At 68.3% G+C, this 114432-nt stretch carries 100 protein-coding genes, 1 tRNA gene, 1 pseudogene and 1 other annotated feature (1 of these 103 cut by a window edge); of the genes and pseudogenes, 26 read left to right on the top strand and 76 right to left on the bottom strand.

The window, feature by feature from the left end; translation table 11 throughout:
- Positions 1–45: 45 nt before the first annotated feature.
- From AC0VYB_RS03985 to AC0VYB_RS03920, 14 genes are all read right to left on the bottom strand, one after another.
- Complete coding sequence (locus AC0VYB_RS03985; RefSeq protein WP_063249268.1) at positions 46–2583, bottom strand: ATP-dependent Clp protease ATP-binding subunit; 2538 nt, start codon at positions 2581–2583, stop codon at positions 46–48.
- 548 nt (positions 2584–3131) lie between these two features.
- Positions 3132–3467, bottom strand: coding sequence for a histone-like nucleoid-structuring protein Lsr2 (locus tag AC0VYB_RS03980; RefSeq protein WP_009380677.1), 336 nt, complete (start codon positions 3465–3467; stop codon positions 3132–3134).
- On the bottom strand, positions 3433–3678 hold the full coding sequence (locus tag AC0VYB_RS03975) for a hypothetical protein (protein WP_095376677.1): 246 nt from the start codon (positions 3676–3678) through the stop codon (positions 3433–3435). Before AC0VYB_RS03975 ends, AC0VYB_RS03980 begins: the two co-directional genes overlap by 35 nt.
- Positions 3679–3681: 3 nt before the next feature.
- Complete coding sequence (gene lysS, locus AC0VYB_RS03970; protein ID WP_063249269.1) at positions 3682–5241, bottom strand: lysine--tRNA ligase; 1560 nt, start codon at positions 5239–5241, stop codon at positions 3682–3684.
- A gap of 65 nt (positions 5242–5306) precedes the next feature.
- Positions 5307–6197, bottom strand: a complete 891-nt coding sequence (locus AC0VYB_RS03965) for a Rossmann-like and DUF2520 domain-containing protein (protein WP_009380680.1) — start codon at positions 6195–6197, stop codon at positions 5307–5309.
- The gene (locus tag AC0VYB_RS03960; RefSeq protein ID WP_095376676.1) at positions 6194–7951 is read right to left on the bottom strand and encodes a PH domain-containing protein; all 1758 of its coding nucleotides are present in this window, start codon (positions 7949–7951) and stop codon (positions 6194–6196) included. Before AC0VYB_RS03960 ends, AC0VYB_RS03965 begins: the two co-directional genes overlap by 4 nt.
- A gap of 2 nt (positions 7952–7953) precedes the next feature.
- Positions 7954–8436 carry a PH domain-containing protein gene (locus AC0VYB_RS03955; protein ID WP_131248345.1) on the bottom strand — a complete coding sequence of 161 codons (483 nt, stop codon included), beginning with the start codon at positions 8434–8436 and terminating at the stop codon, positions 7954–7956.
- Positions 8433–8894, bottom strand: coding sequence for a DUF3180 domain-containing protein (locus AC0VYB_RS03950; RefSeq protein WP_009380683.1), 462 nt, complete (start codon positions 8892–8894; stop codon positions 8433–8435). Before AC0VYB_RS03950 ends, AC0VYB_RS03955 begins: the two co-directional genes overlap by 4 nt.
- Before the next feature lie 18 nt (positions 8895–8912).
- Positions 8913–9812: a 2-amino-4-hydroxy-6-hydroxymethyldihydropteridine diphosphokinase gene (folK, locus tag AC0VYB_RS03945; protein ID WP_197932344.1), complete on the bottom strand. Its 900-nt coding sequence runs from the start codon at positions 9810–9812 to the stop codon at positions 8913–8915.
- Positions 9809–10651: a dihydropteroate synthase gene (gene folP / locus AC0VYB_RS03940; RefSeq protein WP_095376674.1), complete on the bottom strand. Its 843-nt coding sequence runs from the start codon at positions 10649–10651 to the stop codon at positions 9809–9811. Before folP ends, folK begins: the two co-directional genes overlap by 4 nt.
- Before the next feature lie 3 nt (positions 10652–10654).
- Positions 10655–11269 (bottom strand): GTP cyclohydrolase I FolE, encoded by a 615-nt coding sequence (gene folE / locus AC0VYB_RS03935; protein WP_095376673.1) that lies wholly within the window; start codon positions 11267–11269, stop codon positions 10655–10657.
- Positions 11269–13428 (bottom strand): ATP-dependent zinc metalloprotease FtsH, encoded by a 2160-nt coding sequence (gene ftsH, locus AC0VYB_RS03930; protein ID WP_009380924.1) that lies wholly within the window; start codon positions 13426–13428, stop codon positions 11269–11271. The genes folE and ftsH overlap by 1 nt, the downstream gene beginning before the upstream one ends.
- Positions 13429–13617: 189 nt before the next feature.
- A complete protein-coding gene (gene hpt, locus AC0VYB_RS03925) occupies positions 13618–14169 on the bottom strand; it encodes a hypoxanthine phosphoribosyltransferase (RefSeq protein ID WP_009380922.1) in 552 nt (183 codons plus the stop codon).
- 39 nt (positions 14170–14208) lie between these two features.
- The gene (locus AC0VYB_RS03920) at positions 14209–15483 is read right to left on the bottom strand and encodes an MFS transporter (RefSeq protein WP_095376671.1); all 1275 of its coding nucleotides are present in this window, start codon (positions 15481–15483) and stop codon (positions 14209–14211) included.
- Positions 15484–15685: 202 nt separating this feature from the next.
- On the opposite strand from AC0VYB_RS03920, the gene AC0VYB_RS03915 reads away from it, so the two are divergent.
- Positions 15686–17059 carry an amidohydrolase family protein gene (locus tag AC0VYB_RS03915; RefSeq protein ID WP_201671426.1) on the top strand — a complete coding sequence of 458 codons (1374 nt, stop codon included), beginning with the start codon at positions 15686–15688 and terminating at the stop codon, positions 17057–17059.
- 431 nt (positions 17060–17490) lie between these two features.
- Here the strand turns inward: AC0VYB_RS03915 and tilS are convergent, their stop codons facing one another.
- Genes tilS through dacB form a run of 3 tightly spaced genes read right to left on the bottom strand, consistent with a single transcriptional unit; the run spans position 17491 to position 21049 of the window.
- Positions 17491–18525: a tRNA lysidine(34) synthetase TilS gene (gene tilS, locus AC0VYB_RS03910; protein ID WP_009380919.1), complete on the bottom strand. Its 1035-nt coding sequence runs from the start codon at positions 18523–18525 to the stop codon at positions 17491–17493.
- Between the two features lie 8 nt (positions 18526–18533).
- Positions 18534–19550 carry a zinc-dependent metalloprotease gene (locus AC0VYB_RS03905; RefSeq protein ID WP_009380918.1) on the bottom strand — a complete coding sequence of 339 codons (1017 nt, stop codon included), beginning with the start codon at positions 19548–19550 and terminating at the stop codon, positions 18534–18536.
- Positions 19547–21049: a D-alanyl-D-alanine carboxypeptidase/D-alanyl-D-alanine endopeptidase gene (gene dacB / locus AC0VYB_RS03900; protein WP_100227546.1), complete on the bottom strand. Its 1503-nt coding sequence runs from the start codon at positions 21047–21049 to the stop codon at positions 19547–19549. The genes AC0VYB_RS03905 and dacB overlap by 4 nt, the downstream gene beginning before the upstream one ends.
- A 123-nt stretch (positions 21050–21172) precedes the next feature.
- Here dacB and AC0VYB_RS03895 point away from each other — a divergent pair, with 123 nt between their 5' ends.
- Positions 21173–21661 carry an inorganic diphosphatase gene (locus tag AC0VYB_RS03895; protein ID WP_009380916.1) on the top strand — a complete coding sequence of 163 codons (489 nt, stop codon included), beginning with the start codon at positions 21173–21175 and terminating at the stop codon, positions 21659–21661.
- 32 nt (positions 21662–21693) lie between these two features.
- Here AC0VYB_RS03895 and AC0VYB_RS03890 read toward each other — a convergent pair whose 3' ends face one another.
- The 3 genes and pseudogenes from AC0VYB_RS03890 to lysX form a co-directional block, all read right to left on the bottom strand.
- Positions 21694–22539 (bottom strand): alpha/beta fold hydrolase, encoded by an 846-nt coding sequence (locus AC0VYB_RS03890; protein ID WP_009380915.1) that lies wholly within the window; start codon positions 22537–22539, stop codon positions 21694–21696.
- Positions 22529–23227, bottom strand: coding sequence for a DUF998 domain-containing protein (locus tag AC0VYB_RS03885; RefSeq protein ID WP_009380914.1), 699 nt, complete (start codon positions 23225–23227; stop codon positions 22529–22531). The genes AC0VYB_RS03890 and AC0VYB_RS03885 overlap by 11 nt, the downstream gene beginning before the upstream one ends.
- Before the next feature lie 50 nt (positions 23228–23277).
- A pseudogene (gene lysX, locus AC0VYB_RS03880) lies at positions 23278–26486 on the bottom strand (bifunctional lysylphosphatidylglycerol synthetase/lysine--tRNA ligase LysX).
- A gap of 209 nt (positions 26487–26695) precedes the next feature.
- Between lysX and AC0VYB_RS03875 the strand changes: the two are divergent.
- Complete coding sequence (locus tag AC0VYB_RS03875) at positions 26696–27340, top strand: VOC family protein (protein WP_009380913.1); 645 nt, start codon at positions 26696–26698, stop codon at positions 27338–27340.
- A gap of 114 nt (positions 27341–27454) precedes the next feature.
- On the opposite strand, the gene AC0VYB_RS03870 is transcribed toward AC0VYB_RS03875, so the two are convergent.
- The 11 genes from AC0VYB_RS03870 to AC0VYB_RS03820 form a co-directional block, all read right to left on the bottom strand.
- Positions 27455–29953, bottom strand: coding sequence for a PhoX family protein (locus tag AC0VYB_RS03870; RefSeq protein ID WP_373314674.1), 2499 nt, complete (start codon positions 29951–29953; stop codon positions 27455–27457).
- Positions 29954–30188: 235 nt separating this feature from the next.
- The gene (locus tag AC0VYB_RS03865; RefSeq protein ID WP_095376664.1) at positions 30189–30956 is read right to left on the bottom strand and encodes a CPBP family intramembrane glutamic endopeptidase; all 768 of its coding nucleotides are present in this window, start codon (positions 30954–30956) and stop codon (positions 30189–30191) included.
- A gap of 21 nt (positions 30957–30977) precedes the next feature.
- The gene (locus AC0VYB_RS03860) at positions 30978–34529 is read right to left on the bottom strand and encodes an efflux RND transporter permease subunit (protein ID WP_475385047.1); all 3552 of its coding nucleotides are present in this window, start codon (positions 34527–34529) and stop codon (positions 30978–30980) included.
- Positions 34530–34724: 195 nt separating this feature from the next.
- The gene (locus tag AC0VYB_RS03855; RefSeq protein ID WP_063249279.1) at positions 34725–35978 is read right to left on the bottom strand and encodes an MFS transporter; all 1254 of its coding nucleotides are present in this window, start codon (positions 35976–35978) and stop codon (positions 34725–34727) included.
- Positions 35975–36916, bottom strand: coding sequence for a nitroreductase family protein (locus AC0VYB_RS03850; RefSeq protein ID WP_259819852.1), 942 nt, complete (start codon positions 36914–36916; stop codon positions 35975–35977). The genes AC0VYB_RS03855 and AC0VYB_RS03850 overlap by 4 nt, the downstream gene beginning before the upstream one ends.
- Positions 36917–37447, bottom strand: a complete 531-nt coding sequence (gene msrA / locus AC0VYB_RS03845; protein WP_009380907.1) for a peptide-methionine (S)-S-oxide reductase MsrA — start codon at positions 37445–37447, stop codon at positions 36917–36919. It lies immediately after the preceding gene.
- A 42-nt stretch (positions 37448–37489) separates the two neighbouring features.
- Positions 37490–38680 carry a hypothetical protein gene (locus AC0VYB_RS03840; protein ID WP_259863219.1) on the bottom strand — a complete coding sequence of 397 codons (1191 nt, stop codon included), beginning with the start codon at positions 38678–38680 and terminating at the stop codon, positions 37490–37492.
- Positions 38681–38795: 115 nt separating this feature from the next.
- Complete coding sequence (locus AC0VYB_RS03835; RefSeq protein ID WP_063249281.1) at positions 38796–39461, bottom strand: peptide deformylase; 666 nt, start codon at positions 39459–39461, stop codon at positions 38796–38798.
- A 25-nt stretch (positions 39462–39486) separates the two neighbouring features.
- A complete protein-coding gene (locus AC0VYB_RS03830) occupies positions 39487–40290 on the bottom strand; it encodes an HpcH/HpaI aldolase/citrate lyase family protein (protein WP_063249282.1) in 804 nt (267 codons plus the stop codon).
- Positions 40291–40301: 11 nt separating this feature from the next.
- On the bottom strand, positions 40302–40886 hold the full coding sequence (locus AC0VYB_RS03825; RefSeq protein WP_063249283.1) for a MaoC family dehydratase: 585 nt from the start codon (positions 40884–40886) through the stop codon (positions 40302–40304).
- 84 nt (positions 40887–40970) lie between these two features.
- A complete protein-coding gene (locus AC0VYB_RS03820) occupies positions 40971–42146 on the bottom strand; it encodes an MFS transporter (protein ID WP_063249284.1) in 1176 nt (391 codons plus the stop codon).
- A 199-nt stretch (positions 42147–42345) separates the two neighbouring features.
- Here AC0VYB_RS03820 and AC0VYB_RS03815 point away from each other — a divergent pair, with 199 nt between their 5' ends.
- The 4 genes from AC0VYB_RS03815 to AC0VYB_RS03800 all read left to right on the top strand — a co-directional run bounded on the left by AC0VYB_RS03815 (position 42346) and on the right by AC0VYB_RS03800 (position 45550).
- Positions 42346–42930, top strand: a complete 585-nt coding sequence (locus AC0VYB_RS03815; RefSeq protein WP_063249285.1) for a TetR/AcrR family transcriptional regulator — start codon at positions 42346–42348, stop codon at positions 42928–42930.
- Between the two features lie 126 nt (positions 42931–43056).
- Positions 43057–43224, top strand: coding sequence for a hypothetical protein (locus AC0VYB_RS03810; RefSeq protein ID WP_162909042.1), 168 nt, complete (start codon positions 43057–43059; stop codon positions 43222–43224).
- A complete protein-coding gene (locus tag AC0VYB_RS03805) occupies positions 43221–44663 on the top strand; it encodes a purine-cytosine permease family protein (protein ID WP_259800913.1) in 1443 nt (480 codons plus the stop codon). The genes AC0VYB_RS03810 and AC0VYB_RS03805 overlap by 4 nt, the downstream gene beginning before the upstream one ends.
- 65 nt (positions 44664–44728) lie before the next feature.
- On the top strand, positions 44729–45550 hold the full coding sequence (locus tag AC0VYB_RS03800; protein ID WP_009380898.1) for an HAD-IIA family hydrolase: 822 nt from the start codon (positions 44729–44731) through the stop codon (positions 45548–45550).
- 115 nt (positions 45551–45665) lie between these two features.
- On the opposite strand, the gene AC0VYB_RS03795 is transcribed toward AC0VYB_RS03800, so the two are convergent.
- Positions 45666–46154, bottom strand: a complete 489-nt coding sequence (locus AC0VYB_RS03795) for a winged helix-turn-helix transcriptional regulator (protein ID WP_063249287.1) — start codon at positions 46152–46154, stop codon at positions 45666–45668.
- 90 nt (positions 46155–46244) lie between these two features.
- Between AC0VYB_RS03795 and AC0VYB_RS03790 the strand changes: the two genes are divergently transcribed.
- On the top strand, positions 46245–47006 hold the full coding sequence (locus AC0VYB_RS03790; protein ID WP_063249288.1) for a DUF899 domain-containing protein: 762 nt from the start codon (positions 46245–46247) through the stop codon (positions 47004–47006).
- Positions 47007–47111: 105 nt separating this feature from the next.
- Complete coding sequence (locus AC0VYB_RS03785) at positions 47112–48494, top strand: DUF2254 domain-containing protein (RefSeq protein WP_259819856.1); 1383 nt, start codon at positions 47112–47114, stop codon at positions 48492–48494.
- 21 nt (positions 48495–48515) lie between these two features.
- Here AC0VYB_RS03785 and cls read toward each other — a convergent pair whose 3' ends face one another.
- From cls to AC0VYB_RS03765, 4 genes are all read right to left on the bottom strand, one after another.
- A complete protein-coding gene (cls, locus tag AC0VYB_RS03780) occupies positions 48516–50003 on the bottom strand; it encodes a cardiolipin synthase (RefSeq protein WP_009380895.1) in 1488 nt (495 codons plus the stop codon).
- A 160-nt stretch (positions 50004–50163) separates the two neighbouring features.
- Positions 50164–51336, bottom strand: a complete 1173-nt coding sequence (locus tag AC0VYB_RS03775; RefSeq protein ID WP_009380893.1) for an acyl-CoA dehydrogenase family protein — start codon at positions 51334–51336, stop codon at positions 50164–50166.
- Between the two features lie 26 nt (positions 51337–51362).
- Positions 51363–53405, bottom strand: coding sequence for an acetyl-CoA carboxylase biotin carboxylase subunit (locus AC0VYB_RS03770; RefSeq protein ID WP_009380892.1), 2043 nt, complete (start codon positions 53403–53405; stop codon positions 51363–51365).
- A gap of 7 nt (positions 53406–53412) precedes the next feature.
- Entirely contained in the window at positions 53413–55026 is a 1614-nt protein-coding gene (locus AC0VYB_RS03765) for a carboxyl transferase domain-containing protein (protein ID WP_009380890.1), read from the bottom strand.
- Positions 55027–55141: 115 nt separating this feature from the next.
- Between AC0VYB_RS03765 and AC0VYB_RS03760 the strand changes: the two genes are divergently transcribed.
- A complete protein-coding gene (locus AC0VYB_RS03760) occupies positions 55142–55810 on the top strand; it encodes a TetR/AcrR family transcriptional regulator (RefSeq protein WP_009380888.1) in 669 nt (222 codons plus the stop codon).
- On the opposite strand, the gene AC0VYB_RS03755 is transcribed toward AC0VYB_RS03760, so the two are convergent.
- Positions 55797–56717 (bottom strand): NADP-dependent oxidoreductase, encoded by a 921-nt coding sequence (locus tag AC0VYB_RS03755; RefSeq protein WP_009380886.1) that lies wholly within the window; start codon positions 56715–56717, stop codon positions 55797–55799. The genes AC0VYB_RS03760 and AC0VYB_RS03755 overlap by 14 nt on opposite strands.
- Positions 56718–56918: 201 nt before the next feature.
- Between AC0VYB_RS03755 and AC0VYB_RS03750 the strand changes: the two genes are divergently transcribed.
- Complete coding sequence (locus AC0VYB_RS03750) at positions 56919–58064, top strand: putative glycolipid-binding domain-containing protein (protein ID WP_082834877.1); 1146 nt, start codon at positions 56919–56921, stop codon at positions 58062–58064.
- A gap of 97 nt (positions 58065–58161) precedes the next feature.
- Here AC0VYB_RS03750 and AC0VYB_RS03745 read toward each other — a convergent pair whose 3' ends face one another.
- On the bottom strand, positions 58162–60324 hold the full coding sequence (locus AC0VYB_RS03745; RefSeq protein ID WP_063249290.1) for a 3-hydroxyacyl-CoA dehydrogenase NAD-binding domain-containing protein: 2163 nt from the start codon (positions 60322–60324) through the stop codon (positions 58162–58164).
- Position 60325: 1 nt separating this feature from the next.
- Positions 60326–61534 carry an acetyl-CoA C-acetyltransferase gene (locus AC0VYB_RS03740; protein ID WP_063249291.1) on the bottom strand — a complete coding sequence of 403 codons (1209 nt, stop codon included), beginning with the start codon at positions 61532–61534 and terminating at the stop codon, positions 60326–60328.
- A 357-nt stretch (positions 61535–61891) separates the two neighbouring features.
- Between AC0VYB_RS03740 and AC0VYB_RS03735 the strand changes: the two genes are divergently transcribed.
- Positions 61892–62284, top strand: a complete 393-nt coding sequence (locus AC0VYB_RS03735) for a hypothetical protein (protein WP_063249292.1) — start codon at positions 61892–61894, stop codon at positions 62282–62284.
- Positions 62285–62295: 11 nt separating this feature from the next.
- On the opposite strand, the gene AC0VYB_RS03730 is transcribed toward AC0VYB_RS03735, so the two are convergent.
- Entirely contained in the window at positions 62296–62832 is a 537-nt protein-coding gene (locus AC0VYB_RS03730; RefSeq protein ID WP_422652876.1) for an SA1002 family membrane protein, read from the bottom strand.
- Between the two features lie 240 nt (positions 62833–63072).
- Between AC0VYB_RS03730 and AC0VYB_RS03725 the strand changes: the two genes are divergently transcribed.
- The 3 genes from AC0VYB_RS03725 to AC0VYB_RS03715 all read left to right on the top strand — a co-directional run bounded on the left by AC0VYB_RS03725 (position 63073) and on the right by AC0VYB_RS03715 (position 65920).
- Positions 63073–64398 carry a C45 family autoproteolytic acyltransferase/hydolase gene (locus tag AC0VYB_RS03725; RefSeq protein ID WP_063249294.1) on the top strand — a complete coding sequence of 442 codons (1326 nt, stop codon included), beginning with the start codon at positions 63073–63075 and terminating at the stop codon, positions 64396–64398.
- Positions 64380–64856: an HD domain-containing protein gene (locus tag AC0VYB_RS03720; RefSeq protein WP_313450547.1), complete on the top strand. Its 477-nt coding sequence runs from the start codon at positions 64380–64382 to the stop codon at positions 64854–64856. Before AC0VYB_RS03725 ends, AC0VYB_RS03720 begins: the two co-directional genes overlap by 19 nt.
- Before the next feature lie 197 nt (positions 64857–65053).
- Positions 65054–65920: a M48 family metallopeptidase gene (locus tag AC0VYB_RS03715; protein ID WP_009380867.1), complete on the top strand. Its 867-nt coding sequence runs from the start codon at positions 65054–65056 to the stop codon at positions 65918–65920.
- A gap of 30 nt (positions 65921–65950) precedes the next feature.
- On the opposite strand, the gene AC0VYB_RS03710 is transcribed toward AC0VYB_RS03715, so the two are convergent.
- On the bottom strand, positions 65951–67606 hold the full coding sequence (locus tag AC0VYB_RS03710; protein ID WP_009380865.1) for a hypothetical protein: 1656 nt from the start codon (positions 67604–67606) through the stop codon (positions 65951–65953).
- A gap of 435 nt (positions 67607–68041) precedes the next feature.
- On the opposite strand from AC0VYB_RS03710, the gene AC0VYB_RS03705 reads away from it, so the two are divergent.
- Positions 68042–69076, top strand: coding sequence for an IS30 family transposase (locus tag AC0VYB_RS03705; RefSeq protein ID WP_009381402.1), 1035 nt, complete (start codon positions 68042–68044; stop codon positions 69074–69076).
- A gap of 114 nt (positions 69077–69190) precedes the next feature.
- On the opposite strand, the gene AC0VYB_RS03700 is transcribed toward AC0VYB_RS03705, so the two are convergent.
- A complete protein-coding gene (locus tag AC0VYB_RS03700; RefSeq protein WP_375545470.1) occupies positions 69191–69340 on the bottom strand; it encodes a helix-turn-helix domain-containing protein in 150 nt (49 codons plus the stop codon).
- Between the two features lie 966 nt (positions 69341–70306).
- On the opposite strand from AC0VYB_RS03700, the gene AC0VYB_RS03695 reads away from it, so the two are divergent.
- The 3 genes from AC0VYB_RS03695 to AC0VYB_RS03685 all read left to right on the top strand — a co-directional run bounded on the left by AC0VYB_RS03695 (position 70307) and on the right by AC0VYB_RS03685 (position 71895).
- Complete coding sequence (locus tag AC0VYB_RS03695) at positions 70307–70621, top strand: hypothetical protein (protein ID WP_009381335.1); 315 nt, start codon at positions 70307–70309, stop codon at positions 70619–70621.
- Between the two features lie 196 nt (positions 70622–70817).
- A complete protein-coding gene (locus tag AC0VYB_RS03690; RefSeq protein WP_131248704.1) occupies positions 70818–71495 on the top strand; it encodes a hypothetical protein in 678 nt (225 codons plus the stop codon).
- A 55-nt stretch (positions 71496–71550) separates the two neighbouring features.
- Positions 71551–71895: a hypothetical protein gene (locus tag AC0VYB_RS03685; RefSeq protein ID WP_009381332.1), complete on the top strand. Its 345-nt coding sequence runs from the start codon at positions 71551–71553 to the stop codon at positions 71893–71895.
- A 110-nt stretch (positions 71896–72005) separates the two neighbouring features.
- Here the strand turns inward: AC0VYB_RS03685 and AC0VYB_RS03680 are convergent, their stop codons facing one another.
- From AC0VYB_RS03680 to AC0VYB_RS03660, 5 genes are all read right to left on the bottom strand, one after another.
- Positions 72006–72368 carry a hypothetical protein gene (locus tag AC0VYB_RS03680; protein WP_009380856.1) on the bottom strand — a complete coding sequence of 121 codons (363 nt, stop codon included), beginning with the start codon at positions 72366–72368 and terminating at the stop codon, positions 72006–72008.
- Entirely contained in the window at positions 72365–72910 is a 546-nt protein-coding gene (locus tag AC0VYB_RS03675; protein WP_162909129.1) for an ImmA/IrrE family metallo-endopeptidase, read from the bottom strand. Before AC0VYB_RS03675 ends, AC0VYB_RS03680 begins: the two co-directional genes overlap by 4 nt.
- A gap of 152 nt (positions 72911–73062) precedes the next feature.
- On the bottom strand, positions 73063–73272 hold the full coding sequence (locus AC0VYB_RS03670) for an integrase core domain-containing protein (protein ID WP_081591054.1): 210 nt from the start codon (positions 73270–73272) through the stop codon (positions 73063–73065).
- A 9-nt stretch (positions 73273–73281) separates the two neighbouring features.
- Positions 73282–73971 (bottom strand): IS3 family transposase, encoded by a 690-nt coding sequence (locus AC0VYB_RS03665; protein WP_232254179.1) that lies wholly within the window; start codon positions 73969–73971, stop codon positions 73282–73284.
- Positions 73933–74061, bottom strand: a sequence feature (AL1L pseudoknot). It overlaps the preceding gene by 39 nt.
- On the bottom strand, positions 74022–74327 hold the full coding sequence (locus AC0VYB_RS03660) for a transposase (protein ID WP_162909128.1): 306 nt from the start codon (positions 74325–74327) through the stop codon (positions 74022–74024). (Overlaps the previous feature by 40 nt.)
- Here AC0VYB_RS03660 and AC0VYB_RS03655 point away from each other — a divergent pair.
- Entirely contained in the window at positions 74321–74704 is a 384-nt protein-coding gene (locus AC0VYB_RS03655) for a tyrosine-type recombinase/integrase (RefSeq protein ID WP_081591052.1), read from the top strand. The two genes, AC0VYB_RS03660 and AC0VYB_RS03655, sit on opposite strands and share 7 nt — an antisense overlap.
- 56 nt (positions 74705–74760) lie before the next feature.
- Here the strand turns inward: AC0VYB_RS03655 and AC0VYB_RS03650 are convergent.
- A tRNA-Thr gene (locus AC0VYB_RS03650) sits at positions 74761–74833 on the bottom strand.
- 280 nt (positions 74834–75113) lie between these two features.
- Here AC0VYB_RS03650 and AC0VYB_RS03645 point away from each other — a divergent pair.
- Complete coding sequence (locus AC0VYB_RS03645) at positions 75114–76205, top strand: M20/M25/M40 family metallo-hydrolase (RefSeq protein WP_040342462.1); 1092 nt, start codon at positions 75114–75116, stop codon at positions 76203–76205.
- A 36-nt stretch (positions 76206–76241) separates the two neighbouring features.
- Here AC0VYB_RS03645 and AC0VYB_RS03640 read toward each other — a convergent pair whose 3' ends face one another.
- Positions 76242–77399, bottom strand: a complete 1158-nt coding sequence (locus AC0VYB_RS03640) for a DNA polymerase III subunit delta' (protein WP_009380844.1) — start codon at positions 77397–77399, stop codon at positions 76242–76244.
- The gene (gene tmk, locus AC0VYB_RS03635; protein ID WP_231882230.1) at positions 77396–80218 is read right to left on the bottom strand and encodes a dTMP kinase; all 2823 of its coding nucleotides are present in this window, start codon (positions 80216–80218) and stop codon (positions 77396–77398) included. Before tmk ends, AC0VYB_RS03640 begins: the two co-directional genes overlap by 4 nt.
- A 210-nt stretch (positions 80219–80428) precedes the next feature.
- Here tmk and AC0VYB_RS03630 point away from each other — a divergent pair, with 210 nt between their 5' ends.
- Positions 80429–81163, top strand: a complete 735-nt coding sequence (locus AC0VYB_RS03630; protein WP_063250076.1) for a lipoate--protein ligase family protein — start codon at positions 80429–80431, stop codon at positions 81161–81163.
- 72 nt (positions 81164–81235) lie between these two features.
- Here AC0VYB_RS03630 and topA read toward each other — a convergent pair whose 3' ends face one another.
- Positions 81236–84034 carry a type I DNA topoisomerase gene (gene topA, locus AC0VYB_RS03625; RefSeq protein ID WP_063250075.1) on the bottom strand — a complete coding sequence of 933 codons (2799 nt, stop codon included), beginning with the start codon at positions 84032–84034 and terminating at the stop codon, positions 81236–81238.
- A 160-nt stretch (positions 84035–84194) separates the two neighbouring features.
- A complete protein-coding gene (locus AC0VYB_RS03620; RefSeq protein WP_475385046.1) occupies positions 84195–85940 on the bottom strand; it encodes a methyltransferase in 1746 nt (581 codons plus the stop codon).
- Between the two features lie 41 nt (positions 85941–85981).
- Between AC0VYB_RS03620 and AC0VYB_RS03615 the strand changes: the two genes are divergently transcribed.
- Positions 85982–88255 carry a DEAD/DEAH box helicase gene (locus AC0VYB_RS03615; protein ID WP_201671462.1) on the top strand — a complete coding sequence of 758 codons (2274 nt, stop codon included), beginning with the start codon at positions 85982–85984 and terminating at the stop codon, positions 88253–88255.
- 1 nt (position 88256) lies between these two features.
- On the opposite strand, the gene AC0VYB_RS03610 is transcribed toward AC0VYB_RS03615, so the two are convergent.
- The 9 genes from AC0VYB_RS03610 to AC0VYB_RS03570 all read right to left on the bottom strand — a co-directional run bounded on the left by AC0VYB_RS03610 (position 88257) and on the right by AC0VYB_RS03570 (position 96688).
- A complete protein-coding gene (locus AC0VYB_RS03610) occupies positions 88257–88574 on the bottom strand; it encodes an Rv3654c family TadE-like protein (RefSeq protein WP_063250072.1) in 318 nt (105 codons plus the stop codon).
- Positions 88571–88954 carry a TadE family type IV pilus minor pilin gene (locus tag AC0VYB_RS03605; RefSeq protein WP_063250071.1) on the bottom strand — a complete coding sequence of 128 codons (384 nt, stop codon included), beginning with the start codon at positions 88952–88954 and terminating at the stop codon, positions 88571–88573. The genes AC0VYB_RS03610 and AC0VYB_RS03605 overlap by 4 nt, the downstream gene beginning before the upstream one ends.
- A gap of 1 nt (position 88955) precedes the next feature.
- Positions 88956–89222: a DUF4244 domain-containing protein gene (locus AC0VYB_RS03600; RefSeq protein ID WP_082834944.1), complete on the bottom strand. Its 267-nt coding sequence runs from the start codon at positions 89220–89222 to the stop codon at positions 88956–88958.
- 250 nt (positions 89223–89472) lie between these two features.
- Positions 89473–90084: a GNAT family N-acetyltransferase gene (locus tag AC0VYB_RS03595; RefSeq protein ID WP_231882229.1), complete on the bottom strand. Its 612-nt coding sequence runs from the start codon at positions 90082–90084 to the stop codon at positions 89473–89475.
- Between the two features lie 35 nt (positions 90085–90119).
- Positions 90120–90758 (bottom strand): type II secretion system F family protein, encoded by a 639-nt coding sequence (locus tag AC0VYB_RS03590; RefSeq protein ID WP_063250068.1) that lies wholly within the window; start codon positions 90756–90758, stop codon positions 90120–90122.
- A gap of 5 nt (positions 90759–90763) precedes the next feature.
- A complete protein-coding gene (locus AC0VYB_RS03585) occupies positions 90764–91453 on the bottom strand; it encodes a type II secretion system F family protein (protein WP_063250067.1) in 690 nt (229 codons plus the stop codon).
- Positions 91450–92619, bottom strand: coding sequence for a TadA family conjugal transfer-associated ATPase (locus AC0VYB_RS03580; RefSeq protein WP_063250066.1), 1170 nt, complete (start codon positions 92617–92619; stop codon positions 91450–91452). The genes AC0VYB_RS03585 and AC0VYB_RS03580 overlap by 4 nt, the downstream gene beginning before the upstream one ends.
- The gene (gene ssd / locus AC0VYB_RS03575) at positions 92616–93623 is read right to left on the bottom strand and encodes a septum site-determining protein Ssd (RefSeq protein WP_063250065.1); all 1008 of its coding nucleotides are present in this window, start codon (positions 93621–93623) and stop codon (positions 92616–92618) included. The genes AC0VYB_RS03580 and ssd overlap by 4 nt, the downstream gene beginning before the upstream one ends.
- A 230-nt stretch (positions 93624–93853) precedes the next feature.
- Complete coding sequence (locus AC0VYB_RS03570; RefSeq protein ID WP_063250064.1) at positions 93854–96688, bottom strand: hypothetical protein; 2835 nt, start codon at positions 96686–96688, stop codon at positions 93854–93856.
- A 278-nt stretch (positions 96689–96966) separates the two neighbouring features.
- On the opposite strand from AC0VYB_RS03570, the gene acs reads away from it, so the two are divergent.
- Both acs and AC0VYB_RS03560 read left to right on the top strand, forming a co-directional pair.
- Complete coding sequence (gene acs, locus AC0VYB_RS03565) at positions 96967–98901, top strand: acetate--CoA ligase (protein ID WP_259801183.1); 1935 nt, start codon at positions 96967–96969, stop codon at positions 98899–98901.
- 93 nt (positions 98902–98994) lie between these two features.
- Positions 98995–99402: a phage holin family protein gene (locus AC0VYB_RS03560; RefSeq protein WP_063250062.1), complete on the top strand. Its 408-nt coding sequence runs from the start codon at positions 98995–98997 to the stop codon at positions 99400–99402.
- A gap of 101 nt (positions 99403–99503) precedes the next feature.
- Here AC0VYB_RS03560 and AC0VYB_RS03555 read toward each other — a convergent pair whose 3' ends face one another.
- Complete coding sequence (locus AC0VYB_RS03555) at positions 99504–100325, bottom strand: NUDIX hydrolase (RefSeq protein WP_063250061.1); 822 nt, start codon at positions 100323–100325, stop codon at positions 99504–99506.
- The gene (gene nth / locus AC0VYB_RS03550; protein WP_475385045.1) at positions 100322–101062 is read right to left on the bottom strand and encodes an endonuclease III; all 741 of its coding nucleotides are present in this window, start codon (positions 101060–101062) and stop codon (positions 100322–100324) included. Before nth ends, AC0VYB_RS03555 begins: the two co-directional genes overlap by 4 nt.
- A 199-nt stretch (positions 101063–101261) precedes the next feature.
- Here nth and AC0VYB_RS03545 point away from each other — a divergent pair, with 199 nt between their 5' ends.
- Positions 101262–101939: a Crp/Fnr family transcriptional regulator gene (locus tag AC0VYB_RS03545; RefSeq protein ID WP_040342444.1), complete on the top strand. Its 678-nt coding sequence runs from the start codon at positions 101262–101264 to the stop codon at positions 101937–101939.
- A gap of 272 nt (positions 101940–102211) precedes the next feature.
- Here the strand turns inward: AC0VYB_RS03545 and AC0VYB_RS03540 are convergent, their stop codons facing one another.
- The 13 genes from AC0VYB_RS03540 to AC0VYB_RS03480 all read right to left on the bottom strand — a co-directional run.
- The gene (locus AC0VYB_RS03540) at positions 102212–102976 is read right to left on the bottom strand and encodes an MBL fold metallo-hydrolase (RefSeq protein ID WP_119297061.1); all 765 of its coding nucleotides are present in this window, start codon (positions 102974–102976) and stop codon (positions 102212–102214) included.
- Positions 102973–103950 carry an NUDIX hydrolase gene (locus AC0VYB_RS03535; RefSeq protein ID WP_063250824.1) on the bottom strand — a complete coding sequence of 326 codons (978 nt, stop codon included), beginning with the start codon at positions 103948–103950 and terminating at the stop codon, positions 102973–102975. Before AC0VYB_RS03535 ends, AC0VYB_RS03540 begins: the two co-directional genes overlap by 4 nt.
- On the bottom strand, positions 103940–104413 hold the full coding sequence (locus AC0VYB_RS03530) for a RidA family protein (RefSeq protein WP_063250822.1): 474 nt from the start codon (positions 104411–104413) through the stop codon (positions 103940–103942). The genes AC0VYB_RS03535 and AC0VYB_RS03530 overlap by 11 nt, the downstream gene beginning before the upstream one ends.
- Before the next feature lie 43 nt (positions 104414–104456).
- Positions 104457–104612 (bottom strand): hypothetical protein, encoded by a 156-nt coding sequence (locus AC0VYB_RS03525; protein WP_009380800.1) that lies wholly within the window; start codon positions 104610–104612, stop codon positions 104457–104459.
- Between the two features lie 207 nt (positions 104613–104819).
- Positions 104820–107174 (bottom strand): transglycosylase domain-containing protein, encoded by a 2355-nt coding sequence (locus tag AC0VYB_RS03520; protein ID WP_063250820.1) that lies wholly within the window; start codon positions 107172–107174, stop codon positions 104820–104822.
- Positions 107175–107229: 55 nt separating this feature from the next.
- Entirely contained in the window at positions 107230–108132 is a 903-nt protein-coding gene (locus AC0VYB_RS03515) for a metallophosphoesterase (protein WP_475385044.1), read from the bottom strand.
- Positions 108133–108162: 30 nt separating this feature from the next.
- Positions 108163–109089, bottom strand: coding sequence for a metal ABC transporter permease (locus AC0VYB_RS03510; protein ID WP_190247493.1), 927 nt, complete (start codon positions 109087–109089; stop codon positions 108163–108165).
- Positions 109089–110024 (bottom strand): metal ABC transporter ATP-binding protein, encoded by a 936-nt coding sequence (locus tag AC0VYB_RS03505; protein ID WP_144588093.1) that lies wholly within the window; start codon positions 110022–110024, stop codon positions 109089–109091. Before AC0VYB_RS03505 ends, AC0VYB_RS03510 begins: the two co-directional genes overlap by 1 nt.
- A complete protein-coding gene (locus AC0VYB_RS03500; RefSeq protein WP_144588095.1) occupies positions 110024–111064 on the bottom strand; it encodes a metal ABC transporter solute-binding protein, Zn/Mn family in 1041 nt (346 codons plus the stop codon). Before AC0VYB_RS03500 ends, AC0VYB_RS03505 begins: the two co-directional genes overlap by 1 nt.
- Before the next feature lie 136 nt (positions 111065–111200).
- On the bottom strand, positions 111201–112253 hold the full coding sequence (locus AC0VYB_RS03495; RefSeq protein ID WP_144588097.1) for an aspartate-semialdehyde dehydrogenase: 1053 nt from the start codon (positions 112251–112253) through the stop codon (positions 111201–111203).
- Positions 112250–113569 (bottom strand): aspartate kinase, encoded by a 1320-nt coding sequence (locus AC0VYB_RS03490; RefSeq protein WP_009380780.1) that lies wholly within the window; start codon positions 113567–113569, stop codon positions 112250–112252. Before AC0VYB_RS03490 ends, AC0VYB_RS03495 begins: the two co-directional genes overlap by 4 nt.
- A 364-nt stretch (positions 113570–113933) precedes the next feature.
- Positions 113934–114167 (bottom strand): helix-turn-helix domain-containing protein, encoded by a 234-nt coding sequence (locus AC0VYB_RS03485; RefSeq protein ID WP_009380776.1) that lies wholly within the window; start codon positions 114165–114167, stop codon positions 113934–113936.
- A protein-coding gene (locus tag AC0VYB_RS03480; RefSeq protein WP_081591051.1) for a DUF2975 domain-containing protein crosses the window boundary here: on the bottom strand, positions 114167–114432 show its end. It continues 364 nt past the right edge of the window; only the last 266 of its 630 coding nucleotides appear in the window; the start codon falls outside the window, past its right edge; it ends in the stop codon at positions 114167–114169. The genes AC0VYB_RS03485 and AC0VYB_RS03480 overlap by 1 nt, the downstream gene beginning before the upstream one ends.

Here is a 114432-nt window from a genome sequence, read left to right as displayed (position 1 = left end):
TGGGCGTCGGTTCAGTCAGCCGATCAGATCAGCCGACCGCTTCGCTCAGGACGCTGAGGATCCGGACGATCCGGCACCGGCGAGCTCCTCACCGGAGGTCGAATCATCGCCTCCCGACGTCGGGAACGTCTCCGTCTCGACGCCGTCGAAGGTGAACTTCGCATCCTTGCCTTCGCCCTCGATGTCGACCTTGATCGTCTGACCGCGGCCGATCTCCTTGAACAGGATCTTCTCCGAGAGCTGGTCCTCGATCTCGAGCTGGATCGTCCGACGCAGCGGACGGGCACCGAGCACCGGATCGTAGCCGCGATCGGCGAGGAGGTTCTTCGCCGCATCGGTGAGCTCGACCTTCATGCCCTGATCGGCCAGACGCGTGTCGAGGCGCTCGAGGAAGAGGTCGACGATCTCGATGATCTCCTCCTTGTTCAGCTGCGGGAACACGATCGTGTCGTCGACGCGGTTGAGGAACTCGGGACGGAAGTGCTGCTTGAGCTCTTCGTTGACCCGCTGCTTCATCCGGTCGTAGTTGGTCTTGGTGTCACCCTCGACCTGGAATCCCATCTGCAGACCGCTGGAGACGTCGCGCGTACCCAGGTTGGTCGTCATGATGATGATCGTGTTCTTGAAGTCGACCTCACGACCCTGCGAGTCGGTGAGTCGGCCGTCTTCGAGGATCTGCAGCAGCGAGTTGAAGATGTCCGAGTGGGCCTTCTCCACCTCGTCGAAGAGGACGACTGAGAACGGCTTCCGGCGCACCTTCTCCGTGAGCTGACCGCCCTCTTCGTAGCCGACATAGCCGGGAGGCGAACCGAAGAGACGCGAGACGGTGTGCTTCTCCGAGTACTCCGACATGTCGAGGCTGATGAGCGAATCCTCATCCCCGAAGAGGAACTCGGCGAGTGCCTTCGCAAGCTCGGTCTTTCCGACACCTGTCGGGCCGGCGAAGATGAACGAACCGGATGGCCGCTTCGGATCCTTGAGGCCGGCGCGCGTGCGACGGATCGCCCGCGAGATCGACTTGACCGCGTCGTTCTGGCCGATGATGCGCTTGTGCAGCTCGTCTTCCATCCGCAGCAGACGCGAGGACTCCTCCTCGGTGAGCTTGAAGATCGGAATGCCCGTGGCCGAGGCGAGCACCTCGGCGATGAGATCGGCATCGACCGTGGCGGAGGTGTCCTTGCCGCTCTTGCGCCACGCCTCGGTCTGCTCCTCCTTCTCGTGCTGGAGCTTCATCTCCGAGTCGCGCTCTGAGGCGGCGAGTTCGAAGTCCTGCGCGTCGATCGCTGCTTCCTTGCGGTGACGAGCCTCGAGGATCTTCTCCTCGAGGTCGCGGATCTCCTGCGGCACCGACAGACGCGAGATGCGCAGCTTCGCACCCGCCTCGTCGATGAGGTCGATCGCCTTGTCCGGCAGGTACCGGTCGTTGATGTAGCGATCGGACATGTTCACCGCCGCGGCCAGCGCACCCTCGGTGATCGTCACCTTGTGGTGGGCTTCGTACTTGTCGCGCAGACCCTTGAGGATCTCGATCGAGTGCGCGAGCGAGGGCTCGGGCACCTGGATCGGCTGGAAGCGGCGCTCGAGAGCGGCATCCTTCTCGATGTGCTTGCGGTACTCGTCGAGCGTCGTCGCACCGATCGTCTGCAGCTCACCGCGGGCGAGCATCGGCTTGAGGATCGAGGCGGCGTCGATCGCACCTTCGGCGGCACCCGCACCCACGAGGGTGTGGATCTCGTCGATGAAGAGGATGATGTCTCCGCGGGTGCGGATCTCCTTGAGCACCTTCTTCAGGCGTTCCTCGAAATCACCGCGGTAGCGGGACCCGGCGACGAGCGACCCGAGGTCGAGCGTGTAGAGCTGCTTGTCGGTGAGGATCTCGGGGACCTCGCCGTTGACGATGGCCTGGGCCAGACCCTCGACGACGGCGGTCTTGCCGACGCCGGGCTCACCGATGAGAACGGGGTTGTTCTTCGTCCGGCGGGAGAGGATCTGCATCACGCGCTGCATCTGCTCGTGGCGGCCGATGACCGGGTCGAGCTTGCCCTCGCGGGCGGCGGCGGTGAGGTTGCGGCCGAACTGGTCGAGGACGAGCGAACCCGACGGGGTGCCCTCCTCACGTCCGCCGGCGGCCACGGGCTCCTTGCCCTGGTAGCCGGAGAGGAGCTTGATGACTTCCTGACGCACACGCCCGAGATCCGCGCCGAGCTTGACGAGGACCTGAGCGGCCACGCCCTCTCCCTCGCGGATGAGGCCGAGCAGGATGTGCTCGGTGCCGATGTAGCTGTGGCCCAGCTGCAGCGCCTCGCGGAGGCTGAGCTCGAGGACCTTCTTCGCGCGCGGGGTGAACGGGATGTGCCCGCTCGGCGCCTGCTGGCCCTGCCCGATGATCTCCTGCACCTGATCGCGCACCTGCTCGAGGGAGATGTCCATCCCTTCGAGTGCCTTGGCTGCCAGGCCCTCACCTTCGTGGATGAGGCCGAGCAGGATGTGCTCGGTGCCGATGTAGTTATGCTTGAGGAGTTTGGCCTCTTCCTGGGCGAGCACCACCACTCGGCGGGCTCGGTCAGTGAACCGCTCGAACATATTCACCCTCCTGGAGTCTTCGTATTCTGTAGAGCGTAACGACCCGCCCCCTGGATCTATTGCACGTTTCGCCCTCAGCCGAAACCGTTCGGCTGAGGGCGAAATCGGTTGCCGACCACACCCGTGCCCCCCGGCCGCACCCATGCGTCCTGCCGTCTGCCGGACACCGCCGAGGCGGTCGACCGATGTCCGATCCCTCACCGACCGTTCGGAGCGGGGATCCGAACGGATGCCCGCTGGATGATTTCACCGCTGTTCCGCATCCGGAACCGGGGTGACGACCGATCTTGCGGACTGGACTTAACTCGGCGGTAATGTCTGGCGACAGGTTCTATTTGACCGTTCGCGCTCAGCTCATTCACAAGAATCGTTGGAACTTCTCAAAACATTCCCATTCCCCGGATTCCCGAATTGCGAGACGATCGGGCACCGCGAATAACGCTGTAAACAGAGAACCGCGGGAACGACGATCCTCTCGTCGCTCCCGCGGTGCCCTTCTATTGTCCGCATCGGACCGACCGCCTTATCGGCGGAGTCCGACCGGGTATTCAGTTCTCGGCGGCTTCGTAGGCCTGCACGATCTCCTGCGGAATGCGTCCGCGGTCACCGAGCTGGTAGCCGTTCTCCTGCGCCCATTCGCGAATCTTGGCGGTATCGCGCTTGGGTCCGGAACTCGACGATCCTCCGCGGCGTCCACGTGAGCCGGGATTGGCCACGCGGCGCGCTTTGGCGATGTACGGGGCGAACGTCTCCCTCAGCTCTTCGGCGTTCTTCGTCGAGAGCTCGAGTTCGTACGTGCCCTGGTCGAGGCTGAAGCGAACGGTCTCCGCTGCTTCCGAGCCATCGAAATCATCCGTGAGGACGAGTCGCATCTCCCGTGCCATGTTCACCCTTTTCGTGTTCAGAAGACTTTACGGGTGTAAGCATAACATCTGTTTCCGCATTAGCGTCCAATTCGCTAACCTCATGTTCGGAATAGAATTTCTCGATCTGCTCGCGTTCGCGCCGATCCGCGCGAACAATGTTGCGCATCACGTACCAGAAGAGCAATCCGACGCATATCGAGGGAAGCAGGGCTTTGATGAGGTCGAGCACGACTCAGCCTTCCTCTCGGGATTCCGAATTCGCGGTCGCGATCGGTTTGGTGAAGGGGAAGAGAATTGTTTCTCGAATACCGAGCCCGGTGAGCGCCATGAGAAGTCGGTCGAGACCCATTCCCATTCCGCCCGTCGGGGGCATTCCATGCTCCATGGCCATGAGGAACTCCTCGTCGAGGCCCATCGCCTCGTCGTCGCCGCGGGCGGCGTCGGCGGCCTGGGCTTCGAAGCGCTCGCGCTGGATGACGGGGTCGACGAGCTCGGAGTAGCCGGTGGCGAGTTCGAACCCGCGCACGTAGAGGTCCCATTTCTCGACCACGCCGGGCTTCTCACGGTGTTCGCGCACCAGGGGTGAGGTGTCGACGGGGAAGTCGGTGACGAACGTCGGCGCCCAGAGCCTGTCCTTGTAGAAGTGCTCCCACAGCTCCTCGACGTATTTGCCGTGGGACCGGAAGACCCCGCCGAGGTCGACGTCGTTGTCCGCTGCGATCTTCTCGAGCTCCTCGATGCCCGTGAGCGGGGTGACCTCGACCCCGGACTCAGCGGAGAGGGTCTCGTACATGCTCACGACCGCCCACTCGCCGCCGAAGTCGTATTCGGTTCCGTCCTCGAGGGTGACCTGGAGGGAGCCGGTGGCGTCCTGGGCCGCGTTCTGGACGAGCGTCTTCGTCAGCTCGGCGATCGAATGGTAGTCACCGTAGGACTGGTAGGCCTCGAGCATCGCGAACTCGGGCGAATGCGTCGAATCCGCTCCCTCGTTGCGGAAGTTGCGGTTGATCTCGAAGACGTTCTCGATGCCGCCGACGATCGCCCGCTTGAGGAAGAGCTCGGGGGCGATGCGCAGGTACATGTCGATGTCGTAGGCGTTCATGTGGGTCTTGAACGGCCTGGCCGCCGCTCCGCCGTGCATGACCTGGAGCATCGGGGTCTCGATCTCGATGAAGTCCTGCTCGGCGAAGGTCCGGCGCAGGGAGGCCATCACCTGGGCGCGGGTGCGCATCGTCTCCCGGGCGGCGTCGCGGGTGATGAGGTCGAGATAGCGCTGGCGCACGCGGGTGTCCTCGGCGAGCTCGGTGTGCAGTCCCGGCAGGGGGCGCAGCGCCTTCGAGGCCATCGCCCACGAGTCGGCGAGCACCGAGAGCTCACCGCGCTTGGACTTGATGACCTTACCGTGGAGGAAGAGGAAGTCGCCGAGGTCGACGTCGGCCTTGAAGTCCGCGAGACGGTCCTCGCCGACCTCGCGCAGCGAGAGCATGCCCTGCAGGCGGGTTCCGTCACCGGACTGGAGGGTGACGAAGGCGAGCTTGCCGGTGGTGCGGACGAAGACGACACGGCCGACGACGCCGACGACGTCGTCGGTCTCGTCTCCGGCCTCGAGATCGGGGTGGGCGGCGTGCACCTCGGCGAGGGTGTGGGTGCGGGGCACCGAGACGGGGTAGGCCTCGGTGTCGGAGTCCAACATCCGCTGCCGCTTGTCCTTGCGGATCCGGATCTGCTCCGGATCGAGGTGCTCCTGCTGGGATTCTGCGGCTTCGGGGGCGATCGACTCAGTTTCTGCCATGGGATCAAGGCTACCGTGCGCCCGCCCCGCGGGGGAATTCGCGTGAGCCCGACGAGACCCCGGTCTCAGTCGAGGAGAGCGAGGATCTCCTGGGCCTGCGCCTCGGTGATCCGACCGAGTGCAAGCGCCTTCGCCGTCGTCGACCGGGCCAGTGCGATGTAGCTGTTGCGGGTCGCCGGACTGGAGACGCTGAGACTGTATTCGCTCAGGGCGGCCAGGTGCGCGGCCAGGGTTCCCGCGTCGCCCCGGCTGACCGGACCCGTCAGGGCCTTCGCACCGTTCTGCAGGGTGTTGGCGACGCTGGCGTCGACGAGGGCGGTGAGGACCCGGGAGGGATCGTCGACCCCCGCCTCGGTGAGCATGTCGAGGGCTTCGGAGATGATCGTGATCGTGTGGTTCGAGGCGTGGGTGATCGCGGCATGGTAGAGCGGACGGTCGGCCTCGGCGATCTCGATCGGCTCCGCTCCCATCTCGACGACGAGGGCCTCCCCGACCGGGCGAATGGGTGCCGGGGCGGTGACGGCGACCGTCGACTGCCGCAGCCGCGGCAGGTCGAGGGCGGTGCCGGTGAAGGTGAGCGAGGGGTGGAGGGCGATGGGCAGGGCTCCGACGCCGGTCGCGGGTTCGAGGACGTCGGTGCCGAAGCGTCCGGCGCAGTGGACGATGATCTGTCCGGCATGGATGCGCCCGAGGGCGGCGAGACCGGAGACGAGGGAGGAGATCTCATCGTCGGGGACGGCGACGAGGAGGAGCTCGGCGCGTTCGGCGATCCGGTCGGGTGGGAGGACCGGAACCCCGGGCAGCATCTCCTCGGCCCTCTCCAGGCTCGTCGCCGAGGTGGCGCTCACCCCGATGATCGCGTGCCCGGCCGCCCGCCAGGCGGCCCCGATCACGGCACCGACCCGCCCTGCGCCGATGATGCCGATGCCCAGCCGCGGTGCGTCGGGGACGCTCATCGGCCGATCCCCGTCCCGCTGCGGACCTGCTCGTCGTAGCGCTGCCGGGCGATGCGGGTGCGGTCGGCGTGCTCGGCGAAGAACGCCAGAGCATCCTCGGTGGCCTGATGGGTGACATGGGGTTTGATGGGCCCTGCCGTCGAATGGACGGCGACCGTGGCGAGCCCGAGGGCCCGCTGGAGGGGCCCCTGCTGGAACTGCATCGACTGCACGCGCTCATGCGGGACGAAGTCGACTCGGCGTTCGAAACGGCCGAGGCGGATGATCAGCAGCGCATCGGTGAGCGCGAAGGCGCGACGCCTCCACACGAGCGGATCGATCCACCGTGAGGACCGCGGCTGCCGATGGAACTCCGCCTCGGCGGCGGCTGCCTCAGCACCGTCCGCGACCGGACCGTGCATCGCGGCGAGGATGAGGCTGCGCACGCTCACTCCACCGGAAACCCGGGGTTCGGGCAGCGCGAGGCCGATCATCGTCAGCGCCTGGTCGAGGTCGCCGACGGGCAGGAGCAGGTTCGACTCACCGGACTCGCCGGAGCTGGCGATGTTGTACTCGGCCTTCCACCATCCGGCCTTCCGCCACAGGAGCGGCTGGTGGAGCGCCACGGCCTGCACCCGGTCGAGCGGGATGACCTTGCGCGAGGTCGAGGCGAGACCGTGGCTGACGGCGAGCCCGGAGTCGGTGAGGCGGACGACGAAGTTCGCATTGTTGAGGTCCTTCTTCACCGAGGCGAAGGCGGCGATGCCGGCGGGCAGGACGCCGAAGAGCATCGGCACGGCGGCTTCGCGGACGCCGCTGATGAAGAGGATGATCGCTGCGACGATGACGGCGACGAAGATGAGGACGCCGATGAGGAAGTCCGTCTTGAGCAGGGAGGCGATGACCACCCGGTGGACGGGGACGCGGATGATCTCGCCCTCGTCCTTGACCTGGGCCGACACCCCATAGGGAGCGAGCATGTCGTTGAGGCTGCCTTCGGCCTCCCCGAGCGCGTCGCCGGCCATCGTCGAGAGCCGTTTGGTCAGCCGCACGCCGACGCTGTCGCCGGCGCGTTCGGGGGCTGAGAGGTCGATCGTCGGTGCGCGGGTTCCGTCTCCCCCGTCACCGGGAATTCCCTCGCCGAGGCTGTCCCCCGTCTCCGTCGCACCCTGGCCCTCCCCGGGGCCCGGGGCATCGGCGGGCGCGGCGGCCTGTTTGACGTCGCGAACGGCGGCGAGAAGTTCATCGCGCAGCAGGTCGGCGCGCTTCCTGCTGAGGTACTTCAGCGACACGTTCGATCCCTTGCCTCCGGCGACGTCGAAGACGAGTTCGGCGAGTCCGAGGAGGCGCGGCAGGAGCTTCTGCTGGAGGTCGATCGACTGGACGCGGTCGAGGCGGGCTTTGCGCACCTTCTTCGCGAGCAGACCGGAGCGCGCGTAGATCGCCTCGTCGTCGACGCGGTAGCCCATGACCCGCCACGCGAGCCAGCTGTAGAGGGCGCCGATGAGGACGATGAGGACGATTCCGCCGATGACGGCGAGGAGCACGAGCTGGTGGGAGCCGAGCCAGGCGGCGAAGGAGAGGTCGATCGCGTCGCCGCTGGCGAGGTCGCTGATGGCCTGCTGGATGAAGTTCTGACCCACGTAGCCGCCGGTGACGATGATGACGACGATGATGCCGAGGCTCTCGAGCAGCGGCGTGAGCGGGTGGACACGGTGCCAGACGTCGGGGGCGGCCACCTCGGCGAGGGTGTCGGTCCCGTTCTGCGATGCCATGCTCACAGGCCTGCCAGGTTCGCCTGCCCGAGGCCCGCGAGACTGTCGCGCAGGCGGTCGGCGTCGGCACGGGGCAGGCCGGGGATCGTCGCATCGGTGGCGGCTGAGGCGGTGTGGAGCTTGACGGTGGCGAGGCCGAACATCCGGTCGATCGGGCCGGTGTCGACGTCGACGAACTGGAGACGGCCGTAGGGCACGACGGTGGTGCGTCGGAAGAGGATCCCCCGGCGGATGAGGAGGTCGTCATCGCGTTCGGCATAGCCGATGACCTTGGCCTGACGGTAGAGGACGACGAGGTAGACGATCGTCCAGATGAGGACGGCGACCCACGGCAGGTGGAGCCACGGCTGGTCGCGGATGAGCACGGGCAGCGCGATCGCGGCGGCCAGCAGCGGGACGAAGAAGCACAGGGAGGCGATGGTCTCTTTGAGCCAGTACTTGGGGCTGACTCGGGTGAAGACGACGTCATCCGGAGTGGCTGTCATGCGGCTTCGGCTCCTGGAGGGTCTTGGGGCGGGAGAGTACAGAAGATCTCGACGATGATGCCGACGATCATCAGCGCGGCCGCGGCCGCCATCGCCAACAGCATACCGGCAGCCAGATCGTTGCGGATGCCGGGCGCGGAGAGGAAGTAGTACGCGGCGTTGCCCACGTACCATCCGGCCAGTCCGGCTCCGGTCAGGGCGCTGGCCTTGGCCATCACCGCCACGCGCGCAGCCTGGAGGGGGTCGATCTCGCGGGTCCGGTCACCGTCGTTCCATCGCTTGATGGGGTACCCGAGGACGAGGAGGACGGCGGAGAGGATGAGCATGCCGATGATCGCGAACCACGGCTGACCGGGCAGGGCGAGGCCCTGGGATTCGAGCAGGACGTCGACGACGACGCCGAGCAGGGTGCCGGCGGTCGCCCAGAGGACGAGGGTGCCCGGTGTCGTTCGCTGCATGTATCCCAGTCTTGCAGATCAGGCGTCTGCGCGCTCGATCCCCTGGTCGTCGAGGGAGGCGATGGCCTCGGCGATCGGTCGCGGCCCCGTCGGTGAGTCGACGACGGTGTCCGGGGCGATCTCCGCCCAGGGCACGAGGACGAAGGCCCGCTCGTGGGCGCGCGGGTGCGGCAGGGTGAGGGCGGCGGAGTCGAGGACGACGTCGACTCCCCGGACGGTGTAGGCGATGACGTCGATGTCGAGCGTCCTCGGCCCCCATCGCAGCTCACGGGTCCGTCCGCAGGCGACCTCGATGCCCTGGCAGACGGCGAGCAGTTCGCGTGGGGGCAGGGTCGTCTCGACGATGACGCCGAGGTTGAGGAAGTCGTTCTGCTCGACCCCGCCCCACGGTGCGGTGCGGTAGAGCGAGGAGCGGGAGGCGACGCTGATGCGCGGGTGCCGGTCGAGGGCGGCGACGGCCTCATCGAGGGTAGTCGCGGCCTCGCCGAGGTTGGCACCGAGGCTGAGGTAGGCGCTGGCCGACGCGGGGTCCGATCCGTCGGCCCGCGCTGCCGTCTCCCGGGACCGGTCGACGGTGACGGTCACGTCGGCGAAGGTGCGTTCGATCGGGGCACTGGGTTTGTGGACGACGACCTCGACACGCTCGGTCAGGGTCAGGCAGTGGGCGGCGATCGCCTCGGCGAGGGTCTCGATGAGGTCGAACGTGTTGTCCTCGACGATGCGGGCGACATCCTCGGCGAGTTCGCCGTAGTGGATGGTGTCGGCGATGTCGTCGGTGGCCGCAGCCGCCGCCGTCGACGCGTGGAGGGTGACGTCGATGACGAAGTCCTGGCCGTCGCGCTTCTCGAAGTCGAAGACGCCGTGGTTGCCGCGCACGGTGAGTCCGCGCAGCGCGATCCGGTCCGGCAGCCCGCTCACCGCTGCGTCCACGGTGAGGGCGCGGAACCGGAGTGGTCGGCGATGGCGCCTGCGACCCGGCACGCCAGCGCCGAGGAGGCCGGGTCGTGGACGCGCACGGCCCACGCTCCGGCCTGGGCGGCGAAGGCGGAGATCACGGCGGTCGCCTCGTCCTTCTCAGCCTCTCCGGCCTGGGCCGGATCCTCAGGTGAGACGAGAGAGGCGATGAAGCGCTTGCGGCTCGCGGCCACGAGCAGGCGCTGATCGAAGACGGCGAACTCGCTCAGCCCGGCCAGAATCTGCCAGTTGTGCTCGGCGTTCTTCGAGAACCCCAGACCCGGGTCGACGATGATGTCGGCGGGGTCGACGCCGGCGGCGACGGCGGCGTCGATGCGGGTGCGCAGCTCGGCGATGACCTCGGCCACGACGTCGTCGTAGTGGAAGCTCGCATCCGCCCGGTCGAGGTAACCGCGCCAGTGCATGAGGACGATGGGAACGCCGGTGTCGGCTGCGACGGAGAGCATCGCGGGATCGGACAGGCCTGCCGAGACGTCGTTGATGATCTGCGCCCCGGCGTCGATGGCGGCCGCGGCCACGCGTGCGCGCATCGTGTCGACGCTGATGCGGGCCCCTGCGCCGGCGAGCTCGCGGACGACGGGGATGACGCGACGCAGCTCCTCGGCCTCATCGACGCGGGTGGCTCCCGGCCTCGTCGACTCTCCGCCGATGTCGAGGATGTCGGCTCCGGAGGAGAGGAGGTCGAGCCCGTGGGCGACGGCCGAGGACTGGTCGAACCAGCGGCCGCCGTCGGAGAAGGAGTCGGGCGTGACGTTGAGGACGCCCATGATCTGCGTCGCCATCGCTCAGCCTCGGAGGATGAGGCTCATCGCCTCCGCCCGGGAGGCCGGTTCGCGCAGCTGGCCGCGCACCGCCGAGGTGATCGTCGAGGCACCGGGTTTGCGCACGCCGCGCATCGTCATGCACAGGTGCTCGGCTTCGACGACGACGATCGCGCCCTGCGGTTCGAGGTGCTTCATCAGGGCGTCGGCGATCTGACTCGTCAGCCGCTCCTGCACCTGCGGGCGGCGAGCATAGACCTCGACGAGGCGGGCGAGCTTCGACAGACCCGTGACTTTGCCGTTCTTCGCCGGGATGTAGCCGACATGGGCGACCCCGTGGAAGGGGACGAGATGGTGTTCGCACATCGAGTAGAGGTCGATGTCGCGGACGAGGACCATCTCCTCGTGGCTGATGTCGAAGGTCACCGAGAGGATCTCGGCGGGGTCCCGGTGGAGGCCGGCGAAGATCTCCTCGTACGCCCGGGCCACGCGGGCCGGGGTCTCCTGCAGTCCCTCACGGTCGGGGTCCTCGCCGACGGCGAAGAGGATCTCGCGCACGGCCGCGGCGATGCGGTCATGGTCGATCGTCGGTCGTTCCTCAGCGGTCTCGCCGAGGTCGCTGAACACGTAGTCGGTCATCAGCGGTCGCTTCCTGGGTCGTAGCCTCCACCCGTGGACGGACCGATCGGGCCGGTGGGCCCGGTCGGTCCCGAGGGGCCGGTCGGACCGTTCGGGTCGACGGGTCCCGGCGGGTTGTGCGGAACGTCGGGGCCGTTGGTGCCGGTGGGTCCGGCCCCCGGCAGGTCGGTCGTGTCGGGACCGGGTCCGCCGCTGTGGCCCGTCTCGCCGTTGCCGCGGCCGCTGGCGGGCGCCGGCGGGACGATGGGTCCGCGGTCGGAGACGGGACGCTCGTCGTTGGCCAGCCACACGTCGCGGCGGGGGCGCTTGACGACGGTGGCGAAGATCGCCTCGAGTGCCGCCTGGTCAAGGGTTTCGCGTTCGAGGAGCTGGTAGGCGAGGCTGTCGAGGACGTCGCGGTTGTGGGTGAGCACCCAGTAGGCGTCGGCGTGGGCGGTGTCGATGAGCAGCCGCACCTCTTTGTCGATGGCCGAGAGCGTCGAATCGCCGTACTCGTCGCCGCCTCCGTAGCCGCGCCCGGCGAAGGGCTCGGACTGGTCGTCGCCGATCTTGACCATGCCGAGCTTCTCGCTCATCCCGTACTGGGTGACCATCTTCCGGGCGATGTTCGTCGCCTTCTCGATGTCGTTGCTCGCCCCGGTCGTCGGGTCGTGGAAGACGACCTCCTCGGCGACGCGTCCGCCCATCGCATAGGCGAGCTGGTCGAGGAGTTCGTTGCGGGTCGTCGAGTACTTGTCCTCGGTCGGCAGCACCATCGTGTAGCCGAGCGCGCGACCGCGCGGGAGGATCGTCACCTTCGTCACCGGGTCGGTGTCGTTCATCGCCGCCGCCACCAGCGCGTGCCCGCCCTCATGGTAGGCGGTGACGAGGCGCTCCTTGTCGTTCATCAGGCGTGTGCGCTTCTGCGGTCCGGCGATGACGCGGTCGATCGCCTCGTCGAGGATGCGGTTGTCGATGACCTTCGCGTTCTCCCGCGCGGTGAGCAGGGCGGCTTCGTTGAGGACGTTGGCGAGATCGGCGCCGGAGAAGCCGGGCGTGCGCTTGGCGATCTGTCCGAGGTCGACGTCGGGGGCCAGCGGCTTGTCCTTCGCGTGGACCTCGAGGATCCGCTTGCGGCCCTTCATGTCCGGGGCCTCGACGGGGATCTGCCGGTCGAAGCGGCCCGGGCGCAGAAGCGCGGGGTCGAGGACGTCGGGACGGTTGGTCGCGGCGATGAGGATGACGTTGGTCTTCACGTCGAAGCCGTCCATCTCGACGAGGAGCTGATTGAGCGTCTGCTCGCGCTCGTCGTGGCCACCGCCCATGCCGGCGCCGCGCTGGCGGCCGACGGCGTCGATCTCGTCGATGAAGATGATACAGGGGGCGTTCGCCTTCGCCTGTTCGAAGAGGTCGCGGACGCGGGAGGCGCCGACGCCGACGTACATCTCGACGAAGTCGGAGCCGGAGATCGAGTAGAAGGGCACTCCTGCCTCGCCGGCGACGGCCTTCGCGAGCAGGGTCTTGCCGGTTCCGGGCTGGCCGTAGAGGAGCACGCCCTTGGGGATCTTCGCGCCCACGGCCTTGAACTTCTCGGGTTCGGCGAGGAACTCCTTGATCTCCTCGAGCTCTTCGAGCGCCTCGTCGACTCCCGCGACGTCCTTGAACGTGACGTCGGGGTTCTCCTTGTTGACGAGCTTGGCCTTCGACTTGCCGAAGTTCATCATCTTCCCGCCGCTCATCTGGGAGATGAGGAACCAGAAGACGATGAAGATGATGACGAAGGGGATGAGTGTGCCCAGCAGCGACATCAGCCAGCTCTGCTGCGGCACCTCGTCGGTGTAGCCCTGCGTCGGGTTCGACTCGGTGACGGCCTCGACGACCTCGTCGCCGCGCTGCTCGACATAGTAGAACTGGACCTTGTTCCCGAAGTCCTGACCGTCGATCTTGAGGTCGTCCTTGAGGGTGAGGTCGACGCGCTGGTCGCGATCGACGATCTTGACCTGTTCGACCTTGTCGTCGGCGAGGAGCTTGAGTCCCTGTTCGGTGTCGATCTGGCTGAACCCGACCCGACTGAAGAGGAGCGCACCGATGGAGACGACGAGGAGTGCCATGACGATCCAGATCAACGGACCCTTCGTCGCCTTGGTGAGCAGGGGACGTCGCTTGTTGGACTCGGCCATAGATCCTCTCAGGAATTCAGTCTCGACAGCCCGGCCAGGCCGCCGCGGCTGCCTGGGAGCATCCCCCACAGCCTAGTACGTACCTCTGGGATAGCGGGAATCCGTGAGGTTTTGTTCCCAGGCCAGGTCAGCTGTCAGCGAACGCGGGGTTCGCGTTCAGCTGTGTGCGTCGACCGGCGGCGGGTTCGCTCAGCTGTAGACGTGCTGGGCGAGGGTCGCGACGAACGGGACGTTGCGGTACTTCTCCGCGTAGTCGAGCCCGTAGCCGATGACGAACTCGTTGGGCACGTCGAAGCCGACGTACTTGACGTCGATGTCGACCTTGACGGCTTCGGGCTTGCGCAGCATCGTGCAGATCTCGACGTCGGCGGCTCCGCGCGAGCGCAGGTTCTGCACGAGCCACGAGAGGGTGAGGCCGGAGTCGATGATGTCCTCGACGATGAGGACGTGGCGTCCGGTGAGGTCCGTGTCGAGGTCCTTGAGGATCCGCACGACGCCTGAGGACTTCGTGCCCGACCCGTACGAGGACACCGCCATCCAGTCCATCGTCACCGGGGAGTGCAGGGCGCGGGCGAGGTCGGCCATGACCATGACCGCTCCCTTGAGGACGCCGACGAGGAGGATGTCCTTGTCCTTGTAGTCCTCATCGATGGCGGCTGCCAGTTCAACGAGTCGGGCGGCTATCTGTTCTTCCGAGACGAGCACTTCTTCGATGTCATTGCCGAGATCGTTGATGTCCACTGCAGTCGGTTCTCCTCGTGTGGGATGGGTGTGCCTCCATTATGGGTGACGGACGTCCCCTACAGCCACCTCGTCCTGGCCGGTCTCGGCGAGTTCGTCGTCGACGGTGCCGGGCGCGGCCGAGAGGTACCCGGTGACCCCCATGAGGGCGGAGACGACGATGAGGAGGACGAGCGGAGGCGTCCACGATCCGCTCGCTCCCAGCAGGGCGCCGACGGCGAGCGGGCCGAGGGCGGCGAGGACGTACCCGGTGGATTGGACGAACGCCGAGGTGCGCGCCGTGATCGAGACGTCACGGGTGCGGCTGGTGATGAGGGCCAGCGCGGCCGGGAACGCGAATCCGCCGTAGGAGAGCAGGACCGCCCAGAGGACCGGCGCCGAGGCGGGGGCGAGGAGGAGGCCCGTGTAGCCCGCGACGGCGCTGGCTGAGAAGGAGACGAGGAACGCCCGCGGGGCGAGGCCGCGCATGATGATCTGCGGGGCGAGGAAGCCGCCGGGCAGACCGCCGAGGGTGACGATCGTGAGCATGATTCCGGCGGTCACGGCGTCGAGGCCGGCGTCACGGTAGATCTGCGGCAGCCACCCGAACTGGACGTAGGCGTTGACCGACTGGAGGCCGAAGAACATCGCCATGTACTTCGCCTTCGCCGTCGAATGGATGTGCCGCCTCGGCGCGGGCGTCTCCCCCCGCTCACGCCGCGGACGAGGGAGGACGGGCACCGAGCCCGTCGCGCGCAGGACCGCCCACGTCGCCAGGGCGGCGAGCGGGACGAGCATCCATGCGCCGAGTCCGATCCGCCAGTCGCCGAAGTGCTCGGCGAGCGGCGCGGTGAGGAAGGCGGGGACCATCGCGCCGAGGCCGAGGGAGACGGTGAAGGTCGTCGCCCCGAGGTGGACGCGGTGCGGGAAGCGGGTCTTGACGAAGACGGGGAGGATGACGTTTCCGAACGACATCCCGGCCAGTGCGGTGACGGTGAGGAGAGCGAAGGGCAGGGATGAGTCGACGAGGACGCGGGCACCGATCCCTGCGGCGATGAGCGCACACGAGACCGCGAGCGAGGCGAAGAGGCCGACGCGGCGCAGCAGCGGCACGGCGAGGAACCCGCACAGGGCGAAGATGAGGCCGGGCAGGGCGGTGAGCAGGCCGGTCTGCCATTCGGCGAGGCCGTAGGCGGTCTGCACCTCGGCGAGGACGGGGCCGAGTGAGGACGCGGCGGGGCGCAGGGATGAGGCGATGAGGACGAGACAGGCGAGTGCGAGGATGTCGAGCCCGGGACCTGTGCGCGGATGCTCGGTCCAGGGGGTGCTCGTCATGCGCTCATCCTCTCACTCGGTCTCGTCTCGGGTCCGCGGCGTCCGCGCTCCGGCACGGGGGTCTCCGGCGGTGCCGGATCCGGGGTGACTGCCGGGACGTTCGGCGGGGGCCGGTGCCGGGATGTTCGGCGGGAGCCGGTGCCGGGCGCAGGCGGTGCCCACCGCCGGTTCCCACCGAACCGAATAATGGTATACCGTTTGGGTGGATGCGTCGAACGCAGTCGCCGCAGCGGCGACGGGCCCGAGCTCGACGCCGGTTGCCGCCCCGACGAACGAAACGGAGTCCCCGATGCCCATCACCGTGAGGAATGTCAGGATCGCCCCCCGTCGCCCCGACGAGGCGGCCGTCGACGTCGTCGTCGACGACGGCCGGATCGCCGCGGTCGTCCCGAGCGACGGGGCGCCCGGTTCGGGCGACGCCGGTGCCGCATCGGATACGGGCGACGCCGATGCCGCATCCGCGCACGAGATCGTCGACGGGAGGGGCCGGGTGCTGCTGCCCGGGCTCGGCGACGTCCACGCGCACCTCGACTCGAACCGGATGGGGCAGACGTTCCGCCCGCACACAGCCGACGGAACCCTGCACGGCTACATCATGAACGACCGGCGGAACTGGCGCGACGGCGAACGGACGGTGCGCGACCAGGCGAGCTATGCGATCGCTGCGATCATCGCCTCGGGCGGGTCGCGGATCCGCTCGCACGCCCAGGTCGACTCCGACACCGGACTCGAGCGCTTCGCCGGGGTCCGCGACGCCCTGTCCGCGCATGCTGACGTCCTCGACTCGCAGATCGTCGCGTTCCCGCAGGCCGGAATCGTCCGGGAGAAGGGCGTGGCCGATCTGCTCGACGCGGCACTGCGGGAAGGGGCCGATCTCGTCGGCGGCCTCGACCCCGTCCAGTACGACCGCGACCCGGTCAGGCACCTCGACATCGTCTTCGGTCTCGCGGAGAAGCACGGCAAGGGCGTCGACATCCACCTCCACGAGGGCGGGACCGCAGGCGTGTACTCGTTCGAGGAGATCGCCCACCGGACGACGGCGCTCGGCCTGCAGGGGAAGGTGACGATCTCCCATGCGTTCGCGCTCAACACGAACCCCGAACCGGTCGTCCGTGACCTCGTCGAACTCCTCGCCGAGGCGGGAGTGTCCCTGACGACGGTCGCCCCGGCCAAGGGGAGCCTGCCGCAGAGCCTGCTCTCCGCGCATCGGGTCGCCGTCGGCCTCGGCGAGGACGGTCAGCGCGACTACTGGAGTCCCTACGGCGACGGTGACCTGCTGCGGCGGACATGGCAGCTCGCCTTCACCAACGGCTTCCGCCGCGATGAGGACATCGAGCACTGCCTCGACATCGCCTCCCGCGGTGGAGCGCAGGTGATGGCCGGTGCCCGCCCCGATGGCTCCGCACTCGTCGACGATGCGACCTTCGGCCTCGGCGTCGGGGCGCCTGCGGACTTCCTGCTCGTCGATGCGGACACGGTCACCTCGGCGATCATGGACTGCCCGACCGATCGGGACGTCTACAAAGGCGGGCGTCTCGTCGCCTCCGGCGGGGAACTCCTCGGCGGCCTTCGCTGACCGCCCCCGCGCGGCTGAGCCTCTCCGCGCATCCCGCACCCGCAGCGACAAAACCACCGTCTGCACATGTAGGACGTGACGCTCCGTGGAGGACGTGCGGCGCTCAGCGTTGTGTGTGCGGCCGCGGGTGCGACTCGGAGCCCAGGGTTGTGTGCGGCGCTGCGGGTGGGACGTACGGCGCTCAGCGTTGTGTGTGCGGCCGCCGAAGCGACTTGACGCCCCGGGTTGTGTGTGACGCTGCGGGTTGTGTGTGACGCTGCGGGTTGTGTGTGACGCTGCGGGTTGCGTGTGCGTCTGCCGGAGCAACGCGAGGCCCAGGGTTGTCTGTGACGCTCAGGGTACGAGGTGCGCGGCTGCGGGTTGTCTGTGACGTTGCGGGTTGTCCGTGACGCCGAGGGCGCGTGCTGCTATTCAGCCGCGGATTCCTGGCGTCAGCCGCGGGCGGCCTTCGCGGCCGGTCCGAAACGCACAGTGCCGGCTCCGCCACCGCCGCCGACGACGACCTCGGTGTCGCCGGGCAGCGAAAGGTGCCTCCCCGCTCCCCCGCCGTGTCGCGCATCGGCACCCTGCCGGATGAGCGAGGTGAGCTCGGCGATGCGTACCGCGCCGAAGCTCTGCGCGGGCACCCCGAGGGAGATCAGCCATTCGCGCAGGACGCGGGTGAGCAGAGCATCGTCGAGGTCGGCGAGCTCGGCCAGCCGGAGTTCGCGGCGACCACGGACGGCTGCGACCGCCTCGGCGGCGGATGCGTCGAGGAAGTCGGCGTCTGCCCGGCACAGCTGCGCGGTCCGGGCGAGGTTGTCGGTCACCGGCTGACCGAGATCGGCCTCGAGGGAGGTGAGCAGGGACCGGACGCGGACGCGCGCATAGGCGCGGTCGGCGTTCATCGGGTCGTCCCAGACGGTGATGCGCTGTGCTGTGCACGAGGCCTCGGTCGTCGCCCGGTCGATGTCGAGCAGCGGTCGCAGCACGGACCCGGTGCGCACCGCCATTCCCGCCAGCGAGCGTGTCCCCGAACCGCGCAGCAGCCCGAGCAGCACCGTCTCGGCCTGATCGCTGCGCGTGTGCGCGGTGACGATCCATGCGGCGCCGACCCGCGCCCGCACCTCCTCCAATGCCGCGTACCTGGCGTCGCGGGCGGCGGCTTCGAGGCCTTCGGGTCCGGCGGTGACGTCGACCCGCACCGCCTCGGCAGGCACGCCCCACGACTCCGCGGTCGCCACGACCTCGGCGGCCACCTCGGCGGATCCGGGCTGGAGTCCGTGATCGACGGTCACGGCACGGGCCTCGACCTCGCCGCGCCGGTGGAGGAATGCGCACGCGTGGAGGAGCGCCATCGAATCCGCTCCCCCGGAGACGGCGACGACGATCCGGGGCACGGAGCCGGCACCCAGCCCGGCGCGCACGACGTTGCGGATCGCCCCGCTCGCCGGATCGAGGGTCGGACGGCGTGCGTGCTCAGCCATCGCGGGCCTCACCCGTGGACGCGGTCGAGCCACAGCCGAGGCGTGTGGATCTCCGCGCTCGTGGGCAGGTTCGCCGGGCTCGAGTAGACGGCGCCGAAGCCGGTCTGCCCGACCTCGTTGCGGACCTCGCGGACGAACTTCGCCCCGTCGCGGTACTGTGCGAGTTTGAGGTCCATCCCGAGCAGGTTGGAGAGGAACCCGCCCTGTCCGGCGTCGCGGCGCGCCTCGAAGCGGCGGCGCAGCTTCCGCACGCTGGGGATGGCGCTGAGGCCGACTTCGTCCATGACGACGTCGGCATGTCCCTCGAGGAGGCTGAGGATCGCCGAGGCGTCGGTGAGTGCCGTGCGCATCCCCTCGTCCCGGATGAGATCGACCATGCTCGCCTGTCCGCGCACGATCCGCCCGAGGACGGCGAACACCTCGGCGAGCGTCGAGAGTCCCGGGGCCGAGAGCGGGGTGGCCACCAGCTGGGAGAGCAGACCCCGCATGTGCTCGCGCAGCCACGGTGCGGTGGCGAACTGGACCTGGTGTGTGGCTTCGTGGAGGGCGACCCACATCCGGAAGTCGCGGGGTCTGACCTTCATCGCCTCCTCGGCGATGAGGATCGAGGGCGCGACGAACATCAGGCGACCGGCGTCCGTGGCGAACGGATCGTACTGGCCGAGCACCCGCGTCGAGAGCAGGGAGAGGACCCCGGCGACCTCGGCTCCGGCCGCCCTGCGCGCCGCCGGACCGGGGGCGACCGGCAGCGCGGAGACGTCGACCATGCCGTTGAGGGACTCGGCGTTGGCCTTGATCCAGCCGACCTGGTCGAGGACGAGCACCGCACCCGCCCCGAGCCTGCCCCGCACATCGTCGGCGTGGGCGGGGTCGAGGAGGAAGGCGTCGACGACGAGGTCCTGGGCGGTGAGCGCGTTCTCCTTCATTTCCGCCACGAGCGCCTCGACCTCTCCAGGTGCAGGCAGCTTCGCGGCGGAGACGACCTCCTTGGCCGTCCGGACGGCGAACCTCTCGTCGACGATCATCGGCACCCGCAGTCGGCGAGGGCGGAGACGAGATCGTCGACGGTCTTCCGGGCCTCGAGGATCTTGTCCTTGTCGACGCCGTCGATCTGGACGCTGAAGACGAGGTACCGACCGTCGGCGTCGAGGACTCCCCCGGCCAGCGAGGTCACCGTCGAGAGCGTCCCGGTCTTCGCGTGCACCGTCCCTGCGGCGTTGACGTCGTCGCCGAAGCGGTCGGTGAGCGTGCCGGTCAGGCCCCCGACCGGGAAAGAGCTGATGAGGCTCGAGAGCGAGTCCTTCGCCGTCACCGAGGACTGGAGGACCGTGGTGAGGTCGTGCGGGCTGATCCGGTTGCCGTAGTCGAGCCCGGAGGTGTCGTTGAGCTGGGTCTGCCCGAGGTCGACGGTGTCCTCGAGGGCGGCGATGACGCCCTTGGGTCCGTTCTCGAGGCTGCCGGGCATCCCCTGCGCGATCGCGACCTCGTTGCCGAGCACCTCGGCGACGACGTTGTCGCTGTGGACGAGGGCGTACTCGACGATCTCGGAGATCGTCGCGGACTCGACGGACGCGAGCGTCTCCGCGGATTCCCCGGACCCGGCGGTCTCCCCGGACCCAGCGGATTGCTCCGACTCAGTGTTCGCCTCGGCGGGGGCAGCCCCGGTGACGGTGATCCCTGCGGTTTCGAGCTCGGTGCGGAAGGCGTCGAAGGCGACCTGGGCCGGCTTGTCGCTGCGCGCCCGCCACGCGTTGTTCGGGTCGCCGAGGTATCCGCTGTCGACCATGAGCGGCTGGATCGGGGTGATGACGCCCTTGCCGATGTCCGCGCGCTCCCAGCCGGGGCTGAAGTCGGTGCCGGGGTATCGACTCGTGTCCAGGCGCAGTGCCACCTCGGTGGTCTTCCGCTCCTTGAGCGCCGCCGCAGTCTCCTGGGCCAGGGTCGTCAGTCCGGCATGGCCGTTGACGGATCCCGGCTGGGACACGCCGCCGCCGAGGAGGACGTCCCCGCCTCCGACGAGCGAGACCGTCCCCGTGGCCGGGTCGAACGTCGTCGTCGTGGTCAGCCGCTCGTCTCCGCCGATGGCCAGCAGCGCCGCCGAGGCGGTGAGGACCTTCGTCACCGACGCCGGCGTCCGGGCCCTGTCCTCGTCGGCGGCGAAGAGGACCTTGTCGGTGAGACCGTCGCGGACCTCGACGCCGAAGCCCTTGACCTTCGAATCGCCGAGGATGCGCTCGACCTCCGGTCCCACCTTCGTCGGGATCGGTGCGGTGTCGTCGAGCGCCGAGGCGGGGGCCGGGACGTCGCGTCCCTGCGCTTCGGGTGTGGGAACGGGGTCGACTTCGATCGCGGGCTCGGTGGTGAGGAATCCGGGGACGACGTCGGCGGCGTCGGCGACGCCGTAGCCGAGCGCTCCGGCGAGGAGGACGCCGGCACTCACCCCTGCTGCGATCCGACCCCGCCTGCGCGTGCGGCGGGGACCGTCCGCGGAGTCCTGCGGACGGTGATCGGAGGTGGGGTTCAAAAGCGGGCTCCCATTCGTCTCGGCGGCGGGCCCTCTCTGGGCCGAGGAGGAGGGCTGAGGATGTCTCGGCGGGGACTTGTAGGCTCTATCCTAGTGATGCCACCCTAACGCGTAAGGAGCACTATGGAACTCTTGGCCACCATCGAGATCCCTCGAGGTTCGCGCAACAAGTACGAAGTCGATCACGAGACCGGCCGGGTCAAGCTCGACCGCTACCTCTTCACGTCGATGCAGTACCCCGCGGACTACGGTTTCATCGAGGACACTCTCGGCAACGACGGTGACCCCCTCGACGTGCTCGTCCTCCTCACCGAACCCCTGTTCCCGGGTGTGCTCGTCGACGTCCGCCCCATCGGCATGTTCCAGATGGAGGACGAGGCCGGCGGCGACGACAAGGTCCTCGCGGTTCCCGCCGGCGACCCCCGCTGGGACTCCTACCAGGACATCGGCGACGTCGACAAGTTCACCCTCGACGCGATCGAGCACTTCTTCACCCGTTACAAGGATCTCGAGCCGGGCAAGTTCGTCAAGGGGTCGAATTGGGTCGGCCGGGAGGCCGCCGAGGCCGAGGTGACCGCCTCGATCGAGCGCTTCAAGAAGGACGCGCACTGATCGGCCTCTGAGCCTCTGGAGCCGAGCTCACCTCAGCTCACCTCATCGACCGCCTCGACGATCATGTCGGGGCGGTCGATCATCATCAGGTGCCGGGAATCGCGGATCTCATGACGGACGAGATCGGCGAAGGCCGCCTCGAGGATGCGGGAGCGGCTCCGGCTCGGCAGAGGAGGTGCGAGCAGCGCCGAGGTCCTGGCCCGGACCGGCTCGATCCGGCCCCGCAGCGATTCGAGGTCGGCGGCCTGGCTGCGGTAGCTCAGCCATTCGGCGATCGCGGCCCTGAGCGTGTCCGGATCCGTGTACGGATCCTTGAACGCCTCGGGATCGAGGGCGCGACCCGAACCGCTCTGCCGGAGGAATCCCTGATGAGAGAGCCAGGAGGCGGCCTCACCGATCTGCTCACGGGTGACGAGCGCCCCGAGGACCGGCATCCATGTGGCGAGCGAGAAGCGGCCGGCCGGGCCCCGGAACCGGTAGTCCTCGATCGAGGGGTCGACGAGGACGATGCCCGCCACGCGCTCGGGACGCAGCCGGGCGAAGGCCTCGGCCCGGAACGCCGCCATGGAATGGGCGACGATGACGACCCGGGAATGGCCCGCGATCGCCCGCTCCATCGCGGCGAGCTCGCCGGCGAGGTCGGGCAGCGTGCCCGGCCACCGGGTGCCGGCGAAGCCCGGACGGTCGAGCGCGATGACGTCCCGGTCGGGCATCTCCGCGATGACGGGCAGCCAGCCGGCGGCGGCGAGCGCACAGCCGTTGAGGAAGAGGACGGGATCCTTCCCCTCCCCCGCCGAGGCGGTCGCCGGGCGCTGGTAGACGGTGAAGCCGTCGACGACGGCGCGCGACCACCGCGCGAACTCCGGCTCAGCCGACATCGCTCGCCTCTCTCCGCTTCTCCGGGGACCTGTCGGCCTCGCCTCGGCCGACGACGGCGAGGTAGCCCAGGTGCGCGCTCCACGCGGCGATGGTGAGCACGGCGATCGCCTGCACATAGCCCTGACCGGAGCGCCACACGGCCTCGATGATCACCGAGGCGAGGTTGGTGACGAGGAGGACGACGAGCACGGCGACGACGCCGCGACCGTAGGGTGTGCCCAGTCTGCCGCGACGACGCAGGGCGATGACCGCGATGACCATGCTCGCCAGGGCGGCGAGCGCGACGATCGTCGAGGCGATCGTGTGGAGGAGGAAGTCGGCGCGCAGCGGGTTCGCCGTGTACTCGGCGTAGCAGACCGGATCGAAGGTCTGCGTGCACGGCAGGGCGGCGATCGCGTCTCCGATCGTGGCAAGCCCCGTGAGGCCGATTGCGATGGCGAGCGGCACCGTCGCCCGACCGAAGCGGGAGCGCCACCCGCGCACACCGAGGACGGCGATGAGGACCATGAGGGTCCCGGCGATCGCGTCCCCGCTGCGGAAGACCCAGGAGGCGGGCTGATCCATCGCGGCGAGCTCGGAGAGGTAGCCCGACAGCGGCTGCGGGTGAGGGCTGAGGAAGAGCAGCACCCACGAGTCGTAGGTGATGAGCACCCCTGCCGCGAGCAGGATTGCGAAGATCCGGCGCATCTGTCTCCGTTCGTCTCTCTGCGGTCCGGGCAACCGTCGTCGGGCGCGGCTCAGTGGCCCTTGGGCTTGGCCAGCGGGAAGGTGATCGTCGAGCGGATAGTCTGCTCGGTGAGCAGCATGACGAGCCGGTCGAGGCCCATGCCCATGCCGCCGGCGGGCGGCATCCCGTATTCGAGGGCCGTGAGGAAGTCCTCGTCGAGCTGCATCGCCTCGGGGTCGCCGCCGGCTGCCGCCAGGGACTGCGCGGTGAGCCGCTCACGCTGGAGGACGGGGTCGACGAGCTCCGAATAGGCGGTGCCGAGCTCGGAGCCGAAGATGATGAGGTCCCACTTCTCGGCGAGCATCGGGTCGGTGCGGTGCTGCCTGGTCAGCGGGGAGGTCTCGGCCGGGAAGTCCGTGTAGAACGTCGGCGCCACCGTCGATCCCTCGGCGACCTCCTCGTAGATCTCCTGGAGCAGCATGCCCCAACCCCACTTCGGATTGACGGTGAGCCCGGTTCGCGCTGCGATCCTCCGCAGGGTCTCGATCGAGGTGGCCGTCGAGACCTCCTCGCCGATCTTCTCCGAGATCGCGTCGGTGAGCGAGACGGTCCGCCATTCCTCGGCGAGGTCGATCTCGTGTTCGACGCCGTCGACGGTGCCGCGCACGACCGTGGTGCCCAGGGCCGCCTCGGCGGCGTTGATGACCATCGTGCGGGTGAGCTCGCGCATCGTGTTGTAGTCGCCGCCGGCCTGATAGGCCTCGAGCATCGAGAACTCGGGGTTGTGGGTGGCGTCGACGCCTTCGTTGCGGAAGTTCCGGCCCATCTCGAAGACCCGGTCGAACCCGCCGACGAGGAGGCGCTTGAGGTAGAGCTCGGGGGCGATGCGCAGGTAGAGGTCGAGGTTGTAGGCGTTGATGTGGGTGAGGAACGGCCGCGCGTTCGCGCCCCCGTGCACCGTCTGGAGAACCGGGGTCTCGACCTCGAGGAAGCCGCGGGACTGGAGGGTCTCGCGGATCGTGCGGAACGTGTTCGAGCGGATGACCATGAGGTCGCGCTGGCCGGTGTTCATCGTGAAGTCGAGGTAGCGCTGACGGACCTTCGCCTCGGGATCGCTCAGTCCCTGCCACAGGCTCGGCCAGGGCTGCAGGGACTTCGCCGACATCGTCCATGAGGTGACGAGGAACGACGGGGTCCCGTTGCGAGAGGTGCCCTCGCGCCCGCTCACGGAGATCCGGTCGCCGCGGGAGACCCACGCGGACAGTCGCCTCAGCGACTCCTCACCGAGCACCTCGCGTTCGCACACGAGCTGGTGGTCATGTCCCTCGCTGCGCAGGTCGAGGAAGACCACGCCGCCGTGATCGCGGATGCCGAGCACCCGCCCGGTGAGGACGGTGCCTTTCGCCGCCGCCGGTGCCGCCTCGGCGGGGTAGGGTTCGACCCCGGCCTCGAGCATCGCATCGCGCACGCCGAGGCGGTGCCTGACCTGGTCGGAGACCCGGACTCTGCCCGTGGGCGCGGGTTCGGGCGGGGCGATGTCGAGGAGCGGCGCCGCCTGCTCACGGGTGTAGATCGGCTGGCTCTCATTGCCCTTGGTGAACATCTTCGGCGGGGAGAGGAAGCCTTCGGCGATGCTCACGGCCAGACCGATGCGGGCGAGGTCGGATCCCTCCGGGTAGCAGAGCATGCGCGGCACCCACTCCGGATCGTACTTCTCGTTCGACCGATAGAGGGATTCGAGCTGCCAGAACCGGGAGAGGTAGAGGAGGATGTTGCGCACAGCCGCTTGAGCGGTCCCGCCCCGAGCTCCTTGCCCTGCTCGAACGCGGAGCGGAAGACCGCGAAGTTGAGGGAGACGGCTGCGATCCCGAGGTCTCCTGCCTCGCGCATGAGACCGGCGACCATGAATTCGGTGACGCCGTTCTCCGCGAAGGGGTGTCGGCGCATGACGTCGAGCGAGACTCCCGAGGCGCCCCACGGCACGAAGCCGAGCAGTCCGGCGGTGGTCCCTGCCAGGGTTCCCGCGTCGGCGGGGAAGAGCGCCTCGACGAAGAGGTTTCCGCCGTCGGCCGGGTCGCCGAAGCGACCGAGGGCCATCGAGAAGCCTCGTTCGTTCTCTCCGTCGCGCCATTCGTCGGCGAAGATCGCGAGCTCCTCGAGCTCAGCGGCGGGGATCTCGGACTGGTGACGGATGCGGATCGTGTAGCCGAGACCGGTCAGCTTGGTCACGGCCCGTTGGACCTCCGGCAGCGCGGAGAGCGTGAAGTCCTTCGTGTGGAGGACGGCCTCGTCGCCGACGTGGAGGACTTTGAGGCCGGCATCGTGATAGGCCTGAGCGCCCTGCTTCGAGGCGGCGAGGACGGCCGGCACCCAGCCGAAGGACTCGGCGTGCGCGACGAAGGACCGCGCGGCCGCCGCCCACTGCTGCGGCGGTCCGACCGGGTCGCTGGCGACGAGGCAGACGCCGGCGTGGACCTGGTAGGTGATGACGCAGTCGTCGGCGAAGAACGCCGAACGGTCGCGGCGGGTGCCGAAGTAGCCGAGTGAGTCCGAGGAGTGTGCGGCCAGACCTTCGCGGATCCTGCGCTCCTGATCGATGTCGATGCGCTCGGCGTCCCTGGCCGAGCGCAGGCCAGTCCAGAACGCGAGGATGATGCTTGCGCCGGTGCCGAAGCCGAAGACCGAGAGCATCCAGCTCGCCTCCGTGCTCTCCTTGAGTCCGGCGAGTTCGGCGATGATCTGGCGCGCCTGGACTCCGGTGAGCCCGCCGATGAAGTACTGGACGACGAGGATGATCGCGGCGGTGATGACGATGCCCAGCGCGAGGACACCGATGGCCTTGAGGAATCCCCGCGGCTGGGTCTTCGCGTTGTACCACCTGCGGTGGACGATCAGGCCGATGAAGACGATGACCGGCAGGATCATCCCGGTGAAGAGGTCACCGGTCATCTCGTCGGGGGCGAAGACGATGAAGCCGTAGAGGATGACGGCGTAGAGAGCGAAGATGATGGAGAGGAAGACCAGCGTGATCCACCACGCCGCCCGCTTGCGGATGGCCAAGGCTGCGGCGAGGACGATGAAGACGACCGAGGTGACGAAGTCGACCGGAGTGAATGGCACGAACCATCGCCACATGAACTCGAAGAACCGGTCGAGCCAGCTTCCGGCCGGGGTGATGAGCTGGACGAGCATGAAGACGGCGACGATCGTCAGCACTCGCGGCAGCCACCGCACGAAGAGCGGGGCCTCGGACTGGGTGGGGACGGGTGTGGGAGGCATAGGGAGAATCCTGTCATACCCATCTGAACCGAGGCTCCAGGTGAAGGGCTCACGGAGCCGCGAGAGCGGCCTTCTGCCGCTGCGTTCCCTTACCCTGTCAAGTGATCCTGCCCTCGGCTGATCCCGCCCCGAGTCCGCCTCCGGGAGCGAAACCGGAGCTTAGGTGAGCCTAATGAGAAGTGTGAGCCAGGTTATGCGATTCTCGTGACATGAAACTCGACCATGTGTCCTTCGCCAGCGAACCCGACGGTTACAGAGCAACCGCCGAGCGCATCTCGGAGCAGCTCGGAGTGGTTCCCTACGACGGTGGAGTGCATCCGCGTTTCGGTACCAGGAATCTCATCTTCCCCCTCGCGGGCGGCCATTACCTCGAAGTCGTCGAAGCCTTGGAGCACCCGGCCGCTCTCTCCACCCCCTTCGGTCAAGCCGTGCGGACCCGGTCCGAGCTCGGCGGCGGCTGGATGGGCTGGTGCGTGTCCGTCGACGACCTCTCGGAGGTCGAGACGCGCCTCGAGCGCAAAGCCGTCGACGGCAACCGCACTCCGGAGTCCGGCGAGGAGCTCAAGTGGCTGCAGATCGGAGTCAAGGGGCTCATCGCCGACCCCCAGCTGCCGTTCTTCATCAAGTGGTCCGCCGATTCGTCCCAGCACCCCTCGTCGTACAAGACCAATGAGGATGTCTCCATCGACACCCTGCAGATCGCCGGAGACCGCGATCGCCTCCGCGACTGGCTCGGCACCGACGACGCCAAGCCGATCCCGGAGATCCACATCGACTGGTCCGCGCCGCACGGTGCCCCGGGCATCATGTCGGTGACGTTCGCGACCGAACGCAACGGTCTCGTGACGATCTGAGGCCCTGCGCCTCAGCTGTGGTCACAGATCCGAGGCGGAACCGCCCTGTCAGCGATTCCGCCTCGGTTCTGTGACCACTGTCGTCTGCGGCCGGACTCCTCCAGCCCGGCCCGGTCAGGCCGGGGTCGGACCCTGGGATCCGTCTCCCGCCTCGGCGACGTCATCGCCGTCGGCGGCCCTCCGCCGCCGCAGGTGCGCAGCGGTGGCGAGTGCACCGCCGGCCGCGAGCAGCCCCGCTCCCCCGCCGAGGAGGGGCAGCGTCGCGTCCGTGCCGGTCCGCGGGAGGTCGCCTCCCGCACCACCGGATCCGGAGCCTCCGCCGTTCGCGCCTGCACCGCCGGATCCGCTGCCGCCCGATCCGGAGCCGCCGGAGCCGGAGCCGCCGGCGTCACCGGCCGCACCGGCTCCCGCCGCGGCGGCGTCCTTCGCCGCGTCCTGCGCGCCGCTCTTCGAGCCCGACGAGTCGGCCTGCGCGTTGTCCTCGTCCTCGTTCGCCCCGTCCTGGTCGCCTTCGGCTGCGGAGTTCGCGTCCTCGTCGGCGTCCCCCGGGTCCTCGGTCGGCGTCTCGGTCGGCTCCTCGCCAGCGCCCTTGATCACCTGGACGACGGTCGGCCTCGGCAGGGCGGCGAGACCCGCGTCGACATCGGTCTCATCGACGTAGTCGGGGAAGCGCGAGTGCTGGTTCGACCACTCACCGTCCTCGCCGGGGTGCTGGACGGCGACGAACGCCGAATCGTACGCGTCGTGGACGAGCGGTCCGCACACCTCGCTTTCGCGGGGAACGGAGAGGAACTGCTCGACACGGCCGCGCTGGTCGCCGTCGATGGTCACCTTGAACAGACCGTCGCAGTACCCGATTCCCGACGGGGCCCCGTCGGTGGAGATCCACAGGTTGCCTGCGGTGTCGAAGGTGACGTTGTCCGGACACGAGATCGGCGAGACCTGGTCGGCGGGGAACCCGGAGAAGTAGGTCGCGTCCCCCTGCTTCGGGTCGCCGCACACGAGGAGCAGCGTCCAGTCAAACTCGGTGCCGGTGTGGTCGCCACCGCGTTCGGTGATCTCGACGATGTGGCCGTCGCGGTTCTCGGTGCGCGGGTTCGCCTCGTCGGCGCCGGCCTTGCCGTCGACGCCGCGGTCGGAGTTGTTCGTGCACGCGACGTAGATCCGTCCGTTGACCGGGTTCGGCTCGACGTCCTCGCAGCGGTCCATCTTCGTCGGCCCCACCTTGTCGGCGGCGAGACGGGTGTTGACGAGCACCTCGGCGACGGTCATGCCCGAAACCTGGGACTTCCCGCCTTTGACCAGCGGCAGCCATTGTCCGGCACCGTCGAACTCACCGTCGGAGGGGACCGTTCCGCTGCCGTCGATCTCGCTCTTGGGCGAGTTGCCGGTGAACTTCGCGACGTAGAGGTCGCCCTCGGAGAGCAGGCGCATGTTCGCAGCCCGGTCGCCCTCGACGTAGCGGTCCTTCGAGACGAACTTGTAGAGGTAGTCGAACTTCTCGTCGTCGCCCATGTAGGCCACAGCGTGCCCGGAGTCGGCGATCGTGATGTTCGCGCCCTCGTGCTTGAAGCGGCCCATGCTCGTGTGCTTGAGCGGCGTCGAGGTGGGATCCCACGGGTCGACCTCGACGATCCAGCCGAACCGGTTCGCCTCGTTGGCGAAGCCGTTCGAGTTCGTGTCGAAGCGGTCGAGGTCGGCCTCCCAGCCGTAGGCGGAGTCCTCGTTCGTCAGCCCGTAGCGCTTGTCCGCCTCCGAGGTGCCCTGCGCCCTGAAGTAGGAGTTGAAGTTCTCCTCGCCGGAGACGAGGGTTCCCCACGGAGTGAGCCCGCCCGAGCAGTTGCCGAGCGTGCCCTGGACCTTGTCGCCCTGCGGGTAGTCCTTGGTCAGCAGCAGGTCGGTGCCGGCGGCGGGCCCGGTGAAGGCGTATTCGGTGTCGATGAGGAAGCGGCGGTTGCGCTCCCCGTTGACGTCGACCTTCCACGGGGTCCTCTCATTCGCCCGGGTGAGTTCGACGACGGTGAGTCCGTGGGCGTCACGGCTGATCGCCCGCTTCGTCGCCCCGTCCATGCTGTCGGGGTACATGATGGCGTCGTTGGTGTATTCCTGGTTGGCGAAGAGCACGGCCCGGCTGCCGTCACCGGACTCGTCGATCTGGATCTGGAGGAAGTCGTTGTTGTAGCCGAACTGACGTCGCTGCGCCTCGACGCTCTGGTTCTCGGGATCGAACTTCGGTGAGTCGGGGAAGATCGGATCTCCCCACCGGACGATCGGATGCCACGAGTAGCCGTCGGGAACGATGAGGTCGTCGACCTCGGCGGGCACCGGGTCGATCGCGGAGAAGTCGAGGGTCCCGGCGGGGGCCGCTGCCGCCCGACGCGCGGTGGGACTCGGTGCCGTGGTCACTGCGATGGCCAGCGCCCCAGCGGCCGAGGCGCCGAGCACGGCCCGGCGGGAGAGCTGCGCGCCGACGATGTCACGGAAGTAGCCGTTGGACGAGGTGTTGCAGATCGCCTTGCTGCACGCGTTGTCGCATTTGAGCGCGCAGGTCACAGGACTCCGCTTGCCACGCACGTGTCCGGCCATGGGCAGCAGTTCGCGCAGTGGTGCCATCATTCGTCTCCTCGGGGGTCGATGTCAGGGTCCGCACCGGCATCCGGCGCTCACCCGGTCGAGGCTTCCAGGGGAGGTTTTCCCTGGCCCGACCATATGGTGAACCGGGGATGAACCGGCGCTGACCAGTGCATTTCGTCATGGAGAACTGACCTAAATGCCCGGGGCCGCTTCCCGGCAGGGCCCGTTCCTCTATCCTCCGCCGGGCCGTCAGGTGGTCCCGTTCCGTGCGGACTCAACCAGGGTCGACGAGGCTGAGCACCCCGGGGGCGAGGAACCCGACGACATCGATGAGCGTGTGCGCCCACACGATGGGCATGAGCCGGCGGGTGCGCATATAGAACCAGCCGAAGATGATCCCCATGGCGACATTGCCGATGAACGGCCCGATCCCCTGGTAGAGGTGGTAGCTGCCGCGGAAGAGCGCGAGGGCGATGATGATCGTCCACGGGCCGTATCCGAGCTGTCGCAGCCGCTCGGCGCCGAAGCCGAAGATGAGCACCTCTTCGAGGACGCCGTTCTTCGCCGCCGCGAGCAGGAGGACGGGGATCGTCCACCAATGATCGCCGAGGTTGGCCGGCTGCACCTCGGCCGTGATCCCGAGTGCCCGGCCGCCCGCGTAGACGGCGAGGGTACCGAGACCGATGACGAGGAAGAGGAGGACGCCCTGTCCGAAGTCGCGCACTGCCTTCCCCTGCACTCCGAGACGCTGGGCGAGCGGCTTAGGGTCGGGGTCGCGGGTGAGCAGGTAGAGCGCGAGGGCGACGGGGACGAGGCTGAAGCCGATGTCGAGGAGCTGGTAGACGAGGTCGAAGATCGGTCGGGGGTTGAGGGAGGTGTTGAGTTTGGCCTCGGCGTCGCTGATCGGTCCGCGGGTGACGATGTCGAGGAGGCGCACGACGGCGTAGACCGCCGACTGCCCGAGCGAGAGTGCGGCAACGAGCCCGAGTTCGAACCACAGGCGTCGCCGCTCCTTCGGTGCGAGTTCGCTCGCTGTGCTCACCGCTCCTCCTCGCCTCTGGGCTCAGTGCTTCGCTTCATCGCCTCGCGCGTCGCCGCCGTCATCGGTGCGCGCTGCGGTACCGCCGCCTGCCCCCGCACCGGTCGTCGCGGTCGCCGTCTCCCTCTCGGCACGCGCCTCGGCGGCGTCGAGGACCTCGCCGCGGGCCATGTTCTTCACCCGCCTCTTCTCGGCTCGGCGCTCCTTCGCCCCCTCGAGGAGGAGATAGAGGACGGGGACGAGGATGAGGGTGAGGATCGTCGAGCTGACGAGACCGCCGATGACGACGATCGCCAGCGGCTTGGAGATGAACACTCCCCCGCCGGTGAGCCCGAGCGCCATCGGCACGAGCGCGAAGATCGTCGCGGCCGCGGTCATGAGGATCGGCCGGTAGCGCAGCCGGGCACCCCCGACGATCGCCGGTCGCAGCTCGACGCCGCGGGCGCGGAAGTGGTTGATGAGGTCGATGAGGACGATCGCGTTCGTCACGACGATGCCGATGAGCATGAGCAGGCCGATCATCGCCGTCAGCCCCATCGCCGTGTCCGTGAGGAGGAGCAGGGCGATCGATCCGGTCGCTGCGAAGGGGATCGAGACGAGGAGGATGAGCGGCTGGAGCAGCGACTTGAAGGTCGCGACCATGATGACGAAGACGATGAGGATCGCAGCGAGCATGGCGAGGCCGAGCTGCGAGAACGCGTCCTGCTGCTCCTCGGTGGCGCCGCCGGTGTCGACGGAGACCTCGTCGGGCACATCGACCTCGCCCAGTGCCGACTGCACCGCGGCCGACACCGCACCGAGGTCGTCGCCCTCGGGGGTCACGGACACCGTCGTCGACCGCTGGCTGTTCGTGTGCCGGATGTTCGGCGCGGTCGTGACCTCCTCGACGTCGGCGACGTCGTCGAGATCGATGAGACGCGGCTCAGCGGCCGGCGCAACACCCGCAGGGGCACCCGCACCCGCACCGGTGCCTGCACCCGCACCAGCACCAGCACCGGTGCCTGCCCCGGCTCCCGCGCCGGAGCCTGCTCCGGTCGGTGCGTCGGGGGTCTCCGGCTTTCCGGGGATCTGCAGGTCGCGCAGCTCCTCGACGGTGTTCGCCTCCCGGTCGAAGAGGAGGACGGAGTGGGTGACGTCGTCGATGATCACCTCTCCGATGCTCTGGCCTCGCATCGCGCGCTGGACGTACTGACCGATCGCCGCCTCGGTGAGGTTCTCCTCGGCGGCCTTCTCCTGGTCGACCTTGACCTCGATGACGGGTTGGACGGCTTCGACGTCGCTCGTCACCGACTGCGCTCCGGGCACATCCTCGAGGCGTTGGGCGACCTTCTCCGTGGTGTCCTCGAGGACGGCGGTGTCGCTCGAGGTCAGGGTCACGTCGATGGTCTGCGCGCCCGGTGTCGAGCTCTGGTCCTGGAGTTCGACCTGTCCGACACCCTCGAGGGCATCGAACTTCCTCTGCAGCTCCGCGCTGATCGACTGCGCGGAGGTGCCCGGCTTCGCGTTGACGATGAACGTGCCGCTCAGCCCGGAGTCGTCGGCGAACCCGAACGTCGAGCCGCCGATCGAGACCTGGTAGGACTCGATGCTGTCATCGGCGACGAGGATGTCCTCGACCTGCTGTGACTGCTCGGAGGCCTCGTCGAGGTCGGTGCCCGGGTCGAAGGTCTGCGTGACCTGCAGCTGCTCCTGCCCGGTGTCGCCGAAGAGTTCGGTCTTCAGCTGCGGGACCATCGCCCCGGTGCCGGCGAGGATGATGAGCGCGGCGACGATCATGAGCACCGGGTGCTTCGTCGAGAACGAGATCACCGGGAGGTAGGTCCTCTGCAGTCGTGTGACCGGTGAGCGCAGGGCCGCGAGCTCATCGACCTCGGCGGCCTCCGACGCTCCCGCTGCGGCGCCGAGCCCGGCGGCTCGGCCTGCGGGGACGACCCCTTCGTCGGTCTCGACGTCGCCGCCGGCGTCGTGGCGGCCGGCGGCGGTGATGCTCTGCTTCTTCGCAGCCTTGCGCGCGGCCCTCTTCTCCGCCCGCCACTGCGTGAGCATCTGCCTGCGGCTCTGCCTGATCTCCGCCTTCTCCTCCCGCGTGAGCCTGACCTTGGCCTCCCGCTGGCGAAGGAACCAGTACGCGAGGACGGGGACGATGGTGAGCGCGACGAAGAGGCTCGAGAGCAGCGCGATCGTCGCGGTGAGCGCGAACGGGCGGAACATCTCCCCGGTCTGGCCGGTGACGAAGGCGAGTGGGAGGAAGACGGCCACCGTGGTCAGGGTCGAGGCGGTGATGGCTCCGGCCACCTCGGCGACGGCTGCGAGGATGTTGGCGAACTTGTCGCCGCCGGCCGCATGCCGCCTGCGGATGGCCTCGATGACGACGATCGAGTCGTCGACGACGCGGCCGACGGAGATCGTCAGCGCCCCGAGGGTGAGCATGTTGAGCGTCTCCCCGCCCATCCACAGGCCGATGAGGGCGATGAGGAGGGAGAGCGGGATCGAGATCGCAGTGATGATCGTCGCGCGCACGGACAGGAGGAAGACGAGGATGACGAGGACGGCGAAGACGAGGCCGAGCATGCCCTCCTTGAGAAGGTCGTCGATCGACTGCTCGATGAACGGGGCCTGGTCGAACGCGGAGACGAACTCCGTGTTGTCGCCGAGCGTCTTCGCGAGCTCCGGCAGCTTCGCCGAGACCGCGTGGGAGACGTCGACGGTGTTCGCATCCGACTCCTTCATCACCGACAGTGACAGGGAGGGTTTGCCGTTGATGCGGGAGATCGATTCGATTGGGGCGTCGGCGATCGCGACGTCGGCGACATCGGAGAGCTTGACCGGACCGTCGGTGCCGGAGACGACGAGGTCCTTGATCGCGTCGACCGATCGGATGCGGGACCCGACCTCGACCGGGGCCGTCCCGTCGCCTCCTTCGAGGTCCCCCGCCGAGGTGGGGACGCCGTTGGCCTGGAGCACGCCGGCGATCTCGTCGATGCTCGCCCCTTCGTCCTCGAGGTCGTCCTCGCGGATGCGGATCTCGACCTGCTTGGTCTTCGCGCCGGCGATCTGGACCTGGGAGACGCCGTCGACCTTGGAGAGCTCGGGTTCGACGATGTCGTTGAGCTCTGCGGCGAGCTTGTCCTCGTCGGCGTCGGAGGTCACGGAGAGGGCGAGGACGGGGATGTCGTCGGTGCTCAGGGTGAGCACATTGGGTTCGACTCCGTCGGGCAGCTGGGGCTGGACCTGGGAGACGGCGCGTTGGAGGGACCGGACGATGTCGTCGGAGTTCTCGCCGTACTTCGTGCTCACGGTGATCGTGGCGCTGCCGGCCGAGGACACCGAGGTCATGTCCTCGACCTCCGGCAGGGGTGAGAGCGCTGCTTCGAGCGGGTCGGTGACCTCACTCTCCACGGCCTGCGGCGTGGCCCCTTCATAGGTCGCGGTGACCGTGGCCTGGGGGTTGTCGAGGGAGGGGAAGAGCTCCTGCTTGAGTGCTCCTGCTCCGATGACGCCGAAGATCACGGCGACGACGGAGATGAGAGCGATGAGCGCTCGGTTCTTCAGACTCAGGCGGGTGAGAAAGCTCACGTGGGCTCTTTCTGCTCGGGTGGCCGGCTGGGTCACCGGCGCTCGGCGACACCACGCTCATCTTAGTGACCCGGCGCCGCGCATTCTCCTCAGTGCACCCTGTGCAGGTTCTGCGAACCCTCAGCCGCACCGACGCGGTCATCCGACAAATACGCGGTTAGCAGACCGCGTTTTTGTCGGTTCACCGCGTCGGAGTCAACGCAGCTCTCGCGGGCGGGTCTCGCGTCCGGTGAGCCAGTACGCGGCGGCGAGGACGGCGAGTGCCCCGGTGAGCGCGAACGCCCACGAATAGCCGGCGTGGTCGACGATGACTCCGGCGAGGACGGGCCCGAGGATCGCACCCCCGTCGAGGGCCATCTGGTACTTCGCGAGTACCCGCCCGCCTCTGCGCTCACGGCCGACGACGTCGGCGACCGTGGCCTGCTGGGCGGGATTGGCCAGCCCGGAGCCGATGCCGGCGAGTATCGAGAGGGCGAAGAAGACCCAGAGTGCATCGGTGAAGGCGAGCGCGGCCGTCGAGAGCCCGAGCGTGAGCAGACCCCAGATGATGAAGGTCCTGCGTCCGTAGGTGTCGGCGAAGCGGCCGACGAGTGCGACGGCTGCCGCGTTGCCGAGGGCGAACATCGTCAGCGCGAGTCCGGCCGCCGCGGTGTCGGCGCGCAGCGCCTGGATCGCGAACAGGGGGTAGATCGCCACCCGGATGCCCATCGCCGACCAGCCCTGGACGAACGCGGAGACGAGTGCGGCACGGTACGCGGAGTCCTGCCAGGCCTGCCGGAACGTCATCACCTCCTGCGCAGGCAGATCCGCGGCTGCGGCGATCCGCGCCCGGCCGAGCTTTGTCGCCGATCCCGCCGAGGCGGTCGAGGCGAGGAAGATCCGCACGACGGCGGCGGCGACGACGAGGCCTGCGGCGTAGATGATGAACGGCACGCGCATCCCCCACCCGGCCATGAGTCCGCCGAGGACCGGTCCGGCGATGTTGCCGACGAGGAACGCCGTGGCGTACGTGCTCGACGCCTTCGCGCGGGCGTCGACGGGGGCCAGTCGGATGATGAGCGCCATCGCGGAGACGGTGAACATCGTCGATCCGATGCCGCCGAGTCCCCGGAAGACGAGGAGCTGCCAGTAGTTCTGGGCGAAGGCCACGGCCGCGGTGGAGGCGGCGACGATGAGGAGACCCGTGATGTAGATCCGACGTTCGCCGAAGGCGTCGACGAGTCGACCCGATGTGGGTGAGAAGACGAACCGGAAGAGGGCGAAGGAGGAGACGACGATCGACGCCGCGGTCACCCCGAAGTCGAAGCTCGCGGCGAACTGCGGGAGGACGGGGGCGATGATGCCGTAGCCGAGCGCGACGATGAAGGCCGCAGCGACGAGGACGTAGATCTCGGTGGGCAGCCGCCTCGTCGTCGACGGGTCCTCGGCTGCCGGCTCCTCGCCCTTCACAGGGTGTCGAGGAACTGGTCGGGGTCCGGCCGGGGTCGGGTGCCCGCGGCGAGCCGCGCGCGGTACCGTTCGGGGACCGAGCCGATGTAGAACCAGCCCATGAGCAGCTCGCCGTCCCTGAGGCGGTGGAGCCTGCGCACGGCCGGGGCGTTCGTCAGGTGCCCGCTGCGCCACATCACTCCCCACCCGGCCTGCCAGAGGGCGAGTTCGAGGAGGTGACCGGCTCCCGCCGCGGTCGCGTGCTGCTCCCATTCGGGGACCTTCGGGTGCGGGGTCGGCGACGAGACGAGCGCGAGGAGCAGTTCGGCCCGCAGCGGCTTCGTATTGACCTCACCGTCCTTGCGCGTGACACCGTCGGCTTCGTCGAGGGCCTCACCGAGGCGGATCCGGTCGTCTCCCCGGAGGATGAGGAAGCGCCACGGTTTGAGAGCCTTGTGGTCGGCAACGGTCGAGATGATGCGGATGATCTCTCGGAGGTCGGAGTCGCTCGGCGTCTCCGGGCCCACCTTGGAGATCGAACGCCGGGTGGCGATCGCGTGGAGCACCGGATCGGTGAGTGAGTCGATCGAACTCGGGGCGGAGTAGTCCGGTCCGGTGCGCCCTCTGTTCGCCTTCGCGGGAGCGAGACGGGCACCGTCGGGGTCAGCGGGTGATTCGCTGGTGGTGCCGAAGCCGCCGCCCGCGGCGTCACCGACGTTCGTCTCGTCGCCGACACTCGTCCCGTCGCCGAGCGCAGCACCGCCGACGACCGTGCTGTCCTCGACGGCTCCCGCGCCGAGGCGAGTGAGGGATTCCCTGGCCGCGAGCTTCATCGCCCACGGACCGGTCTCACCGTCGAGGAAGTACGCCCGTGTCAGCTCCCGTTCGTGGTCGGGCCGCTCGCGTTTCCCCCGGCGCTTGTCCTTCTTCGCGCACCCGGACTTCTTCCTGCTCCCCATTCAGCTCACCCAGTTCGCATAGGCCTTCCGTGCCTGCGAGAGTTTGGGGTCGATGATCACCCGGCAGTAGCCGTTGTCGGGATTGTTCGAGTAGAAGTCCTGGTGGACCGTCTCAGCGGGGTAGAAGACACCGAGCGGTTCGAGGGTCGTGACGATGGGCTTGTCGAAGTACTCCTGGGCCGCTTCGATCGCCTCGGCGAACCGGGCCTTCTCCTCCTCGTCCCGGTAGAACATCGCCGACCGGTACTGTGTGCCGACGTCGTAGCCCTGCCGGTTGAGGCTCGTCGGGTCGTGCCCGGTGAAGAAGAGTCCGAGGATGATGCTCTCGGGCACGATCTCGGGATCGAAGGTGACCTGAAGGGCTTCGGCGTGACCGGTCGTGCCCGAGCACACCTCACGGTAGTGCGGGTCGGTGGTGTGACCGCCGGTGTATCCGGAGATCACCGAGGTCACGCCCGTGGTGCGCTGGTAGACGGCGTCGAGGCACCAGAAGCAGCCTGCGCCGAGGGTGAGAGTGCGGAGTTCGCTCATAACAGGTACAACGACGTCCGTGTCCGCTTATTCCCGCACCGCTCAAGCACCGTCGGTGCGGAAGGTGAGGTCCTCGGGTGCCGGCCAGTCCGCGAGCGTGAGGGGCGCTTCGATGCTCACCGCCGCGAGGTCAGCGTCGTCGACGTCCTCGCCGTCGATGAGGTCAGGCTCCACCCACCCTTCGATCCCCTCGGGGTGAAGGGTTCCCGGTGCTGAGGCACCGAGGTTGTCGGCCGTCATCGCCGCGACCTCGGCATCGAGCTCGGCATCGACTCCGTAGAGGTCGATGCGGTCGAGGAGTCCGTCCCGGATGTCGAGGCTGAGTTCGTAGAGTGCGGGGTCAGCGCTGGATCCGGACCTGTCCGCGTCCCGCTCGAAGAGCGCACTGACCGGGTAGGTGTGGTTCGCCGGGATCGCCCTCGGAGCCTCTGCGTCGAGGTACACGTCGATGCTCGAGACGTCCTCTTCGGCGAGCAGAGCGGAGAGGTCGGCATCGGAGAGCTCGATCGGATCATCCCCGGGGAACTGCTTCCTCGAGTAGGGCACCGTGATGAAGAAGCGGCCGTGGTCGAGCTGGGCGCGGATGACCTCGGCGACGTCCTGGGACTGCGGGTGGGGTTCGTCGAGGAGGGCGTCGAGGGAGGCCCGCACGTGCGCGGGGAGTTCGATCTCGACGGGAGCGACGTCGATGTGCCCGTCGAGGGCTTCGCGGGCGACGAACTCCTCGGCCCTGTCGACGGCGAAGGCGGTGGCCGCGACGACTGAGGAGTTGATGACGGCACCCAGTCCGCGACCGAGCCCGTCGGGCAGCTTCTCGTCCCAGGAGTCCTTGAGGTTCTGGATCGGTCCCCAGAGCATCCAGCTCGCAGCACCGGCCGCGGCGGCGGCTGCGAGGTTGAGGAACGCCCGCGACCTCCACGTCGCATCCTCGATCCACCAGGCCTCCGGATCGCCGCCGTCGACGTATCCGAACGGTTCGTCCTCGGCGTAGCGGGCAGGCTCTCCCGCCTCAGCGCCGCCGGGGGCGACGAGGTCGACATCGGTGTCCGCGAAGGCCCTCGTCCCGCCGAGCCACGTCATCGCTGCGGTCGCGACGGCGTAGGCGGCCCGTGCCGTGTTCTGGTGCTCGGCGGCGAAGTCGCGGCGGCGGACGATGCTCAGTGCACCGGAGCCGATGGTCGAGACGGTGCGGACGAGGAGACGGTGGCGTGCTGGGATGTCGGGAAGGCGCATGCCCTCATCGAATCATGCGCACCTGAGGTGCGCGTGTGAGTCTCCCGGCCACGACCCGAACCGCCCCGCCGTGCGCCGAGATTCCGGCAGCGTCGTCAGAGCACCGGCACCGTCGTCAGAGCAGCAGGCCGCTCGGCAGGGTGAACCCGAGTTCCGTCGCAGCCCGCTGGGTCGAGGGCTCGTTCCACAGTCTCGCGACCGCCGCGTTCGTCGACAGGGACCGCATCTCGGCCTTGTCGAGGAAGAGGATGCCGTCGAGGTGGTCGGTCTCGTGGGCGACGATGCGCGCCGACCAGCCGGTGACCTCCTCGTCGATGGGCGCACCGGTGAGGTCGACTCCGCGCAGCCCGATCGTGCGGGGCCGGGCGACGACGGCCTGGTAGCCGGGGATGGACAGGCACCCTTCGTAGAAGGCGGCGAGCTCACCGGTGACCGGTTCGTACTGTGCGTTGAGCACGGTGCGCAGCGGCAGCGGTTCGCGTTCGCGGACGGCGGCGACCTCGGCGCTCACGGCTGCGGGATCCTCGGCGACGAAGATCGAGAGTCCGACGCCCACCTGGGGGCCTGCGAGTCCGACACCGGGGGCCTCGCGCATCGTCTTCGCCATCACCTCGGCGAGGCGGGCCAGGGTCGCGTCGTCGACCTGACCGGAGTACGGCAGCACCGGGGCGCGGAGGATCGGATCGCCGGCCCCGACGATCGGGGCGATGCCGTCGTGGGCGTCCGCTGCGGCGAGGCCCTCGTCGATCTGCTGAGCGACGATCGCATCGGTGAGGTTCACGGGGAACTCCTGGTGGTCGGGCCGGTCAGCGGGCGCGGGCGACGATGAGTTCGGCGTGCTTGAGCAGCGGGGCGTCGATCATCTTCCCCTCATAGGCGAACGCCCCCTTCTCCGTTCGTGCCAGGTCGAGGACCGCGCGCGCCCACTCCAGCTGTTCGTCGCTGGGGCGGAAGGCCTCGCGGACGACCGGGACGTGGTTGGGGTGGATGGAGACCTTTCCGCTGAACCCCGATTCGCAGGCGTCCTCGGCTTCCTCGCGGAGACCGTCGAGGTCGGGGATGTCGGCCCAGATCGAGTCGAGGGCGTGTTTGCCGTGTGCGCGCGCGGCGAGCAGCGTCGAGCTGCGGACGTGGGAGACGACGTCGCGCCACGTGCCGTCGGCGCGGCGCGAGGATCCCCCGCCGAGATCGGCGATGAGGTCCTCGGAGCCCCACATGAGGCCGTGGACGTTGGGGGCGGCGGCGATCTCGGCCGCGTTGATCGTCCCCAATGCCGTCTCGATGAGGGCGATGACCTCGAGGCCTCCGAAGACGGTGAGGTCCGAGGCGGATTCCGCCTTCGGCAGCATCACGGTCGTGTAGTCGGTGCGCTCGAGCATCCGCAGATCCTCGCCGAGGTGGTCGGAGTCGCGGGGATTGACGCGCACGACGGTGCGGGACGGGTCGAGCGGGTAGTCGACGACCGCTTCGCGGGCCTCGGCCTTGTCGGCGTCGTTGACGGCGTCCTCGAGGTCGAGGATGACGATGTCGGAGCGTTCGGCGGCCTTCTGGAACCGATCGGGCCGGTCTCCGGGGACGAAGAGCCAGGCGGGGGCGAAATCGAGTGCCATGGGTGGTCTCCTCACTCTTCGGTCGAGGTCTGCGGGGACTGCGCTGACGGGGCTGGCGAATCCGAGTTCTGCGACTGCGCCGCCGCATCCGCGGAAGGTCCCGCAGAACCGGAGGGCTTGGCGTGCGAGGAGTCGAACATCATCGTCTGGCGCACGGCCTTGGCCACCAGCTGCCCGTTCTGGTTGTACCCGCGGTGCTCGAGGGTGACGATGCCCTGCCCGGGGCGGGACTTCGAGGCGCGCTTGTCGAGGATCGTCGTCTCCGCGTAGAGGGTGTCGCCGTGGAAGAGCGGGGCGGGGAAGCTCACCTCGGAGAAGCCGAGGTTGCCGACGATCGTGCCCTGCGTGAGCTGGGAGACGGAGAGCCCGATGAGGGTGGCCAACGTGAACATCGAGTTGACGAGGCGCTGGCCGAAGGGCTCGGTCTCGGCGAAGGCGGCGTCGAGGTGGAGGGCCTGCGTGTTCATCGTCACCGCGGTGAACCACGTGTTGTCCGCCTCGGTGATGGTCCGGCCCGGCGCATGCCTGTACACGGTGCCGACCTCCATCTCGTCGAGCCACAGTCCGCGCTGCTCGACGACCTTGCTCTCGCTCATTCTCCGCTCCTTCGTCGTGATGGTCTTCACCATACCGTCCGCCCGTGACACAGCCGACGGTTGGGAGGTCCGCGTGAGGTCGGCTCAGTGTGGGCGCGGGCGGATGAGCGCGCCGAGAGCTGCGCATGCGGCGGCGACTGAGAACGCCGGGATCGGTCCGGCCTCGGCGAGGAGTGCTCCCACCAGCGGGGAGCCGATGGCCTGGCCGAGAGCGAGGACGAGGAACCCGAGTCCGACCCCGGCCGCGGGTGCGTCGGCGCAGATCTCCGTCCCCCAGATGAGCACCAGACCGGTGAGGACGATGTAGACGGCACCGAAGACCGCTGCCGACGTCCATGCTGTGGCGAGGCTGCCGGGGACGAGGGCGAAGGCGATGGTGACGGCGGCGAGGACGAGCATCGACAGCGTCCACGCCGGGCGCAGGCCCAGCCGCCGCACAGCATCGCCAGTGATCGCCCCGACGAGTCCGCACACCCCGAGCAGGATCCAGGCGATCGCCGAGGCGGTCGGACCGATCCCCTCGGCCCCGCCGAGGAGGTCGCGGCCGAACGTCCACACCGCTGAGCTCGCGATTCCCATGAGTGCGGCGGCGGCGATGAGTCGGACGCCGCCCGCTCGCAGCAGCGGTCCGGGCAGGAAGGCCTGCCGACGGTTCGACTGCGTCCCTGTCTCGTCCCGGCGCGGAACCGCGCGAGCGACCCAGACGGTGACGACCGCAGCGATGACGGCGAAGGCCCACCACGCCAGCCGCCACTGTCCGACGGTGAGGAGGGCGACCGGTCCCGCGAGGGCGACACCGGCGCCGGTGCCTGCGTTGATGACCGTCTGCGTCCGATCTCGGACGCCGCTGCGCACGAAGAGGGCAACGGCATGGGCGAGCGGCGGCGAGGCGATACCGGTGCTCGATCCGGCGAGGAGGACGCCTGCCGCGAGCACGAGCGCGTTCGGGGCCACGGCGACGACCGCGGTGCCGACCGCGGCGACGACTCCTGCGCTGACGGCGACGACGCGAGCACCGAGGCGGGGTGTGAGGATCGTCGAGACGACGATCGCGACGCAGTAGGCGATGTAGGAGCCGGAGGCGATGGCGCCGGCGGTCTGTGGGTCGAGTCCGAACTCGGCGCGGAAGGCGGGGAGGAACATGCCGTAGGCGAATCGGGCGAGGCCGTAGCAGACGGCGATGAGGCAGAGCCCCGCCGCGGTCAGGCGCAGGGTGCCGAGTCGGCCGAGACCCGGTCCGCCGGTGCTCGTCGTGGTCATCGTCGGTCCTCTCCGGAGGGCGTCGTCGGAGCGAGTCGTGGAGCGCGTCACAGAGTGCGTCGCACCCCTCGAACTTCACAGGTCTGTGAACTATCCTGCAGGCAGGTACACTGATCTGTAAAGTCCGAATCGACATCGACGTCGGTGAAGACCGGATGCCGAACGGCGGTCGACACGGAACCCGAGGGAGGGAGCAGCGATGAGGCCAGACCCGCACGACGACCTCACTCCCCCGCAGCTGACGCCTGGCGCGCGACGGATCCTCGACACCGCCGCCGCGCTCTTCTACTCCCGCGGCATCCACGCCGTCGGCGTCGACACGATCGCCGAGGAGTCGGGGCTGACCAAGCGGACCCTCTACGACCGCTTCGGGTCAAAGGACACCCTCGTCGCCGCCTACCTCCAGGTCAGACATGAGGCCTGGTGGGCTCGCCTGGAGAAGCGCCTGGCCACGCTCTCGGCGGAGTCGACACCGGGCAGCCGCGCGCTCGCGGTGTTCGACTCCTACACCCTCGACTCCGAGTCGAGCGACCGCGGCTGCGCCTTCGTCAACGCCGCCGCCGAGCTTCCGTCCGATCATCCTGCGCACGGCGTCGTCCGCGCCCACAAGCGTGCGGTCGAAGGACTGCTCGCGGACATCCTCGGCGACAGCCCCGATCCGCGGTCGCTCGCAGAGCACATCTTCCTCCTCCTCGAAGGCGGCATCGTCCACCGCGGCATCGACGGCGACGATCATCGTCTCACCCATGCCCGGCGGATCGTCGAGGACCTCGTGGCGGCGTAGTCGGCGCCCTGTCCGCTCTGTGACGATCTCCACGACAGAACCGTCCGGACGGTATAGAGTCGCACCTGCGCATGGCTCTCAGCCGGCGCGCAGCGCAGGACGAACGGTCAAAGGAGACCACAGCCGATGATGGACAGGGACTTCCGCACAGAACTCGACCGCCGCCTCGACCTCTACGAGGACCCCGAGAGCGACGAGGGCATCCTCGATCCCCTGCCGTGGCGCGACCTCGGCCTCTCCGTCGCCGTCCTCGCCGTCCTCTCCGCAGCCCTTCTCGCGTGGTGCCTGCTGTGAGCCGGACACCGCGCCGCTTCCAGCGCACCGCTCTGGCGGACGCCGGATCGACGAGCGATCTGCCGCTGCTGACCAAGGATCGGATCTGGAGCTTCTGGGACTTCTCGGCGGCGAACATCGGCCTGGCGATCGCGACCTGGGCCTTCCTCCAGGGCGGGGCCGTCGCCTACTACGTCGGAGCGAAGGAGGCCGTGGCGAGCATCGTCATCGGCTACGGGATCTCGATCGTCCTCGTCGCCCTCGCCCCGTGCATCCCCGCCGTCCGCTACGGGATCGAGCAGTTCGTCTCCCTGCGCTCGGCCTTCGGCACCGGCGGTGCCCGGGCGATCATGCTCGCCCTCTCCGCCCTGCTCGCCGCCGCGTGGGCCGCGGTGCTCGCGATCATGTGCGGCCACGCGTTCGCGAACGTGTGGAATGCGCTCTTCGGCACGGACTTCGCCACCGACAGCCTCACCGTCAAACTCATGGGGCTGTCCGCGGTCGTCGTCTCGTGGGTCATCCTCATGCGCGGCCCGACCTCGATCGAGACGGTCAACAAGATCGTCGCGCCAGGGCTCGTCGTCGTCACCCTCGTCATGCTCGTCCTCATCCTCACCCAGGTCGGGTGGTCCGAACTCGTCTCCCTCCCGCCCCTGGCCTTCGACGTCGACAGGCACATGGCGTTCATGCTCGCGATCGAGCTCAACATCGCCGGCGGCCTCGCATGGTGGCCGAACGTCGGCAACCTCGCCCGCCTGACGAGAAGCTCGCGGGCGGCGTACTGGCCGAACATGATCGGCCTCTTCCTCGCCTCGGTCATCGCCGCGGTCGTCGGTGCGTTCTCGGCGCTCGCGCTCGGCTCGGACGACCCGACACAGTGGATGATCCCCCTCGGCGGCTTCGTCCTCGGCGGACTGGCGCTCGTCTTCGTCGGCTTCGCGAACATCACCTCGATCGTCGCCCAGGGGTATGCCGCACTCGTCGCTGTACGCGGAGGCACCGGCAACATCGGCCGGAGGATGCCCTGGCCGGTGCTCGGCGCGGTCATCCTCATCCCCGCCGTCGTCCTCGTCTTCTTCCCCGACGCCACCTACAACAACTACGGTCGGTTCGTCTCGTGGGGTGCGATCGTGCTCGGACCGCTGTGCGCGATCCAGCTCGTCGACTTCTTCGTCCTGCGCAGGCAGCGCCTCGACATCCGCGCGATGTACGACAACCGATCCGGCTCCCCATATCACTACACCGGCGGGTTCAACCTCGTCGCCTTCGCCTCGATGGCCGCCGGTGCGCTCGTCTACGCGCTGCTCCTCAACCCGGTCGACTACGTCCCGTCCGAACCGTTCCGTTGGCTCACGGCGTCCCTGCCGTCGATGGCGGTCGCCGGCGGCCTCTACTGGGTGCTGTCGAGAACCGTCTCGATGCGCCTCGGACAGGGAGGATTCACCTCGTCATCCGACTGAAGCGTCGAAAGCCGACTAGGCTAGGAGGCAGGCGCTTCGGCCCCCGGACTAGCACGAGGAGAGTCATGGATCGCGAATCGATCGAATGCTGGCTGACCGACATGGACGGTGTCCTGGTCAGGGAGAACAGCGCCCTGCCCGGTGCCGCCGAGCTGCTCGCCCAATGGCGGCGGGCCGACATCCCGTTCCTCGTGCTCACGAACAATTCGATCTACACGGCCCGGGACCTCTCTGCGCGCCTGCGCTCGAACGGGCTCGAGGTCCCCGAGGCGAACATCTGGACCTCGGCGATGGCCACGGCCGATTTCCTCTCCCACCAGGTCGAGCACGGCACGGCCTACGTCGTCGGCGAGGCGGGACTGACGACGGCCATCCACGAAGCCGGGTTCATCATGACCGAGCACGACCCCGACTTCGTCGTCGTCGGCGAGACCCACAATTACTCCTTCGAAGCGATCACGAAGGCGATCCGGCTCATCGATGCGGGCTCGCGCTTCATCGTCACCAACCCCGACGCGACCGGCCCGAGCCCCGAGGGCGTGCTCCCGGCGACCGGCGCGATCGCGGCCCTCATCACGAAGGCGACGAACCGGGTGCCCTACGTCGTCGGCAAGCCCAATCCGATGATGTTCCGCTCGGCGCTCAACAAGATCGGAGCGCACTCGATCAGCACGGCGATGATCGGCGACCGCATGGACACCGACATCATCGCGGGCATGGAGGCCGGCATGCACACCGTCCTCGTCCTCTCGGGGATCTCCACCGCCGAGGATGTCCGGAAGTATCCGTTCCGCCCCGACGAGATCCTCGACGGCGTCTACGACCTCCTCGACGTCCCGCTCGAGGAGCAGGGCAGCCTCGGCGCCGACGTCACCGGTTCCGCGTAGGCGCCGGTCGTATCGCGGCGCCCCCGAGGCGGATCCGGTCCGATATCCGGCCCGATTTCGCATCGGATCCTCCTCGGGGAGGCGTCTCGGTCTCAGCGCACCCCGCTCTCCCCGGTCACCCGCCGAGGCGGGACTCGAGACGCTGTCTCTGCGCCTCGGTGGCACCGGGGCCGGGGTGGGCCTCGATGCCGGGGACGGCGACCTCGGCACCGCAGCGATCGCATGCGGTCCGCGCCCCGCACTCTCCCCCGCAGCCGGAGTGCCGGTAGACGACGGGAGGGCCGTCGGGTGCCGCCCAGCGGTCGCCCCACGCGGTGAGCGCGATGACGACCTGCCCGAGTTCGGCGCCCTTCTCTGTCAGCCGGTACTCCCTCCCGCCTCCAGTGGCCGACTCGTCGATGGCCATGAGGCCGTTGGCGACGAAGTCGGCGAGGCGCTTGGTGAGGATGTTCGGCGCGATACCGAGGCTGCGTTCGAACTCGGAGAAGCGCGTCATCCCGGCGAACGCCGCATTGCGGATGATGAGCAGACTCCACCTCTCTCCGACGACGTCGAGCGCTCGGGCCGCCGAGCAGTTCTCACGTGCGTACTTGCTTCCCAACATGCTCAGGAATCCTACCGTTATCCACTTGCATGATGAAAGTCACACGCCGTAGACTCATCCTCACCATGCTCACGCTGTGATCGGAGTCACATGTCCATTCCAGAGATCGTCGACGAAGCCACATGGCGCGAAGCGCGCAGGCGCCTGCTTGAGAAAGAGAAGGACCTTACCGCGCAGATCGATCGCCTCAACGCCGAACGCCGCCGCCTGCCGATGGTGCCGGTGACGAAGGACTACCGGTTCGAGGGCCCCGACGGCGATGTCGGACTCCGCGACCTCTTCGGCGACCACCGACAGCTCATCGTCCAGCACTTCATGTTCGATCCCGCCTGGGACGCGGGCTGTTCGAGCTGCACCGCAATGGCGAGCTCTGCCGCGCATCCGGCCATGCTCGACCAGCTCGCCGGCCGCGGCACCGCGTTCGCCGCCGTCTCCCGCGCGCCGCTGTCCAAACTCGTCGCCTACCGAGAGGCGAAGGGCTGGTCGTTCCCCTGGGTCTCCTCGGCGGGCAGCGACTTCAACCTCGACTTCCACGTCACCCTCGATCCGGACCTCGCCCCGAACTCATACAACTTCCGGGACGGGGACGAGCTCATCGCCGCTGACCAGGAGTGGCTGACGACGTATCGGGGCGAGCAGCCGGGGATCAGCACCTTCCTCAGGGACGGCGACGACGTCTTCCACACCTACTCCGTCTACGCCCGGGGCCTCGAGGTGATGATGCCCGCATACGGCATGCTCGATCTCACCGCGCTCGGCCGGCAGGAGAGCTGGGAGGAACCCGCCGGTCGGGCGCCCGCCTTCTACCGCCACGATGCCGGAGTCCTCAACCCGGAGGTCGTCGACGCCTGAGCACACCGGGCCAGCCCGCGCTAGACTCGCAACTGCCCCTGCTCCGCCGGAGGCCGCAGCACCGCGTCGACGGCGACCGACACCGGATTTCCAAGGAGGCAGCCGATGGCGCAGGCCCACCCCCATCCTTCCGCGACCGGCGAGTCGAGCTCCCCGTCACAGAAGACCGGTCCGACCCGGGAGAGCGCTGCCGACCGCCGGGAATGGCGGAAGATGCGCCGGCACATCCGGCCGACGACGATGTGGGACGTCCCGCTGCGCCTCCTCATCGCCGCGGTGGTCCTCGGTCTGCTCACCCCGCTCGTCGACCGCGGACTCGCCCAGGTCTTCTCCCCGTACCCGGATCTCGACTCCGGCAGCGTCGCCTCGCTGCTCGGGATCATCTCCGGTGCCATGGTCACGCTGGCCGGCCTCGCATTCGCCGCCCTGACGACGCCGATGAGCCTGGGGATCACGACGATGTCCGTGCGCCTGGCGCCCCTCCTCCAGAGCGACCGCGTCGTTCAATGGGCCCTGGGCTCCTTCGTCGCCACCTTCGTCTATTCGCTGCTCATCGCCCTGAGCATCGCCCTCGGCGAGGACAGCTACAAACCGTGGACGGGCACCGTCGGAGCCGTCCTCGTCACCCTCGCCTGCGCGGTGATGTTCCTCGCCTTCGTCGTGCGCGTGTGCACACTGCTCAACTCCGGGGCGCTGCTGCGCCGACTCGCCCGTGACGGGTGGAAGGCCCTGCGCTTCTCCCCAGACCGATTCCACACCCACGCCGTCGCCGTCTCCGAACGCTCGGTGCCCGACGGCCACCTCGTCCGACGTCGACACTACGGCTCCGGCGGCGACGCTCTGCTCGCCGTCAACACTCCTCGTCTGCTCGACTTCGAGGACGCGTGGGGATGCACGATCGAACTCGTGCCCACGGTGGGAACCCCGGTGCCCGTCCACACCCTGCTCTTCCGGACGAGTGAGGCGCTGACGAGCAGACAGGAGGCCGAACTCGAGAAAGCGGTGGCCTTCGGCGACATCGAATCCCCGGAGAACGGTCCCTTCGGGGCGATCCGCACGATCTCCGACATCGCGCTCAAGGCGCTCTCCCCGGCCGTCAACGACCCGTCCCGGGCGGTGCAGGCACTCGACCAGATCGAGGCGATCCTCATCCGGCTCTCACCGATGATCGACGCGCAGGAGAAGGAGCTCGCCTCCCGTCCCGACGCCTCGGTGCTGCGCGACTGGACGCGCAGCTGGGCCGAGTACGTCGCCGCCGCCACCGACGAGATCCGCCAGTTCGGAACCACCTCGATCCAGATCCAGCGCCGCCTGCGCGCGCTCTTCGCCGACCTCGCCTCGCTCTGCCCCGCATCCCAACAGGAGGCACTGAGCGAACGTGTGGCCGTCCTCGACCGGGGCACCGACCGGTGGTGGGAGGACCCGCTCGATCGTCGGCTCTCAACCGTCGCCGACCCCGAGGGCATCGGCGGGGCCGAACGGTACTGAGCCGCCGCCTCGGCGAGGGAGCTACGCGAGCGCCGACATCAGCCTCATCGCCGACTCCATGTACTTCCGCGTCCACGGCCGCTGCATCCACTCCTCGAGGGTGAGCTCGTGGCTCTTCTCCCGGTAGTCGTCGATGACCGCAGAGATGTCGCCCACCAGGTCGCCGCCGGTGGTGAGCAGGCTGATTTCGTAGTTGAGCCCGAAGGAGCGCATGTCCATGTTCGATGAGCCCATGACTCCGTACTTCCCGTCGACGACGAAGCACTTCGTGTGGAGGACCGCGGGCTTGGGGTAGAGGAAGATGCGCACACCCGCCTCGAGCAGCGCCTGATAGTACGAGGCCTGGGCGCGACCGACGACGTACTGGTCTGCCTCCTCGCTGACGTAGAGCTCGACGTCGACGCCCCGGTAGGAGGCGGTGTTGATCGCCGCGAGCAGCGACTCGTCGGGGATGAAGTAAGGACTGACGATCGAGAGCTTCTCCTGCGCGAGGTAGAAGAGGGAGTTGAAGACCTTGAGGTTGGGCTCGGTGGTGAACCCCGGCCCCGAGGGCACGAGCTGCATCCCGCAGACGTCTCCCCCGACGTCGGGGACCTCGACGCCCCACACGTAGTCGCGGATGCCGAGCTCCTCCCCGCTCTCGGTGTACCAGTCGGTGGCGAAGACAGCTTCGATCGTCGCGACGATCTCCCCGCTGACTTCGACCATGATGTCGTGCCAGTGCCGCCCGACCTTGATGTTCGCCTTCATGTCGTAGCTCGAGTCGATCATGTTCTGCGAGCCCATCATCGCCCGCTTGCCGTCGACGACGAGGAGTTTGCGGTGGTTGCGCAGGTCGATGCGCCGCGCCTTGCCCTGCCACGGGATGAACGGGAGCATGAGGTGCCATTCGATCCCGGCCGCGGTCAGACGCTTGCCGAGCGAATGGAATCCCGGGTACTTCCGCGATCCGATGTGGTCGTAGAGGACGCGCACGTGCACTCCGCGGGCGGCTGCCCGCTTGAGCGCTTCGAAGAAGACGTCAGTTGTCCTATCCCAGGCCATGATGTAGATCTCGACGTGGACGTAGTTCTCGGCTCCGTCGACGAGTTCGGCCATCCGCTCGATCGTCCGGTCGTAGTCCATGCTGATGCCGTGGTTGGTCCCGGTGACCATGGGCAGTTCGGTGAGGTTGCGGGCGAGTTCGGCGATGAGGTCGAAGTCGCGCGGCGCCTTGAGCGACGGCGGGACATCGGGCAGGTCGTCGGCGCCCTTGTGCATGAGTTCGTTCGCCATCGCCTGGATGCGCGCCCGCCTGCGGTTGATGTAGGGGCTGCCGATGAGGAGGAAGAGGGGGATGCCGACGATGGGCAGGAAGAGGATGAGGAGCAGCCACGCCGATGACGACGACGGCCGCCGGTTCTCCGGGACGACGCCGATGGCGATGATCTTGACGATGTACTCGATGACGATCCAGGTCACCGACAGCACTGTCGTCCAGTTGATCGACGACCAGTCGATGGGCTCCATCCGCGACCTCCGTTCCTCGGTTGAGGTCCACCCTAACCGGACGAACCCCTCGCTGAGGCGGTCCGCCGCTCCGTACGGAACGACGGGACCGCCTCGGCGAGGGGTGGGTGGTGCGACTCCGGCGCAGAGACCGGGAGGGTCACCTCAAGGTCACGAGATCTCAGAGTCCGAGTTCGCGGGCGATGAGCATGAGCTGGACCTCGGTCGTGCCCTCGCCGACCTCGAGGATCTTCGAGTCGCGGTAGTGGCGGGCGACGAGGTATTCGTTCATGAAGCCGTAGCCGCCGTGGATCTGCGTGGCGTCGCGGGCGTTGTCCATCGCCGCGTCGCCGGCGATCATCTTCGCGATCGCCGCCTCCTTCTTGAACGGCAGGCCTGCGAGCATCCGGGAGGCCGCGAGGTAGTAGGCGGTGCGGGCGGCGACGACGCGGGCCTCCATGCGGGCGATCTTGAACTGGATGCCCTGGAAGTCGGCGATCGCATGCCCGAACGCCTGCCGGTCCTTCGCGTACTTCACGGATTCGTCGACGCAGCCCTGGGCGGCACCGACGGAGAGCGCGGCGACGGCGATGCGGCCCTCGTCGAGGATGCGGAGGAAGTTCGCGTAGCCGCGGCCGCGTTCGCCGAGCAGGTTCGCCTCGGGGACCTCGACGTTGTCGAAGGTGAGCGGGTGGGTGTCCGAGGAGTTCCAGCCGACCTTGTCATACGCGGGTTCGGCGGTGAAGCCGGGGGTGCCGGCGGGGATCATGATCGTCGAGATCTCCGGGACCTCACGACCCGACTTCGAGGTCTTCGTCCCGGTCACGGCGGTGGCGGTGACGAGGCGGGTGATGTCGGTGCCCGAGTTCGTGATGAACGACTTCGAGCCGTTGATCGTCCACGTGCCGTTCTCCAGCGTCGCCTTCGTCCGGGTGCCGCCGGCATCGGAGCCGGCTTCGGGTTCGGTGAGGCCGAAGGCGGCCAGCCCCGAGCCGTCGGTGAGCTTCGGCAGCCACTCCTGCTTCTGCTCCTCGGTGCCGAAGCGGTAGATCGGCATCGCGCCGAGGGAGACGCCGGCCTCGAGGGTGATCGCGAGCGACTGGTTGACGCGGGCGATCTCCTCGATCGCCAGACACAGGGCGAAGTAGTCTCCGCCCATGCCGCCGTACTCCTCGTCGAAGGGCAGGCCGAAGAGGCCCATCTGCCCCATCTTGGCAACGAGGGCGTAGGGGAACTCGTGCTTGGCGTCGAGCTCGGCGCTGACGGGGGCGACCTCCTCGTCGGCGAACTTCGCCACGCCCTGGCGCAGGTCTTCGTACTCCTCGGGCAGCATGCCCGGTGCGAATGCGGTCATGGTGGTCTCCTTGGTGGGTGCGGTGGTCATCGGTCGGTGTTCGCGGGGGCGGTGTCTGCGGTGCCGGGTGAGTCGGCGGTATCGCCGGTGTCGGCCGTGTCGTCGACGACGGTGGCGAGCACCTCGTCGAGGGCGACCTGGGCTCCCGGCACCGCGGTGACGGTGACGGTGCCGGCCGCGGGCGCGGTGAGCACGTGCTCCATCTTCATCGCCTCGACGACGACGATCGGATCGCCCGCCTCGACGTGGTCGCCGGAGTCGACGCGGACCTCGACGACGGATCCGGGCATGGGGGCGAGCACCTCGGCGCCGCCCTCGCCGGGGGTGAGCGAGGTGTCGGCCTGGGTGCGGGTGAAGACGTGGATGCCCCGGTCCCCTGCCACCCAGATCGTCCGGTCGCGGGCGTCGGAGAAGACCCGCCCGGTGTGCTGGACGCCGTCGACGAGGACGTGCCAGATCCCGTCGTCATCGACGACGACGTCGTCGACGCGGCTCTCCACGTGCGCGGACTTCCCGTCGACGGTGAGGTCGACCGTGGGCCGGAAGTCCGGACGGGAGGTGCGGAAGGTCCGCGGCTGCGCCCACGCCGAGGCGGCGCCCGCCTTCGCGAGCGTGTCCGCGGTGAGCTCCCCGGTGATCTCCGCCCCGGCACGGCCCTGGGTCGCGAGCACGGCGGCAACGGCGAACTGCCGGTCGATGTCCGTGGCTGTGTGGGCGAGCTCATCCTCGCCGAGGCGGTCGATGAGGGAGGTGTCGAGGTCTCCGGCGGCCACCTCTGGCAGGGTGATGAGGGTGCGGAGGAAGTCGATGTTCGTCACGATCCCCGGCACCGCCGAGGCGGCCAGTGCCGCATCGAGCCGGTCGAGGGCGGTGGCCCGGTCGGGGCCGGTGGCGATGAGCTTGGCGATCATCGGATCGTAGTCGGAGGCGACCGCCTGCCCGGCGTCGAGTCCGGCGTCGACGCGGATGCCCTCACCGTCGGGGAAGACGACGTCGATCGCGCGGCCGCCGGTGGGGAGGAACCCGCGGGCGGGATCCTCGGCGTAGATGCGGGCCTCGACGGAGTGCCCGGTGAGCGTGATGTCGTCCTGGCTCAGCGGCAGCTCCTCGCCGGCGCCGACGCGCAGCTGGAGTTCGACGAGGTCGACCCCGGTGACCTCCTCGGTGACGGGGTGCTCGACCTGGAGGCGGGTGTTCATCTCCATGAAGAAGAACTCGTCGGGACGGTCGGCGCCGACGATGAACTCGACGGTGCCGGCACCCCGGTAGCCGACCGAGCGGGCGGTCTCGATCGCGGCCTCACCGATCCGGGCCCGCGTCTCGTCGTCGAGGAGCGCGGAGGGGGCCTCCTCGATGACCTTCTGGTGGCGGCGCTGGAGCGAGCATTCGCGTTCGCCGAGGTGGATGACATTCCCGTGCGCATCGGCCATGACCTGGACCTCGATGTGGCGCGGGGTGGCGACGAGGCGTTCGAGGAAGAGCGTGTCGTCGCCGAAGGAGTTCGCGGCCTCACGGCGGGCGGTCTTGAGTGCTGCCGGGAGTTCGGAGGGCTCGAAGACGGCGTGCATGCCCTTGCCGCCGCCTCCGGCGGAGGGCTTGATGAGGACGGGGAAGCCGATGTCCTCGGCTGCGGCGATGAGGGCCTCGTCGGAGGACCCGGCGTCCTTCGTGCCCGGCACGAGGGGGACGCCGTGGGCCGAGACCGCCTGCTTCGCGGTGATCTTGTCGCCCATCGTCCGGATCGCCTCGGGGCCGGGGCCGAGGAAGACGATGCCGGCGGCATCGCAGGCGGCGGAGAAGTCGGCGTTCTCGGAGAGGAACCCGTAGCCGGGGTGGATGGCCTCGGCTCCAGTCGCCTTCGCTGCGGCGATGACCTTGTCGATGTCGAGGTAGGACTCGCTCGCCTGGGCGGGGCCGAGGCGCACGGCGGTGTCGGCGGCTCTCACGTGGGCGGCGTGGGCGTCGGCGTCGGAGTAGACGGCGACGGTGCGGATGCCCAGGCGCTTGGCGGTGCGGATGACGCGGAGGGCGATCTCGCCGCGGTTGGCGATGAGGATGGTGTCGAACATAGTCAGCTCACATTCTGAAGACGCCGTAGCCGTCGGCATCGAGCGGTCGGCCAAGGGGCGAGAAGCGGGCGAGGTCGAGGGCGAGCGCGAGGATCTCGCGGGTGTCGGCGGGTTCGATGATCCCGTCGTCCCAGAGTCTCGCGGTCGAGTAGTACGGGTTGCCCTGGGCTTCGTACTGGTCGCGGATGGGCTGTTTGAATGCGTCTTCGTCCTCCGCCGACCAGGTCTCCCCGCGGGCTTCGATCTGGTCGCGTTTGACGGTCGAGAGCACGCTCGCGGCCTGTTCGCCGCCCATCACGGAGATCCGGGCGTTCGGCCACATCCAGAGGAATCGCGGCGAGTAGGCGCGGCCGCACATCGAGTAGTTGCCGGCGCCGAAGGAGCCGCCGATGACGACGGTGAACTTCGGGACGCGGGCGGTGGCGACGGCGTTGACCATCTTCGCGCCGTGCTTGGCGATGCCGCCGGCTTCGTAGTCGCGGCCGACCATGAAGCCGGAGATGTTCTGGAGGAAGACGAGCGGGATCGTGCGCTGGTCGCAGAGTTCGATGAAGTGCGCGCCCTTGACCGCGGATTCGCCGAAGAGGATGCCGTTGTTGGCGATGATGCCGACCGGATGGCCGTCGATGTGGGCGAAGCCGGTGACGAGGCTCGTGCCGTACTCGGCTTTGAACTCGTGGAACTTCGACCCGTCGACGAGGCGGGCGATGACCTCGTGGACGTCGTAGGGGACCTTCGAGTCGACGGGGACGACGGAGGTGAGCTCGTCCGGGGAGTGCAGCGGTGCCTCGGGTTCGATGACCTCCCAGTTCGGGGCCGGCTTCGGTCCGAGCGTGGTGACGATGTCGCGCATGATCTCGAGTGCGTGGGAGTCGTTGGCCGCGAGGTGGTCGGTGACGCCGGAGACGCGGGAGTGCAGGGCGCCGCCGCCGAGGTCCTCGGCGCTGACGACCTCACCGGTCGCGGCCTTGACCAGGGGCGGGCCTCCGAGGAAGATCGTGCCCTGCTCGGAGACGATGATCGTCTCGTCGGCCATCGCCGGGACGTAGGCGCCGCCGGCGGTCGAGGAGCCGAGCACCGCGGCGAGCTGCGGGATGCCGGCGGCGGAGAGCGTGGCCTGGTTGTAGAAGATCCGTCCGAAGTGCTCGCGGTCGGGGAAGACGTCGTCCTGGTTGGGCAGGTTCGCCCCGCCGGAGTCGACGAGGTAGATGCACGGGAGCCGGTTGTCCTTGGCGATCTCCTGGGCACGCAGGTGCTTCTTCACCGTCACCGGGTAGTACGTGCCGCCCTTGACGGTGGCGTCGTTGGCGACGATGACGCATTCGCGGCCGTTCACCCGGCCGATGCCGGTGATGATGCCCGCTCCCGGGCTCGCATCGTCGTACATGCCGTTCGCGGCCAGCGGGGAGAGCTCGAGGAACGGGGTGCCCGGGTCGAGGAGCGCTTCGACGCGGTCGCGGGGCAGCAGCTTGCCGCGGTCGACGTGCTTCTGCCGCGACTTCTCCGGTCCCCCGCGCGCGGTGGCCGCGACGCGGTCCCGGAGTTCGGCGATGAGCTCGGCATGCGCCTCGGCGTTCGCCTGCCCCGTCGCCGGATTGACGGCAGTTCCCACTGCTCTCATTCCCATTCCCCTCACTGCACGTTTCAGTTAATGGATGTTAACTGACTGCTATGATACTGCCCACAGGGCGGGTGTGACAACGCGCACGCCGACAAGGCGACTGGGAGGAGTGAGGATGGCGACGACGTCGACGCGGGCTGCGGCGAAGGCCGCCCGGCGCGAACAGCTGCTCACGGTCGCGAAGACGCTCTTCGCCCGGCACGGCTTCCACGGGGTGCGCCTCGACGACCTCGCGAAGGGGGCGGGAATCTCCGCGCCCGCGGTCTATCGGCACTTCGAGTCGAAGGAGGCCGTCCTCGAGGAGCTCCTCGTCGGGATCTCGGAATACCTCCAGTCCGGGGGTGCGGAGATCGCCGGGGGCGCGCCCGTGAAGGACTCGACCGATTCCCTCGCCGAGGCGGTCCCGCCTCACCCCTCCCCCGCCGACGCGGGCTCGACCCTGCGCACGCTCATCGACTTCCACATCGCCTTCGCGATGAGCGAGCCCGACCTCATCCGCATCCAGGACCGCGACTTCGCGGCCCTGCCCGAGTCCTCCCGACGGATCGTCAGGCGGCTGCAGCGACAGTACGTCAGCCGGTGGGCCGACGTCGTCACCGCGCTTCATCCGGACTGGTCGCAGGAGGCCGCGACCGTGCGGGTCCACGCGGCGTTCGGGATGATGAATTCGACGCCGTATCAGGCCCGCGGGTCGGCAGCCGAGGTGGTCCGCCGGGAGCTGCGGGCCGCCGCGTCCGCGGCGCTCGGTCTCCCGGCGGAGGTCGAGAACCTCAGGGGACGATGACGAGCTTGCCGCGGGTATGCCCTTCAGCACTCGAGCGGAAGGCGTCGGCCACCTCGGCGAGGGGGAAGATCTGGTCGACCTCGACGCTGAGCTTGCCCGCGTCGACGAGCTCGGTCAGTCGGGCCGTCGTCGCCCCGTCGGGGCGGACCCAGATGTAGCGGCCGCCGTGCGTGGTCACCGTGGGGTCGGCGATCGAGGCGTGGGCGCCGTCGTCGGCGAGGACGGCGAGGGTGGTCTCGAGCTGACCCCCGACGAAGTCAGCAACGGCGTCAACCGGACCGTCGGCGAGCTCGCGGACCCGGTCGGCCAGACCCTCGCCGTAGGTGATCGGTTCGGCGCCAAGGCCGCGGAGGTAGTGGTGGTTGCGTTCGGAGGCGGTGCCGATGACGCGGGCGCCGGCGGCCTTAGCGATCTGCACGGCCATGCTTCCCACCCCTCCGGCGGCGCCGTGGATGAGGACGGTCTTCCCGTCGAGGTCGCCGAGGGCGTCGAGGGTGCGCAGGGCGGTGTTCCCGGCCAGGGGCAGCCCGCCGGCCTGCTCCCAGGTCAGTCCCGCGGGCTTCTTCGTCACGGCGTGGACGGGGACGGCGACCTTCTCGGCGAAGGTGCCGCCGCCGAGGACGTCCTTGCGGGCGTAGGCGACGACCTCGTCGCCGATCTCGAATTCGGGGGTGTCGAAGCCGAGGCCGACGACGGTGCCGGCGACGTCCCAGCCGGGGATGACGGGGAACTGGGTGGGCAGGAACTTGTCGAGACCGCCGCCGACGAGCTTCCAGTCGACGGGGTTGACGCCGGCGGCCTTGACCTCGATGAGGACGGAGGCCGGTGGGACCTTGGGGTCCTCGATCTCGCGGACCTCGATGTCGTCGAAGTCGTCGGTGAACCGGTCATAGACAGCTGCGCGCATTGCGTCTCCTCGGTCGGGGTGTGGAGTGAGATCGCGGGCCACCGTGTTGTGCGCCCGTGCGACGCACAACACTGCTGGCCTGCGCGCTATTCCGACCCTCGGCCCGCTGTTCCGAACGCTCCGATCGCCGGCCTCGATGGAGATCGTCGGCCGACTCCTTCACATCGAGGTCGAGTCAGTGCCCAGGCGTAGCCTCGTGCCATGGCCTCCCACGTCTCTCCTCCGCCCGAGTACGTCAGCGCCCGTCTCATCCTCCGTCGCTTCGATGACGATGATGCCGAGTTCGTCCTCGGACTCCATGCGCATCCCGCCATCGCCCGGTTCATCCCCTCGGCGGTGATGTCCGACATCGCTGACGCCGAGGCGTGGATCGCCGAGACGAAGACGATGAGTGCCCATGCTCGCGGACGGTGGTGCGTGACCCTCCATGACGGCACCCCTGTGGGTGCGGTGATCGCCAAGCCGATTCCCTACAGCAGCGAGGAGTCCGGCGACGAGGTCGAGATCGGCTGGCGACTCCACCCGGACTTCGGAGGCCGGGGCTTCGCCACCGAGGCGGGAGAGCTCCTTCTGTCCGTGTGTCTGGCGAGCGGTCTCGACCGGGTCATCGCCGTCGTCGACGCCGACAACGCCGCGTCGCAGGCGGTGTGCCGGCGCATCGGAATGGCCGAGGTCGGGGAGACCACGAGGTACTACGATCAATCGCTGCTGCTCTTCGACGCGGGAGTGGGCAGCGCCCATTCACGCCAGGTGTCCTGGGCGGGAGTCGACGACGCGGCCCGCCGTGACTCGGCGGACGTCCTGCTCGACCATGGGCTTCGGGCGTTCGGCCGTCAGATCACCGACGACTATGCCGCGGCATGGACGGTCGATGCCCGTGATGGATGGGTGACTCGCGCCGTCGCTGTCGCAGTGCAGGGTGCGGGGTGGCGGCGATCGCTCACCCTCAGCCGCGACCCTGCCAGCGGTCGGTGGGCGAGTGCGACGCACGCGTCCGGACAGTCGTCGGCCCCGTTGGCCGAGCCGGGCATCGTCGACCCCGATGCGCTCACCGAGGCACTCGACTGCGACCTCGGGCTCTGTCCGCTGACGAACACGATGCCGATCAGGCGACTCGGCGTGCAGACGGACACGACCGCCGAGCGCACGCTGACCATGGCGTGGATCGACATGCCCTCCCTCTCGGTCATCGCCAGTCCGCAGATCTACACGGGCATCGACGCCGACCACGTCCGGTACACGAGCGGGACGAGGGACTTCATCGCCGACCTCACCGTTGATGAGGACGGCGTCGTCATCGACTACCCGCAACTGGCAGAGCGCGCGACGCCCGACCGCGTCGGGTGACCGAACGTCGATCACGACGGAGGCCCGGACGAATCGCATCGTCCGGGCCTCCGGTGGATGGGCGCGCCCTTGAGCTCAACGGACCGCCGAAGTCATCTCACTCATACGTCTCGCCGGTCTTCGCGCGCTCGACGAGCGAGGCGGGCGGCGTGAAGCGCTCACCGTAGGTCGCTGCGAGTTCCTTCGCGCGCTCGACGAAGCCGGCCAGGCCGCCCTCGTACTGGTTGACGTACTGGAGGACGCCGCCGGTCCACGCGGGGAACCCGATGCCGTAGATCGAACCGATGTTGGCGTCGGGCACCGAGGTGAGCACACCCTCGTCGAGGCATTTGATAGTCTCGATCGCCTCGGCGAAGAGCATCCGCTCCTGGAGGTCGGCGAACGGCTCCGTCGTCGACCCTGACTTGAAGTGCTCGCGCACTCCCTGCCACAGGTGGGTGCGCTTGCCGGTCTCGTCGTACTCGTAGAACCCGGCACCGTCCTTGCGGCCGGTGCGTCCCTGCTCGACCATCCAGTCGATGACGGCCTCCGAGGGATGTTCGTCCCACGTGCCCCCGGCGGCCTCGACGGCGGCCCGGGTCTCCTGGCGGATCTTCTGCGAGAGGGTGAGCGTGAGCTCGTCGAGGAGCTGGAGCGCCCCGGTCGGGTAGCCGGCCTGGAGGGCCGCCTGCTCGACGCTGGAGGGTTCGACTCCCTCACCGACGGCGGCGACCGCCTCGGCGATGAAGGTCCCGATGACACGCGAGGTGAAGAAGCCGCGGGAGTCGGTGACGACGATCGGGGTCTTCCGGATCTGCTGGACGAAGTCGAAGGTCCGAGCCAGCGTCTCATCGGAGGTGTTCTCACCGGTGATGATCTCGACCAGGGGCATCTTGTCGGCCGGGGAGAAGAAGTGGACGCCGATGAAGTCCTTGTCGCGTTCGACCCCGGTCGCGAGTTCCGTGATCGGCAGAGTCGAGGTGTTCGAACCGAGGACGGCGTCGGGGTTGACGACGTCCTGGATCTCGCCGAAGACCTGCTGCTTGACCGGCACGGACTCGAAGACGGCTTCGATGACGAAGTCGACGCCGGCGAAGTCGTCGACGGAGGCGCTCGGGTGGATGCGGGCGAGCACCGCCTCGGACTTCTCCGGGGTCGTCTTCCCCTTGGCCAGGGCCGTCTCCTCGCGCTTGCGGGCGTAGTCCTTGCCCTTCTCGGCGTTCGCCAGTTCGACGTCCTTGAGGACGACGTCGATGCCGGCCCGGGCCGCGGTGTAGGCGATCGCGGCCCCCATCATCCCGGCCCCGAGGACGCCGAGCTTCGTCACCGGACGCGGCTCGTAGCCGTCCGGGCGCGAACCGCCGGAGTTGATGTGGCCGAGGTCGAAGAAGAACGCCTTGATCATGTTCTTCGCCACCTGCGTGTGGGTGAGGCTGACGAAGTAGCGGGTCTCGACGGTGAGCGCGGTGTCGATGTCGACGAGCGCGCCCTCGACGGCGGCGGCCATGGCCGCGCGGGGAGCCGGCATCGGCGCTCCCTTGGTCTGGCGGCGCAGGGTCGCCGGCAGTGCCGGCAGCATCATCGCGATCTTCGGCGAGCTCGGTGCCCCGCCGGGGATTGTGAAGCCCTTGACGTCCCAGGGCTGGACCGCCTCGGGGTTGGCCTTGATCCACGCCTTCGCCCGGTCCTCGAGCTCGGCGGCGGGCGCGAGTTCGTCGACGAGGCCGAGTGCCTGGGCGTCGGCTGCCGTGAACTTCGTGCCTGGGAGGATGACCTTCTGCAGGGCGTCCTGGAGACCGAGCATCCGCACGACGCGGGAGACGCCGCCGCCTCCGGGCAGGAGTCCGAGCGTGACCTCGGGCAGACCGAAGCGCGCGGACTTGACGTCGTCGGCGGCGATCCGATGGTGGGTGGCGAGCGCGATCTCGAGGCCGCCGCCGAGCGCCGCTCCGTTGAGCGCGGCGACGACGGGCTTGCCGAGCGTCTCGAGTCGGCGCAGGAGCGCCTTGATGTGCTCGACCTGGGCGGTCTCGGCTTCGGAGTTGTCCGGGTCCGCGCGGCGCAGCCTCTCGAGGTCGCCGCCGGCGAAGAACGACTTCTTCGCCGAGGTGAGGACGACGCCGGTGATGTCGTCGACGTTGGCCTCCAGCCAGTCGACGGTCTCTTCGAGGGCCGCCCCGAAGTGGTCGTTCATCGTGTTGACCGAGGAGTCGGGGTCGTCGAGGACGATCGTGACGATGCCGTCGGCGTCGGTGGTGCGGGAGTATTCAGCGTTCGTCATGTCAGACCCTTTCGATGATCGTCGCGATGCCCATGCCTGCGCCGATGCACAGGGTGACCAGTCCGCGCCTGAGGTCGCGGCGTTCGAGTTCGTCGAGGACGGTGCCGAGGATCATCGCCCCGGTCGCCCCCAGCGGGTGGCCCATGGCGATCGCACCGCCGTTGACGTTGACCTTCTCGTGCGGGATGTCGAGGTCCTTCATCCACTTGAGGACGACGGCGGCGAAGGCTTCGTTGAGTTCGAAGAGGTCGATGTCGTCGACGGTCATTCCGGCCTTGTCGAGGACCTTCTTCGTCGCCGGGGTCGGTCCGGTGAGCATGATCGTCGGTTCGGATCCGACGACGGCGGTGGCGACGATGCGGGCGCGTGGGGTCATGCCCATGGCCTGCCCGACCTTCTCATCGCCGAGGATGACGAGGCCGGCGCCGTCGACGATGCCCGAGGAGTTCGCCGCCGTGTGGACGTGGTCGATCTCCTCGACCCAGTGGTACTTTTGCAGGGCGACGTCGTCGAAGCCGGTCTGCGCGGCGAGCTTGGCGAAGGCAGGAGGCAGCTGGGACAGCGATTCGACGGTCGATCCGGGACGCATGTGCTCGTCCCGGTCGAGGATCGTCACTCCGTTGAGGTCTTTGACGGGGATGACTGAGTCGGCGAAGCGCCCGGCCTCCCACGCCTCGGCGGCGCGGCGCTGGGATTCGGCGGCGTAGGTGTCGACGTCGGTGCGGGAGAAGCCCTCGGTCGTGGCGATGAGGTCGGCACCAATGCCCTGGGGGACGAAGTAGGTGTCGAAGTTCGTCGTCGGATCGTGCGACCATGCGCCGCCGTCCGAGCCGAGGGGGACGCGTGACATCGATTCGACGCCGCCGGCGAGGACGAGGGATTCGAAGCCGCTCGCGACCTTCTGGGCGGCGAGGTTGACGGCCTCGAGACCCGAGGCGCAGAAGCGGTTGATCTGGACGCCGGCGACGGATTCGTCGAGTCCGGCCACCAGCGCCGCGGTGCGGGCGATGTCCGAGCCCTGTTCGCCGACCGGGGAGACGACGCCGAGGACGATGTCGTCGATCTGGGCGTCGTCGAGGTCGGGGTTGCGCTCGCGCACGGCGTCGATGAGGCCGACGACGAGGTCGATGGGCTTCGTGCCGTGGAGGGCGCCGCCGCGGTTCCGGCCGCGCGGCGTGCGCACGGCGTCGTAGATAAACGCTTCGCTCATGTGTTCCTCACAGTCGTCAGGGAGATCGCACCTCTCCCCGCAATGGTGGTGACTCGCACTCGCAGCGACAGCGAACCGTCGCCGGTGAGCCCGCCGATCGAAGCTGATCGATCGTTCACTAATGGTGTCGATCCCATTGAACACCGCATCGCTGTGATGGTCAACACACGCCCGATCCACCGCCTGTCAGCGCGGATCGCGAGCGCCGTTCGCGAGGGACGACGCCGCCTGCAGGCGCGTGCCGAAGGTCACATCTCGGTTCGGTCACGGGACACCCGGACAACAGGCGCAGTGATTAGGATAAGGCGACGCCTCGCTCCGAGCAGTCACCCCATCCCTTCGAGATTCAGGAGAATCATGTCCGCGCTCACCCCTGCCCGCCTGCGTCCAGGCCTCGCTCTCATCCTCGCCGCCGGTCTGCTCGCCGGCCCCATCGCTCTCGACGCCTCCCCTGCAGAGGCGGCGACGAAGTCGTGCAAGGTCTCGATGTCGAACTCGAAGCCGAAGCAGTACTCGAACACGACGGTCAAGGTCACGAAGGTCGGCGCGAAGGCGAAGGTGACGACGACCGCGCACTACAAGACGACGAAGACGAAGAAGTCCGCGACCGCCTCGAAGAAGGGGACGGCGAACCTCAAGTACTACATCTCGGGGGCGACACCGGGCAAGAAGGTCAAGGTCACGGTGACCGCGAAGAAGGGCAAGACATCGTGGTCGTGCTCGACGTCGTTCACGCCGAAGAAGAAGTGATCTCGCGGAACTCAGTGCTTGGGTCTGCGCGCCCTCTCGGCATCCGCGTCCGGGGACTCGACCTCAGCGGCAGGCGACTCCCCCGCGGAACCGGGCGCCGCCTCGGCGGGGTCGGCGTCGATTCGGATCTTGGCGATGGCGACGGCGACCCAGATGGACAGGAGCACCGGGAGGAGGATCGCGATGAGGGCGGAGGGATTGAGGACCGACGAGAGGTAGGAGTTGAGCTCCTGCGTGACGTCGCGTTCGTTGATCACCCGGCCGAGGCCGTTGAGCTGCTCGAAGATCACCTGGTAGACGGTGACGTAGATGAGGAACCACTGGATGTAGTACTCGGTGATCGTCAGCAGCTCGGCGCTGATTCCGGTGCGCTGGATGATCGGCTGGACGATGAGGAACATGACGATCCCCGATGCCAGAGCCACCGAGATGACGCCGAGGAAGAGGCCGAGGCTGATGTCGAGGAGGGCGACGCCGCCGATGTAGAGGCCGAGCATGATGATGACGATGACCATGCCGACGACGGTCATCGCCAGCCCGAGCCCGATCGCGCCGAGGAAGCCGCCGACCCGTCGCTACGTCCGGTGCCCCGGCGGCGTCGTGAGGAACCCCATGATGAGGAAGAGGCCGCACAGGACGACGAGGTGGATGAGCAGCGACATGCGATTCTCCGTTCGCCTCGACGATGCGCGTGCTCTCAGAGTACACAGCCGCGGGTCACCGGCGGACCACGACGATCTGTAAACTTTTTCTTGACACCTGGAAGAGTGTCAACCTAACCTTGACACATGACTTCTTTCACCTTCTTTGGAATGACCGAAGACCGCCCCTCGACCCGCTGGAAGGCACTCTTCGACGCCGTGTGGCCGGCCTACCGCGCCTGGTATCTCCGCGACGGCGACTGGGCCCGCCCCGACCTGGCCACCGCCGAGGCGAAGCTGCGTGAGCACATGCCCGAGCTCGTGCCCACGTGGCAGCGCCTCGTCGAGCTCACCGGCGATGATGAGACGGCTGCCCGGATGCTCACCCTGTGGAACCCGCCGCGCTTCCTGCCCGGCTGCTCCCAGGTCGCGATGCGCTCCCCCGAACCCGCGCTGCTGCGCAACTACGACTACGGACTCGAGCTCTTCGAGCAGGTCCACGCTTCGACGCGCTTCGGCACCCGCCGGGTGATCGGCACCTCGGACTGCCTGTGGGGGCTGCTCGACGGGATGAATGAGGACGGACTGGCCGTCTCGCTCGCCTTCGGGGGTCGGCCCGGTGACGGGGACGGGTTCGCCGCTCCCCTCGTCGTCCGCTTCCTCCTCGAGGTCGCCGGTGACGTGCCCGAGGCGCTGCGGAGGCTGCAGACCGTTCCGGTGTCGATGTACTACAACCTCACGATGGTCGATTCCGCGGGCAGGCGCGCCACCGCCTACGTCGGTCCCGGCATGGCCCCGGAGGTCGTCGAGGACCCGGTGGCGACGAACCACCGCGGCCGGCACCCGGAGTACCCCGATCATGCCCGCCGCTTCCGCAGCGTCGAGCGTCAGGACCTGCTCACCGACGCCCTCGACGAGGGCCGCGGAGTCGACGAGATGGCCGAGGCGATGCTCGGCCCGGGGGTCTTCAGCGGGGACTACGACAACGCTTTCGGCACCCTGTACACTGCCGTCTATCGACCCCTGCGCGGCGAGGTCGAGTACCGGTGGCACTCCCGCAGGTGGACCCGCAGCCTCAGTTCTCCGGAGGAGATGATCGTGGTGACCCTCGACGACAGCACCGAACCCGTGGACCTCACCGGCTCGAACGGTACGTCTTCCGGCACGGGCGGCTCGACTTCCGGCACGGCCGGCACGCGCGTGACCCCCTCTGGCGGCGCGACCGGAGGCACGCAGTCACAGGATGCCGCAGTGGCCGAGGTCGCCGAACTCGTGGCAAAGGCACGCGAGGCGATCAACGGCCTCGCCCACTCCCCCGATCCCGCGGCGTTCTCCGCCCTCATCTCCCTGTCCTCGGAGGTCGGGGAGGCACTGGGCACCAGCGCCCGCCTCCTCGCCGAGCACAACTCCTGGGCCCGCGTCGCCGAGCTCGCCGATGTCAGCCGGCAGGCGGCGTGGCAGCGTTGGCGATGAACGACGAGATCATCGCCCGCGCCGAGGCGGTCGCCCGTGAGGCTCACCGCGGGCAGGTCGACAAGGCCGGTCTCGACTACATCGACCATCCGCGCCGGGTCGCGGCGAACGCGCGGGCGGCCCTCGTCGCCGATGACCTCGGCGACGACGAGTCGACCGCGGTCGTCGCGGCCGCATGGCTGCACGATGTCGTCGAGGACACCTCGGTGACGGAGGATGATCTGCGCGGGGATTTCCCCGCCGGGGTGGTCGACGCGGTCATCGCGGTGACGAAGCGCTCCGGTGAGGACGTCGAGGACTACTTCGCTCGGGTCCGCGCGAACCCGCTGGCCGTGCGCGTGAAGACCGCCGATCTCGCCGACAACACCGATCCGGCCAGGCAGGCTCGCCTCGACGAGGCGACCCGGGCGCGGCTGACGGAGAAGTACCGCCGAGCCTACGAGCTGCTCGGGCTCTGAGCCCCAGGCGCCGCGGCGCTCATGGGTGCCGGACTCTCGTCGATCCCTCGATCGGGTGTCCCCATGTTAGTGTTTCGCGTACTCTCCGAGCGCTGTCAGCGTGATGACCTCGGCGTGATCGCGCTGGCTCCTCGGACGCGAACCGCATTCCGACCCCCCCGGTTCGCACCGAACGGATCTCACGAGGAAACTGACCCATGGCACTCACCGACCCCTCCACCGCGCTCAGACCCACCGGCCCCACGGTCAGCGAACTGCGGCATCGGGCAGAGATGCCGATGCTCGTCGTCGGCATCGAGCTCACAGCGATCGTCGTCACCGGAGCGCTCGTCTTCATCCTCGTCGGACTCCCCCTCGATGAGTGGGCTTTCGGCGTGCTCATCGGCCTCTTCGCTCCGGTGGCGAGCTTCATCTACATCCGCTACCTCTACTGGTCGAAGATCTCCAACGGAGTCGAAGTCACCGACGAGCAGTTCCCGGAGCTCTACGCCGTCTACCGGGAACTCGCGCTCGAGATGGGCTTCGGCGCCGGCACCGGGAGGATGTCGGGGATCCCGCAGATCTACGTCATCAACGGCAACGGCACGATGAACGCCTACGCCGCCAAATGCCAGCTGCAACGCGGATATGTCGTCGTCTACAGCGACCTCGTCGACCTCGCCTACGTCCACGGAGACTTCGGCGCGCTGCGATTCATCATGGGCCACGAGCTGGGACACATCAGATGCGGGCACGTGAACCTGTGGCGCAGCGGGATCCAGCCGATCCTCGTCCTCCTGCGGCTCTCCCCGACGCTGTCACGCGCTCAGGAGTACACCGCCGACAGAACGGCGTCGTACTATGCGCCCGAGGACGCCATGAAGATGATCGCCCTCTTCTCCGGCAAGAACCTCGCCTCACGGGTCGATGTCGACGCCTACATCCGGTCCGTCGACCGGCACAAGAACGGCTTCTGGCTGCGTCTGTCGAACTTCCTCTCCGGTCATGCCGTCGGGTTCCGGAGGATGAAGGCGCTGAGCCAGGTGAAGACGCAGGGCTGGAACGTCCAGGGGAAGATGCTCTAGCCCGCCTCGTCGCTCAGTGAGCCGACGACGTCACCCCCGCCTGCGACGACGGACACCGAAGACGAGTCCAGCTCCGACGACGGTCAGCAGCGCACCGATGACGGCCGTGGACATCGGCAGACCACCGGTGCGCGGCATCGCTTCGCCTCGGCCTGCTCCGTCGCCACCGTCCGCCGAGGCTGCGACGTTGGATCCGTCCGCGGTCGCACCGGAGTCTGCAGATGCCCCTGAGTCCGCCGGTGTCGACGGGCCGCTCGTGGGCAACGTCGGCTCTGTCGGGCCTTCGGTGGGGGCGGGCGTCTCCGTCGGCGAGCCGGTCGGTTCGTCAGTGGGCTCGTCCGTCGGTTCCGGGTCGTCTACGGGCTGCTGGGCGAGGGCGCTTTCGAGCAGGAGCTTCGTCTGGGCGATGATGTCCTGCCGGTTGGAGACGAACTCGGGATTGCTGATCTCCGATTCGGTCTTCTGGACTCCCTCGAGCACCGGAGTGTGCACGTGGCCGCCCGGCAGGTCGGTGAGACCGAGGGCGTCTCGGAGCAGGGTCGCGCGGTAGGCGATCTCGTTGGAGAGGTAGTCCCCGCCACCGCCGGCTCGGGCGACGGAGCCTTCGCTCGGTCCGTCTTCGCGCTGGGTTCCTTCGTTGAGCGCGGAGTCCGCCGGGCACCCGAGCCTGGGTTCGGTCGCCGGAGTGTCACCGGGCAGCTCCGTGACCGAGCGTCGATCATTGACGGCGAACGGCTTCCCGGCAGTATCCGCGACCATTGCCTCGCGCGGCAGGGTCGACTCCGTCCACTGCGGCTGCGGCGAGACCGTCGTCACGCCCGCGGGAATGGGAGCGATTCCCTGATAGCAGACTAGTTCGTTGTCGACGAAGCCTCCACGCCAGGCACCGTTGAAGGCTTCGAGGTCGAACTGGTTGGGACGTCCCTGGCTGATGGTGAAGAAGAGCTCGGGGGTGTTCTCGGCCGAGAACGCGGGCGTCAGGGCTTTCTCGACCATCCCGTCGCCGAAGTCGCGCCAGCGCACGGGGAAGAGCGCCGCTTGGATCTCGACCGGTCCGTTCGGGCCGTCGATGACCTCACCGTCGAGCGCGAGCGCGATGGCTCCCGAGGGATTGGAGATCCGCGGTTCGGAGCGCAGGGAGAAGGGGTCGAATCCGGTGATGACGGCGACGTCGCGTTCGCTCGCATCGGGGTCGAGGGTGTCCTGACCGCGGGAGAGCCGATCGATGACGGCGGTGCGGGCCGCGAGGGTCTCGTCCGAGACCCGGTTCTCCGCCGACCACTGCTTGAGGGCGCCGATCATCGCCAGGCGGGCCCAGTAGAGGGGGCGGTCGTCCGCGTCGAGACCATCGCCCCCGGTCATCGCTCGAGCGGCGTCGATGCCGCGGGTCCACAGTTCCCGTGACCGGTTCTCGACGAGGGCATCGATCGCCTCTTCCCCGGACCGGGCGCACAGGTCTTCGGCGAAGGCAGTGACGAAGTCGGCGAGGCCGCTGGAGCGGAGGAGCTCGCGGGGAGCCGGCTTCGTGACGAGTTCCTCCTCGGGTCCGAGGGCGACCGGGTCGTCGACACAGGGTGGGGTGAAGGTCGATTCGACTGCTGCGACAGGGTTGCTCAGCGACAGTGATGAGGCGACGACGGCGGCGACGGCCGACAGGGCGAATAGGCGCTTCGAGACTGGTTTCATCTTCTGCTTTCAACGATCGGATGCCTGAGGGCCGGCACCACGCCGGTGTGGTTCACAACACAGTTACGGGATGCACTGTAGCAGAATCGTTCACCATTACAGGCGTGATCGTTCAACACTCAAGATGTGATCGCCGGGCGATCCGTCGATGGCAAAGAGTTCCTCCTCGCGAAGGGGTGCAGGCGGAACAGAAAAAGCCCCTCCCCAGCCTGTTGAGACTGGGGAGGGGCGTTGCCGAGCCGCCTGCGGGAATCGAACCCGCGACCTATTCATTATGTGGAGGATTGTTTCTCCTGGTATGCACGAGTCTGCTTCAGTCACTCTCTGACCTGCAATTACGGCGCCGTCAAGCAGCAGAGCATCTGCGCCCCGGTGGTGTCATAGCGTCGAAGCAACACTCCCGGTCGGCGGGGGTCTGATCGGTGGAGTGTGCAGATGGCGCGGGTGGGGTTGTCGTTCAGCGACAGGTCGGAGATCTCGGCGGCCTCGAAAGCGGGCTGGTCGGTGCGGAGGATCGCCCGTCACCTGGGGCGTTGCCCGTCGGTGATCTCGCGGGAGCTTCACCGGAACTCGACGAAGACCCGCGGCTACCAGGCCGTGACCGCAGACGTCAGAGCGCAGCGTCGGCGAGCTCGCCCGCAGCAGCGGAAGGTCGCGGGGGATCCGGTGCTGCAGGCGAGGGTGGACGCCGACCTGGCCGCGTCCTGGACGCCGAACGAGATAGCGGGCCGGTTGCGTCTGGAGGCGACAGACCCGACCGTTGAACGCATGGCGAACTCTCCTGACGCACGCGGCCGAACCGTCTCCGGTGAGGCTATCTACCAGTACATCTACGCAATCCCGAAGGGTGAGCTCGCCCGCAAGGGCATCTTCCTGCAGTCCAAGCGGACCAAGCGCCGACCACGTACGACCGGGCGGACGCGCGGTGGCCCAATCGTAGGTATGGTCCCGATCGCGGAGCGAGGTGAGGACGCCGCCCAGCGTCGGGTGCCGGGGCACTGGGAGGGTGACCTGATCATCGGGAAGAACGGCACCTCGTGCGCGGCGACGCTGGTGGAGCGGATGAGCGGGTTCACCGGGCTGCTGGCCCTGCCCTCGAAACACGCCGAGCCAACCGCTGACGCGGTCATCGAGTTTTTCAACGACCTGCCCGAGATGATGAAGGCATCGTTGGCGTGGGACCAGGGCAGCGAGATGGCCCAGCACGCGAAGGTCTCCCTGGCCACGGCGATGCCGGTCTACTTCGCCGATCCCCACTCGCCCTGGCAGAGGCCCAGCAACGAGAACACGAACCGGCTCTACCGGGAGTATCTGCCCAAGGGCACGGTGATCCCCGATCACCAGCCCTACCTCACCACCATCGCCGAGGAGATCAACAATCGACCCCGCCGCCGACTGGGCTATCTCACGCCCACCGAGGCATTCGCTCGACTGCTCGCCGGCGAGCCCCATGTTGCTTCGACGCCTTGACATCGCCCCCAACCCCCGCCTAAGTGAAAGTTTCAGCTTGATTCCGTGTCGTTAACGTGTCGCGACTTCACCTTGGCCAACATCGCGTTGTAAAGACTGGTGACCCAAGGAGCCCTATCTGTCGATATACCGGCTAATCTCGTCCGGGGAATATCGATACATGCCTCCTACTGCGATAGCAGCGAGATCACCTCGACCGCGAAGACGGTTGACATGCTGTACTGAGCAATTCAGTATTTCTGCCACCTGTTTCGCCGTGAGCAACCGTTCGAGATTGATCAACTCCGCTCACCTTCGCCGCCTGAACCGCGTCCGAATTCATGTCGATCGAGCCACTCGTCGACAGCTGATTGCCTTGTACCTCTTGTTCGCTTGCGCCACGAGGTGCCGACTTCAATCCATTTGGGTACACGGTCGCCTCCATCCCCACGATCGAGACCCCGGTCGTTGTGCAGCTTAGATTTCGAGCAACCGATCTGCTCGGCCACCTCATCATCGGTGAGAAGTCGGTTCATTTGCCCTCTCCCCCTCCCTGATCACTAACAAAGCGGAACCGGGTGATACCCCGGGCTTCAAGATCGCCGGTACTCGGGCCACGGAAAGTGTGGGTGCGTTCCGCAGCTTCGCGGGTCGTGCCCTCTAGTAAGCGGCGAACACCTTCGGTGAGAGTTCGACCGGCACGCTGAATTGCTTCGTCGTAGATGGACAAGCGGATCCTCCTGGTTGTTCTTCTGTGCGGACTCTCCCAAGCTTGAGGGATAGCACGGACACGACCGTGTTGATTGCTACGAATCCGACAAGCTTTGGCAATAAATCTGTGACGACATCAGTGCAGAGGCGAGTTCAGCGATTCGGCATGCACGAACTCTACTTCGAGACGAAAATCTCATCGCGTTCGGTCACCAGATCTGAGACCACAACTACGCGAGAGTTGAGAATATGGATGCAGGGACACTGGCCGGAATCGCCGCGATACTCTTCGGATTAGCCGCATTGATCAAAGCAACCACTGGCCTTCTGAGCCTCTTCATCAGGAAGAAGCAAAAGAAATAAGGGATCCCCGGTTAGAGCAAGAGCAAATTGCTCCAACCGGGGAAATCGGGTCCCTCATTCTACGTTCATGAACAAGGAATTCGCTACCATCGGCCTCGCCGTCCTCGACCTCAGCCCATGACAGCCGACCCGACCGCCTCGCCGCTGACAGAACCCGACCCCCACGGAGGAGACCCGATGTTCCGGCACCTCACGACCAGCCTGACGCTGCTCGCCCTCGGCTGGGCAGCCGATCCCACGTCGTCGCCGGGGCAGACCTCTGTCCCCCGCCGCACGGCGCGCCACCGCCGCCAGATCATCGACGGCTCCGGTTCGGGCTTTTCCCTTGCGCGAACCGGCCGCGATCATCTCGACCGTGACCGCCCCGATCGCGGAGACGTCCCCGGCTGGGTCCTCATCACACTCGCGACGGTGCCCACAGCAATCATCAACCTCGAAATGCCTGTTCAGGATCATATTGGCGGCGCCGACCAAAAGATCCGTGTGAGCTAGATCAAGCCTGGACTTTCGCCAGGAGAGTAAGTCCACAGGCGAACCAGGAGTTCGGGTCTCGATTCGATCACAATCTCGACATCGCTCGTGCATCCCTGCACCCTTTCGGTCGGCTACTGCTTAGTATCAACCCACCTCACTCCGACGCTCGGTCGCATCGTGGCTGCCGAGGCGGAGCTAGCAGAATTGGAATCGCGTGAAGCCACCCAAGGTAGTTCTGGCGATAGGCATGTCGATCCTGCTTGCCGCAGGCGTCTCGTCTCCCGCATCCGCAGAAGAAGACGAAGATGCGCAAATTGCCTCCTCAACCATGCTGCAGTACGAAGCATGGTCCGAAAGAGTCGAGACGGACGCACTCAATATGTCGGAAGAGGAAATCCTTCGACAGGCTGGCGACACCCGGGAGTACGTGGAAACGACGGTGACGCTCGGGGGCCAGGTCGCTTCTCGAAGTGCCGAATCATCCGAGGAAGAAAATGCCCGCTTCGTAAAGTGCACCGCGAGAATTGACTACCCGCATTACTCAAATGGAGCACGTGGAGCTATATACAAGACTAGGTACAAATGCGAGTCGAAAGGAGTCAGCACCAAAATCAGCCTGCGAGTCAGGGGCTTACTCAGTCTGTATCCTGCTGCCAGTTCAAGCTCGCGGCCGGGAAAGGCTCAGACAAGGGCTCGGAGCGATGCGAGAATTACACTCACGGCCAATACTGGGAGGTTCTCCGATCCATACTACACCCCGGTCGTGGGATCGAACGGCGGCAGAGGAACGGGCTTCTGGAACGGCACAAGCACGTGGATCATCACCAGCCACCCATCCCTCGCGGGCAAGCGAACAGCTACGCAATCTAAGACGGTCTGGAAAAGGATATGAAACAGCGATCCTTGCGTGACTGGAGTCTGCATTTACACAACCAGTTGAGGGAACAATGAGCGCCGAAACGTTTCATCTAATCGACGAGCGAGACGTCCGACACGAGGATGTAGTCGACGCCTTTCGCGTTGCGTTCTGGCACGGCAACGAATCTGATCCGCAAGATCTCACGTCTGTCGCGGTGTACGAATCCTCCAAGGCGAGCCTTGACGAGACTTTGGAGTGGGCTAAACGATCGCAAAATCCGGCCCCCCGCTTGGTTGAGGTGTTTGCCGTCGTCACCACCGGGAGGCACAAGGACAGCGTTAGAATCGCGAGATACGATCATCGCCCCTCGCTAAAGCCGGGCGAGACTCGAGACCCCGGCTACTCGGAAGGGACGATTTACCTCCACTCCTGAACCCTTCATTCCGCCGCACAGCCAAAGTCGGTTTCAGGCCTGACGAAAGGCCCCCACCGCGTGATGCGATGGGGGCCATTTCTATCCAGCTCGAGGCCTTTGGTGACACGTTAGTTGGCGCCGTTTGACTTATCGCTGAGCTCGAAGGGGCTGCCTCGGTAAACGTTCGACGTGAGGACGCCGACTAGAATGAACGGCTGCACGCCGAATGCCGCGATCGCAGCTACCTGACCGGATGCCGTCAATTCCATGTTCCCTATACCTAGCATGAAAACGAGAATCACAGTCAGCAAAAAGCTGATGACGACGAGAAAACAGACTCCCACAAAGAGAATCTTCTGCTGACCGTTGCGCTGCTTGACTCCTTGTGCAATTTCGCCGGCAAGGTCCGACACATTTTCCGAGCGATTGACATTGGTCTTTAGTTCTTCCGCCGGGGCGTCCCCGAGAGAGTCGTCGCTCGCCTTGTTCACCTCGGGTGCTTCCTCAGGCGCTGCAGACGCTTCGAAACAGCGTCAACGGAAACGTCGAAGAACTCAGCCATCTCTGCAAGTGTGTAACCACTTTCTTTGAGCTCGAGGATCTTCGCCTCAGGCATCAGCAAAGCTCCGGCAAACTCGTCTGCGAAGAACTCATGCAGATCGTAGTCGGTGCTCCGCTTCAGTTCTTCGAACGAATAGTCGTCGTCGTCGGCAAGTTCGCGACGCTCAACTATGTGCCCAATTTCGTGCGCCCACGTGAACCGGTTCCGGCGCTTGACGTGTCGGGAGTTGAGTACGATCTTTGCTGGCTTCCCAGCTTCCTTCGAGACAACGCCAGACAGATCGTCGCCCAAGTCTGCTTCGTAAGCCTGCGCCCCCACCTCTGAGTTGAAGGGCTTCATGCGGACCGGATAGTTGCCACTCCACACCGTGTCAAGGAGTCGCTTGGCTTCTCTCCTTGCGGCCTGGTAAACAAGTTCAGCCATCGCCGTCCCCCTCTCTCCTGTAGGTTTCTCAAAGAGCGCCTTGGTCAAAGAGACTATTCCACGCGTCACTGACACGAATCTCTGTATCACCATACGTCACCTCGAACCTGTCGGTGTAGCGCCGCGCTGGAAGGCATCAAAGGTGGCCCCGCCGCTCGGTGTGAGCGACGGGGCGTAGGTCAGTGCCTCGGTTCGTAATGTCAAGCCCCGGGTTTCGTAGAGGTTCCTTTTCTTGGTTTCCTTGCAGCTGCGGGTGTTGTCGCGGACAGGTTGCTCCATTCCGAATGGACCTCGAGCGGCGGGCGGTACCCGATCGCTGAGTGCAGCCTGGACTGGTTGTACCAGGCCACCCACGCAGGCGTCTTCGCCAACACCTCGATCAACCCCGACCACACCTTACGGTCGATCAACTCAGCCTTCTACACCGAGTTCAGTGCCTCAGCCATCGCATTATCGAACGAATCCCCACGCGATCCCACAGACGCGACGATCTCTGACTCCGCGAGGGCCTCACCATAGCGAATCGACCGGAATTGAACCCCGCGATCGCTGTGATGCACCAGCCCGGACACGTCTTCACCAACCCGATACTTCGCCGCCAACGCCATCGTCAAAGCGTCTCTGGCCAGAGACTCCCGCATATGGTTCGTCACCTGCCAGCCCACGATCTCCCGATGGAACACATCAAGAATGAACGTCGTGTACACCCACCCAGCCTGAGTCGGGACGTACGTGATGTCGGCGACCCAGACGCGTTTCGGGCCCGGTGCTGTGAACTCACGCTCAACGAGATCGTCCGGACACTCCTCAGCACGGGCCGAGACCGTCTTCGGACGCTTGCGCTTCCTCCGTACCCCGTCGATGCCCAACCGACGCATCAACCGCTCCACCGTACAGCGGGCAACAGGACCGAACTCATCGGCGTATTCGCGGTTGATCGCCTTCCACATCTTCCGCACCCCGTAACAGGAATAGTTCGCCTCATAGACGTCTCTGATGACGACCATGAGCTCCCGATCTCTGATCGCACGTGCCGAGGGTGGGCGCTTCTTGTACGCGTAATACGAGCTCACAGCAATCCGTGCAGCAGTCCCTTTCAGGGCGCGCACGATTGGCTCGACTCCGAACTCGTGACGATTGTCGTCGATAAAATCAACGACTACTTCGATGGGCGGTCGAGCTCCGCCGCGAAGAAAGCCGACGCTCTCTTCAGGATCTCGTTGGCTCGTTTCGCTTCGGCCAGCTCAGCCCGCAGCCGGCGGTTCTCCGCTTCCAGGTCGACTGACTCAGTCGGCGTGGATTTGCCGGATTCCTTGTGCTTGCGCACCCAAACCCGCAGGGTCACTTTGCTCAGGCCGAGTTCCTTCGCGACGCGGGTGATGGCTCCGTTCGCAGTTTCGGGATCGGCTTGGGCATGGATGACGAGCTCGACGGCACGAGCCTTGAGTTCGTCGGTGTATTTCACTGGCAAGAGAGAAACTCCTTCTTCCAATCTCCCTGCCTCGTTTATCCCCGGGGCATGACAGAGTCCCCGACTCGGGTGCAATCTTCCCCACATCAGTCGGCACCTGGCTAGACAAGAACAACTACGCTGCGCGTTTTCGGCAGGTTCGCGAGATGGCCGACGGTGTGGATCTGTCATGGGTGACATCGCACACCATCCGAAAGACTGTCGCTACGCAGGTCTACCGCTCGTCGGACCTCAAGGGGGCCTCACAGCAGCTTGGGCACTCCGAGGTGGGCGTGACCAGCAAGCACTACATAGAGCACGAGAATCGCGGTCCTGCCGATGTTGTCGGGGTTCTCGACGCGTTCATCGCCCGGACACAAAGCGTGGCGTAATCGTGTCATTCGGATATGACGAAGGCCGGATACCTGAGTATCCGGCCTGGTCACCGAGCCGCCTGCGGGAATCGAACCCGCGACCTATTCATTACGAGTGAATCGCTCTGCCGACTGAGCTAAGGCGGCAACCGCACCAACTCTAGCCAATGTCCGTGCCCAGGGTCAAAACGGCGAAGCCCAGTCAGCGACGTCCCCGCGGGGACGTGTTCACCTCGACGGGAAGCCCTCTGATCAGCGCATTCATCCAGGGAAATCCCGCCGTGCTCGGAAGCCGGACGGATCAGCCGCCCAGCGCCCGACTCCCATGCGACACGGATCACAGGCCGCTGACCAGCTAACCTTGGGAGGACGATCTGAAAGCAGAAGAGAGGCACAGTCCGTGAGAGAGTTCGATTCCACAGAGTTCATGAGCGACTTCCAAGCGCTCATCGAATGCGAATCGTTCTCCCACGACCCCGAGGCGCTCGCCCGCAGCGCCCGCCTCATCTCCCGCATCGGCACAGGACTCCTCGGTGCGGCGCCGCACGTCATCGAGACGGACTCACGCCCGCACCTGCTCTGGCGCTTCGGCGACGGCCCTCGCGAGGTCGTCCTCATCGGCCACCACGACACCGTCTGGCCGACCGGCACCCTCAAGACCTTCCCCTACTCCGCCGTCGACGGCGTCGTCCGCGGCCCCGGCGCCGACGACATGAAGGGCGGGGTCCTCATCGCCCTCTACGCCATGGCACGAATGCGGGCCGAACGCGGCAGCCTCGACGGGGTGAGCATCCTCATCACCGCCGACGAGGAACTCGGCTCCCCCGGTTCGCGCGAGATCATCGAGAACGAGGCCCGCGGAGCGAAAGCGGCCCTCGTCTTCGAAAGCGGAGCCCCCGACGGCTCGGTGAAGATCGCCCGCAAGGGGGTGGCCATCTACTCCCTCGAGGTCGAAGGCCTGGCCGCCCACGCCGGAGTCGAACCCGAGAAGGGCATCAACGCCACCGTCGAGATCGCCAACCAAGTCGTGCGGATCGCGGCCCTCCACGCCCCGGCCGTCGGTACCTCCGTCGTCCCCACGGTCATGCACAGCGGATCGACGACGAACACCGTCCCCGCCGAGGCGGTCGTCGGCATCGACTCACGTGCCGCGACCGTGTCCGAACAGGAGCGCATCGACGCCGAACTGCGGTCCCTCACCCCGTCCGTCGCCGGAGCGAAGCTCAACCTGCGCGGCGGCATCAACCGCGCACCGCTCGAGGAGGAGATGGCCATGGCCCTCTATGCCCGAGCGCAGCGCCTCGCTTCGACCCTGGGCCACCCGCCGCTGCGCTCGGTCGCCGTCGGCGGCGGCTCGGACGGCAACTTCACCGCCGGAGTCGGCACGCCCACGCTCGACGGGCTCGGCACCGTCGGCGGCGGTTCGCATGCTCGCACCGAGCACGCCCTGCAGTTGTGGATCCCGCGCCGGGTCGAACTCACCGCCGCCCTCGTCGGCGAAATCCTCGACGAAGCCTGAGCAGCCCCACGCTGTGCAGGACTGATCCGAGGTCGGTCAGGCTGCGCCGTCCCGGTCCGCGGCCAGCCACGGATTCGAGAGCAGGACGAACGCGGATTCGACGATGAGCACCGGTGACATCGTCGTCTGCAGGCGTCGCCTCGCCTCGGCGATGGCGTCGATGCGCAGCAGCGTCGTATCGGCGGTGTCCCTGTTGCCCTGCTCGGCGATGAGCTCGTCCTCACCGGCGTTGATCCACCCGTCGCGGATCCCCAGCTGGTACATGAGGATGTCCCGGTAGAGACTCATGAGCTCGAGGAAGATCCGATCGAGCTCATCGTTGCGCGCCCGCACCGACCGCCGCTTCTGCTCCTCCTCGAGCCTGCGGATCTGCGCCCTGGCCGACGGGGGCACGGTCTTCTCCCCCGCGATGCCGAGGGTCTCCATGAGATCGCTGCGCTCCTTCGCGTTGCGCTCCTCCACCCGGGCCTTCGCCGTCTCCGCCGCCTCGTCGACGATGCGACCGGCCAACCGGATCGTCGCCCCCACCGAGGTGAGCTTGCCGGGGATGTCGAGGATCTTCCGCCGTTCGTCCGCAGCGGTCTCGCTCAGCGCCATGTGCTTGGCCCGCCCGATGTGGTTCTGGGCGACCGCGGCCGCCCAGCGCGCCCGCTCGGGGGCGACGTGGTCGCGTTCGATGAGCAGCGTCGAGACGGCCTCGCGCGAGGGGATGCGCAGCCGCACCGGACGGCACCGGGACCGGATCGTCGTGAGCACGTCGATCGGGCTCGGCGCGCAGAGCAGCCAGACCGTGGCAGGCGGCGGTTCCTCGATGGCCTTGAGCAGGACGTTGGCGGTGCGTTCGGTCATCCGGTCCGCGTCCTCGATGATGACGACGCGCCACGGCGCATTCACCGGCGCCGACTGTGCAGTGCCGACGAGATCGCGGACCTCGTCGATGGCGATGACGGACTTCTGCGTCGACATGATCGTCAGCGACTCGTGGTGACCTTTGAGCACACGATCGGTCACCTCGTTGGGAGCCTCTCCCCCGGAGATGAGCGCGGCGGCGAACGCGCGCGCGGCGTTCGAGCGCCCCGACCCGGGAGGACCGGTGAAGAGCCACGCGTGCGTCATCGCCCCCGGAGAGTGGAGGGCGTACTCGAGCTGGCGGACGACATCGTCCTGGCCGACGAGTTCGTCGAAGACGCTCACCGGCTTCCCCCCGGACCATTGCCGCGGGAGCGGTTGCGCTCACGCTGTCGACGCACCCGCTCGCGTGCCTGGCGTTCGATCTCGGCCTGCGCCTGCAGGCGCTCCCGGCTCGTCTGCCGGGCGCTGCGGGCGGGCAGGACGGTCGTCTCCGCCTCGTCAGCGGCAGGTCCGTCATCGGCCGACCGGTCATGTCCCCGTGCCGCCGAGGTGTCGATGACATTCGTCGGCGCCTCATCGGGGTCGTCCTCATCGGTCAGCGGAGCCCTGGGGGTGAATCGCTGGGCCGGCAGCACGGTCGTCGCCGCTTCCCCGGGATCGCCCGGCTGGTCGGCGGACCGCGTCGGCTCATCCCTGTCCCCACGCTCGGCGGCTTCGCGGTCGGCGGCTTCGCGGTCGGTCGCCTCGGCGTCGGTGGCGGATGCGGCACGCGCACCAGACACGGGCGTCTCGCGTTCGATGACAACGATCTCGTCGTCAAGGTCGTCCTCGTCGTTCCTGCCTGCGGCGGAGTCGGCGTCCGCCTCGTCGGAACGGTCGTCTCTGAGGTCGGCGCCGAGGTCGACGCGATCGGTCGCGACACCGTCCTCATCGGCATCGGCACGTGCCGTCGGCACGACGCGCTCGTCGGAGACGGGGATGAACCGCGACCGCTCATCGGCCTCGTCGTCCCCCGCCGACTCGCGCTCGTCAGACCGGTGTTCCCCACCGGGGCTCGGCGCGTCAGTTGCCGCGGGGCCAGGCGCATCGGGTGCACCCGTGCTCGGCGCTTCAGGCGCACCGGGGGTTCCGAGGACGATGGTCTCCGACTCCTCGGCGACGGCGGTGACCGGCGGTGGCGAGGACTCAGCGACCGCCTCGGCGTCGGCCGCGTTCCCCGACCCCTTGGTCAGGGTGTGCGGCAGCCGCGCATGGACGGCTTCGAGGATCTGGCCGGTGAGTTCGTCGGCGGTCACGGACGCGTCGAGGACGACGTAGCGCTCAGGGTCCTTCTGCGCACGCGAAAGGTAGGTCTGGCGCACGCGCTGGTGGAACTGCTGGCTCTCCTCGTCGAGGTAGTTGCTGCCTCCGCGCGCGCTCATCCGCTCGGCGGCGACCTCGGGGTCGATGTCGAGGACGATCGTCAGGTGCGGGATGAGCCCTTCGGTCGCCCACCGGCTTAGGGCGAGGATCGTCGTCGGGTCGAACTCGCGGCCGGCCGCTTGGTAGGCGACGGTCGAGTCGATGTAGCGGTCGGTGATGACGATGCTGCCGGCGTCGAGACCGGGGTCGACGAGGGACGCGACATGATGGGCACGGTCGGCGGCGAAGAGGAGCGCCTCGGTGCGCGGGCTCGGGGGTTCGGAGTCGAAGAGCACCGACCGGATCTGTCGGCCCAGTTCGGTCCCGCCGGGTTCCCGGGTCGCTTCGACGCTGTAGCCCTCATCGGCCAGTGCCCGGGAGATCCGGGCGATCTGCGTGCTCTTGCCCGACCCGTCGCCGCCTTCGATGGCGATGAAGAAGCCGGGGCCGAACCGGTCGGCGAGCGCGCCGACGCCGTCCCTGCTCGCATCATCGGTGTGGGCGTGCGGACGGAAGCCGTGGACGATGTCGACCGAGAGGCCCTGCATGCCGTGGGGGTCGAAGACGAAGAGGCCGACGATGCCGGCGATGAGCGCGGCGAGGCCGATGAGGACGAAGGCGACGTCGGCGGGCGGCAGCGACCACATCGGGTCGGCGCCGATGGGGTCGACGGTGACGTTGACGGCGTTGATGAGCAGGGCGATGAGACCGCCGGCAACAGCGCCGATGCGGCGGGAGAAGTCGTAGACCTGCGAGCGCACGCCGATGCCGACGAGGAACGCGACGGCTCCGGTGAGGACCACTTTGCCCGAGAGCTCGTCGATCGCGCCGGTGGCGACGAGGAGGATGCCGGAGACGGTGAGGGCGAAGGCCGAGACGCGGGGGCGGGACATGCCCGGTGCGAAGGTCGGACCCATCTCGAAGCCGATGGCCCATCCGAGGAGGGCGACGACGAGGATGAGTGCGTATCCGGCCTGCCCGAAGCCGTGCTCGATGGCGGTCGGCTGGGCGAGGATGAACGCCGCTCCGAGCACCGCGAAGAGCGCGGTCGGCACCCACGGCTTGTCGATGGTCGCCGGGGGCCTGGCGATCTTCGCCTTCGCGACCGGGAAGGCGCCGGTCGTCGCCGACTCCGCGTGGAGGGCGCGTTCGGGGGTGAGGTAGATCATCACGGCGCCGATGGCCATGGCGATGCCGACGGCGAGGCTCATCCAACCCAGGGCCTGGGTACCGGCGGAGGATCCGCCCATGATCTGGAAGGAGCAGGCGAGGAAGAGCAGCACGGTCGCAGGCACGCCGACGCGACGCCACGGCTTCTCGTTGGTGAAGGGGGTCAGGCTCATGAGCAGCCCGATGACGGCGCCGAGGATGAGGGCACAGACCCAGGTCAGCCAGGCGCTGGGAGCGAGGCTGAGGACGATGAGGAGGACCGCCTCGGCGATGATGGCGATGCTCAGGGCGAGCTTGCGCACCCCGGGACCGCGGCGGGCGAACACGGTGGACGGGATGAAGAGGCCCGCCCCGGCGAGGACGAAGACGATGAGGAGGGAGAGGCTGCCGGCGAGGTTGTCGAACTCCCCGGCCACGAGCGTCTCCCCGATCATCGTGAACGCGCGACCGCTGACCGTCGTGAGATAGCCGCTGGTGCCGGCCACGACGTAGCTGATCGCGGCGAGGACGATGAGTGCGCCCCAGACCGCGGTTTCGGTGACCAACCGGCCGGGTGCGCCGGGAAGCCGATGTCCTGTAGTCGTCAACATGCTCACGCCTCTACCCTATCGGCAGCGTCTGACATCTCTCTTGGAAGGGCGGTCCCGGTCGGCGCCCTGCCTCACCCGGCCGCTGAGCGTCACGACGGGTCGGCCGCTGAGCGTCACGACGGGTCGGGCGCGGCGGCGGGTCGGCTTGTCCTCTACTCTTGTTCCGTGACGAGAGAGCGCGCATCCGAGGACCAGGACCGACGAGAGACGATGGACGTCGTCGAGACGAAGGGCCTGGGCCCCGTCGATGAGCTCGCCTTCGCCCGCGTCCTCCTCGACTCGGTCAAGTCCGGGCGCCGGGGCGCGACCCTGCGGATCTACCGGCCGGCCCCGACGCTCGCCTTCGGTGCCCGCGACCGCTTCCTCCCGGGGTTCCCCGCGGCGATCGAGGCCGCCCGCGCCCACGGATTCACCCCCGCCCTGCGCAGCCTCGGCGGGCGGGCAGCGGCCTACCATCCCGGGTCCGTCGTCATCGACCACATCGAACCGAGCGATGCGTTCATCACGGACACGACGAAGCGCTTCTCGACCTTCGGCGCCGACTACGCCGAGGTGCTCCGTTCCCTCGGCGTCGACGCCCGGGTCGGGGAGATCCCCGGCGAGTACTGCCCGGGAGAGTACAGCGTCAACGTCGCCGGCCGGATCAAGGCGATCGGCACAGCGCAGCGCGTCGTGGCCGGTGCGTGGCTGTTCTCGTCCTCGGTCGTCGTCACCGATCCCGACCCGATCAGGGCCGTCCTCACCGACGTCGAGGCGGCCCTCGGCGTCGAGTGGGATCCGACCACGGGCGGGTCGATCAGTGAGATGGCCCCGGGGATCACGGTCGATGCCGTCGCCGAGGCGTTCGCCTCCTACTACGGTCGCGACCGTGTGCTCACGCCGAGTTCACCGACCCCCGAGGAGCTCGCCGCCCTGCCCGAGCAGGCCGCCAAGCACGCGCTCTGAGTTCGAGCCGCGCAGAGTCCCACGGTGCCTGTGCGGCGCGGGCGAAGATCCTGACCCGCGCCGCGCCTGACCTCAGGGGGTCTTCGGCTTCGTCGTCCGCTTCGCGGCAGTCGTCTTCTTCGCCGCAGTCGTCGTTTTCGCAGTCGTCGACTTCGGCGTGGTCTTCTTCGCAGCCGTGGTCTTCGCCGCGGTCGTCTTCTTGGCCGTGGACTTCTTCGCGGGAGCCTTCTTCGCCGGCGCCTTCTTCTTCGCGGGGCCCTTCGCGCGCTTCTCGGCGAGGAGTTCGGCACCGCGGGCAGGCGTGATCGACTCGACGTCGTCGTCCTTGCGCAGGGTCGCGTTCGTCTCGCCGTCGGTGACGTAGGGACCGAAGCGCCCGTCCTTGACGACCATCGGCTTCTTCGTCTCCGGATCCTCCCCGAGCTCCTTGAGCGGCGGCTTGGCCGTGCGGCCGCCGCGCTGCTTGGGTTCGGAGTAGATCTTCAGCGCCTCCTCGAGGGTGATCGTGAAGATCTGCTCCTCGTCGGTCAGCGACCGCGAATCGGTGCCCTTCTTCAGGTACGGGCCGTAGCGGCCGTTCTGCACCGTGATGTCCGTGCCCTCCTCGTCCTGGCCGACGATGCGGGGCAGACTGAGGAGCTTGAGCGCGGTCTCGAGGTCGATCGTCGAAAGGTCCATCGACTTGAACAGGGACCCGGTGCGCGGCTTGGGCTTCTTCGCGCCCCGCTTCGGCTTCTCCTCGGGCTCGGGCAGGACCTCGGTGACGTAGGGGCCGAACCGGCCGTTCTTCGCCACGATCGTGTGCCCGGTCTCCGGGTCGACGCCGAGTTCGCGGTCGCCGTCGCCCTGGCTCTCGATGAGCTCCGCGGCCTTCGCGGCGGTGAGCTCATCGGGGGCGAGGTCGTCGGGCAGGGAGACGCGCTTGGGGTCCTCCCCTTCGGCCGCCGAGGCGACCTCGAGGTAGGGACCGTAGCGGCCGACCCGCAGGGCGACGCCGTCGGTGATGGGAACCGTGTTGACCTCGCGGGCGTCGATGTCGCCGAGGTCGTCGACGATCTCCTTGAGCCCTTCCCGGTCGTAGCCCTCGGCTCCGAAGTAGAACCGCGCCAGCCACGCCTTGCGGTCCTCTTCGCCCATCGCGATGCGGTCGAGCTCGGATTCGAGGTCGGCGGTGAACTCGTAGTCGACGAGTTCGGTGAAGTGCTCCTCGAGGAGGCGGACGACGGAGAACGCGAGCCAGCTGGGCACGAGCGCGTTGCCGCGCGAGGTGACGTAGCCGCGGTCCTGGATGACAGAGATGATCGAGGCATACGTCGAGGGGCGGCCGATGCCGAGCTCCTCGAGCTGCTTGACGAGGCTCGCCTCGGTGAAGCGCGGGGGCGGTGCCGTGGTGTGCCCGTCGGCTTCGACGGAGACGACGGAGAGCGCCTGGCCCTCCTCGACCTGCGGCAGCCGGGACTCGCCGGACTTCGTGTCGTACCGGCTCGCGTCCGTTCCCTCCTCGTAGGCGGCGAGGAAGCCGCGGAAGGTGATGACGGTGCCGGATGCGCTGAAGCCGGCCTCATGGCCGTCGCCGAGGTCGGCGGCGACGCGGATCGTCGCCGTCTTGCCCTTCGCGTCGGCCATCTGGCTGGCGACCGTGCGCTTCCAGATGAGGTCGTAGAGGCGGAACTCGTCGCCGTTGAGCGACTTCGCGACCTGGGCGGGGGTGCGGAACGAGTCACCGGCGGGACGGATCGCCTCGTGCGCCTCCTGCGCGGACTTCTGCTTCCTCGAATACTGACGCGGTGCCTCGGGGACGAACTCGGGGCCGTAGAGCTCGGTCACCTGGCGCCGAGCGGCCGAGATCGCCTGCCCGGACAGCGCCGAGGAGTCGGTGCGCATATAGGTGATGTAGCCGTGCTCGTAGAGCGACTGCGCGGTGCGCATCGCCTGGCGCGCGCTCATCCGCAGCTTGCGGCCGGCCTCCTGCTGCATCGTCGAGGTCGTGAAGGGCGCGGCGGGACGCCGCGAATACGGCTTCGACTCGACGGCGGTGACGGTGAGCGCGTCCTTCGCGCTGCCCGAGAGCAGACCGGCGAGCTCTTCGGCCTTCGCCTGGTCGACGACGACCGCGGACTTCGTCTTCAGCTGGCCCTTGTCGTCGAAGTCGCGGCCGCTGGCCACGCGCGATCCGTCGAGGGTGGTGAGGTTCGCGGCGAACGGGTTCGAGCCGTCGGGCAGGCCGAGGTCGATGTCGAGGTCCCAGTAGTCGGCGGGCACGAAGGCCATGCGCTCGCGTTCGCGTTCGACGACGAGGCGGGTGGCCACCGACTGCACGCGGCCGGCGGAGAGTCCGGCGCGGACCTTGCGCCACAGCACCGGGGAGACCTCGTAGCCGTAGAGACGGTCGAGGATGCGTCGGGTCTCCTGCGCGTCGACGAGGGCGTCGTCGATCTCGCGGGTGTTCTCCAGCGCCCGGGCGATCGCCTCGGGGGTGATCTCGTGGAAGACCATGCGCTTGACGGGGATCTTCGGCTTGAGCACCTCGAGCAGGTGCCACGCGATGGCCTCGCCCTCGCGGTCCTCATCGGTGGCGAGGTAGAGTTCGTCGGCGTCCTTGAGCAGGCGCTTGAGTTCGGTGACCTTCTTCTTCTTGCCCGGGTCGACGCGGTAGTAGGGGTCGAAGCCGTTGTCGACGTCGACCGCGAACTTCCCGTAGGGGCCCTTCTTCATGTCGGCCGGGAGCTCCGACGGCGTCGGCAGGTCGCGGATGTGCCCGACCGAGGCCTCGACGTCATAACCGTCGCCGAGGTACCCCACGATCGTGCGCGCCTTCGTCGGGGACTCGACGATGACGAGACGACGGGGCTGCTTCTCGGTTGTGGCCACGTTCACTCATTCCTCTCACGGCGGTGCGGTGATCGACAGTATGGACGATCCGGCCCAATGTAACACTGTTGTCACCCTGCCCTCTCCATCGGGGCGGGCGCACCCGCTCGCGTACGGATCGCCTCCCCCGCCTCGGCGCAGGGGGCTGGGCGAACCCGGTTCAGGGGGTGCCCGGGAGCAGGGCACCCGCCCCGACAAGGCCCCTGACCTGGGCGATGAGCTGGGCTTCGAGGGCTGCCGCGTCGACGTCGAGGAGCTGCGCAAGAGCGGCGGCCGACGGCCGCAGCGTGAGCGATCCGTCGGCGACGGAGACGAAGCCCGCGAGCGCGGTGTCGAGGTCGAAGACCTGGCCGAAGCCGATCCCCTGCTCGAGCGTGATCGACGTCGGGTCCTCCTGTCCCGGCACGTGGTGACGGTGTTCGACGAGGTCGGGCGAGCGGGTGAACGCGGTCGCCGCGATCTCTTCGTCGCTCGCCTGCGCCAGCCACGACCGCAGCTCCTCGACTGTGGTGAGGAACGCGCCGATCCCGTGGGGGTTGGTCGCCTGCGCCGAGGTGATCCGGACCTTCTCGCGGGACGCGGGCACCGCTGCCGCCTCGGTGGAGGGCTGGTCGTCCGGCGAAAGAGTTGGGGAATCGTTATCTGCCCGGTGCATGAGGACGTAGCCGAAGGCGATGCCGGTGACCTGTCGGGAGGCGAAGTCGTCCAGCCACGCAGCGGTCGCCGCGTTCCACTCCTCACTCGCCCGCTGGATGCCGCCGTCGCGGATCCACGTCTCGGCGTAGGCGACAGGATCGAGGACTTCGCGTTCGATGACGAGCACCGAGGTGGACGAGTCGACCACCCACGTCTCGGGTCCGGTCGACGAGTCTGCGGTGACCTCCCAGTTGCCCAGGCACACCGCGCGACCGCCGGCGGTCAGCACGGAGGGGACCTCGGCGAAGAGGCCGCGCACGAGGCGGTCCCCGCTCATGCCTCCGTCCCGGTACTCGAAGTCGGGGACGACCGCCTCGGCGGCGGTGGTGCGCGGGGTGATGACGAACGGCGGATTCGACACGAGCAGGTCGACGTCTTCGCTCAGCGGTTCGAGCAGCGAGCCCTGGCGCAGGTCGATGTTCGTCGCCCCGGCCAGCGCGGCGCCGAGCGCCGTGAGGTGCAGCGCCCGGGCGGAGATGTCGGTGGCGATGACCCGCTCGGCGTGGCGGGCCAGCAGGAGCGCCTGGACGCCGCAGCCGGTGCCGATGTCGGCTGCGGTGGTCACCGGTTCGCGCGGGGTGAGGGCCACGAGCGTGCGACCGGCCCCGCCGAGGCCGAGGACGAAGTCGCCGGGAAGGACCTCGGGCGAGGTGAGCGTGCCGTGGTCGGCGACGAGGTAGAGGTTCTCATCGCCGCGGCGCAGGCCCCGGGGGACGCCGACGGGGATCTCGTACGGGGTGAGCGCGTACGGGGCGAAGGCGCGCAGGTTGGTCCCGTCGGGGCGGACCTCGTCGACGAGGCCGAGATCGCGGGCCGCCCGGTACGCCTCGAGGCCGAGGGCTGCGGCGAGGACGATCGCGGGAACCTGCTCGCGCAGCCAGAAGACCAGGGTGATCGCGGCCAGCCGTTCGTCACCGGACAGGGGCGGGAGGGCATCGGACCCGGCGTCGTCGGCCGAATCGGCGGGTGATTCGGCGGGTGCGAGGCGGGCGGCACCGCTGCCGATCACCTCAACGAGTCTCTCGTCGAGGACGCTGCGACAGTGGTGAAGGGCCGGGGCGGCGTTGGAGCGGGTCAGCGCGTCGGAGACGGCACCGCCCCAGAACTGCCGCAGATACGGTTCGGTGTACCCGGCCGCATAGAGAGTGGCGCCGAGGTGTTCGGCTCCGGCCAACTGGTCGGAGGTGAGGGGGTGCGTCTCTTCGGTCACAGATGAATCCTAGCCAGGCGGGCCTGGGACATAATTGAGACATGTCCTCTTCCGCTCTCCACGACATCGTCTCCGGGTTCGGTGTCAGGGACGATCGGATCGTCCACCTCCGCGAGATTCCACAGCGTGTCGAGCACGAGTCGGACTGGCCGGACTGGGTCGACGAGGAGCTGCGCCATGCTGCCGCGGCCATCGGCGTCGACCGACCGTGGCGCCACCAGGTCGAGGCGGCGCAGGCCGCCCGCGACGGCGAGGACGTCGTCATCGCCACCCCGACCGCCTCGGGGAAGTCACTGGGCTTCTGGCTGCCGGTCCTCGAGTCGATCCAGACGACCCGCGACAGTCTGCGCACCGCCTCGGCGATCTACATCGCCCCGACGAAGGCGCTCGCGGCCGACCAGCTGACGAAGCTCGAGCAGCTCATCGTCCGCGGGGTCCGCCCGGCCGCCTACGATGGCGACACCTCGCAAGCGGCGAAGGACTGGGCCCGGCGGCATGCGAACATCGTCTTCACCAACCCCGACATGCTCCACCGGGCGATCCTCCCCCAGCATGAGCGCTTCGCACGCCTGTTCAAGTCCCTGCGCTACATCGTCGTCGACGAGGCCCACCGGTACCGCGGCGTCTTCGGATCCCACGTCGCCCTCATCCTCCGCCGACTCCTGCGCATCGCCGCCCACTACGGCGCCCACCCCGTCGTCATCGGCGCCTCGGCGACGATGGCCCAGCCCGATGTCGCCTTCGCCCGGCTCACCGGCCGCCCCGCCCATCCGGTGACCGAGGACGCCTCACCGCGGGCCGCGGGCAGCTTCGCCTTGTGGGAGCCGCCGATGTCGGCTGCCGGTGACCGGCGCGGGGGCATGGCCGAGGCCGCCGATGTCCTCACCGATGCGATGTGCGCAGGCTACCGCTCCCTCGCCTTCATCGCCTCGAGACGCGGGACCGAGACGCTCGCGGCGACGGTCCGCGAGCAGGTGGGCATGGTCGACGAGTCCCTCACCGGCAAGGTCGCCGCCTACCGGGGCGGGTACCTCGCCGAGGAGCGCCGCGCCCTCGAATCGGCGCTGCGCTCGGGGCGGCTCCTCGCGGTGGCGTCGACGAACGCGCTCGAGCTCGGCATCGACATCTCGGGCCTCGACCTCGTCATCGTCTCCGGGTGGCCGGGGACGCTGGCCTCCCTGTGGCAGCAGGCCGGTCGCGCCGGACGCGACGGTCAGCGGTGGATGGCGGTCTTCATCGCCCGCGACGACCCGCTCGACACCTACGTCGTCCACCATCCCGAGGTGATCTTCGACGCCCCCGTCGACGCGGGCGTCATCAACCCCGGCAACCCCTACGTCCTCGGAGGCCACCTCTGTGCGGCCGCCGCCGAGGTGCCGCTCACCCGCTCGGACTTCGCGCACTTCCCCGACAACGCCGCCGAAGTCGTCGACGACCTCGTCGAACGCAAGCTCCTGCGCGCCCGGCCCTTGGGCTGGTTCTGGGCGAAGGACGAACCGGCGACCGATCAGTCCGACATCCGCGGCTCCGGCGGCGGTCAGTTCCGCCTCGTCGAAGCGAGCACCGGCACTCTGCTCGGCACGGTCGACGAGACCGGTGCGCACCGGGGCGCGCACCCCGGGGCGGTCTACACCCACCAGGGCACGGACTTCCTCGTCGCGGACCTCGACCTCGACGAACGTATCGCCTTGGTCGACCGCACGGAGGTCGACTACACGACGCAGGCGCGGTCGCTCACGGAGATCTCCATCGTCGACACCGTGAGCCAGCGCACCCTCCCCTCGGGAGTCGGCGTGGCCAGCGGCACCGTCGACGTCACCGACCAGGTCGTCGCCTATCGGATGCGGGCGAAGCGCGGCGGGACGATCCTCGCCGAACACGAACTCGACCTGCCCGAGCGCACCCTGCGGACCTCTGCCGTGTGGTGGACGATCCCGCGCGCGCTCCTCGAGTCCGCGGAGGTCCTCAAGGCCGATCTGCCCGGTGCCGTCCATGCCGCCGAGCACGCCTCGATCGGTCTGCTGCCCCTCTTCGCCGGCTGCGACCGGTGGGACATCGGCGGCGTCTCGACGGCCCTGCACGCGGACACGGGCATGGCCACGGTCTTCGTCTACGACGGTCTGGCCGGGGGCGCGGGCTTCGCCGAGCGCGGCAGCGAGGTCATCGAGGAGTGGCTCGGTGCCACCCGGGATGCGATCGCCGCGTGCGAGTGCGTCGACGGCTGTCCCTCGTGCGTCCAGTCGCCGAAGTGCGGCAACGGCAACGAACCGCTCGACAAGGATGCCGCTCTGCGCCTGCTCCGGGCCGTACTCTAGATCACTTGCCGGCGACGGCCTTCTCCGCGACCTCCGGCAGGGGCCCTGGGATGTCGACGGCGACCTCGACATAGGCGCTCTGCTCCGCGGTCGACGCACGGCAGTCGCGCATGACCGCCCCGTTGCGCTCACTCACCTCCTTCGCGACCTCGCAGGGCTGACCGGGCGACAGTCCGCGCACGGCGTCGGCGGCGGCGAGCGCCGCGAGGTCGGCGGCCGCCTGCGCGGTGCTGTGTGCGACGAACGCCTGGCTCAGCGCCCCGATGGCGGTGACGAGACCGAGGATGACCGCGCACAGTCCGATGACGATGTTCGTCATCCCGGATCACCGCCCGAGCGTCCGCCCTCGGTCCGGGCCGTCGCTGCCGCTTCGACCTCGTCGAGGAAGAAGATCGCCTCGGGCAGCCGCACGGTGACGGTCACCGTCGCGTAGCCGCCGTCGGAGCCCACTCGCACGGTCGACGCGGCGCCCGCATGCTTCTTCGCCTCGTCGACGACCGCCGCGTGGGGTTCGCCCCGGGCGATCTCGCGGGCGGCCGAACGCGCGGCGTCGAAGGCGCGCAGCTGGGTGAACCCGATCGCCGCCGCCCCGGCGAGCACGACGACGAGGAGGACGAGAGCGGGGAGGACGACGGCGAACTCCGCGGTCGCCGTCCCCCGGTCCCTGCCCTCCGCGCCGGCGTGCCCGCGGACGGCCATCTCAGCCTCCGAGGCCGAGAGCGGTCTGGATGACGCCGGTGACGAGCTCCTTGATCGGCTCCGACTTGAGGATGACGACGAGGAGGGCGGCGAAGCCGCACGCGGCCAGTGTGGTGATCGCGTACTCCGCCGTCGTCGCCCCGGTGTCCGGACCCCATTCGGCATCGGGCCCCAGCGGCGACTCGGCGCTCGGAGGACCCTCGTGCGGCCGGATCTCCGGCGGCGGTGCCTCGTCGGGGGTCGGGGTCGTCGAGGTGTCTGTGCTCATGTTCTCCTCCTCGAAGAAGTGACCGTGCGCGCTCTGCGAACGGTCCTCCACCGTGGAGGAGGCACAGGGGTCGGGTCGAGGGGCGGATCCGAGGCTGTGGAAACCGGTTGGGCGTCCACAGGCCCGTGGCACACGAGTCGCACCGTTCTCCACAGGAGAACGGACACGAGTCGCGCGGTCACCTGTCGGCTCTGGTCGCCGGTCGGCACGGCCGCCCGGCCGGCTCGGCCGCCGCCCGGCCGGAAGGCCCTCAGTCGGCCCAGTCGTCCCTGAGGACGGCCATGATCACTTCGTCGTGGCGGCGACCGTTGAAGAACACGGCTTCGCGCCGCCTGCCCTCCTCGACGAAGCCGGCCTTCGTGTAGGCGGCGATGCCGCGGGTGTTGAATGCCCACGTGCGCAGTTCGATGCGGTTGAGCCCGAGCTGGAGGAACCCGTAGCGCAGGGCCAGGCGCACGGCGTCGGCGCCGAACCCGTGACCGTGGAACTCGGGTCCGAGGATGATCGCCAGCGTCGCCGACTGATTGATCGTGTCGCGGCCGAAGAGGGTGACGTGACCGACGAACTCCTCGGTCTCGAGCAGCTCGATGCTGAAGCCCACCGAACTCGAGTCGGTGTTCGCACTCCACTGCGTGAACTGCTCGGACACACCGCCTTCGGGCCGCGGCAGGACGGTCGGGTTCTGGAGGACGACGATCGAGGGATCGAACCACCACTGCTCGAGATAGTGCAGATCGTCGGACTGCAGGGGGCGCAGCCGCACGGAGGTGCCGACGAAGAGGTGACCGGCGTACCGTTCGGCCTCGGCGACGTCGGTGAGCCGTTGGAAGGGTGCCACAGAGGACGGTGTCACAGTAGACATGGCCCGACCCTATCAACCGCAGACGAGCTGTCATCTCAGAAGAACACCGTCGTGAGGTCGGTGAGCAGGGAGATGACGACGGGGACGACGGAGAGGAGGAGGAACGCCGGGAGGATGCACACCCCGAGCGGGACGACGAGGCCGACCCCGAGTGCGGCGGCCGCCTCCTGCCGTCGCCGCCGGGAGGCCGCCCGGAGTTCGCCGGCGACCGATTCGATGAGCGGTGCCGGGCCGACCCCGGTCTGCTCGGAGAAGGCGAACACCTCGAGCACCGGCCGCAGGCGGTCGTCGGGGGCGAGGTCGTCGCCGCCGATCGTCTTCGCCCGCGCGATCCGCAGCAGGCCCGACCGGTCCCCTGTCGCCTCGGCGGTGAGCGTGAGGGCGACGGGGATCGGCAGTCCCGCGGTGAGGCAGATCGCGACGAGGTCGAGGTCGAACGCGAGCTCCTCATCGCTTACCCCTGACCTCCCGGAGGCGGGGCCCCCTCCCCTCGCCGAGGCGGTGGTCCCGCCGCCCGCGACCGCTCCGCCCCCGACCACCCCGTCCCGTCGTCCGCGGACGTCCGTGGCCGACTGATCGGCTCCTTCGAGCAGGCCCCGCAGGCGTCCCGCCGACCGGCCCGACCACAGGAGGACGCCGAGTCCGACGAGGAGACCGACGACGACGGCGCTCATCGGGATCAGCGCTCCGCCCGCCGCATCATCCGCATCATCCACCAGCGGCCGAGGACGTAGAGGACGAGTCCCGCCCCGATGCTCAGCTGTCCGGGCAGACCGCCGATGAGCTCGAGGGGGCGGACGCCGATGAGCAGCCCGAGCCCCATCCCGATGAGCGGCAGCCAGCTGAGCACCCGCACGGTCGCCCGGGGCCCGGCCATCGCGATCCGCCGTTCCCGGTCGGCGTCGAGGGCGTCCCGACGTGCCGTCGCATAGCGGAGGATCATGTCGGCGGCCGGAGCACCCGAGCGCTCCGAGACCGTCCACACCGCGGCCATGCCGGCGAACACCTCGGCGGCGGAGGTCGGCAGCGCCTGCCCGCGGTTCGCGATCGCCCGACCCGGGTCCTCCCCGAGCGCGATCGCCCGCGAGATCGGGCGCAGCCGCTCGTCCTGCCTGCTCAGGGTCGCCATCACCGCCTGCGGCGTCATGCCCACCCGGAGCAGATGCGCGCAGTTCTCGACCGCCCCGATCGCCCACAGCCGCTCCGCTTCGTCATCGGCACCCCGGCGCCCGCCTCGGCGAGGGGACACGGGGACCGCGGACCCGCCTCGGCGGGGGTGGGTGAGGAGTTCGCGCAGCCGCACGCCGGGGTCGGAGGGGGCGGCGAGGACGATGCCGGCCGCGACGAGCACGGCGAGGAGGAGGATCATGTCGACCTCTGCTCGAGCACGGCCTCGAAGCGGGCGAGCGCCCGCCGGTTGAATTCCCCGGGCGAGCGCGGGGAGGCTCGCCCCCACACGGGTTCCATCGTCAGGGACTCGCCGGTGTCCCGGGTGGGGATGGCGAGTTCGGTCAGGCCCCGGTCGACCCCGACCCGGCGCAGGTGGATGACGAGGTCGATGGCGGTGGCGAACTGGGAGTGCACGGCCTGCGGGCTCATTCCGGCAAGCGCCCCGAGCGCGGCGAGGCGGCTGGGGACGGCCTCGGCGGTGTTCGCGTGGATCGTCGCGCACCCGCCCTCGTGCCCGGTGTTGAGGGCGGTGAGCATGTCCCGGACCTCGGGGCCGCGGCATTCGCCGACGACGAGGCGGTCGGGGCGCATCCGCAGGGCGTTGCGGACGAGGTCGGTGAGCGTGACCTCGCCGCCGCCTTCGACGTTGGCCTGGCGGGCGGCGAGCTGGACGACGTGGGGGTGGCCGACGATGAGTTCGCGGGAGTCCTCGACGACGACGATGCGGTGGAGCGGGTCGACGAGGCCGAGGAGGGCGCCGAGGAGGACGGTTTTGCCGGTGCCGGTGCCCCCGGAGATGAGGATGTTCGCCCGTGAGCCCACGGCCTCGGTGACCAGGGCTGCGACCTCGGCGGGGATGAATCCGTCGGCGCGGAGGTCGTCGACGGTGAAGCCTGAACGCCGGGGCACGCGGAAGGAGATCGACGTGTGCTCCCCCGAGATCGGCGGGACGATCGCGTTCATCCGCACCCCGTCGGGGAGGCGGACGTCGACGAAGGGACTCGAATCGTCGAGGCGGCGCCCGCCGAGGGCGGCCAGGCGCACCGCGAGCGAGCGCACGTCCTCCTCGGAGCCGAGGGAGAGCTCGAGCCGGGCCGGGCCCGCACCGGTGTCGGCGAAGACCTCCCGGGGGCCGTTGACGAAGACGTCGGTCGTGCCGGGGACGTCGAGCACGGCCTGGAGGGGACCGGCTCCCGACAGCTGGGCCGAGAGCCGGGTGACGAGGTCGAGGAGGGCCGCGGATCCGAGGACGCGGCCGGTGCGCTGGACCGCCTCGGCGACGGCGGCCGTCGTCACCGGTCCGGGATTGTCGAGCAGGGTCTTGCGCACCTCGGCGACGAGGGAGGCGTCGAGCCATTCGCTCATCCCACCCACTCCCCGAGCAGGCGGTCGACGAGGCGGCCGAGCCTCGCCCCGCCCGGGATGCCCTCACCGCGGTCGACGGCGGCCGAGAGCCCGCGGTCGTCGCGGATGCTGCCGGCGAGGCCGAGTCCGATCGAGTCGGCGAGGAGGTCGGCGTCGAGTCCGCCGCTGCCGGTCTCCCGGACGACGAGGCGGACGTCGGGGTGGGAGTGCGAGAGGCGCTTGGCGACCTGGGAGGCGGCGACGGCCGAACGCACCCGGGCGGGGGCGACGAGGAGGACGTGGTGGCAGCGCCTGGTCCACTGCGGTGGGGCGTGGCGGGGCAGGTCGACGATGACGAGGTCGAAGGCCTGGGCGGCGGCGGAGAGGACGTCGTCGAAGATCTCCGGGTCGAGGTCGAGGGTGTCGTCGCGTCCCCACGAGAGGATCGCCAGGCCGTCGTGGACGGGCAGGGCCTGGCGCAGGACCGAGGGGCGCAGCTGCCCGCGGGAGGCGCTGAGGTCCGACCACCGCGGTCCCGGGACCTGTTCGGCGCCGAGGACGAGGTCGAGGCCTCCCCCGAGCGGGTCGGCGTCGACGAGGACCGTAGGGACCTCGCCGCCGGCCCGCCTGGCCAGGGCGCAGGCGAGCACCGAGGCGCCCGCCCCGCCGCAGCCGGCGACGACGCCGACCGTGACCCCGGGGGTCACCGGGGGTTCGACGGCGGCGATGATCCGCTGGCTCAGCCATTCCGCGGCCGAGGGCAGCATCGCGAGCTGTTCGACGCCGAGGTGCGCGGCCCGCCGCCACGCCGAGACGGTCTCGTCGCCGTCGAGGACGACGAGGATCCGGTCCGCACCGTCGGTGGCGGGCACCTCGGTGACGTCCTCGCCGAGGAGGATGAGCGCCGCCTTCTGCCACCCGCCCGAATCGGGTGGGAGGACCTTGAGGTCGACGCCGATGCTCTCGGCGACACGGGCGCATTCCTCCGTGATGGCGCCGAGGTCGGTGATGAGCGCGATCTCCATGCGCCCAGACTGGCCCCGATGCGGCGGCTGCGACCAGTGGTCGGGCCAGGGCTGTGGACGGGGACGACGAAGGGCGGCGCCTGTGGACACAAGTCACAAGGGGCCGCCCCTCATCGCTTCGCCAGCGCATCGCGCCCGGTCAGACCGGACGTGCGACGCCGGGTGCGCGCCTCACGGCTGCTCGGGTGCGGCGCTGACCGGCCGCACCGTCCACAGCCTCGGCACACGAGTCAGCCGCGCTGGATCCCTTCGAGGTTGCGCAGCACGCCCTCCTTGCCGTCGGAGTCACGGACCGTGAACGACGTCCCGTGATCCTCGAGCGCGAGGAACCAGTCACCCGGGTAGATCGTGAAGACGGGCATCCCGGTCTTCGCGTCGACGGCCTCGCGCGGTTCGGGAACGGCGAACCAGAACGCCTGGATGACCGTCTTCTCCTCGGTCGTCTCCGCGGAGTCCGACGCCTGCCGGTCCTCCCTCGAGCCCGATGCGCTGCGGTCCGACGACTCCCCATCCGCCGAGGCGGTCCGCTGCTCCGAGGAGTCCCGGTAGTTCGTCATCGGCACGTACTGCGTCGGTTCGTCGGAGTCCGGCGGGGTGGTCCGCTCGGTCGTCGGCTCCGCCGAGGCACCGCCTCCCTGGGAGGTCACGGCGTCGACCTGGACGGTCTCGTCGCCGACGGTCTCGCGGCTGACGGTCTCGGTCGAGCCCTGGCCTTCGGGTCGCCGGTCACCGGCCGACCCGCGGTCGGCCGAGTCCGGAGCGCGGTCGGACGAGTCGCCGTCGCCCGAGCCAGCAACGCGGTCGCCCGTCGTCGCGCTCCGCTCGGTCTCGGACTCAGCCTCGGTGGTCGTCACGTCGTCTCCCGACGCGACGGTGACTCCGCTCGATGCGGCGACGACGCCTCGGCGCTCGGTCGAGGAGCGGGAGTCATCCGTCCTCGACTCGGGAGCTTCCTTGCCGGTGGGATCCGCACCGGGATCGGTCTCGACGACGCCCTCGGCGTTGACAACGGTCGCCTCGGTCGAGCGGATGTTGCTCTCGTCGGCCTCGGCGGATGCGGAGGTCGTCGTCGCGTCTGACGATGTCGTGTTCGCGGACGCCGCATTAGAAGACGTCGCGTCCGTGGACGCACCCTCCCTCGATTCGGGTGAGGCAGCTGCCGACCGGGACTCTGTGCCCTGAGACGCGGCGGCCTTCGTGCCGCCGTCGAAGACCCCGAGCGGGCCGGGGCCCGGCTCGTCGGCCGAGGTCACGGTCGACGAGGTCACCGTGCCGGGCTGCGAGACCGTGCTCGATCCCGACCGTGCCTCGGAATCCGGTGACGCGGCGCTGGCCGAGGTCTCGGTCTCCGAGGTGGACTCGGGTGCGGAATGGCGTCCGCGGCGGCGCTCGGAGACCGAGGTGATGGTCTCCTCCTCGGTCGAGGTCGGGCCGCTCTCGACGACGGTCCGGCTGATCGCCACGGTGTCATCGGCGTTGGTCTGCGGGGCCGCGGCGTCGGCACTGCCGTCACCAGCGGTCCCGTCGCGACGTGCCGCAGACGCGTCGTCAGCATCGGTCTGCGATGCCGTGGGCGATGCCGCCGGAGTCGGCTCGGCGGCCGAGGCGGTCGACGTCCACGCGGACTCCTCGGGTTCGGTGCCCAGCCCGAAGGTCTGCGTCGGCTCGCTCTGCGAATGCCGCGGGTCCCGCGGATGCTGGTCGCCGAGGTACGTCTGCCCGGATCCCGTGCTCTGCACCGGCTGTCCCGAGGCGTCATCGGTGCCGGAGGAGCGGTCCTCGGCCGGCGGGGCGAAGGAGGCCTGCGGGCGCGGGGTTCCACCGGTGAACGGGCTGCCCGCATCATCGGAGTAGGCGTGCCGGCCGGACGCGGCCTGCTCGCCCGGTCCACCCTGCTGCCCTGCGTCGTACGAGGGCTGGTCGGATCCCCAGTTGGGCTGTGCCGAATCGTAGCCGGGCTGGCCGAAGCCGCCCTGCGGGGCGCCGTACTGGCTCGGGCCGCCCTGACCGGGCGCGGCCTGCCCGTACTGGCCCGGGCCGACCCCGCCGGGGCCACCCTGACCCTGGGGTCCCTGCGCACCGGGGTGGGGGCCGCTGCCGTACCCGCCGTCGAATCCGCCGGGCACGTGGGCCTGCGGCGCGGGATGCTGAGCGGTCTTGGTCACCGGGCGCGCCTTGGCGTGGGCGGGGACGTCCTCGCGTCCGGCGAACTCAGCGGCGAAGAACGGCAGCATCGTGAAGACACCGGCGAAGAACGCGATGAGCGCGGCGAAGAACGCGAGGTAGGCGCCGACGCTCCAGTACGGCGCCGAGGTGATGAGCTGGACGAACGCGAAGGCGAACGCGACCGAGGAGAGGACGGAGATGAACTGGTCGAGGCCGAGCGATCCCACACGCATCCGACCGTTGCCGAACTTGTTCATGAGCACGGCCCCGACGATGAGGAGGATGGCGAGCACGACGAAGACGAGCGTCCCCATCGAATCGATGTTCCACGACCACAGCGGCATCGTGATGATGTCGTAGTTCTTGTAGGGCACGAAGAGCACGATGAGTGCGAGCAGGCCCGCGAAGAGGAGGAAGAGGTCGCGCAGGGTGAGCGGGCCGACAAGCCCGGGTCCCGTGCGGCGAGGACGCTGCGGGGCGGGTCCCGACCCGAACTGCCCCGGTCCGGACCCGTAGGGTCCTGGGCCCGACCCGTACTGGCTCGGTCCCGACCCATACTGGCCTGGCGCCTGGCCGTACTGTCCCGGCCCCGAACCGTAGGGCCCCGGCCCCGAACCGTACTGCGCGGGTCCCGAACCATAGGGTCCCGGACCGGATCCGTACGGAGTCGGCTGCCCGCCCTGGGCGTCCGGACCATACGGACCCGGTCCCTGTCCGTACTGGCCGCCGGGGGCCTGACCTCCCGGGCCCTGTCCGTACTGGCCACCGGGGGCCTGACCTCCCGGGCCCTGTCCGTACTGACCGCCGGCGGGCGGCTGGCTGTTGGGTCCGGGGTGGGGTCCCGGCTGGTCGCGCCACTGCGGCGCTCCTGGTCCTGTGGGATGGTGCGGCGAACTCATCGCTTGCTCCAGTCGATCGAAGGGACACTGTGCTGTCTGCGGGGTCCATCCTGGCAGACCTAGGGCCATCCTTGCAGACCCCGGCACCCGTGCGCACCCAATTCTTCGCCGCCAGTCCCCTTGCCGAAGCTCCGCCGCACACCGCTTTAGCACATGGGACCCGTCATGACTACCCCCGCTCACCCCCGCTCATCACCGGGGTCAGGGTGACCGGCGTCACCTCTGCGGGTATACAGTCGGAGGGAATCTTCGTTCCATCAAAGAAGCCGGAGGGAATCATGACCGACAGCGCCGAGGCGACCGAGACCTTCGCCCCGCCACAGGAGTTCGCAGCCGCCGCCAATGTCAGGGAAGACGCCTATGAGCGCGGTGCCGAGGACTTCGAGCGCTTCTGGGCCGAGCAGTCCCGTGAACTCGTCGACTGGAAGGACGACTTCACCGAGGTGCTCGACTGGTCGAACCCGCCGTTCGCCAAGTGGTTCGCCGACGGAAAGCTCAACGTCGCGTACAACTGCCTCGACCGGCATGTCCTCGCCGGCAACGGCGACCGGGTGGCCATCAACTTCGAAGGCGAGCCCGGGGACTCCCGGACGCTGACGTATGCCGAGCTCCTCGCCGAGGTGTCGAAGGCGGCGAACACACTCACCGAACTCGGGGTCGAGGCCGGAGACCGGGTCGCGATCTACCTGCCGATGATCCCTGAGGCGATCATCGCGATGCTCGCCTGCGCCCGCCTCGGCGCTGCCCATTCCGTCGTCTTCGGCGGCTTCTCCGCCGACGCCCTGCGCTCGCGGATCATCGACGCCGAGGCGCGCGTGGTCATCACCGCCGACGGCAGCTACCGTCGCGGCAAGGAGACGAGCCTCAAACCGGCTGTCGACGAGGCGCTCTCCCACGGCGACACCCCGGTCGAGCACGTCATCGTCGTCCGCCGCACCGGCCAGGACGTCGAGATGACCGAGGGCCGGGACCAGTGGTGGCAGGACACCGTCGACAAGGCGAGCCCCGAGCATGAGGCCGAGTTCTTCGAAGCCGAGAACCCGCTCTTCATCCTCTACACCTCCGGCACCACGGGAAAGCCCAAGGGCATCCTCCACACCTCCGGCGGCTACCTCACCCAGGTCCTCTACACGATGAAGTCCGTCTTCGACGCGAAGCCCGAGACCGATGTCTTCTGGTGCACTGCGGACGTCGGCTGGGTCACCGGTCACTCGTACGTCGCCTACGGACCGCTCGCCGCAGGAATGACGCAGGTCATCTACGAGGGCACACCGGACACGCCCGACCAGGGCCGCTGGTGGGAGATCGTCGAGAAGAACAAGGTGACGACGCTCTACGCCGCGCCGACGGCGATCAGGACGTTCATGAAGTGGGGCGAGGAGATCCCCGCGAAGTACGACCTGAGCAGCCTGCGCCTCCTCGGCAGCGTCGGCGAGCCGATCAACCCCGAAGCCTGGCGCTGGTACAACCGCGTCATCGGCGGGGAGCGCTGCCCGATCGTCGACACGTGGTGGCAGACGGAGACCGGCGCCCACATGATCGCGCCCCTGCCCGGGGTGCTCGCGACGAAGCCGGGATCGGCGCAGCGTCCGATCCCCGGCATCTCCGTCGACGTCGTCGACGACACCGGGGAGAACCCTGCCGGCCCCGAAGGCGGCCTCCTCGTCATCCGGCAGCCGTGGCCGTCGATGCTGCGCGGGATCTGGAAGGACCCCGAGCGCTTCAAGGAGACCTACTGGTCCCGGTTCGAGAACACGTACTTCGCCGGGGACGGTGCGCGCCGTGACGAGGACGGGGACATCTGGTTCCTCGGCCGCGTCGACGACGTCATGAACGTCTCCGGGCACCGCCTCTCGACCGCGGAGATCGAATCCGCCCTCGTCGCCCATCCCTCCGTCGCCGAGGCGGCGGTCGTCGGTGCCGCCGACGACACGACCGGCCAGGCTGTCATCGCGTTCGTCATCACCGTCGGCGGAGTCGACGACGGTCCGGAGACCGCCGAGGAGCTGCGCCAGTTCGTCGGCAAGGAGATCGGTCCGATCGCCAAGCCCAAGCAGGTGCACATCGTCTCCGAGCTGCCGAAGACCCGGTCGGGCAAGATCATGCGCCGTCTGCTCAAGGACGTCGCCGAGAACCGTGAGGTCGGTGACGCCACGACGCTGGCCGACTCGTCGGTGATGAAGCTCATCGAGGAATCGGTGGCGAAATCGTGAGTCGACACTGAGCTCAGACGTCTTTGGTGACGAGGGACGTTCAGACTACTCTTGAGAAAGATTGTCACAACGTTTCTGGCGATAGGAGCACTCATGGCCGAGAGGTCGATCAGCGAACTGATCAAGGACATCGGCGACGATTCCAAGGCGATCGCCGAGGAGGAGCTCGCGCTGGCGAAGGCCGAGGCCACCGCCGGGGCGAAGAACCTGGGGATCGGATCGGCCCTGGCGCTCGCGGCCCTGTTCTTCCTGTTCCTCGGGTCGTTCATGGTGATCTTCGCCGGAGCCGCAGCGTTCCGCGAAGGACTGGACTGGCCGTGGTGGGCGAGCTTCCTCATCATCTTCGGCATCCTCGCCGTCATCGCCGTCATCCTCGTGCTCATCGCCGTCCCGCTGCTGAAGAAGGGCAACCCGGTTCCGGGCGGGGCGATCGCCTCGGCGAAGTCGATCGTCGCCGCGGTCAAGCGGGCGCTGACGAACCCCTCGGGTCCGAGGTACTGACCCGACCACCATCGACAGGCATGGCGCCGAGTCCCCGCGTGGGACTCGGCGCCATTCGCGTTTTGGACGTCCCCGCGGGGACGTCCGGCCTGCGTCCCGGCTCAGTAGTCGATGTCGATGGCGGCCTTGCGATCCCAGTCGAGCGCCCAACCGAGTTCGTCGAGGGCGAAGTCGAGGATGCCCGCGGTGAAGCCCCACACCTTGAGCACGCCGACGTCGAAGGCCGGGGTGGTGATCGCGAGATCAGGCCTCGAGAAGCTGCCGCGGTTGGCGGGGGCGACGAGGTCGGCGATCGCGACCCGGTAGACGGAATACGACTCGGCCTCGTCCATGACGGCGACGACCCCGGGCACCGCCCAGTAGCCGACGACGGGGGTGACCTGGAACTTGCTCACCGGGATGTAGAGGGGCTCGAGCTGACCGAGGACGTCGACGCTGGCCGGGACGATGCCGGCCTCCTCCTCGGCCTCACGCAGCGCGGCGGCGGCCATCGAGTCGTCCTCGGGATCGCGACCCCCACCGGGGAAGGCGACCTGCCCGGCGTGGAGGCGCAGGGTGCTCGCGCGCTGGAGGAGGACGATGTCGACGTCGGCGACGCCCTTCTCCTCGAGGTGCGGCAGGGCGGCTCGACCGGCATCCGTGCGCGGGGCGCCGCCGCGGCCGAAGAGCATGAGGACAGCGGCGTCGCGGACCACGGCATCGCCGCGGGCCTTCGCGCGGCGCAGCCACAGCGGTGACCCCTTCGACTCGGCGAGACGCGCCAGCTGGTCGCGCAGCTCCGGATCGTCCGCGCGCTGCGGATCCGCCGACCTCGGCGGAACCGCCTCGGCGTCGGCAGTCGGGACCGCCCCGTCGGCAACGGGGACTCCACCGTCAGCAGCATGCCTCCCGGGTCCCTTGAGGCCGTCGAGGAATTCGCTCATGCCAAGGGAGCCATCTCGTACTTGAGCATCGCCTCGGCCTTGACCGGGTCGAGTTCGCCGATGCCGAACGACGGGCACAGCGCCATCAGCGGGCAGGCCCCGCACGCCGGTCTGCGAGAGTGGCAGATCCGGCGGCCGTGGAAGATCACCCGGTGGGAGAGCAGCGTGAGCTCCTTCGTCGGGAAGAGCGCGGCGATGTCCTCCTCGGCCTTGACCGGGTCGGTCTCCGTCGTCCACCCGAACCGCCGGGCGAGGCGGCCCATATGCGTGTCGACGGTGATGCCGGGGGTGTCGAAGGCGTTGCCGAGGACGACGTTGGCCGTCTTCCGCCCGACCCCTGCGAGCTTGACGAGCTCCTCCATCGTCCGCGGCACCTCGCCGTCGTAGTCGTCGACGAGGTCGTTCGCGAGCTTGACGATGTTGCGAGCCTTGGCCCGGTAGAACCCGGTCGAGCGGATGAGCTCCTCGACCTCGCCGAGGTTGGCGACCGCAAGTGCGTGCGCGTCGGGGAAGGCGGCGAAGAGTCCCGGGGTGACGGCGTTGACGCGAATGTCCGTCGTCTGCGCCGAGAGCACGGTGGCGATGAGAAGTTGGAATGGGGTCTCGAAGTCGAGTTCGCACTTCGCGTTGGGGTAGACCTCGGCGAGGATCCGATTGATCTTCCGCGCGCGGCGCGTCTTCCCCAGGGGGGTCTCCTTGGCGAACCTGCGCGCGCTCTTCTCTGCCACGGTCAACACAAGTGTCGATTCTAATCCGCAGGAGCCGATACCGCAGTTGTCCGGCTCACAGCGTGCGCACGCAACCGTGACCCACCTCGGCGAGGGCCGAGGAAACGACACAAGGGACCCTCAATTCCCACGACCCGCGCGTATTTGGTGGTCCAGGTACCCTTGACCAGGTAGATTTATGTGTGGAGACCATCACAAGGAGGACACTGTGGATATTGAAGTTGTGAGGGGCGCAACGCTTTTCGCCGGACTCGATGACGAATCGACGAGCGCATTGATGAAGTTCATGAAGCCGCGGAGCCTCCGCCGGGGCACCGTGCTCTTCCACGAAGGCGACGCCGGAGACGAGCTCTACATCGTCTCCACCGGAAAGCTCAAGATCGGCCGCGAGTCCTCCGACGGCCGCGAGAACCTCCTCTCCGTCGTCGGACCGGGTGAGATCATCGGCGAACTCAGCCTCTTCGATCCGGGCCCGCGGTCCTCCTCCGTCACCGCGGTCTCCCAGTCCGAACTTCTCAGCCTCAAGCACGAAGACCTCACGACCTGGCTCAAGGACCGTCCGCAGGCCGGACTCAACCTCCTCAAGGCACTCGCCCAGCGCCTACGCCGGACGAACGAGACCGTCGGCGACCTCGTGTTCTCCGACGTCCCCGGTCGTGTCGCCAAGGCGCTGCTCGACCTCGCCGCCCGCTTCTCGAAGCCGGCTCCCGACGGCGTCCTCGTCGCCCACGACCTCACACAGGAGGAGCTCGCGCAGCTCGTCGGCGCTTCCCGTGAGACCGTGAACAAGGCGCTGGCCGACTTCGCCGCCCGCGGCTTCATCCGCCTCGAGGCCCGCTCGGTCGTCATCCTCGACATGGAGCGCATGCGCAACCGCGCCCGCTGATCATGCCGGCCGGTTCGACCGGTCGCAGACTGCGAACGCCCCGACAGTCACTGTCGGGGCGTTCGCCGTCTGCCGGGGCCTTCAGCGACGTCTCCCCCCCCCCCCCCCTTCACCCCAGCGTTTGTGGTCGATAAACCGAGGGAAATGAGCCAAAACGGCCGATTCTCCTCGGTTTTTCGACCACAACCTGGCCGGGCATCAACAACTTGGCCGGGCACCACTTCCTCACCGAGGCGGTCGGGTCGGGCGGCACCTCGCCTGGTGCCCCTGTCCTATGCGTCGTCCGGGGACAGGGCGCCGAGGTAGCTCAGCTGGGCGCGCACAATCTGCTCGGCGGCTCCGCGGACCCGCGGGTCGACGTCGTGATAGACGATGTCGCAGACCTCGGCCGCGGTCGTCGCGCCCTGCTCGAGCGCGGCCCTGACCTGGGCGATGCGCTCACGGCGGTGGTCGCGGTAGTGGTCGATCACCTCGGCGGGTGAGTCGATCGTCGGGCCGTGGGCCGGTTCGATGCGCGCATACGCCCCTGAGTCATAGAGCTCGCGGAGGCGATCGAGACTCACCAGGTAGTCCCCGAGCGACCCCTCGGGGTGGGTGACTATCGTCGTCCCCTCACCGAGGATGGTGTCGCCGCTGTAGAGGACGCCGTCATGGAGGAGGCTGATGCTGTCACCGGTGTGCCCCGGCGTCGCGACGACCTCGATCACGTCGAGAGGATCATCCCCGAAGACGATGCGATCGCCGTCGGCCACCGGTGGGGTGTGGCGGGCGAACCGGTCGAGGACAGCGTAGACGGGCACCTCGGGCGCCCAGTCGGCGACGCTGCCGAGCATCTCGGAATGATCGGCATGCTGGTGGGTGAGGACGATGCCCGCCAGCCTCCGGTCCCCCACCTCGGCGAGGAAGCGCTCACGGTGCTCAGCGAGTTCTGGTCCGGGGTCGACGATCACGGCCGCGGTGTCGTCGCGGGAGGTGAGCACATAGGTGTTCGTCCCGGTCAGGGTCATCGGGGACGGGTTGTTCGCACGGATCCTCATGAGTCGTCGGTGTCCTCGTCTGCGCTGGTCGGGTCATCGTCGTCGGCGCCCAGGCTCATCAGCCCGGTGCGGTCCTCTTCCTCATCGTCGCCGACGGCCACATCGCGGTCGCGCAGGGTGCCCTTCTGGTGGAAGTCCCGGCGGGGGTGGATGACGAGCCGCCATTCGCCGTCCTCGTCGGCGATCTCCGGACGCAGGGGGTGGACGTCGCGGACCTGGGCCATGGCCGCTCCCACGGTCGGAACGGTCTGCAGGCTCTCGACGATCAGCCGCGTGCTCGCGCTGATCCGGTCGGGATCGTCGGCGGCGTCGGCGAGGATCTCCTCGGGTCGCTTCCACCCGCCCGAGCTCTCGTTCGAAGCGAGGAAGTCGACTTCCTGGCCGAAGGGCACGGCGGCGAGGAAGTACGTGGTGTCGAAGCGGTGGAGCTGGGTCGCCGTGTTGATCCAGCGCAGCCACGGCTTGAGGAGGTCGGGGCGCAGCCGCAGGTCCCGCTCGCGCAGCACCTGCGACCACGACACCTCGTTCGAGAGCAGGCGATACCGTGTCGCCTGCCATTCCGTCTGCGGACTCGCGACGAGGTCGTGGTCGACGTTCTCTGCCAGCAGCACCCCGGTCGAGGCGAAGGCGACGCGCGCGGCAGCGGAGAACTGCTGCAGGGCGCGTGACTTGTTCTCGATGCTCAGCGTCATCGCGCACCGGGACGACTTCCATCCGGTGACCGGCAGCTTGCGCAGATCGCTCGGGCGCAGGTCCCCGACGGGGTAGGCCCAGCGGTTGCGGTCCTCGACGCCGCGCGCGTCGAGCTGACGCGTCACGAACGTCTCGAGCCCCTCACGGGTGTCGCGGACGAGGATGATCGCCGAGGCGGGCCGTGGGGGCTCGGGAACCGGCCGTCGTCCCTCTGAGCGCCAGAGGTCGAGCAGCCAGGTGAGTTCCGTGGAGACCGGGAGGGAGCGTCCGCTAAGCGGCATCGTCCTCGACCTCGACGACGACCTCGACCTCGACGGGAGTGCCGAGCGGCAGCGTGTTGACTCCGACGGCGCTGCGGGCGTGCTGGCCCTTGTCCCCGAAGATCTCCCCGTAGAGCTCGGAGACGCCGTTGATGACCGACGGCTGCTGGGTGAAGTCGTCGGTGGAGTTGACGAAGCCGGTGACCTTGACGACGCGCACGACCTTGTCGAGGTCGCCGATCACCGAGGCGATCGCGGCCAAAGCGTTGAGCCCGGCGATCCGCGCCAGCTGGTAGCCGGTGTCGACGTCGACCTCGGCGCCGAGGTGGCCCGTCGTCGGCAGCGCACCGTCGACGACCGGCAGCTGACCGGAGGTGTAGACGTAGTTGCCGGTGCGCAGGGCCGGGACGTAGACGCCGGCGGGGGCTGCGACCTTCGGCAGCTCGAGGCCGAGTTCGCTGATGCGGTCAAGGACGGTCGACATGGGTGGTCTCCTTCGACGAAGAGTGCAGACTGCTGAGCGGGGGTCAGGGCTTGGGGCGCTTGAGGTAGGCGACGAGACCGTTGTTGTCCGGCCCCGGCACGACCTGCACGAGTTCGTAGCCGTCCTCACCCCACTGATCGAGGATCTGCTTCGTCGCATGGACGATGAGCGGAACGGTGACGTATTCCCACTTGGTCATGGCTCTCCTACTCGGTTCGTCGGCACCCGGTGCACGTGTCTCGGCCCGGGCGGGCTGGCAGTCTCGGCGCGTGTTCACGCGTCGCTCATTGCCCCACCCCACACTAGCGGAGAAGGCGGAACAATGGCGACGGGAACGTCGCAGACGCGAGTGGGGCGGAACGATCGAGAAGATCGTTCCGCCCCACCGATGTCAGCCGCCGTCGACTCAGTTGCCGCCGAGGCCGGGAGCTTCGTCTCCCCCGCCGCCGTTGTCGCCGCCACCGTCGCCGCCGTTTCCACCGCCGCCGTTGCCGCCGCCACCGCCGTTGCCACGGTCGCCGCCGCCTCCGCCGCCGTTGGAGGAACCGCCGCCGCCGTTTCCGCCTCCGCCGCCGCGGTTGGTGCCGGTCGATGACGAACCGCCTCCGCCACCGGAGCCCCCGCCCTGGAAGTACTTCGAGCTCGGCTTCGGGAATCCGGTGTTGCCCTTGGTCTCCTTGACGGCCTTGCTCATGAACGCCTGCCAGGTCTTACCGGAGATTGTCGCACCGTAGATCTGACCGCGCACCTTGCCCTTGCCGTTCTTGCGCCAGTCGCGGGTGCCTCGCGGGTCACCGGTCCACACAGCCGTCGACAGGGTCTTGGTGAATCCGAGCAGCCAGGTGTGGCCGACCTCGAAGTTCGTCGTACCGGTCTTCGCACCGGCGGGCACTCCGATTCCCAGACTGCTGGTCGTACCGCCCTTGAATGTCTGCGTCAGCGCGTAGGCGACGCCGCGCGCGACCTGTTTGTCGAGGACCTGCTTGCACTCCTCGCCCGGGACGTCGATGTTCTTGCCGTTGCGGTCCGTGATCTCGAGGATCGGCTTCGGTCCGCAGAACTTCCCGTCGTTGGCGAAGGTCGCGAACGCCGCGGCCATCGCGATCGGGGTCGTCTCCGTGGTGCCGAGGATCGACGACGGGGAGAGCGCCTGGATGAAGCCGGACTTGTCGGCGTAGTCGAGCTTCTCTCCGCTGCCGTAGCGGATGCCGAGATCCATCGCGGTGTCCATGATCTTGCACATGTTGAGCTGGTTGCCCATGGCCGCATACCCGGTGTTCACCGAGTTCTTCGTGGCGTTGAGCACCGTCATCGAGCCCTTGCCCGAACCGTCGCCGGCGTTGTTCGGATCCCAGTCACCGGCCATGTTGGGACAGCCGCTGTACTTCCACGAACTCGCCGGGAAGTTGCGCTTGGTCGCATTCACCGAGGCGTTGAGGCTCTTGCCCGACTTCAGCCACGTGGCCAGCACGAACGGCTTCCACGTCGAACCGACCTGGAAGCCGGCACCGCCGTTGTGCTTCTTGTCGACGGTGTAGTTGATGTTCGTCTTCTTGTTCTTGTCCTTCTTCTCGACCTCGCCCTCTGTGTACTCACGGTTCTGAGCCATGGCGATGACCTCACCGGTACCCGGTTCGATCGTCACGAGGGCATGGCCGGCTCCCGAGGGATCGCCGACGGGGACGCGCTTCTTGACCTCTTTGTCCGCGATCTTCTGGATGTCGGGATTGAGGCTGGTCTTGATCGTCAGGCCGCCGCGCTGGAGGGTGGCGATGCGATCTTCGACGGTCTTGCCGAAGCTCTCGTCGTTCTTGATGACGTTGACGACGTAGTTGCAGAAGAACGCGGCGCTGTTCTCCGCCGCCGAACAGCCGTTCGGGGTCTCTCTGATCTTGAGGTCGAGGCCGGTCTTGACTGCCTCGTCGTACTGCTTCTGCGTGATGTGACCGTACTTGAGCATCTGCCCGAGCACGACGTTGCGGCGCTCGAGCACGGCGTCGGGGAAGCGCTCGGGATTGAACGCCGACGGGTTCTGCACGATGCCGGCGAGCATCGCCGACTGCTGGATGTTGAGGTCCTTCGCGTCGATGCCCCAGTAGCGGTAAGCCGCTGCCTGCACGCCGTAGACGTTCGGCGATCCCGAGTAGTTGTTGATGTTGAGGTAGCGGTTGAGGATCTCCTTCTTGTCGTACTTCTTCTCCACCGCAACGGCGAGCTTCGCCTCACGCAGCTTGCGCGCGTAGCCTGCCGTGCCCTTGGACTCCCTGGCGGCCTCCACGCCTTCCCGGTTCGATTCCGCGTGGGCGTTCTCGGCCAGCACGTTCTTCACGTACTGCTGAGTCAGCGTCGAACCGCCCTGCGTCGTCGAGGAGACCATGTTGTGCACCGCCGCGCGGGCGATGCCCTCGAGGTCGATGCCTCCGTGTTCGAAGAACCGGTAGTCCTCGACCGAGATCGTCGCGTCCTGCATCTCCTGGGAGATCTGGTCGAGGGGAACCTCGACGCGGTTCTGCCAGTAGAAGTCAGCGATCTTCGAGCCGTCGGCGGCGAGCATCGTCGACTTCTCGCCGAGGTCGCGCTCCTCGAGCGTGGCCGGCAGCGCATTGAAGATCTCGACGGCGCTGTTCGCGCTGGCAGTGGCGACACCGACGCCGGGGATGGCAAGACCGGCGGCCACGATTCCGGCCACCGCGCTCACCGCGACGAACTGGAGGAAGGCCGCCATCTTGGTCGGTTCGGGATTTGACTCAGGAGACACCATGAAACCAAGTTTAACCAACCGGAGTTGAGCGCCGTCTCAGAGAACGGTGAAAGTGCTACGTCCTGGGCACGAGCGTAAGCAGGCTGACTTCGGGTCGGGCTGCGAAACGCACAGGTGAGAACGGTGAGAAGCCGAGCCCTGCAGAGATCTCGACGGTCGAACCCCGATAGGGGAACACGCCGCGTGCGCGTGTCCGATCGAGGTCGCAGTTCGTCACCGGTGCGCCCCAGAACGGCACCCGGATCTGCCCTCCGTGGGTGTGCCCGGCCATGATGAGGTCCGCCCCCGCCGAGGCGAACGCCTCCAGAGTCCGCGAGTATGGGGCGTGAGTGACGCCGACCTTGAGGTCAGCCGCCCGATCGAAGCGCGGGTGGACGAGCTCGCCGTCCTCGGTCCAGCGGATCCGATCGCGGTCGATGTGGGCATCGCCGAGGCCGGAGAGGTCGATCAGGGTGCCGCGGATCTCCATGGTCGCCTCGGCGTTGTCGAGGAAGATCCACCCGCGGTCCTCGAACCCCTTGATGAGAGCGTCGACGTCGAGGTCGGGGCTCGTGCAGTGCTTGACCTCGGAGGGCGAGCGCAGGTACTTCGCGGGGTTCTTCGCCTGCGGGGAGAAGAAGTCGTTCGAGCCGAGGACGAAGACGCCGGGGACGTTCAGGAGCCCGTCGAAGACCTCGAGGACCTGCGGCACGATGTCGGCGGAGAGGTTGTCGCCGGTGTTGACGACGAGGTCGGGCTCGAGGCGGGTGAGCGCACTCACCCACGCCGCGCGGTGCTTCTGCCACGAGGTGAGGTGGAGGTCGGAGACGTGGAGGATGCGCAGCGGCTCGTGTCCGGCCGGCAGCAGCGGCAGGGTGTGGCGGCGGACGGCGAAGAGATGGGGCTCGATGCCTGCACCCCAGAGGCCGGCGGCCGCAGGGAGGGCGAGGCTGCCTACGGCGAGTGCGCGTGTCTTCATTCGACACAGTTTAGTCGGTGTCGGATACCCTCAAGCACCAACCGACCTTGTCACACCGACTGCGTATGCTCGGTGCCCCCCCTCGCCCCGGGCAGCCCGACGCCGGTGGAGGGAGCTGAGCCGGCGGTGCCCGACGACTCGGCAGACGAGGTAGATGAGGAAGGAGATCGTCGTGACGAACGGGCTGATCGGAACGACCGGTGAGCCGAGGGCGAGGAGGATCCCGCCGACCGAGGCGGTGACGGCGAAGACGACGCTGAGCACGGGCACCCACACCGGTGAGGCGGAGACCTGGGTAGCGGCGGCAGCGGGCGTGATGAGGAGGGCGAGGACGAGGAGGACGCCGACGACCTGGACGCTCAGCGCCACGGCGAGACCGAGGACGAGCATGAAGACGATCGTCAGCCCGGACACAGGCACCCCTTTGGCCCGCGCCACCTCGGGGTCGAGGCTGGCGAAGAGGAGCGGCCGCCACACGACGGCGAGGACCACGAGGACGATGAGGGCGCAGACGATGAGGGTGAGGATCTGGCCGGGGGTGATCGCGACGATCTGTCCGGTCAGCAGCCCGAACTTGCTCGCCGAGCGCCCGTCGTAGAGGGCGAGGAAGAGGATCGCGAGCCCAAGCCCGAAGGGCATGAGGACGCCGATGATCGCGTTCTTCTCCGAGGCCCGGGCCCCGCCGATGCCGATGATGAGGGCCGCGAGGATGGAGCCTGCGATCGACCCGCCGACGACGTCGAAGCCGACGAGCAGGGCGAAGGCGGCTCCGGCGAAGGAGAGCTCGGAGACCCCGTGAACGGCGAACGGGATGTCCCGGGCCATGACGAAGACGCTGATGAGACCGCCGACGACGCCGAGGAGGGCGGCGGCGATGAGGGAATTGGTGAGCAGGGCGACGAGTTCCCCGTAGTCCTCGAAGGAGAACAGGCTGGAGACGATCTCGGCGATCGACATCAGATCGACCCCCGTTCCGTCTCGGTGACCGCCGGTGCATCGGCGTGGACGTCACCCCGGTGGTGGACATGATGGTCGGTGCATTCGTCCTCACCGCCGACGACGATGAGGCGACCGCCGACGCGGACCACCTCGACGGGAGAGCCGTAGAGGCGGGTGAGCGATTCCGAGGTCATCACCTCGGCGGGGGTGCCGATGAGGAAGTGCCCGCCGACGATGTAGAGGATCCGATCGACGTAGGGCAGGATCGGGTTGATCTCGTGGGTGACGAAGAGGACCGCGGCGTCGCGAGCCCGCCGCTGCTCGTCGATGAGTCCTGCGACGACCTGTTGATGGTGCATGTCGAGGGAGAGCAGAGGTTCGTCGCAGAGGAGCACCGAGGGGTTGCTCGCGAGCGCCTGGGCGACCCGCAGCCGCTGCAGCTCTCCCCCGGACAGGGTGCCCGCCGGCGCGTCGGCATAGCTCTCGGCCCCCACCGAGGCGAGGAGTTCGTCGACGTGCCTCCGTCGCTTCCGCGACGGCCAGCCCGGACCCCAGCGGTACCCGTCGATGCCCATGCGGACGATGTCGCGTCCGCGCATCGGCGTGTGCGGGTCGATGCCGCGCTGCTGCGGGATGTAGCCGATGGCCGGGTTGCCCGAATGGACCCGGTGACCGTCGATCTCGGCGGTGCCCCGGTAGAGCCCATGCTCGCCGAGGAGGATCTTGAGCAGCGAGGTCTTGCCGGTGCCGTTGGGGCCGAGCACGGCGAGGAACTCCCCCGGTGCGACCGCGAGGTTGAGATCGTGCCAGAGCACCCGGTCGCCGAAACGCAGCTCGGCATCGTGGAGGCTGATCGCGGGGGTCGGGCCCCCACCGTGGAGCGACCGGCTCGCCTGCCCGGCGTCGGCGGTGGGCCGAGTCCTCGTCACCGTGTCGGAATCCCCTGTCATCATCAGTGCCCATGCCCTTCGAGTGCCGTGGCGATCGCGTCGATGTGCCCGCCCATCCAGTCCGTGTACTCGGCGCCCTGAGGCATCGTCTCGGCGAGGTCGACGACGGGAACGCCTGCCCCCTCGGCCGTGGCCTTGAGCTGCTCTGCCTGAGGTCCGGCCGCCTGCGTATTGTATCCGAACAGCACCGCCTCCCCGGAGGAGATCTGCTCCTCGGCGTCCTCGAGGACAAGGGGCGGCACGTCATTGCCCTCCTCGACAGCGGCGAGGAATTCGGGACTCGTGATGGTCTCGAGCCCCATGTCGTCGAAGAGCCGCAGCGGCACCGGTTCGGTCGCCGCGACCTTCTCTCCGCCGTGCTCGTCCTTGACCGCAGCGATCGTCGACTCCAGCTCGCCGAGGCGGTCCGTGTACTCCTCCGCGTTCGCCGTGATCGTCTCCGCCTGGTCGGGCAGAGCCTCGCCGAGGTGGAGCGCGACATCGTCGACGAGCTTCGTCATCGTCGGCACCGAGTACCAGAGGTGTTCGTTGAACTCCCCGTGGTCGTGTCCGGCATGGCCGTCGGCCTCTGCGGACTCGTCCTCTCCATGCCCGGCGTGGTCGTGGTCGGCGTTGTCTGCGCTGTCGTGGTCGGCGTGGTCGTGGGAGTGCGGTTCACCGGCGGCGTCCTCGGAGCCCGGCAGGCCCGAGAGTGCGACGACGTCGATGACCTCGGGTTTGACTTCGGAGGCCTCGAGCATCGTCGTCATGAAGCTGTCGTATCCGCCGCCGTTGATGACGACGAGGTCGGCCTTGGAGAGGCGGAGCCGGTCCCGGGTCGTCGCCTCGTAGGAGTGCGGGTCCTGATTGGGATCGTCGATGATCGCCGTGACGTCCGCGGTGTTCCCGGCGACGGCGGAGATGATGTCGGCGTAGACGTTCGTCGAGGTGACGACCGAGAGCTCGGCCGAATCCCCGCTCTGCCCGCCGCCGCACCCGCTGAGGACCAGGCCGGTGACGAGACCGATCGACCCGGCGGGGAGGAGGTGTCGGGACAAGCGCATGGCGGGCCTTTCGTGTCGAGTCGGTGATCTCTCCGATCACAGTACTCAGCCGAAGGGCCCGCCACTAATATAAATATTTATATATAGCGACCTGTTTATGGTTCCCAGTACGGTCCGCTTGGGACCGCACGACCGCTCAGGCCGCCTGCGCCTCGAGCTTCGCCGCGAGCAGCGCGGCGATCTGGACGGTGTTGAGCGCCGCACCCTTGCGCAGGTTGTCGTTGGAGACGAAGAGGACGAGGCCCTTGCCGGCGGGAGCCGACTGGTCGGCGCGGATGCGGCCGACGTAGCTCGGGTCGGTGCCGGCCGCCTTGAGCGGGGTGGGGACGTCGTCGAGGACGACTCCGGGCGCCTCGGCGAGGATCTCCGTGGCCCGCTCGGGTGTGATGTCGGAGGCGAACTCCGCGTGGATGCTCAGGCTGTGCCCGGTGAACACGGGAACGCGCACACAGGTGCCGGCGACGAGGAGGTCCGGGAGTCCGAGGATCTTCCGGCTCTCGTTGCGCAGCTTCTTCTCTTCGTCGGTCTCGAGTTCGCCGTCGTCGACGATGCTGCCGGCCATCGGCAGGACGTTGAAGGCGATCGGTTCGACGTAGTTGTTCGGCGCCGGAAGTTCGACGGCGCTGCCGTCGCGGGTGAGCGCCCGGGCGTCGGCGATGCCGGCTTCGAGCTGACCGGCGAGCTCCTCGACGCCGCTCAGCCCTGATCCGGAGACGGCCTGGTAGGTCGAGACGACGAGGCGGGTCAGCCCCGCCTCCGTGTCGAGCGCCTTGAGCACCGGCATGGCGGCCATCGTCGTGCAGTTGGGGTTGGCGATGATGCCCTTGGGCACAGTGTCGAGGGCGTCGGGGTTGACCTCGCTGACGACGAGGGGCACCTCGGGGTCCGAGCGCCAGGCCGAGGAGTTGTCGACGACGATGACCCCGGCGGCGGCGAACCGCTCAGACTGGGCACGGGAGGTCGCCCCGCCGGCGGAGAAGAGGGCGATGTCGAGTCCGGTCGGGTCCGCCTCGGCGGCATCCTCGACGACGATCTCACGGCCCTGGAATTCGACGACCTTGCCTGCCGAGCGGGCCGAGGCGAAGAGCCGCAGGTTCTCGATCTCGAACCCGGGATCGTCGGCGAGGAGGTCGAGCATGACACCGCCGACCTGGCCGGTGGCTCCGACCACTCCGATTGAAACGCTCATCGTCCTGTACCTCCGTAGACCACTGCTTCGTTGTCCTCTGTGTCGAGTCCGTAGGCCGCATGGGCGGCACGGACGGCGTCGTCGAGCAGGTCCGCTCGGGTGACGACGCTGATGCGGATCTCCGAGGTGGAGATCATGTCGATGTTGACCTGGGCGTCGCTGAGCGCTTCGAAGAGCGTCGCGGTGACCCCAGGGTGGGAGCGCATGCCGGCGCCGACGACGGAGAGTTTGCCGATCTGGTCGTCGTAGCGGACCTGGTCGAAGCCGATCTTCGCCTTCGCACCGTCGAGGGCTTCGATGGCCTTCGCTCCGTCTGTCTTCGGCAGCGTGAACGAGATGTCCGTCTTCCCCGGTTCGCGGGTGGAGATGTTCTGGACGATCATGTCAATGTCGATCTCCTGCGCGGCGATCGTCTTGAAGATCTCCGCCGCCTTGCCCGGGACGTCGGGGACGCCGACGATCGTGACCTTGGCTTCCGAGCGGTCGTGCGCGACTCCGGAGATGATTGCCTGTTCCATGGTGGACTCCGTTTCTGTTTCCGCTGCCTTCGCACTCCGTGCCGGCAGAAATGCTTCGGGGATGGCCGAATCGGTCACCCAGGTGCCCTGTTTGCGCGAGAAGGACGAGCGCACGTGGACCGGGACGTCGTAGCGCCGAGCGTACTCGACGCACCGGAGCATGAGGACCTTGGCGCCCGAGGCCGCCATCTCCATCATCTCCTCGAAGCCGATCTCGTCGATCTTGCGCGCGGTCGAGACGATGCGAGGGTCGGCGGTGAAGACGCCGTCGACGTCGGTGTAGATCTCGCAGACGTCGGCGTCGAGGGCGGCGGCGAGGGCGACGGCCGTGGTGTCGGAGCCGCCGCGGCCGAGCGTCGTGATGTTCTTCGCCGTCTGGCTCACGCCCTGGAATCCGGCGACGATGGCGATGTTGCCGTCGTCGAGGGCGGAGCGGATCCGCCCCGGAGTGACGTCGATGATCCGCGCCTTGCCGAACTGCTCATCGGTGATGACTCCGGCCTGGGAACCGGTGAACGACTGGGCTTCGAAGCCGAGGTTGGCGATCGCCATAGCGAGCACGGCCATCGAGATCCGCTCTCCGGCGGTGAGGAGCATGTCGAGCTCACGCGCAGGCGGCAGCGGAGAGACCTGCTGGGCGAGGTCGATGAGGTCGTCCGTGCTGTCCCCCATCGCCGAGACCACCACGACCACCTCGTGGCCGGCTTGTCGGTATTCGACGATGCGCTGGGCCACCCGTTTGACCGACTCTGCGTCGGCAACCGAGGACCCGCCAAACTTCTGGACGACTAAGCTCACTGAAGTCTCTTCCTGTTCGCTGATGCGGACTGCGCCGATCGACTGCTCTCGCAGTGCCGAGCGCTGCGGTGAGGCAGACGGCGTCGGCGGACCGGCGTCCCCACCATTGTAGGAGGTGGGCACTTCGGGCCGAGGGGGTGCCCGTCATACAGACACCTGTCTCACCTTGGGCAGTGGTCTCTTTCGGTCAAGCCGGCCAGCACTTTTCGACGCTTCAGGCCGATTGCCACGCTCACTCAAGCCGGCCAGCACTTTTCGACGCCCCCAGCCGTTCGCGACGCTCGCTCAAGCCGGCCAGCACTTTTCCAACGTTCCTCGCTTCGAAAAGTGCTGGCCGGCTTGACCGAGCCGCCGGTGGCCGCGATCAGTCCTCCGCCGTGGTGACGGTGAAGAGGTCACCGGGCTGGCAGTCGAGCGCGGCGCAGAGGGCGACGAGCGTCGAGTACCGGATGGCCTTGGCCCTGTTGTTCTTGAGCACGGAGAGGTTGGCCAGGGACACGCCGACGGCGTTCGACAGTTCGGTGAGCGTCATCTCCCGCTGGGTGAGCAGCGCGTCGAGGTGGCAGACCACTCGCCCTTCGCCGAGGTCGGCCGGCATCAGACGAGCCCCTCGAGTTCTTCCTGCGCCTTGCGCCCGGATGCGAAGCTGCGCTGCAGGAGCGCGATGCCGCCGGCGATGCCGAGGAAGAGGAACACCTGGGTGACTCCGAGACCGCCGCTGACAGAGTCGGAGATGCCGAGGTCGCGCGAGGCGAGGTTGGAGCCGAGCGTCGCAGCGATCGCGTAGATGATGACGAGAATTGCGACCGACAGCGCGAGAACGGACAGCGCCTTGAGTGCGCGCGACGTGAAGGGCGTTCCAT

It is taken from the genome of Brevibacterium sp. Z349TD_9 (genome assembly GCF_056173565.1).
This window is presented reverse-complemented; position numbering and strand designations above follow the sequence as displayed.

Excerpts from the sequence above, each read along its gene's own strand:
- AC0VYB_RS03985 (WP_063249268.1), bottom strand. The coding sequence starts at position 2,583 with ATGTTCGAGCGGTTCACTGACCGAGCCCGCCGAGTGGTGGTGCTCGCC.
- AC0VYB_RS03980 (WP_009380677.1), bottom strand. The coding sequence starts at position 3,467 with ATGGCACGGGAGATGCGACTCGTCCTCACGGATGATTTCGATGGCTCG.
- lysS (WP_063249269.1), bottom strand. The coding sequence starts at position 5,241 with ATGGCAGAAACTGAGTCGATCGCCCCCGAAGCCGCAGAATCCCAGCAG.
- AC0VYB_RS03965 (WP_009380680.1), bottom strand. The coding sequence starts at position 6,197 with ATGAGCGTCCCCGACGCACCGCGGCTGGGCATCGGCATCATCGGCGCA.
- AC0VYB_RS03960 (WP_095376676.1), bottom strand. The coding sequence starts at position 7,951 with ATGGCATCGCAGAACGGGACCGACACCCTCGCCGAGGTGGCCGCCCCC.
- AC0VYB_RS03955 (WP_131248345.1), bottom strand. The coding sequence starts at position 8,436 with ATGACAGCCACTCCGGATGACGTCGTCTTCACCCGAGTCAGCCCCAAG.
- AC0VYB_RS03950 (WP_009380683.1), bottom strand. The coding sequence starts at position 8,894 with ATGCAGCGAACGACACCGGGCACCCTCGTCCTCTGGGCGACCGCCGGC.
- folP (WP_095376674.1), bottom strand. The coding sequence starts at position 10,651 with ATGGCGACGCAGATCATGGGCGTCCTCAACGTCACGCCCGACTCCTTC.
- folE (WP_095376673.1), bottom strand. The coding sequence starts at position 11,269 with ATGACCGACTACGTGTTCAGCGACCTCGGCGAGACCGCTGAGGAACGA.
- ftsH (WP_009380924.1), bottom strand. The coding sequence starts at position 13,428 with ATGGCCGAGTCCAACAAGCGACGTCCCCTGCTCACCAAGGCGACGAAG.
- AC0VYB_RS03920 (WP_095376671.1), bottom strand. The coding sequence starts at position 15,483 with ATGACGAGCACCCCCTGGACCGAGCATCCGCGCACAGGTCCCGGGCTC.
- tilS (WP_009380919.1), bottom strand. The coding sequence starts at position 18,525 with ATGGCTGAGCACGCACGCCGTCCGACCCTCGATCCGGCGAGCGGGGCG.
- AC0VYB_RS03905 (WP_009380918.1), bottom strand. The coding sequence starts at position 19,550 with ATGATCGTCGACGAGAGGTTCGCCGTCCGGACGGCCAAGGAGGTCGTC.
- AC0VYB_RS03895 (WP_009380916.1), top strand. The coding sequence starts at position 21,173 with ATGGAACTCTTGGCCACCATCGAGATCCCTCGAGGTTCGCGCAACAAG.
- AC0VYB_RS03890 (WP_009380915.1), bottom strand. The coding sequence starts at position 22,539 with ATGTCGGCTGAGCCGGAGTTCGCGCGGTGGTCGCGCGCCGTCGTCGAC.
- AC0VYB_RS03885 (WP_009380914.1), bottom strand. The coding sequence starts at position 23,227 with ATGCGCCGGATCTTCGCAATCCTGCTCGCGGCAGGGGTGCTCATCACC.
- AC0VYB_RS03875 (WP_009380913.1), top strand. The coding sequence starts at position 26,696 with ATGAAACTCGACCATGTGTCCTTCGCCAGCGAACCCGACGGTTACAGA.
- AC0VYB_RS03870 (WP_373314674.1), bottom strand. The coding sequence starts at position 29,953 with ATGGCACCACTGCGCGAACTGCTGCCCATGGCCGGACACGTGCGTGGC.
- AC0VYB_RS03850 (WP_259819852.1), bottom strand. The coding sequence starts at position 36,916 with ATGGGGAGCAGGAAGAAGTCCGGGTGCGCGAAGAAGGACAAGCGCCGG.
- msrA (WP_009380907.1), bottom strand. The coding sequence starts at position 37,447 with ATGAGCGAACTCCGCACTCTCACCCTCGGCGCAGGCTGCTTCTGGTGC.
- AC0VYB_RS03840 (WP_259863219.1), bottom strand. The coding sequence starts at position 38,680 with ATGCGCCTTCCCGACATCCCAGCACGCCACCGTCTCCTCGTCCGCACC.
- AC0VYB_RS03830 (WP_063249282.1), bottom strand. The coding sequence starts at position 40,290 with ATGGCACTCGATTTCGCCCCCGCCTGGCTCTTCGTCCCCGGAGACCGG.
- AC0VYB_RS03825 (WP_063249283.1), bottom strand. The coding sequence starts at position 40,886 with ATGAGCGAGAGCAAGGTCGTCGAGCAGCGCGGACTGTGGCTCGACGAG.
- AC0VYB_RS03820 (WP_063249284.1), bottom strand. The coding sequence starts at position 42,146 with ATGACCACGACGAGCACCGGCGGACCGGGTCTCGGCCGACTCGGCACC.
- AC0VYB_RS03815 (WP_063249285.1), top strand. The coding sequence starts at position 42,346 with ATGAGGCCAGACCCGCACGACGACCTCACTCCCCCGCAGCTGACGCCT.
- AC0VYB_RS03810 (WP_162909042.1), top strand. The coding sequence starts at position 43,057 with ATGATGGACAGGGACTTCCGCACAGAACTCGACCGCCGCCTCGACCTC.
- AC0VYB_RS03800 (WP_009380898.1), top strand. The coding sequence starts at position 44,729 with ATGGATCGCGAATCGATCGAATGCTGGCTGACCGACATGGACGGTGTC.
- AC0VYB_RS03795 (WP_063249287.1), bottom strand. The coding sequence starts at position 46,154 with ATGTTGGGAAGCAAGTACGCACGTGAGAACTGCTCGGCGGCCCGAGCG.
- AC0VYB_RS03790 (WP_063249288.1), top strand. The coding sequence starts at position 46,245 with ATGTCCATTCCAGAGATCGTCGACGAAGCCACATGGCGCGAAGCGCGC.
- AC0VYB_RS03785 (WP_259819856.1), top strand. The coding sequence starts at position 47,112 with ATGGCGCAGGCCCACCCCCATCCTTCCGCGACCGGCGAGTCGAGCTCC.
- cls (WP_009380895.1), bottom strand. The coding sequence starts at position 50,003 with ATGGAGCCCATCGACTGGTCGTCGATCAACTGGACGACAGTGCTGTCG.
- AC0VYB_RS03775 (WP_009380893.1), bottom strand. The coding sequence starts at position 51,336 with ATGACCGCATTCGCACCGGGCATGCTGCCCGAGGAGTACGAAGACCTG.
- AC0VYB_RS03770 (WP_009380892.1), bottom strand. The coding sequence starts at position 53,405 with ATGTTCGACACCATCCTCATCGCCAACCGCGGCGAGATCGCCCTCCGC.
- AC0VYB_RS03765 (WP_009380890.1), bottom strand. The coding sequence starts at position 55,026 with ATGAGAGCAGTGGGAACTGCCGTCAATCCGGCGACGGGGCAGGCGAAC.
- AC0VYB_RS03760 (WP_009380888.1), top strand. The coding sequence starts at position 55,142 with ATGGCGACGACGTCGACGCGGGCTGCGGCGAAGGCCGCCCGGCGCGAA.
- AC0VYB_RS03755 (WP_009380886.1), bottom strand. The coding sequence starts at position 56,717 with ATGCGCGCAGCTGTCTATGACCGGTTCACCGACGACTTCGACGACATC.
- AC0VYB_RS03750 (WP_082834877.1), top strand. The coding sequence starts at position 56,919 with ATGGCCTCCCACGTCTCTCCTCCGCCCGAGTACGTCAGCGCCCGTCTC.
- AC0VYB_RS03745 (WP_063249290.1), bottom strand. The coding sequence starts at position 60,324 with ATGACGAACGCTGAATACTCCCGCACCACCGACGCCGACGGCATCGTC.
- AC0VYB_RS03740 (WP_063249291.1), bottom strand. The coding sequence starts at position 61,534 with ATGAGCGAAGCGTTTATCTACGACGCCGTGCGCACGCCGCGCGGCCGG.
- AC0VYB_RS03735 (WP_063249292.1), top strand. The coding sequence starts at position 61,892 with ATGTCCGCGCTCACCCCTGCCCGCCTGCGTCCAGGCCTCGCTCTCATC.
- AC0VYB_RS03725 (WP_063249294.1), top strand. The coding sequence starts at position 63,073 with ATGACTTCTTTCACCTTCTTTGGAATGACCGAAGACCGCCCCTCGACC.
- AC0VYB_RS03715 (WP_009380867.1), top strand. The coding sequence starts at position 65,054 with ATGGCACTCACCGACCCCTCCACCGCGCTCAGACCCACCGGCCCCACG.
- AC0VYB_RS03710 (WP_009380865.1), bottom strand. The coding sequence starts at position 67,606 with ATGAAACCAGTCTCGAAGCGCCTATTCGCCCTGTCGGCCGTCGCCGCC.
- AC0VYB_RS03705 (WP_009381402.1), top strand. The coding sequence starts at position 68,042 with ATGGCGCGGGTGGGGTTGTCGTTCAGCGACAGGTCGGAGATCTCGGCG.
- AC0VYB_RS03695 (WP_009381335.1), top strand. The coding sequence starts at position 70,307 with ATGTTCCGGCACCTCACGACCAGCCTGACGCTGCTCGCCCTCGGCTGG.
- AC0VYB_RS03685 (WP_009381332.1), top strand. The coding sequence starts at position 71,551 with ATGAGCGCCGAAACGTTTCATCTAATCGACGAGCGAGACGTCCGACAC.
- AC0VYB_RS03645 (WP_040342462.1), top strand. The coding sequence starts at position 75,114 with ATGAGCGACTTCCAAGCGCTCATCGAATGCGAATCGTTCTCCCACGAC.
- tmk (WP_231882230.1), bottom strand. The coding sequence starts at position 80,218 with ATGTTGACGACTACAGGACATCGGCTTCCCGGCGCACCCGGCCGGTTG.
- AC0VYB_RS03630 (WP_063250076.1), top strand. The coding sequence starts at position 80,429 with ATGGACGTCGTCGAGACGAAGGGCCTGGGCCCCGTCGATGAGCTCGCC.
- AC0VYB_RS03615 (WP_201671462.1), top strand. The coding sequence starts at position 85,982 with ATGTCCTCTTCCGCTCTCCACGACATCGTCTCCGGGTTCGGTGTCAGG.
- AC0VYB_RS03610 (WP_063250072.1), bottom strand. The coding sequence starts at position 88,574 with ATGACGAACATCGTCATCGGACTGTGCGCGGTCATCCTCGGTCTCGTC.
- AC0VYB_RS03605 (WP_063250071.1), bottom strand. The coding sequence starts at position 88,954 with ATGGCCGTCCGCGGGCACGCCGGCGCGGAGGGCAGGGACCGGGGGACG.
- AC0VYB_RS03600 (WP_082834944.1), bottom strand. The coding sequence starts at position 89,222 with ATGAGCACAGACACCTCGACGACCCCGACCCCCGACGAGGCACCGCCG.
- AC0VYB_RS03595 (WP_231882229.1), bottom strand. The coding sequence starts at position 90,084 with ATGTCTACTGTGACACCGTCCTCTGTGGCACCCTTCCAACGGCTCACC.
- AC0VYB_RS03590 (WP_063250068.1), bottom strand. The coding sequence starts at position 90,758 with ATGAGCGCCGTCGTCGTCGGTCTCCTCGTCGGACTCGGCGTCCTCCTG.
- AC0VYB_RS03585 (WP_063250067.1), bottom strand. The coding sequence starts at position 91,453 with ATGATCCTCCTCCTCGCCGTGCTCGTCGCGGCCGGCATCGTCCTCGCC.
- AC0VYB_RS03580 (WP_063250066.1), bottom strand. The coding sequence starts at position 92,619 with ATGAGCGAATGGCTCGACGCCTCCCTCGTCGCCGAGGTGCGCAAGACC.
- ssd (WP_063250065.1), bottom strand. The coding sequence starts at position 93,623 with ATGGAGATCGCGCTCATCACCGACCTCGGCGCCATCACGGAGGAATGC.
- AC0VYB_RS03570 (WP_063250064.1), bottom strand. The coding sequence starts at position 96,688 with ATGAGTTCGCCGCACCATCCCACAGGACCAGGAGCGCCGCAGTGGCGC.
- acs (WP_259801183.1), top strand. The coding sequence starts at position 96,967 with ATGACCGACAGCGCCGAGGCGACCGAGACCTTCGCCCCGCCACAGGAG.
- AC0VYB_RS03560 (WP_063250062.1), top strand. The coding sequence starts at position 98,995 with ATGGCCGAGAGGTCGATCAGCGAACTGATCAAGGACATCGGCGACGAT.
- AC0VYB_RS03555 (WP_063250061.1), bottom strand. The coding sequence starts at position 100,325 with ATGAGCGAATTCCTCGACGGCCTCAAGGGACCCGGGAGGCATGCTGCT.
- AC0VYB_RS03540 (WP_119297061.1), bottom strand. The coding sequence starts at position 102,976 with ATGAGGATCCGTGCGAACAACCCGTCCCCGATGACCCTGACCGGGACG.
- AC0VYB_RS03535 (WP_063250824.1), bottom strand. The coding sequence starts at position 103,950 with ATGCCGCTTAGCGGACGCTCCCTCCCGGTCTCCACGGAACTCACCTGG.
- AC0VYB_RS03530 (WP_063250822.1), bottom strand. The coding sequence starts at position 104,413 with ATGTCGACCGTCCTTGACCGCATCAGCGAACTCGGCCTCGAGCTGCCG.
- AC0VYB_RS03525 (WP_009380800.1), bottom strand. The coding sequence starts at position 104,612 with ATGACCAAGTGGGAATACGTCACCGTTCCGCTCATCGTCCATGCGACG.
- AC0VYB_RS03520 (WP_063250820.1), bottom strand. The coding sequence starts at position 107,174 with ATGGTGTCTCCTGAGTCAAATCCCGAACCGACCAAGATGGCGGCCTTC.
- AC0VYB_RS03515 (WP_475385044.1), bottom strand. The coding sequence starts at position 108,132 with ATGAAGACACGCGCACTCGCCGTAGGCAGCCTCGCCCTCCCTGCGGCC.
- AC0VYB_RS03510 (WP_190247493.1), bottom strand. The coding sequence starts at position 109,089 with ATGTCGATCGCCGAGATCGTCTCCAGCCTGTTCTCCTTCGAGGACTAC.
- AC0VYB_RS03505 (WP_144588093.1), bottom strand. The coding sequence starts at position 110,024 with ATGATGACAGGGGATTCCGACACGGTGACGAGGACTCGGCCCACCGCC.
- AC0VYB_RS03500 (WP_144588095.1), bottom strand. The coding sequence starts at position 111,064 with ATGCGCTTGTCCCGACACCTCCTCCCCGCCGGGTCGATCGGTCTCGTC.
- AC0VYB_RS03495 (WP_144588097.1), bottom strand. The coding sequence starts at position 112,253 with ATGAGCGTTTCAATCGGAGTGGTCGGAGCCACCGGCCAGGTCGGCGGT.
- AC0VYB_RS03485 (WP_009380776.1), bottom strand. The coding sequence starts at position 114,167 with ATGCCGGCCGACCTCGGCGAAGGGCGAGTGGTCTGCCACCTCGACGCG.